Raw genomic sequence first — 113,833 nt, forward strand, 5'->3', positions numbered from 1 at the left:
ATCTGGATCAAAGACCTCACTCGGACCACCTCTTGATCACAACCAAATACGCGCCCTAGCCGTACCCGAGGGACCTAAACCCGGCGGTCGCTGAGGTGCGCCAGATTGCGCTCTCCTTTCTAATCAGAAACCCACAAACCGGGAAACAAGGACGAATCAGGAGTAACCTGGCTATACGGCCATATTTCGGAAGGGTGGTGTGACATATGCCGTACAGCGCCGACATGGGGACACATCCTGACATCCTGGAGCTACGTGCGCGGTACGAGGCCGCGGGCGCGAACCCCGCGGCACAGTTGACCGACGGCCTCACCCTGTTGAGCGGGCTGTACCTCGCGCTCTCACCCTGGGTCGTCGGATTCCAGAACCGCCCGATCGCCGTCAACAACCTGGTCACGGGTCTCGCGATCGCGGTGCTGGCGCTCTGCTACAGCTCGGCGTTCGGCCGCACCCACGGCATCTCCTGGATAGCGCCCGTGCTCGGGCTGTGGACCATCATCGCGCCATGGGTGATCCGAGGAGGGACGAACACCGCGGGGACGATCGCGAACAACGTCGTCACCGGCGCGATTCTCCTGGCTCTCGGCCTGACGACCGTGCGTTTCAGCATGATCGGGCGCGGCCGGCCCGCCGGATTCCACGCTCCCCCCGAGCACTGAACGGCGACACCGCACCCAGCACGCCGGGCACTCTGCCCTGACCGACCTGACATCTCGCGACAATCGTAGGAATTCTCGCTTAGCGAGACAGGACACGTGTACGAAGACTTTTCGTACACGTGTCCATAGCATCGAGTCCACCCTGAAACGGCTCCTGAACCGGGCCGATTTCTTGAGGAAGGACCGCCGATGCCTTTGCCGCGCCCGCGGACGCCCCTTGCCGACCGGACCGAGTCCCGTCGCGGGAGACCCGCCCGTCGAGCCGCCGCCGCGCTGGGTCTCGCCGCCGCGACGACCCTCAGCGGGTTCGCCGCCCCCCTCGCCTCCGCCGGGGCGGCCGCCGACGGCCCGATCGGCCCGGTCTTCTCGAACGGCATGGCCCAGCCGGTGTTCTCGTCGAACCGGGCCGACTGGATCCGCGAGGAGGTGTGGATCGAGGTCCCGGTCGACAGCGACGGGGATGGTCGTAACGACCGGGTGCACGCCGAGGTCACCCGGCTCCGGGAGACCGAGACCGCGGGCTTGAAGTCCCCCGTTGTGTACGAGGTCAGCCCCTACTACGCCGGCGGCAACCCGATCACCAATCACAATGTCGATCACGAGCTCCACCAGGCGCGGCGCCCGGGCAAGGGCTGGCTGAACCGGGGCGGCAAGACCACCGACCCGGCCAAGGACGAGCGACTGACCGCCGCCGCGACCGCTGACGAGGCGGCCGCCGCGGGCACCGGGCCGCAACCGATCATCAGCACCAGCCACGAGGCCAACTGGCTGCCGCGCGGTTTCGCGGTGGTCCACGCCGAGTCCCTGGGCAGCGGCAGGTCCGACGGCTGCCCGACCACCGGGGGGCGCAACGAGACCCTCGGTGCGAAGGCCGTCGTCGACTGGCTGAACGGCCGTGCCAAGGCGTACGACGCGGCCGGCCGGGAGGTGAAGTCGACCTGGACGACCGGCAAGGTCGGCATGATCGGCACGTCGTACAACGGCACCCTGCCGAACGCGGTCGCGAGCACCGGCGTCGAAGGGCTCGAGGCGATCGTGCCGATCTCGGCGATCTCCAGCTGGTATGACTACTACCGGGCGAACGGCGCCGTGGTCGCCCCGGGCGGCTACCAGGGCGAGGACGCCGACGTGCTCGCCGAGTACGTCTACACCCGCTCGGACAAGCAGATCTGCCGCAGCCTCATCGAGCGGCTCGCGCAGGAACAGGACCGGGTCACCGGCGACTACAGCGCCTTCTGGGACGAGCGCAACTACATGAACGACGTCGGCAACGTCCACGCCGCCGTTCTGGTGGCGCACGGGCTCAACGACTGGAACGTCAAGACCAAGCACGCCGCGCAGTGGTACGGGGCGCTCAAGGAGCGCGGGGTCCCGCACAAGATCTACCTGCACCAGGGCGGGCACGGCGGCTCCCCCAGCCTCGACGTGCTGAACCGCTGGTTCACGCGTTACCTGTGGGGCCAGGAGAACGGCGTGGAGAACGACCCGCGGGCGCTGGTCCAGCGTGAGGACCGCAGCCTGGTCGAGTACGCCGAGTGGCCCGATCCGGCGAGCGCGGCCACCACGCTCAACCTGGCACCCGGTGCGAACGGCACAGCCGGCGGGCTCACCCTCGACAGGACGCGCCGGGGCCGCCCGGTGACCGAGACGATCGCCGACGACGCGTCGAAGCGGGCGCAGGCCCTCGCCGACGCCGCGACCTCACCGAACCGCCTGGCGTACAAATCGGGGACGCTGACCGGCCCGGTACGGCTCAGCGGCACGCCGCAACTGTCGCTGCGGATGTCCTTCGACCAGCCGGCAGCGAACATCACGGCGCTACTCGTCGACTACGACCAGAACGGCAAGGCGAAGATCGTCACCAGGGGCTGGACGGACCCACAGAACCGCAAGTCGATATCGCGGACCGATCCGGTCAAGCCGGGCACGCCGTACCGTCTCGACCTCGACATGCAGCCGCACGACTACGTGTTCGCGGCAGGGCACCGGATCGGCATTGTGCTGCTGTCAAGCGACTACGAGTACACGATCCGGCCGGCTCCCGGCGCGAGGCTGCACCTGGACACGACGAAGAGCACGGTCACGCTGCCCCTCATCGGCGGCGCTGACGCGCTCGCGGCCGCCACCGCGGAATGAAGCGGCAGGGCTGCACGGCAAGGCGGGGGTCGCCGCGGGACAGGGCGTCCCGCCGCCGACCCCCTACCGGCGAACGGGACAAAACCCCGAACATGGCGTACGGTCAGATTCAGTCGTACCAGCTAGACAGATGTGTTTGGCCGAAATGCCGACAGATGGGGGTCCCTTGCCCAGCTCCACCGCTTTGGTCGTCACCGACGCCGCCGAGCGATACGCGAAGCAGCTCGCTTCCCACCTGGGCCGGAAGATCGAGGTCGAGGAGCTGCCGGACGGGGTCCGGCGGCTGGTCTTCGCCAAGGGCGAGGCGGTGCTGACCCCGGAGCCGGCGCGGCTCGTGATGCGGGCCGACGCGGAGGACGCCGCGTCCCTCGCCGTCGTGGAGGACGTGGTCGGCCGCCACCTCGAGCGGTTCGGCCAGCGCAACGAACTGGCCGTGACCTGGCAGAAGGACGCCTGACAGGCCGGCGAGGTAGCCTCGGCTCATCATCCTGAGGAGAGGAGCCGAGGCCGATGACGCTGACCACCCCGGTCGCGAGCCCCGTGGACTTCGCCGCCCACGGCGACTACGCGATCAAGGCCGCCACCCGTCCCGACGGCTCCTTCGTCCGCCCGCTCTACCGCTTCCAGGGCCGGATCAGCGCCGACGGAAGCAGCGGCTTTCCCGCCGAGCCTGGCCGCTACCACCTGTACGTGTCGCTCGCCTGCCCGTGGGCGCACCGATCGGTGATCGCGCGGTCACTCCTGGGGCTGGAGGACGTCGTGACCATGTCCGTCGTCGATCCCGTCCGCGACGGCCGCGGCTGGGCCTTCCGCCGCGGCCCGGGCCACGGGCCCGACGAGGTCAACGGCTTCCGGCTGCTCCGGGAGGCGTACGAGGCGACCGAGCCCGGGTACGACGGCCACGTGTCGGTGCCCGTGCTGTGGGACCGCGCGACCGGCCGGATCGTCAGCAACAACTTCCCGGATGTCAGCATCGACCTGGCCACTCAGTTCGGCGAGTGGGCGCGGCCCGGCGTCGACCTTTATCCGGCGGCGCTGCGCGGCGAGATCGACGCGCTGAACGAGCGGATCTACACGACCGTGAACAACGGGGTCTACCGGTGCGGTTTCGCCGAGAGCCAGGAGGCGTACGGGACGGCTGTGACGGCGCTGTTCACCATGCTCGACGAACTCGACGCGCGCATGGCGAGCCGGCGTTACCTGCTCGGTGACCGCATCACCGAGGCCGACGTGCGGCTCTGGGTCACGCTCGTCCGTTTCGACGCGGTCTACGTCACCCATTTCAAGGCCAACATCCGCCGCTTGGCGGACTACCCGAACCTGTGGGCCTACGCTCGCGATCTCTACCGGAATCCGGCGTTCGGCGGCACGACCGACTTCGACCACATCAAGCGCCACTACTACGGCACGCACCCGCGGATCAACCCATCACGGATCATCCCGGCCGGCCCCCTGGTCGACTGGACCGCCCCACCCGGCAGGGAAACTCTCCCCCCATCCCAACAACCCTGGCCGTGATCTTGCGAATACTTGCAGACACCCGCCATGAGCAGGCACTTCACGTTCCATGATCTTGCAGTTTCTCGCAGATCTCGTCACTGACCAGCGAAAACAGAGACGGCGATCTTGCACTTGGGCGCCAACTGCAAGATCACGAAATCCATAACCGCACGTCAGGCCACTCACCTGCGAGTATCTGCAAGATCACGGAGTTGATCCGTGCACGTCAGAGGGTCAGGTTGCGAGAATTCGCAAGATCACGGTGGAGGGGGCTGGGTGAGCCGGAGGGCTTCGGCGGCCACGGCGGTGCGCAGCTCCCGGATGCCGGGCCGTCCCCGGATCGGGTGGACGTTGTTGGTGAGCAGCACAACGGTGAGACGACGCACGGGGTCGACGACCAGCGACGTCCCGGTGAAGCCGGAGTGGCCGAAGGCGCCGGTCAGCGGTCCGACGATCGCGGGGTCGCCGATCCTGACGCCCAGAGCCTGCCGATAGCCCAGCTCCTGCCGATAACTCAGCCCCTGCTGATGGCCGGGTCCGGGGGCGTCGGCGTCGGCTTCCGAGCCCACGCCCTGATCGCGGATCATCTCGACGATCGCGGCCGGTGGCACCGCCCCGGCGCCCCCGGTCCGCAGCGCCTCGCCGAACCGCAGCAGGTCGTCGGCGGTCGAGAACAGCCCGGCATGGCCGGTGACACCGCCGAGCGCGTACGCGGTCTCGTCGTGCACCTCTCCCCTGACGCAGCCGCTCCCCCGCCCGGTCTTGCACTCGGTGGCGACGATCCTGGGCAGCAGCGACGGGCCGGGGTGGTAGAGGGTGTCGGCGAGACCGAGCGGACCGGTGATCCGCTCCCGGACGAGGACGTCCAGCGGCGCTCCCCCGGCGATCTCGGCTACCCGCCCGGCGGTGATCATCCCGACGTCCGAGTAGAGATGTGCCCCGGGCGGCCGCTCGGCGGGCGTGGACAGCACGAGCTCCCAGCGGAGCCGGGCGGGCTCCTTCTCCACCCGGCGGCCCGCCGGCAGGCCCGAGGTGTGGGTGAGCAGGTGCCGGAGGGTGATCTCCGGGCGGCCGCCGTAATGCCTCGGCAGCCATGTGGCGACCGGTTCGTCCAGGCCCACCCGCCCGTCAGCGGCCAGTGACAGCAGCACCAGCGTGGTGAACGGCTTGGTGATCGAGGCGATGTCGAAGACCGAGCCGAGCGTGACCGGCGGCCGGTCCGCCAGCACCCGCTCGGAGGCGTCGGCGTAGCGGACCGCCTCACCGACCGCGCCGGCCGCCGCCGTCCGCCCGCCCACGGCGATCATGGCGACCGCGGCCGACGCGACCTCGGGCACCGCGGCCCGCAGGACGTCGTCAAGCATTGCCCAGGGCTGTCGCCAGCCGGTCGCCGTGTGCCGCGAGCAGCGCCCGGGCGTCGTCGCGGCCCAGCCCACACTTGATCATCACCACCGCGGTCTTCACGTCGCGTCCCGCGTCCTCCAGTGCCTCGCGGGCGACGGGAACGCCGGCGCCGGTGATATCGGCGACGATGCGTGCGGCCCGGTCGACGAGCTTGGCGTTGGTCGCCACCACGTCGATCATGTAGTTGCCGTACGTCCGGCCGGACCTGATCATCGTGATCGTGGAGATCATGTTGAGGACCAGCTTCTGGGCCGTGCCGGCCTTCAGCCGGGTCGATCCGGTGACCACCTCGGGCCCGACGATCACCTCGATGGCGTGCTCGGCCGCGTCGGCGAGCGGAGCCCCCGCGTTGCAGGCCAGGCCCACCGTCAGCGCACCGAGGCGGCGGGCCTCCTGTACGGCCGCCACGACGTACGGCGCGCGTCCGCTCGCCGAGATCCCGACGACCGAGTCGAGCGGGCCGACGCCCCGGTCCCGGATCACCGCGGCGCCTGCCCGCGCGTCATCCTCGGCTCCCTCCACGGCCCGCATCAGCGCGGCCTCGCCGCCCGCGATGATGCCCTGCACCAGTTCGGGATCGGTGCCGAAGGTCGGCGGGCATTCCGAGGCGTCGAGCACCGCGATCCGCCCCGAGGTCCCGGCGCCGACGTAGAACAGCCGGCCGCCGCGTGCCATGCGTTCGGCGACGCCGTCGATCGCGGCGGAGATCGCCGGTACGGCACGGCCCACCGCGGCCGGCACGGTGGCGTCGGCCGTGTTCATGAGCCGGGCGATGTCCTGCGTCGGCAGCGTGTCGATCCCGCTGTAGCGGGGATCGCTCTGTTCGGTGGCGAGAGCGGCGAGTGTTTCCGTCGTTGGTTCCGTCGTTGGTTCCGTCATGATGATGACCTCGGATTCGGAGAGCTCTGTTCAGATGACTGTCCAGATGACTGGCGTTCGTACCGGCCTGGAGCAACTGGTCGCAGGCCGCCCCCGTGGCGAGCGGACGCGGGTCGGGCTCGTCACCAACCCCACCGGAGTCCTGCCCGATCTCACCCCGTCGGCAACAGCGCTGCTGCGTTCGGGTTTCCGGGTGACCGCGCTGTTCAGCCCCGAGCACGGGCTGCGCGGCACCGGCCAGGCGGGCTCCGGCGAAAGCGAAGACGAAAGCGAAGCCGAAGGAGGGGGTGATAGAGGGGGCGGCCCGGCGACCGATCCCGCCACGGGGCTGCCGGTGTTCGACACCTACCTGCGGACGGGCGGGGCACTCGACGAACTGGTGGCATCGGCCGGGGTGGATGTGCTCGTGTTCGACGTGAGCGACGTCGGCGCCCGCTTCTACACCTACGTATGGACGATGTACGACCTGATGGGCACGGCGGCCCGCCTTGGGCTGCCCTTCACCGTGCTCGACCGCCCGAACCCCGTCGGGGGTGCGGTGTGCGAGGGCCCGCCGCTCGACCCCGCCTTCGCGAGCTTCGTCGGCCGTGCCCCCCTCCCCGTACGGCACGGCCTCACCACCGGGGAGATCGCCCGGTTCGTCAACCGCGAGATCGGCGCCGAGCTGGACGTGGTCCCCCTGCTGGGCTGGCGTCGCGAGCGGTACTTCGACGAGACCGGGCTGCCGTGGGTGATGCCCTCGGTGAACATGCCGACGCTCGACACCGCGCTGGTCTATCCCGGCACCGGCCTGTTCGAGGGGACGAACGTGTCGGAGGGCCGCGGCACCACCCGGCCGTTCGAGCTGATCGGCGCGCCGTACGTGGACGGGCGGTTCGCCGAGGAACTCGACGCGCTCGGCCTGCCGGGTGTCCGATTCCGCGACACGTGGTTCGCCCCGGTCTTCGGCAAGCACGCGGGGACGCCGGTGCGCGGCGTCCAACTGCACGTCACCGACCGTACGGCGCTGCGGCCCGTGTTCACGGGGGTGTCCATGCTGCATGTGCTGCGCGCGCTCTACTCCGGCGACTTCGCCTGCGAGCCGTTCCTGGACCTGCTGTGGGGTTCCGACTCCCTGCGCCTGGCCCTGACCTCCGGACGGGATCCGCGCGACCTGTGCGGCTCCCCCGGACGACCGGGTGATCACGCCGAGCAGCTGTACGTGTAGCGTCACGGCTTTTCGCCCTGCGAGGTCAGCCGAGCGGGCGGCGGTAGAGCCAGAAGACCCGCTCGACCCGCGCGTCCACCGCCCGCGAGTAGAAGCGGATCGGGCCCACCCAGCCGATCTGCGCGCTGCGCAGCCCGGCGGCCGCCTGATCGGCCAGGCAGCGTCGCAGCAGCACCCTGCCCACACCGAGCCCCCGCGCCGCCTCGGCCGTGCCCATCGGGCCGAACCACAGCGGCCGGCTTCCCCACGCGGCGAACCCGAGGATCTCCCCGTCCCGCTCGGCGTAGTGGCAGCCGGTCGCCTGCCCGGCCTCCCAGGCCCACTCGTCGTTCCACTGCCGCCGCACGAACTCGGCGACCGTCGCCCGCTCCCCGGCCGGGGCCGGGTGTACGGGGACGCCGGCGGCGGCGAGCCGGGCCAGGTCGGCGGCGTCCTCCTCAGCCGAGGAGGACGGCAGGTCGGCGGTCATGTTCCAGGCGATGCGGTACCGCTCGTAGCCGAGGCGCTCGGCGAGGCAGGCCGCCGGGGTGTAGCGCACGTCGATGCCCGGCCAGCCGTAGCAGGGCGGGTTCCCGGCGAAGCGCGCCTCGGTCGCGCCCTGTGCCCGCAGCCACTCCTCGGCGGCGGTCACGAGCGCCCGGCCGATGCCCCGGCCCTGCGCACGGGGGTGAACGGCGAGCAGGTCCACGTGGCCCGCCACGCCGCTCTCTTCGGTGCCGCCGACGGAGGCGAGCACCACGCCGTCCAGATCCGGGGTGGCCAGGGCAATCCACCGGCGGCCCTCGGGCGGGTCGGCCAGCCGTCGCACGACGAGCGGCGCCTCGGCGGCGTCCGCCCACAGCGCGGCCGCGGCCGTCTCAGCCAGCCCGGCGGCCTCCGGCCGTACCGGATCGATCCGTACCGCCGGCCCGCTCATCCGCGCGCCCCCGTGTCCGCCCCCGTGTCCGCCCCCGTGTCCGCCCCCGTGTCCGCCCCCGTGCGCGCGCCCGTGCGCGCGCCGGTGTCCGCGAGCGTGTCCGCCCCCATGTCCGGCTCCGTGCCCGTCCCGATCGGGATCACGCTCCGGGTCCGGGGGTGGAAGCAGGCGTGCTCCTGAAGGGTCGTGCCGTCGTGGCTCAGCCGCGGACGCTGCTCGGTGCACAGCTGCGTGGCGAACTGGCATCGGGGCGCGAACAGGCAGCCCTCGTCGGTCCTGCTGGGGTCGAGGGCCTCGGTCGGCACCACCCGCTCCGCCCCGGGCTTCTCAAGCCCGTGCAGGACCGGGGTGGCCGACAGCAGCGACTGGGTGTACGGATGCACCGGCCGGGTGATGACCGTCTCGGTCGGCCCGTGCTCCACGACCTGGCCCCGGTAGAGCACGTAGAGCTCGCTGTCGTCGCCGAGGTAGCGTGCGGTGGCGATGTCGTGGGTGATGAACAGCACGCCGACGCCGAGCCGTACCCGCAGGTCCTTGAGCAGCCCGAGGATGCCCAGCCGCAGCGACACGTCGATCATCGACACGGCCTCGTCGGCCACGAGCACCTCCGGGTCCATCGTCAGCGCCCGGGCGATCACGACGCGCTGGCGCATGCCGCCCGACAGCTGGTGCGGATACCTCGGCAGCACGTAACCGGGGTCGATGCCGACCAGGCAGAGCAGTTCCTCCGCCCTCGCGTCCACCCACGACCTCGACCGGCCGGTCTGCTTGGCACGCAGCGCCAGCGGCGCCTCCAGCGTCTGGTGGATGGTCCTGGTGGGGTTCAGCGCGGAGTAGGGGTCCTGGTGGATGAGCTGGATCCTGCGGAAGTGCGGCTGGCGCCGCCGGTGGCCGAGCCCGGACATCGGCACGCCGTCGATGACGATCTCACCGGAATCGTAGGTCTCCAGTCCGGCGATGATCCGGCCGAGCGTGGTCTTGCCGCAGCCCGACTCTCCGATGAACGACACGGCGCCACCCGGCTCGACGGCGAAGTCCACCTCGCGCAGCGCCCGCACCTCGCGGGCGCCGAGCACGCTCCCGCGCTGCTTGAAGGTCTTGGTGATGCCGGTTCCGGTGATCAAGCGTACTCCTTACGCCGGGCGGTCGTGGGCGTGCGGTCGGCGGCACCGGCATCGGCATCGGCATCGGCATCGGCGGCATCGACCGCGTGGCAGGCGACCGTCCGCCCGTCACGGGTCCGCGGGACGGGCTCGACGGTGTCGCAGACGTCCATCCGCCGGTCGCAGCGCTCGCGGAACACACAACCGGCGGCAGGGAGGGTCCCGAGGGTGGGAGGCCGCCCCGGCAGCGCCCGGGCCAGCGAGATGTCGCCGGACAGGCGCGGAATCGCCCGGATCAGGCCGCGGGTGTACGGGTGCCGGGGCGAGCCGAGCACCTCCATGACCGGGCCGTGCTCGACCACCCGCCCGCCGTACATCACGGCGAGGTTGTCGGCGACCTCGGCGACCGCGCCGACGTCGTGGGTGATGACGAGCGTGGTGAGCCCCCGCTCGTCGTGGACCTCCCGGACGATCCGCAGGATGGTCGCCTGCGTGATCATGTCGAGGGCCGTGGTCGGCTCGTCGAGCACGACGACCTTGGCGTTGAGCACGAGCGCGAGCATGATGCCGACGCGCTGGCGCATGCCGCCCGACAGCTCGTGCTGGTAGGAGTCGAGCACGCGGGCGCCGTCCATGCCCATGCGGGCCAGCAGGTCCTTCGCGTCGCGCACGAGCGCGCGCAGGTCCTCGACGCCGTGGGAGCGGCCGAGGTCGAGCAACTGCTTGCCGATCGTCTTGAGCGGGTTGAGCGAGTTCTGCGCCGCCTGGAAGACATACCCGACGTGCCGGCCGCGGGCCCGCCGCAGCTCCTCGCCGCCGAGCTCGACCACGTCGCCGAGGCCGTCGATCTCGACGCTGCCCGCCGCGATCCGGCCCGGCGACTGCACGGCGTTGAGCAGGCACAGCGCGAGCGTCGACTTGCCCGAGCCGGACTCGCCGACGACGCCGGTGATCGTGCCGGGTGCGAGGGTGAGATCGACGTTCGAGACGGCGGGCAGCTCGCCCATCGGGGTCTTGTAGACGACGGTGAGCCCGCGCACGCGCACGGCCGGCGCCGTTGGGTTGGGGGTCATTCGGCTACTCCTCCCGCAGGCGGGGATTGAAGATCTCGTCCATGGCGTCGACGATGAGCACGATGCCCAGCGTCAGCAGCAGGATCGCGAGCAGCGGAGCCATCAGGTACGGCAGCGCCGCCGCGGTGGTGAGCGCGCCGCCGTTGAAGACGGCCAGGTTGAGCATCACGCCCCAGTTGTTGGACTCGAACGGCAGGACGCCGAGGAAGAACAGGCCGACCTGGGCGTAGACGGCGCCGGTGACGGCGATCAGCATGTTCATCGCGATGTAGGGGGCCATGCTCGGCAGCAACTCGCGGCCGATGATGTGGGTGGTCGGCAGGCCGAGCCCCCTGGCCGCCTCGATGAACCCCCGCTCGCGCAGCGACAGCGTCTGGGACCGTACGGCCCGGGCGATGCCGCCCCAGCCCAGCAGGCCGAGCACCAGGCCCATCTCCAGCGGGCTCTCGAACTTCCACACGGTGGACAGCACGAGCAGCAGCGGCAGGCCGGGGATCGCCAGGTTGACGTCGGTGACCCGCATGAGCACGGTGTCCCACCGGCCGCGCCGGAACCCGGCGAACAGCCCGATCAGGGTGCCGAGCGCGACCGTGATGACCGCGGTCGCCAGGCCGGTGAGCAGCACGTAGCGCGCCCCGGTGATCACCAGTGCGAGCACGTCGGTGCCCTCGAAGTCGGTGCCGAACGGATGCCGCAGGCTGGGCGGCGCGTAGAGGGCGTCGTCGTCCCTGGGCAGGTGGTCGGGGTAGAGCAGCGGCCCGGCCACGCCCATCACGGCGAAGCCGGCGACGATGACGACGCCGACCATCCGGCTCGGCTTGCGGCGCAGCACCCGCCACACCCCGCGCCAGAAGTTGCGCCGGAGCGTGGCCCGGGTGACGCCCGGCGTGCCGCCGGGGGCCGGCCGCGGGTCGGCCGTCTCCTGGGCGTTGGTCATGATGCTCATGCCGCGCCTCCACTCCTGACCCGGGGGTCGATCGCCGTGTAGAGCAGGTCGGCGACGATGTTGGCGACGACGATGCCGATCGTGATCACCAGGAACGTGCCGCCCATGAGCGCGTAGTCACGGCTGCTGATGCTGCCCACCAGCAGCAGCCCGAGCCCGGGGTAGTTGAAGATCTGCTCGATGAAGATCGACCCGCCGAACAGCATGCCGATCGACAGGGCGAGGACCGTGAACAGCGGGAGGATCGCGTTGCGCGCGATGTAGCGGAACACGATGCCGCGTTTGAGCCCGCGGAGCTCGGCCGCGAGGATGAAATCGTCGCCGAGCACGGCGACCACGTTCGACTTCATCGCGAGGATCCACCCGCCGTAGCTGGCCAGCGTGTACGTCACGACCGGCAGCACGGCGTGGTGCGCCAGCGAGCCGAGATAGCCGGGGTTGAGGCCGGGCACGTGCTCGACGTCGACCGGGCCGCCGGACGGCATGATCGGCCACAGCGTCGCGAAGATCGCGGTGAGCAGCAGGCCGATGACGTACACCGGCACGCCGTGCAGCAGCGAGCCCGACAGCGCGAGCACGTCGCCGAGCCGGCCCGATCGCTTGATCGCCGCGTAGACGCCCATGATGACGCCGAGCAGGAAGCTCAGCAGCGTGCCGGCCAGCACCGGCAGCACGGTCCAGCGGGCCGCCGAACCGATCAGCGTGGTCACCTCCACGCCCGGCGTGCTGAGCGACCGGCCGAGGTCGAAGTGGAGCAGCGAGTTGATGTAGCCGGTGTACTGCTCCCAGAGGCTGCCCGTGGGCAGGAAGCCGTACAGCACGGCGGTGGCCCGCTCGGCCTGCTCGGGCGACATGCCCTTCTGGATCAGGCTCTCGTACTGCCCGCGTACGGGGTCGCCGGGGATCTCCCGGATGATGACGAAGCTGATCGTGGCGACGACCCAGATCATGGCCAGGCCACGTGCGACGTGGCCCGCCACGCGTCGGGCGACCGCCTTCGGCGACGCCGACGAGGTCGGCGATGTCGGCGAAGTCTTCGACGTCTTGGACCGGGCGCGTCCCCGGAGCGTTGCCGTCATGCCTGCCTCTTCTTGATCATCCCGAGCTGCATCCACACGCCCGACGACAGCCGCAGCGCGTCGTTGTCGTCCGGGGGGAACGCCGTGTACCGGGAGGTGTTCACGAACTGGGTGTTGACGTAGTCCCAGAGCTGGATGACCGGCAGCTGCTCGTTGGTCACCCTGGCGAGGACGCCGACGACGCGCTTGCGCTCCTCCGGGGTGGCGTAGCTGAGCCTGCTGGTCAGCTCGCCGGGGTTGACCTGGCCGTCGGCTCCGGCGGCGACGGTCTCCGGGCCGCCCATCCAGTTGCCCTGGGTGCCCGGCGCCACATGCGACAGCCGCCCGCCGAACATCTGCCAGCCGTTCGCCTGGCCGTACAGGCGCTGGAAGATGTTGTACGGCGACGGGCCCAGCCCGATCAGCCAGAACGCGACGTCGTACTTGCCCTCCGCCAGTTCTCCAAGATAAAGGGTGTAGTCGGCTGCGGTGACCACGGTCGCGTCGATGCCGTGGTCACCGAGCTGACTGCTGATCGACTTGGCCGCCGCCACCCAGTCGGAGAACGACGCGGGGACGTGGATCTGCACCTGCCACGGCTTGCCGTCGGGCAGGGCCCACCGGCCGTCCCGCTTGGTCATCCCGGCGGCCCGCAGCTCGGCGTCGGCCTTGGCCGCGTCGACGCGGTAGCGCTCGAGCGTGTCGAACCCGCCGTCCAGCCAGGCCCTGGCGGCCTTGGCGTGGATGCCTGAGGTGGTCACGGCGGGCGTGCCGCCCTCGGGGGATGCGATCTTCGTGACCTGGGCACGGTCGATCAGGTAGGCCAGCGCCCGCCGCACGTGCACGTTGTCGTACGGCTTGTGCGCCTGGTTGAACGCCATCGACGTGGCCACAGGCGAGTACCCCTTGATCACCTTGCTGCCGGCGGCCCCGCGGATGCGGTCCATCACGGCGGTGGGCACCGACGTGAACGGGGCGTTGTCGAGCCTGCCGGAGATCAGGTAGTTCCAGATCTGCTCGTTGCCGGTGTAGTTGAGTACCTTCACCTTGTCCGGCGCGATCGCCTTGCTGTTGTAGAAGTAGGGGTTGCGCTTCAGCAGCGCCGCGCCGGGGTTCACCCGCTCCAGCACGAACGGCCCGGCGGACACGTCGTGCGCCGGCCCGAAGGCGATGACCTTCTCGGCCAGACCGGTGATCTCGGCCTTGGCCTGCTCGGCGGCCGGGCCCTCGCCGTCCTGGGCGACCTTCAGGGTGTGCCAGAAGCCGGCGGGCAGCAGCCGGCCGAAGACGTGCGCGGGCACGACCACCGTCGACAGCAGGTTGCTGAGGAACATCCCGCTGCGGTTCACCCCCTGGGTGATCTTGAGGGTCTTCGCGTCGACGACGTGGATGTCGGCTGCGGCGCCCGCCGCCCTGGGGTCGAGCGCGTACGCCGTGCCACCCTGGGTGTAGGCGAGACCGATCGACACCCGGACGTCCTCGCTGGTCACCGGCTTGCCGTCGGACCACCTGGCGTCCGGCTGCAGGTGGATGACGACCTCCGACTGGTCGGGCGTCGTCGTCCAGCTACTGGCCAGCCCCGGGTAGAACTGGTTGGGGTCGACCGGATCGTTCTTCGGCCAGGCGAGCGCCATCCCGTTGTAACCGGCGAAGACGGACCCCACGGGGTTGAACGGGTTGATCGGTGCGCTGGCGTTGATCTGTTTGCTGCCGTCGATCGTGGTGAAGACACCGCCGCCCGCCGTCTGGGCGGCCCCCGTGTTCCCGGTGGTCCCGGTAGTGCCGCAGGCGGTGGCGGTGGCGAGCGTCGCTGCCAGAGCCACGATCGCTGCGAGTCGCTTCATGGGCTGCTCCTGGTTCCCGATATGCCTGGACGATACGGGCGCTCCAGGGCGGCGTCAATTTTTTCCGCCCGTGCAGTCAGATATGGAGTTAATTTTTACCTGACGCGTCTACCTGGGGATATATCGCGCGTGACTGTTTCCGTTGATCGTTTGGGGACCGGTCACGACGCCGACGCGTCGTCGGTCAACCGGCGGGCCGCGGCGCGCATGGAGGCGGCCGAGTCGCCATGGGTGGCGAGGTACACGGCACCGGCGGGCGGTCCCGGCACCCCGGTCTCCACCACCACCGCGTCCGGGCGGGCCCGTACGGCTTCCGCGATCAGATGCCGCATCCAGCCGTGCCGTACCGCGTCGTGGACGGCGAGCACGACCGGCCGCCCGGCGGCCGTCCCGAGATCGGGCAGGCCGTCGCCCTCCCCGATCTCGGCACGTTCCGTCCCGGGGAGGATCTCGGCGATCGCCGCGGCCAGGCCGGGCCTGCGTCCGCCGGCGCTGGGATCCACGGCCTGGCTCAGCCGGGCCGATATCTGGACGACCAGCGGCGCGGCGCTCAGCACCGGCCGGGCCGCCGCACCGGCCATGCGCAGCGCCGCGGCCGCCACCGCGTCTCCCAGTCCCTCGTCAGCGTCGTGTGCGGCCGCCGCGCGGACCCGGGCCCGCGCCTCATGCCAGCGGGCCAGGCGGCGCACCCGGCCCGCCGCCTCCACCAGCCGTTCCTCGGAGAGCCTGCCCTCCCGGGCCGCCCCGACGATCGCGTCACGCAGCTCGTACACGCTCTCTCCACCTGGCGAGGACCGGCCCACGCAGACGGCGTCGGCCCCGGCGGCCAGGGCCCGTACGGCGATCTCGCCGGGCTCGTGGAGCGCGGCCACCGCCCGCATCTCGATCGCGTCGGTCACCAGCACGCCGTCGAAGCCGAGCTCATCGCGCAGCAGCCCGGTCAGCACGGCCCGGCTCAGCGTGGCCGGGACCTCGTCGAGGGCGGGCACGAGCAGGTGACCGCACATGATCGCCTGGACCCCCGCCGCGATGGCGGCGCGGAACGGCGGCAGGTCGCGCAGGTCGAGCACCTCACGCGGCGCCTCGACGGTCGGCAGCTCCAGGTGGGAGTCGCTGCGGGTGGCGCCGTGGCCGGGGAAATGCTTGGCGCAGGCCGCCACCCCGCCGCCCTGTAGCCCCTTGATCCAGGCCACCGCGTGCCGGGAGACCGCCTCCGGGTCCGTGCCGAAGGAGCGGATGCCGATCACCGGATTGAGCGGGTCGGCGTTCACATCCACCACGGGGGCGTAGTCGAGCGTGATGCCGGAGGCGGCGACGAGCCGGCCGATCTGGCGGGCCACCCGCTCGGTCAGCCGGACGTCGTCGGCCACGCCGAGGGCGAGGTTGCCCGGCCAGGAGCTGCCGGAACCCGCCTCCAGCCGGGTGACCGTGCCGCCCTCCTCGTCGACCGCGACGATCACCTCGGGGTTGTCCGCGCGCAGCGCCGCGGTGAGCGCGGCCGTCTGCGCCGGATCGGCGATGTTACGGGCGAACAGCACCACCCCGCCCAGGCCCTCGGCCAGCGCCCGGCACAGCCAGCCGGGCGGAGCCGTACCTTCGAAGCCGGGCTGGAGCACGGCCATCGCCAGCCGGTCCAGGTCGTCCGTCGATCTCGGGGACCCGGTTGTCAGGCCCGTCTTCCGGCTGCCCGCCCTCATCGCGCCCCCTGCGCGATGAGCCTGCGGTGTCCCTCCAGCGCGCGCGGATCGTCGGGGGGCAGGACGGCCCGGAGTGCGAGCGCGGCGGCCCCCGCGGCGGCGTCGCCCGCGAGCAGCCAACCGCCGAGGGAGCCGGCGCCGGCTGAGAGGCCGGTCCGCTCCCCCAGTTCGGCGCGTACCAGTGCGGCCAGTTCGGTCCGCTCGGTCAGCAGAGATCCGGCCAGCACGAGCGGGCCCGGCGCCGCGGGGCCGTCGCCGTCCGCCGTGTCCGACAGGTCCTGCGAGCCCTGCGAACGTACGGCGAGTGCCGTACGGCACAGCAGCGCGGCGCCCTCCCTGAGGATCTCCCGTGCGACCGGGTCCCCGGCGCGGGCGGCGGCGTCGGCCACCGGGGCGAGCGTGGCGAGCCAGGCCGGGCCGGATTCGGCGACGCGGGCGTAGACCGCCGAGACGATCGCCCTGGCGAGCCCGGCGGCATCCCGCCGGTCCCCGTCCCCGGAGGCGGCCGCATCGCCGAGGATCGCGGCCGCGACGTCGTCGACCAGCGCGGTCGCAGCGGCGCGGCCGTCGAGGGCGGTCAGCGCGGCGGCGACGGCACGCCTGCCGATCCACACCCCGGAACCCTCGTCGCCCAGCAGCCAGCCCCAGCCGTCGGCACGCCGTACGACCTGCCGGTGCTGGATGCGGGCGCCACCCGCGCCTGTGCCGGCCACCAGGACGGTCCCGTCCGGCTCCGTGGTCGCGCCGGTGAACGCGACGAGCATGTCCGGGACCACGGTCGGACGTCCGGGCAGCCCGGCCTCCTTCCAGGCCCGTTCCGCCAGCCCTCCCATGGCCTCGACGCCGGCCAGGCCGAAGACTCCTCCGGCCACGCGTGAGCGGTCGAGGCCCTCCAGCGCGGCGAGCAGCGCGGCGAGCAGGTTGGCGGCCGGGTCGGCGACGGAGACCACGTTCGCGCCCCCCGCGCGTCCGCGCCCGGTGATCTCCCCGTTGTCGCCGACGACGACACACCGCGTGCTGGTGCCACCGCCATCCACTCCGATGAACAGAGCCCCCACGGTCGCCCCTCGCACTCTTCGTAGATTCCCTCCGACAACCTACAAGTGAGCGGAGAATCTCGATAACGCTCTCCGGCGGAGCTACTTCTTGCTTTCGGCCAGATCAACGATCGCGGTGGCGGCGCGGAAGAACTTGTTGCGTCCCATGTCGCCCACCGTCTTGATGTTGAATGCCTTCTTGAGCAGCTCGGCGTCGCCTTCGGACACACCGGCCAGCGCCTGGACCGGCGCCTTGACGAGTTCCTCAAGGTTCAGGTCCTCATAGTCCCGGTCGAGCAGCTTGCTGAGATCAGCGTTCACGGCCATGAGTTCGTCCCCCGCTCAGAAGTCGCCGGTCAGGCAGAACCCCCGTACTCGTTAGAAGTGCCCGCACCACCCCCACCCATCCCCGTGATCTTGCAGTTTCTCGCACATCCGGGCCGCGACCAGGCAAAACCCCTTTCGTGATCTTGTAATTCCTCGCACAACCCCACCTCCACCTGATGAAACAGCCTTTGTGATCTTGCACTCACACCTCCACTGCAAGATCACGAAAGTCAAAGGAGCTGGCCAGAGTGCCCGGCTGCGAGAAACCGCAAGATCACGGAGGGCGACATCCCTGCTCAGGGGCCTTCTCTGCGAGAATTCGCAAGATCACGATGGATGGGGGGGCCGTACGCGCCGTACGGCCCGGCCCTCGTGGCACTAGCTCCGTGAACGGCGCAGGCCGGCGACACCGACGGCGGCTCCGGCGACGCCCACGGCGATGCCGATCCCGGCCAGCAGCCGGGCCGTGCCGTCGGTCCCGCCCGCGTCGTCGCGGGATTCCTCCTTGACGGCGACGGCGGCTGCGGTGGTGGCTGCGGTGGACGGCGCGGGACTCGCGGCGCCGTGCTCCCCTTCACCCTCGGCAGGCGCGACCAGCTTGAGCACCGGGACGGGGTGGTCCCCCTCGGAGCCGTCGGCCTTGGGCCCGTCGGCCCACTTGACGACCTCTCCGTTGGAGTAGGTCTGGGTCGTCGGGAAGGCCAACTGGTCGACGGACTTCGGCAGCGGGCCGAGGGACGCCTCGAACTCCTGGAACTGCCCGGGCCCGATCTTCCCTCCGGACCAGGTGATCTTCAGGACCGACTCGGTGACCTTGTCGCCGTCGTCGTTGACGACGGGGGTGGGCAGCCTGCCCTGGGTCACTTTCACGTCCCAGCCCTGGACCGGCCGGACCGAGACGAACGGCAGCGGGTGATCGGTCGGGAACTCGACCTCGACCTTGCTGGTGGACGCGTTGTCACGCTCGTTCGGCACCCTGAAAGCGATCTTGGTCCAGCTCCCCTTCGTCGCCGTTCCCGGCTGGACGGTCACATGGGCGAGGGCTGGTACGGCGAGGCCGATCGTGAGAGCGAGGGCGCCGGCGCCGACTGTCAGTGCGCGGCGCGTGGCGGCGGTGAATGCCATGAGAGGTTCTCCAGTCGTGTGGGGATGTCGAAAACGCGCGAGCAGCCGAAGACGGCCGCGCGCGCCCGAGCTCCGCGCGGAGCTCGGAACAGGTCACGAAAGGAGAAGAACGGGCGGCCCACGCCGTACCACCGTGTGCCTGAGGTGCCCGGCGTACCGGGGCCGCGTGCGCTCGGGCTCACGCGGGCACGGCCGGGGCACGGCGCCGTCGGCGGCCGTGAGCCCGGCGAGCAGCGGCCTGAGCCACCTGGCGGCGCGGGTGCCGATCCTGTGCAGGATCGACCACACCAGTGTCTCGCCCCGTGACAGCCACCAGCCCGTGATCAGCGCCGCGGTCAGGTGAGCGAACAGCATCCCGGCACGCACGCTCAGCGGATGGCAGTCCTCGTAGACAGCCGGGTCGTAGAGGCCGAACTCGTATGTCCCGGGCAGGTAGGCCACGCCGCCGGACTGCTCGGCCGGGCCGAGCAGCTGGTGCAGCGACGCCTGTGCGGCGAGGAGCAGGCCGACGACCGCCACCGGCGATCGTTCCCTGCCCGCCAGAGCGGCCGCTCCCGCCATGACGGCCAGACCGCCGACCAGGAGGGCACGGGGGGTGGGGGCGGCTCCCCCGGCGAACCAGTGCGCGCCGACGGCGAGCAGCACGCTGACGGCGGAGAATGCGGCCGACCGCGCGAGCCGTAAGGGGATGTTGGCGCGCATGACGTGGGGATTGTCCCACAGAAACCGATCACCTATAACGGAGAGCGACCATCGGGACCGGCTGGTCCGGGCGGCTCAGCGGCGCTCGGAGAACTCGTCGCGGTCCCGGCGGACCGGCGGCTTCTTTCCCTTGATGGTGGTCTTCCGCAGGGCGTTTATCACCTCGTGCGCGGCGGACTCGGGGATCTCCACGAGCGAGAAGCGGTCGGCGATCTCTATCGCCCCGATCTCGCGGCCGCTCACCCGGGTCTCCCCGGTGATGGCCCCGACCAGGTCACGCGGCCGCACCCCGACGCTGCGGCCGGCGCCGACGAAGATCCGGGTCATCCCGCCCGTCGGACCGCGGCCGCGCCGCTCCTCACGTCCCGGGCCGCCCTCGCGGCGTCCCCGGTCCGGCCGCGGCGCTCTCGGGGCGACCTCCGGGATCTCCTCCTCGTCGGCGGCGGCGCCGGTCGACTCATGGGCGAGCTTGACCGCCGCGAGCGCGATGTCCATGAGGTCGAACTCGTCGGCGAGGGTCTCGACCACGACGCGGAACCGGTCGAGGTCGGCGTCGCCCACCATGCTCTCCTCGAGGGCGGACCTGGTCAGCTCCAGCCGTCTCGCCCGCAGGTCCGCGACGGTCGGCACCTTCTCGACCGCGATCCGGTTGCGGGTCACCCGCTCGATCGTCTTGAGCATCCGGTGCTCGCGCGGCTCGGCCAGCGTGATCGCCACGCCCTCGCGGCCGGCCCGGCCCACCCGGCCGATCCGGTGGACGTACGCCTCCGGCGCCGACGGCACGTCGTAGTTGATCACGTGGGTGAGCTGCTCGATGTCGAGCCCGCGCGCCGCGACGTCGGTGGCGACCAGCAGATCGGCGGTGCCGGCGCGGAGCCGTCCCATCACGCGGTCACGCTGCTCCTGGCCCATCCCGCCGTGCAGCGCCTCGGCCCGGTAGCCACGGCCGTTCATGGTCTCGGTGAGATGGTCGACCTCCTCACGCGTGCGGCAGAACACGATCGCGGCCGTCGGCGCCTCCACGTCGAGCACCCGGCCGAGCGCCGCCGGCTTGTGGGGGCGCGCCACGATGTACGCGCTCTGCCGTACCCGCGGTGCCTCACCGGCGGCGGGCCGCTCACGCTCGATCTTGATGCGGATCGGCTCGCGCAGGTGGCTGCGGGCCATCCCGTTGATGCGCGGGGGCATGGTGGCCGAGAAGAGCACGGTCTGCCGGTCTTCCGGGACGTCCTGGAGGATCGCGTCGATGTCTTCGGCGAAGCCCATGTCCAGCATCTCGTCGGCCTCGTCGAGCACGACCATCTTCAGCGCGTCCAGGGCGAGCGTGCCCCGGCCGATGTGGTCGAGGGCACGGCCCGGCGTCGCGACCACGACGTCCACCCCGCGCTCGAGCTCCCGCAACTGCCGCCCGATCGGCTGCCCGCCGTAGATGGGCAGGACCCGCGCGCCGAGGCCGCGGCCGTAGCGGTGCATCGCCTCGGAGACCTGCACGGCGAGCTCGCGCGTGGGCAGGAGGACGAGCGCCATCGGCTTGACGCCGTCCCCGCCCTCGCCCTGCCGCGTCCGCTCGTCGTGCATCCGCTGCAGCACGGGAAGCGCGAAGGCGGCCGTCTTGCCCGTTCCGGTGGCGGCCTGTCCCAGCAGATCCCGCCCCTCCAGAAGGGGTGGGATGGCCTCCCGCTGGATGGGGGTGGGCTCCTCGTAGCCCAGATCGGTCAATGCCTTCAGCAGCTCCGGAAGCAACTCCAGATCGGCGAAGCCCGATCCGTCGTCGACCATGTTCTCGACCATCTCAGGCTCCTCCGGGGCAGACACACGCGGTACACATCGGAAACTATGATCCCCTAATCCCGGAGTTCGCTGGTCAGTGGGCATCCCATTCGCCCTGCCCCCCGAAGCCGTCCGGGCACCAGGTGATAATCGCAGATCCCAGGCAAAGCTCTCCCCCTGTTACCGTTGGGCGGTGGATCATCAGTCGCCGCGACCGGCTCGTGTCGCCGTGGCGGTCACGTTCGCCCTGCACGGGGCGGTGATGGGCAGCTTCGCCACCCGCATCCCCTGGCTGCAGGACCACCTGAACGCGAGTTCCGGCGAGCTCGGCCTGGCCCTGCTCGCGCCCGCCGTCGGCTCCCTGCTCACGATGCCCACCGCGAGCCGCATCACCCATCGGTACGGCGGTCGCGCCGTCACCCGGTGGCTGATCTGCCTGTGGTGCGCGGCGCTCGCCCTCCCCGCCCTCGCGCCGAGCCTGCCCGTGCTCTTCGCGACGCTCGCGGTGTACGGCGCCGCGTCGGGAATGTCCGACGTGGCGATGAACGCACAGGGTGTGGTGATCGAGCAGCGAATGGGCCGTTCGATCATGTCCGGGCTGCATGGGATGTGGAGTCTCGGCGGGCTGGTGGGCGGCGGCGTGGGCTCGGTGGCCGCGCACGCCGGGATCGACGCCCGCCTCCACCTGGCGATCATGGCACTCGCGCTGGCCGTGACGGGCGCCCTCGTCGGCGGCCTGCTGCCCGACGTGCGAGCCGAAGCGGACGCCGTGGAACCGCCGAGGTTCGCGCTGCCGTCACGCACCGTGCTGGTCATCGGGCTCGTCGGCTTCTGCGCGGTCTTCGCCGAAGCGGCCGGACACGACTGGTGCGCCGTCTACCTGACCCAGGTCACCGGAGCCTCGCCAGGGGTCGCGGCGGCGAGCTACAGCGCCTTCGCCCTCACCATGGCGGCCGGGCGGTTCTGCGGCGACGCCGCGGTCCGCCGGCTGGGCACCGTGGCGGTCGTACGTCTCGGCGGGGCGCTCGGGACGCTCGGCGGGATCCTCGTCGTGACCGCCCGCGACCCCTTGCCGGCGGTGGCGGGGTTCATGCTGATCGGCCTGGGGATCTCAGTGATCATTCCGCTGGTGTTCGCGGCCGCGGGCAACGCCGCGAACACGCCGAGCGAGGGCGTGGCGGGGGCGGCGACGATCAGCTACTCGTCCGGCTTCCTGGCGCCGAGCGCGATCGGCTGGATCGCCCAGGCGAGCACGCTGTCGGTCTCCTTCGCCCTCGTCACCGCCATGATGGCGGCGGTCCTGATGGGCGCGGGCGTGCTCATTCGGCGGTCCACCACCGCACCGCCGCCGCGGCGATCCTAGACGGCACCTCGTGCCCGCCGGCGAACTCCTTGTAGGTGACCGCGTAACCGTTTCGCCGCAGGCCGGGAACCAGCCGCCGACTGCAGACGTCGATCGGCAGCACGCGGTCGGACATGCCGTGCGAGATGAACACCCTTGGGCACCCGTGCCTGATCATCGGCGCCATGAACCCCGGTGAGAAGGCCAGCACCGCGCGGAACAGGTCGCCGTTGGCCACCCCGAGGGAAAGGGCATACGATGCCCCGTCGGAGAATCCGGCCACCGCGACCGCGTCCGCGTCGACCGTCGTCCTGGCGAACGCCTCGTGCAGCGCGGTGTCGATCCGCGCCACGTCGGGACCGTACCCTCCCACGATCATGTCCCAGGTCGAGGAGATCGCCTGGGGGGCGAGGATCAGCATCCCGGAACCGTTCGACAGGTCGGCCAGCCAGCGCAGCGCCTGCTCTGCCGTACCGCCCGCGCCGTGCAGGACCACGGCCAGCCGGGACGGGCGGGAAGGCAGATCGCGCGGCACGTGCAGCAGGGCGTGACCGTCCAGCCGATGCAGACCGGGATCGACGGAGCCACGGCTGATCGCGGGGCGGGCGCAGAGCCTGCCGTGCCGGACCCCCTCGTCCGGGAGTGGATGGGGAGCGGCCCTCTCCAGCACGGACACGCCGATCACCTCCCGATTACAGGCGCTCCTCCTGTTTCTTCCCCCGAGAGACGTCGTTCTGTCTCCTGCGCCGAATGTCCATCCCGCCGCTTTGGTATATCGGGACACTGGAGAACCTTGCCGGGAAACGCGGGATTGCGGACGAGCATGAGATCCGTGTTCCGGCTGATGCCGTACGGCCGAACCGCTGACCAGCAACGATGGCTTATCTATCTACCAGAGGGAACCGCTCACGAGGCGGTACGGCAAAGCCGCGGTAATCCCATCCCCATCGTTCGGCCCTTCTCTGGTTTCGGCACGCATGACGGGTATTGAAACAACCATATATGGGGTTGGAACCTAACAGATTCTCCCATCGGAGATGTACCACCCCGGCCACCCTGGAAAGGACGGACCCGTGACAGGCGGACGCCTTCTCCCCCGCCCCCGATCGATCCGGGCCCGCTACACCCTCACCGTGGCGCTGCTGTCCCTGATCGCCCTGACCGTCATCGGGGTGAGCCTGGACTTCGCGATCCGGGACGCGGCCCAGGCCCGCGTATTCCAGGCGACACAGCGCATCGCCGTTGACTGGCTCGCCTCGATGACTCCCGGCCGTACGCCCGACCGTACGCCGCCGGCGCCCGACCTCCTGCACCGGGCCGACCTGCTGCAGGTCACGGACTCACGGGGCCGGGTGATGGCGGCGCCCACGACGCAGGCGGGCACGCCGCCGGTGAGCGTCACCCCGCCCGCGTCCGCCGAGCGCGTCCAGAACCGCACCGTATGCGACCCGGCACACGACCGGTGCGTCATGGTCACCGCCATCCGGGTCCCTCCCCAGCTCGACCAGCAGTCCGCCGAACCCCACTACATCTACGCGGGGAAGACGGAGCCCCTGATCATCGCGACGAACCGGTTGGAGATGCTCACCGGCGCCGGAGTCCTCCTCGTGGCCGCCTTCTCCGCCTGGGTCACCTGGTGGGGGGTGGGTCGCACGCTGCGTCCGGTAGCCGCCATCCGCGCGCGCACCTCCCAGATCACGCCCGGCGACCTGAGCCTCCGGGTGCCCGAGCCGCCCAGGGACGACGAGATCGCGCAGCTCGCGCGTACCGCCAACCGGACTTTCGCCGAGATCGAGGAGACCGTCGGCCATCAGCGCCAGTTCGCCCAGATCGTGTCGCACGAGCTCAGATCTCCGGTGGCCGGTCTGCGCGTGCGGCTGGAGGAGGCGCTGATGTACCCCGACGATGTGGACCCGCTCGACACCATCCGGACCGCGCTGTCCACCACGGAGCGACTGCGGTCGATCATCGATGAGGTGCTGGCCTACGCCCGGGTCAAGAACGGCGTGACCGCTCTCGAACCGGTCGATCTGATCGCGCTCGTCCGTGAGGAGGCCAGCTCCCGGGCGTACGGCCCGCCGGCGCGGATGCGGGCCGATGGTGAACTGAAGGTCCTCGGCAACCGGTTGCAGCTGGTCGGGGTCGTGAACAATCTCCTGGCCAACGCACAGCGGCACGCGGAGACCACCGTGGAGGTCGCTGTGGAACGCCGGGACGGACAGGCCGTGGTGATCGTGTCCGACGACGGGGACGGCATCGCCCCCGAAGATCGGGAACGTGTCTTCGAGCCCTTCGTCCGCCTCGCCGACGGACGCCGGCGCGATCCCGGTGGCAGCGGGCTCGGCCTCGCCATCTGCCGGGCGATCGTCCGCGCTCACCATGGAACGCTGCGGGTCGAAGACTCGCCGCGCGGCGCCAGGTTCGCCGTCCGCCTGCCGCTGCTGCACTCGGATCGACCCGCGGCGGAGCCGGCGGGCGTCGCCCGCCCGGTGATCCCCGTACGGTGAAGACCCTCCCGAAGAGGCGTCGGAGGACGCCCCCGGGGTAGTGGCGGATCGAGAACGCCGTCAACCGAGAACGCCGTCAGCGGCGAGCAGCGCCGCCGGGAGGAGGAATCCATGATCGTGGCCCGCCACCTCATCCGGAGCCCCGTCCGCGGGGAACCGGCGTGAATCAGCATCGGCGCGATCTGCTGGACCGCGATCTCGAATGCGTCGCCGCCGACCTGCTCAAGCACGATCCGCGGCTGAGCGCTCTCGACGTGCGCGTACGGTTCGACGGCGGCGTGGCCCACGTCGAGGGCTCGGCCCCGGACGCGGCCGACCTCGCGATGCTGCGGGAGTCGCTCGGCCGGCTGGGCGGCGTGCTGGCGGTGTGGGACCGGGTCCACGTCGACGGCAGCGCACCCAGAGTCGTGGATCTCGGGTGCGGCGGCACCAAGCAGCACGCGGACAACCTCGGCCTCGACGTACGGCCGGGACCGACCGTCGACGTCGTCGCCGACCTGGTGGACGGAGTCCCGTTCCAGGACGAGTCGGTGGATCAGGTCTTCGCCGTCCACGTCATCGAACACCTCGCCGACTATCTGCCGCTGCTCGCCGAGTGCCACCGGATCCTGCGCCCCGGTGGGGTGTTGCACGTCCTCACGCCCTGGTGGCGGCACGTCAACGCCGTCGCCGACCCCACCCATGTGCGCCTGCTCGACGTGCAGACCTTCAAGTACCTGTGCCGGCCGGACCACGCGGGGCGGTGCTGGTACCCCCTGGTGGTGACGCGCGACGAGGCGACCGTCTTCGCCGACCTCCTGCCCGTGAAGGCGGGGGTACGGCCCGCCGACGAACAGCGGCTGGCGCGATTCTTCGACTGACACCTGGAACACCCGCCAGGCCACCGGTCGCGCGACGACGGGCGTCGCACGACCGGTGGGCGGATCACAATGTCGCCTCGGGGTGGGAGGGCTCCCCGCCGACCGGCGTCTTCGACCGCACCACGGCGACCGGGCACCGGGCGTGGTGCAGCACGGCCCGGCTGACCGACCCCAGCACGAACGACCGCACCGCGCCGCGTCCCCTGGAGCCGACGACCAGCAGGTCCGCCTCCGCCGACGCGTCGACGAGGGCGGTGACCGGGTGGGCCGAGACGGTGGCCGGCACGGTCTCCACACCGGGGTACTTCTCCCGCCACGCGGTGATCCTGCCGGTCACGAAGTCCGCCTGCGCCTGCCGCATCTCGTCCATGTCGTAGGCGATCTCCGGAGCGTAGATGTGCACCGGGAGCTGCCACCCGTACACCACCCGGAGCCTGCAGCCGCGCAGGCCGGCCTCCTCGAAGGCGTAGGCCAGGGCGGCCTCGGACTCCGGCGAGCCGTCGAACCCCACGACGATCTCACCCCGGACGTCCGTGGGACCGGGCCGCACCACGACCACGGGAGCGTCCACGTGACCGGCGACGTGCATGCTGACCGAGCCGAGCAGCATCCCGGTGAAGCCGCCCAGCCCGCGACTGCCGACGACGAGTTCGATGGCGTGCTCGGCCTGCCGCCGGAGGGTGTGCACCGGGTCTCCCTCGGCCATCTCGACGGTGACGTCGAGCTCCGGCCGCCGTTCCCGCGCGGTCTGCTCGGCCTCCCGAAGGATCTGCCGGCCGGACCGGGACAGGCGATCGTACATGTCGGGAATCGGATAGCGGGGGATGTCGTACGGCAGGCGGTCCAGGACATGCACGATGCGCAGGGGCAGGCGCTTGCGGGCGGCGTCGTCGGCGGCCCATTCGACGGCGGCGGTCGCCGCGGGCGAGCCGTCGGTCGCGACCACGATCGGTTCTGTCATGTCTCCTCCAATTTCGGCAATCGTCGATTGGTCGTCATCGGGCCGTGCCGGTCCCGCACCGACGGGCCCGGTCCGGTCACCCTTCCTGGACACCTCTTCCCCGCACCGGCTCACCATGCCTCCCTGCCGATCTCCATCTGCCGATCTCAGCGTCGACCCCGATCAATGCCGGGACCAGGGGCGCACGGCCCTCCGACGAGGGACCTTCGGCCGGGGAGACGTGGGCCAACGCCTCTGAGCCCGATGCCCGGCCCGGCCTAACGTCGAGGTAGATCGCGTTGTGCCGGGAGGGCATCATGCAGGTGAAAGTGAAGGACGTCATGTCGCGTGACGTCGCCGCCGTCGACCGGAGCACCCCGTTCAAGAACATCGCCGAGTTGATGATCGGGCGCCGCGTCAGCGCCGTTCCCGTCGTGGACGGCCAGGGCCGCGTCGCCGGCGTGGTCTCCGAGACCGACCTGCTGCGCAAGGAGGAGTTCCGGGAGCGGTTCTACCGCGAGGGCTACCGGCCCCCGCTGCGCGCCCGCCTGCGGCACCGCCTCGACCACGAGGGCGGCAACGTGGCCGCCAGAGCCCGCGGGGACAGTGCGGCCGAGCTCATGACCACGCGCGTGGTGACCACCACTCCCGACACCTCCGTGGTGTCCGCGGCACGCCTCATGGACCGGCACGGCGTTCGGCGGCTTCCCGTCGTCGACGAGCACGGTCACCTGGTGGGCATCGTGAGCCGACATGACCTGTTGCGGGTTTTCGTCCGGCCCGACGAGGAGATCTCCCGGGAGATCCGCGAGGACGTCCTGGAACGGAACATGTGGACGGACACCTCCTAGGTCGAGGTCACCGTGCGGGATGGCGTCGTCTCCGTCACCGGCAGCGTCCCCGAGCGGAGCAGCGCGGACATCGCCGTACGGCTCATGCGCCGGGTCAACGGCGTCGTCGGCGTCGTCGACCGGCTCAGCTGGGAGTGGGACGACCTGCGGCAGCAGCGGTGGGTGGGCGTCTGACCCGGCATCCCGCCGGCTCAGGCGGCCCCGAACTGCTCACCTCTCGTAGCAGCCCTGGTAGAAGCCCTGGTAAAGACCTTGGCAGAGGCCCGCCGGACATGTCCGGCGGGCCTCACGGCTTTCGGGAGACACCCCTCATCAGAGGCTCCTGAAAGCCGCGGAGATCAGCACCGTCCGATCAGCACTTGTCAATCAGCGCCGACCGCCGAAGCGGATCATGTCGCACACGATCACGGACAGTAGGGCGGCGCCCATCGCCATCGCCCAGCCCGCGGGCGGCAGCGGCACCAGCGCGAGCGGCATCCCCAATGGCGGGATCACCGTCACGAGCACCTGCAGCGCGGCGGTGGCGGTCACCGCGACGAGCACGGAACGGCAACGCCACCACCCGCGTTCGAAGGTCCGGCGGCGGGCGCGGACGACGTAGGCGAGGGTCAGGCGGGCGAAGACGAGGGCGAGCACGGCCTGGCCGCGGACCTGCTCCTCGCTCCATCCGAGGCGGCGAGCCGCCTCCACCGCCGCGAAGACGAGCACGCCGACGACCAGCGCCCGCAGCGCGATCCGGGTCAGGACCCGCCACGACAGCAGGCCGTCCCTGCTCGGGCGCAGCTCCAGCGGGTCTCCGGCCGGCCTGTCGATGCCGAGCGCGATGGCGGGGATGCCGTCCAGCACCAGGTTGATCCAGAGCAGCTGCACCGGAAGCAGCGGCACGACCAGATCCGGCCAGGCGATCAGGCCGGTGAGGACGATCAGGATTTCCGCCAGGTTGCCCGTCAGCAGATATCCGATCATCGAGGCGACGTTGTGACGCAGCCTGCGGCCCTCGCGGACCCCGCTGACGATCGTGCCGAGCTCGCCGTTGGTGACGACGACGGCCGCCGCCTCCCGGGCCACGTCGGTGCCCTCCTCACCGGCCATGGCCACCCCCACGTCCGCGTTGCGCAGGGCCGGGGCATCGTTCACGCCGTCGCCGGTCATCGCCACGACATCCCCGCCGGAACGCAGGGCACGCACCAGGTCGAGCTTGGTGGCCGGGTCGACCCGGGCCAGCACGCCCGCCTCGCGGAGCCGGGCGAATCTGCCGCGGTGATCAACGCTGTCGGAACCGCGCAGGGCGTCGAGCGACGCGCCTGTCACCACCGGGTCAGCCTCGATGCCCACCTCCTCGGCGATCGCGCGAGCGGTGTCGGCGTGATCACCGGTCACCATGACGACCCGGATGCCGGCCGCACGGCAGTCCGCCACGGCCTGCGGCGCCGAGGGGCGGATCTCATCACGCAACGCGACCAGGCCGAGGGGGCGCAGCCCGTCGGCGTCCAGATCACCGGTGTGCCGCTCGGCGAGCGCGAGCACCCGCAGGCCACGATCGGCGAGACCGGACACCGCCTGCGCCAGCCGGTCGGTCTCCGTTCCGGGAACGCACCGGCCGAGCACCACCTCGGGGGCGCCCTTGACCGTCAGCAGCGGACCTTCCGCGGGATCGCTCCCCGACGTGATCACGGCCATGGACCTCGTCTCGGCCTCGAACGGCCGGGCGGCCAGGCGTTCCTCACCGGGCGGCAGCCGTACCGCGTGCCGTTCGGCCGCGACGACGAGGGCGACGTCGACAGCGTCCCCGAGACCGTCACGGGCGTCGTTGCAGCGCAGCCCGGCACGCCACAGGTCACCTCCGGAGGCCGCCACCCGGTCGACCACGGTCAGATGCCCGGTGGTCAGCGTGCCGGTCTTGTCCGTGGCGATGACGGTCGTCGCGCCCAGGGCCTCGATGGCCGACAGGCGCCGCACGATCACGCCGAGCTTGGCCATGCGCTGTGAGCCGAGCGCCAGCGCAGTGGTGACGGCGGCGGCCAGGCTCTCCGGCACCGCGGCGATGGTCAGCGCCACCCCGGCCAGGATGATGTCGAGCAGCGCGGCCTCGCCCCGCTGGACCCGGGTGAGCCCGATCAGGATCATCACGACACCCGCCATGACGGCGACCAGGCCGATCCGCCGCGACGCCCTGGCGAGTTCGACCGCCAGCGGGCTCTTGACGCCGCCGCCCAGCGCGGAGGCGATGCGCCCCATCTCCGTGCGGGCACCGGTCCGGGTCACCTCGGCCACGCCCGCGCCCCGGACGACCAGCGTCCCGGCGAACAACTCCCCATGACGCTCGGCGAGCGGCACGGTCGGCCCCGGCGGTGCCGCAGGCCCCGTAGGCCCCCAGGGCTCACCCGCCAGATCCCCGCCGCCACCGGCCGGCTCACCCGCTCCGGTCACCCGTTTGGCGGCCGTCAGCGACTCGCCCGTCAGCATGGACTCGTCCACCCCGAGCGCGCTCGCCTCCAGCAGGCGCGCATCGGCCGGGACGCGGTCTCCTGCCGCCACCTGCATGATGTCGCCCGGCACGACCTCGACGGCGGGGACCCTCCGTACGACGCCGTCACGGACGACCTTGGCCAGGGGCGCGGTGAAGGTGCGCAGCGCCCGTACGGCACGGTCCGCCTTCGTCTCCTGGCTCACTCCGATCACCACGTTGACCAGGAGAATGATCAAGATGGCCGCGCCCTCGGGCACCTCGCCGAGGACGACCAGGGTGACCAGTCCGGCGATCAGCAGCAGAATCGACATCGGGTCGGCGAGCTGACGGGCGACCCGTACGGGCAGCCGCGGCCGGTGGGGCTGCGGGAACTCGTTGGGCCCGCTCTCGGCCAGCCGCCGGGACACAGCCTCCTCGGTCAGTCCTGTCAGTGCTCGCACAGCCGTCTCCATGCCCTCAAGCAGATCACTCCGGCTGTACCGGGCACCCCGGGCGAAAGGCACTCCCCCGGGGGACCTTCGCCCCAGCGGCGAAGCACACCCGTCGCGGGTTAGCGTATGGACATGATTCGTGTGTTCCTGGTGGACGACCATGAAGTGGTACGGCGAGGCGTCGCGGCGCTGCTGGAGTCCGAAGCCGACATCGAGGTCGTCGGGGAGGCGGGCACGGCCGAGTCGGCGCTGGCCCGGATCCCCGCCCTCAAACCGGACGTCGCCGTGCTCGACGTCCGGCTGCCCGACGGCAACGGCGTGGATGTCTGCCGCGACCTGCGCTCCAAGATGCCGGAGCTGGCCTGCCTGATGCTGACCTCGTTCGCCGACGACGAGGCGCTGTTCAACGCGGTGATGGCGGGGGCTTCGGGATATGTGCTCAAGCAGATCCACGGCTCGGACCTGGTCGGCGCGGTACGCACGGTGGCGGCCGGCCAGTCGCTGCTCGACCCGCAGACGACGGCGGCCATGCTGCAGCGGCTGCGCGATCAGGCGACCAGGAAGGACCCGCTCGCCGCGCTGTCCGACCAGGAGCGGCAGATCCTGGAGCTGATCGGCGAGGGGCTGACCAACCGCCAGATCGGTGAGCGGATGTTCCTGGCCGAGAAGACCGTGAAGAACTACGTCTCCAACCTGTTGAGCAAGCTCAACATGGAGCGCCGTACCCAGGCGGCGGCCCTGGCAGCACGCCTGAAAGCCGACCGCGAACGGTGACAGCCCCCGCGGCGAACTGCGAGAAATCGCAAGATCACGGGAAAGGTGGCGGGCTGGATCTAGTCTGGATCTAGTCCAGGGGCACGGTCCATCGCAGCCGGGTTCCTCCGCCTTCTGCGGTGGTGACCTCGAAGGATCCGCCCAGCCGTCGCGCGCGGTCCTCCAGGTTGCGCAGCCCGCTTCGCCTTCCCGAATCGGGAACTCCAACCCCGTTGTCCGTCACGATCAGGGTGAGGAGCCGGGTCTCGTTGCGTACGGTCACATCGGCGCGGGATGCCTTCGCGTGGCGGACGACGTTGGACAGCGCCTCACGCAGGACGGCCAGCAGGTGCTCGGCGATTGCCGGGGACACCTCGGTGTCCAGCCTGCCCTCCAGGCTCAGGCCGGGCATGAAGCCCAGGTGACCGCGTGCCCCCTCCACGAGGTCGACGACCTGCGCCCGAAGGCTCGGCGCACTCTCCTCCCGGGGCGCCTGCAGCGCGAAGATGGTCGATCGGATCTGCCGGATGGTGGTGTCCAGCTCGTCGATCGCGCTCTGCACCCTCGATGAGGCCTCCGGCCGTTCGACGAGCCGGACCGCGCCCATCAGCGTCATGGCGACCGCGAACAGCCGCTGGATCACGACGTCGTGCAGGTCCTTGGCGATGCGGTCGCGGTCCTCGAGCAGTCCCAGCCGCTCGGCGTTCTTCCTCGTCTCGGCGAGTTCCAGCGCGACGGCGGCCTGCCCGGCGAAGGCGTGGAACATCTCCACCTCCGAGAGGCTGAACGGCATGCGCCCGTGGCGCTTGCCCAGCCACAGCACGCCGCGCACCGCCCCCGCCCGGCCGATCGGCACCACCGCGACCGGGCCCACCGGAAGGTCTTCTTCTGCGTCGGTCCCGGCCTCGTCATCGGCCGAGTCGGTCGTCATGCGCGGCTCCCCGCTCAGGAAGGCCCGCCCGGCCAGCGTGCCGGAGACCGGGATCTCCCGGCCGATCACCTTCGCGTCGGCGGGGGTGTCCTGATCCGCGCTCTCCTCGAAGGTGCACCGCAGCGTCTCGCCGTCGTCGCCGGGCAGCAGGACCGTCACGACGTCGGCCTCCGCCATCTCACGAGTCCGGCGGGCCATCAGCGCGAGCACCTCCTCCGGTTCCGCGCCGGACAGCAGGCGGGTGGTGACCTCGGACGACGCCTTGAGCCAGGTCTCCCGGCGGCGGGTGTCCTCGTACAGGCGGGCGTTCTCGATGGCGACACCGGCGGCGGTGGCCAGGGCGACGACGACGGCTTCGTCGTCCTCGTCGAACTCCTCTCCTCCGCGCTTCTCGGTGAGGTAGAGGTTGCCGAACACCTCGTCGCGCACCTTGATCGGTACGCCGAGGAAACCGCCCATGGGCGGGTGGCCGGGCGGGAAGCCGTACGACTCGGGGTGCTCGGAGATGTCGGCGAGCCGCAGGATCTGCGGGTCCTTGATGAGCAGCCCGAGCAGGCCCAGACCATGCGGCCAGTGCTCGATCCGGGTGATCTCCTCCTCGGTCAGACCCACCGGGACGAACTGGACAAGCGTGTTCTCCTCGCCGATCACGCCCATCGCGCCGTAGCAGGCGTCGACGAGGGTCGTGGCGGTCTCGACGATCCGACGCAGGACCGTCTCCAGGTCCAGATCACTGCCGACCGAGACGACCGCGTCCAGCAGGGCGTGCACGCGATCACGGGTGGCCAGCACCGCCTGCAGCCGGCCCTGCAACTCGGAGAGCAGGTCGTCCAGTCGCATGTGAGGGAGCAGCGAACGGGGCTCGTCTTCCTTCATACCGGAAGTTTCCCATTCCGTACCGCCGGTCTCCACAGCGAAGCGACCTAGTCCCGTTCCTCGACCACCTCGGAGGGTGGGCGACGGACGCTGCCCACCTCGTCAACGGCGAAGCCGAGCCTCATGATCATCTGTGGGTACGCCCCGTCACAGACGTGCTTACGGATGAACTCCCGCAACTCGGGCAACTCCAGCGCCTGAGTGTGGAAGGCGGCACTGAGGCCGTAGGCCGAGGCATGCAGCAGGACCCGCTGCAGCGCCTGACCGGCGGCCAGCCAGTCGTCCGCGTCGTCGCCCGGCGTCGTCAGCATGGCCACGAGGCCGGTGTCGCCGGGCTCGTCGGACCTTACGCCCCAGTCCTGCCCCCTGGCGTAGTCACGCTGGGCGAAGTGCTGCGGTAGCGTCCGCTCCGGAGCCGCCGGATAGCTTCCCGCCGGCACGCCGTCCCGCCTGGCGCTTCCGGGAGGCCGGGCCCATCGCATGATCTCCAGGTTGAACATGCGGTCCCGGGACTGGACCTCCTGGGCGGCGCCGGTGAGTGCCGCGAGCACGCGCGCGTCCTCCTGCGACCGGACCGGCGTCAGCCGCGCCCCCTCCTCGGCGGCCTGCGCGACGAGCGCGGCGACCAACTCGTCCGCGATGGCCAACCCGGTGAAGCCGCTCCGGTGGGTGCGGCGTCGCTCGATCTCCGAGTGGAGCAGGCCGGCGTGTTCGTCGGGCTCCCCCGTCGGCTGTGGCCGGATCGTCGCCAGCAGCAAAGAGCGCTGCGGGTCTGGGCGCAGCCGTACCTCGGGGTGGTAGCCGAGCGCTCGCAGCGTGATCCGCACGTTGAACAGGGCCGCCCCGCAGCTCACCACCATCTGACGGCCGTCGGGGTCGGCGACGCGCAGCTTCCGGTCCGGGTCGGCGCGCAGGCCGACCTCGTCTCCCGACACGACGAAGGACCACGGCTGGGTGTTGTGCGGCGAGGGTGCCCACACCGCGGCCTCGACCGCCTCGTGCACCACGCGGATGGTCTCGTCAGATGTCCGAGTGTTCATGAGCGTCCCCCTCTGTTCGATGGTCGGGCCGCCGCCGCCCGATCAGAGGAGCGGCGGGGCGATCAGCAGGTCGTCGATCTCGAACGCCAGATCCGCATCCACCTCGATGACGCCGTCGACTCCGCGGACCGCGTGCAGGAACGGCCGGATCTGCGATCGCCGGCCGACCTTGCCCCGCATCATGACCATCCCGGCTTCGACGACGATCTCCAGGTCGGCCGTGTCCACCGCCATCCGGTCGGCGATCTCATCGATCTCCGCACGCATGTCCGTCACCGGCCGGGCGAACACGCGCAGCAGGTCACCCTGGTGCACGGTCCCGACGATGCGGCCGCTCATGGCGTCGATCACTGGAAGCTGCTTGATCCGGTTACGGTGCATCAGCCTCGCCGCGTCACGGACAGGAGTTCCCCCGGTCACGGTTATCGCCGGAGTGCTCATGATCTCACTGGCGGTCGTGCCAGCCGCCTTGCGGTGCTCGGTCCGCGTCTTCCGGCTCTCGAACAGACCCCCACCAAAGTCGATCTCCTTGAGGAGGATGTCGTCCTCAGACACCACTCCCACCGGCCGCCGGTCGGCGTCGATCACCGTGACGGCACCCACCTTGAACCGCCTCATCGTGTCGACGAGGTCGGCGAACGACGCGTCCATGCGAACGGCGATCGCCACCTTCCCCATGACGTCCTTCACCTTGATGCCCATCAGGACTTCCTCCCATCCGTGTCAGCACCAGCGTCTCCGTCGGCGTGTTACCTGGTCAGCGGTGAAGGTCCCGACCGGGCGGGACTTTCGACCGCACTTGCGGGGAACGGTTCAGACGGGAGCGGCCAGACGCGGCAGCGCGAAGGGAGCCGACATGCACAAGAAGGTGCGGGACGTGATGACCCGGGAGGTCGCCTCGGTCAACGGCAGCACGCCGTTCCGGGACATCGCCGAGGTGCTCATCGCGCACGAGGTGAGCGCGGTGCCGGTGGTGGACGGCGAGGGCCATGTCATCGGTGTGGTGTCGGAGGCCGATCTGCTCCGCAAGGAGGAGTTCCGTGAGCAGTACTACCAGGAGGGCTACCGGCCGCCGCTACGTGCGCGGCTGCGAAACCTCACCGCCGGTCCCGGCGCCGGGGCCGAGGAGAAGGCCCTCGGCGAGACGGCGGCCGAGCTGATGACCGCCCCGGCCGTCACGGTCAGGCCGTACACGAGCGTGGTGAACGCGGCGCGCCTGATGGCCGAGCGCGGGGTCAAACGCCTGCCGGTCGTCGACGACGACGGGCGGCTGGAGGGCGTCGTCAGCCGGCACGACCTGGTCAAGGTCTTCGCCCGGCCCGACGACGACATCGTCTGCGAAATCCGTGCGGAAATTCTCGACGACGCGCTGTGGGCCGACACCTCGGGGGTCGAGGTACGCGTGACCGACGGTGTGGTGACGCTCAGCGGGATGATCCCCCGCCATGCCGACGCACGGATCCTCACCCGGATGGCCGAGCGGGTCAACGGAGTGATCGACGTGATCGACATGCTGACCTGGCAGGAGGACGACCCCGGCGGGCGAAGCGGCCGATGATCGTCCCCCTGTCCCAGGTGGGACGCGGCACTAGCGTCCGCGTACGACCACCAGGGGGCACCCGGCGTGCTGGAGCACCGCCTGGCTCACCGAGCCCAGCAGCAGCCCCGCGAGGTTCCCGCGCCCGCGCGAGCCGACGACCAACAGGTCTGCGCCGTCCGATGCCCGGCTGAGCACCTCGACGGGATGTCCCCGCACGACCTCCTCAACCACCTCGACATCCGGGTGGCGCTCCCGCCGGCCCACCAGCGCCTCGTTGAGCAGGCGCGTCTCGCCCTGCTCGACGTCGAGATCGTCAGGCATGGGAACGAAGCCGCCGCCCGCCTCGAACCAGGTCCAGGCGTGCACCGCGCGCAGGCGCGCCCCCCGTAGCGCGGCCTCGGCGAAGGCGAAGTCGAGCGCGGCCGCACCGATCGGCGAGCCGTCCACGCCGGCCACCACCTCACCGCGCGGCGGCACGGGCATGTCTCGTACGATCACGACGTCGCACGGGGCCTGCCCCGCCACGCCGTACGCGACCGAGCCGAGCAGCAGCCCGCGGAAGCCGCCGAGCCCGTGGTTGCCCACCACCAGGAGATCGGCCTTACCCGCGGCATCGATCAGCGCGCTCCGGGGATCCCCCGCCAGATGGGCGAAGTCCACTTCCACCTCGGGCGACTCGCGCCGCGCCCAGTCCACGGCGGCGCCGAGGGCTGTGTCCGCACCCTCGCGCATCCACCTGGCGACCCCGGCATAGCGGCCGCCCTCGCCACTCTCGCCGCCCTCAAGGACCCAGCGCGGGATCGCGTGAACCACACGCAGCGGGACGCCGCGCAGCAACGCCTCCCCGGCGGCCCAGGCCGTGGCCTCCAGCCCGGCCTGCGAGCCGTCGATCCCAACGACGATCATGACGCCCCTCCCTGTCACTGGTTGGTGCCATGGGTTTCCGGTGACGCGTGACCGAGCTGGGCCAGCCGCTCCCGGTATTCCTCCGTGGAGATCTCGCCCTTGGCGTATCGCTCGGCCAACACCGCGTGCGCGTGATCCAGCCCGGACCGCGCTTTCGGCCCGGCTGTCCTGGCGCGGACGACCGCGCGGGCGACAAGCCAGGCCGTCAGGGCGATGATGCCCGTCCACGCCAGCATCATGGCCGGTCCCCACAGCCATCCCGGTCCGCCACCCCACATGTGGCCGCCCCACATGTGATGGCCCCAGCCGTCCCAGGGTCCGGCGATCGGCGGCAACTCGTTCATCGCAGCCTCCTTTGCCTGCGATCCCCAGCGTCCCTGCCGAGACCCGGGCCGGGAAGGACCGAAGGCCACCGGCATCAGGGCCGGATGACCCCAGCCCTCGGATGACGGAGAAGCGCGAAGGCCGCCAGACCTGCCGCCGCTCGACGGCATCTCCGTTGTGCGGGCGGGACCGCCGGCCCCGTGCCCCGCTCAGCGGATGATTCGTGAGCGCTCTGCCGGCCGACCGGGTACGCCCAACCGGGGCTCGGCCGCACCCCGGATGACGGGCCCGATGTCAGGGCAGGCGGCCGACGTGCGCGAGGGCCTGCTTCAGCAGGACGTCCTGCCCACCGGTCATCTCGCTCAGCACCATCGGCGACGCGGCCTCCTCGGGCGTGAACCACACGAGGTCGAGGGCGTCCTGCCGGGGACGGCAGTCTCCCGCGACCGGCACAACGTACGCGAGGGACACCGCGTGCTGCCTGGGGTCGTGGTACGGCGTGACGCCGGCGGTGGGAAAGTACTCGGCGACGGTGAACGGCTGCGGGGAGGCCGGGACGCGGGGCAGCGCCACCGGGCCGAGGTCCTTCTCCAGGTGGCGCATGAGGGCGTCGCGGACGCGCTCGTAGTGGAGCACGCGGCCGGACACGAGGGCACGGCTGACCGTCCCGCCCGATCCGATGCGCAGCAGCAGGCCGACACGGGTGACCACCCCGGTGTCGTCGACTCGCACCGGTACGGCGTCGACATAGAGGATCGGCATCCGCGCGCGCGTGGACTCCAACTCTTCTCGAGAAAGCCAACCAGGCGTGGTTTCGGTCATTTCGGTCACCAGTCGATCCTACGTGGCCACCGGCCAGGGCGTCCGCGTGCCGCGAAGATCTCGCGGTCGCAATGACCTCCGCGCGTCCGCTCCGACAGCGCCCATCGCCGGACCGAGTGTCCATCGGTAGGGTGCGGCTGTGACCGCACCCCCCTCCACTGGGACAACATCCCTCTCCGTCCGCGCCACCGCACCGTCTCCGCCGCCCGTCGCCTGGATTCCGGTCGGGTCCGCGGCACTGGCCACTGTGTTCGTCCTGTCCGTGACGTCGGGACAGTACGGGTACCACCGTGACGAGCTCTACTTCCGGATGCTGCGGCCCGCGTGGGGGTACGTGGACCAGCCGCCGCTGACCCCACTGCTCGCGCGTGCCGCAACGGCCGTCTTCGGCGACGCCCTCTGGGCGATGCGCGTGCCCGCGGTCGCCTGCGTGGCCGTGGCGGTGCTGTTGACCGCGCTGACGGCCCGCGAGCTCGGCGGTGGCCCGCTCGCCCAGGGTCTCGCCGCGTGGGGCTTCGGCTTCGGCGGGTTTCCGCTGGTGACTGGGCACGTTCTGCTCACTGCGACGGTGGACCTTGCGGTCTGGGCGGCGGTGATTCTGTTCGTGGTGCGGGCGCTGCTGCGGGGCGAACCCAGATGGTGGCTCGCCGTGGGCGCGGTGGCGGGGCTAAGCATGTTCAACAAGCTTCTGATTGTGCTCCCGCTCCTCGGACTCGCGGTCGGGCTGCTCGCCGTCGGACCACGCCGGCTGTTGCGCTCCCCGTGGCTGTGGGGCGGCGTCGCTCTCGCACTGGTGCTCGGCTCGCCGAACCTCGTCTATCAGGCGACCCACGGCTGGCCCCAGATTTCAATGGCCGGGGCCATCGCGAGGAACAAGGGCGAGGAGGCGCGGATACTGCTCTTGCCGTTCCAGCTTGTCCTGTTCGGGATTCCGCTGACGCCGGTCTGGGTCGCGGGGCTCGTTGCGGTGCTGCGCCGGCCCGCGTGGCGGCCGGTGCGGGCACTCGCGATCGCGTACCTCGTCGTCCTGGTCGTCACCTGGATGAGCGGAGGCCAGATCTACTACCCCTTCGGTCTGCTGGCGTTCCTCTTCGCGGCCGGGTGCGTGGCGGTGGCCGAATGGATCGCGCGTGGCCGCCTCGCCAGGTCCGCCGTCGTCGGCTCCGCACTCGCGATCAACGCCGTCGTGTCCGCGTCGATCGCGCTGCCGATCGTCCCCGTGGACATCCTCGGGCGTACACCCATCCCTAAGATCAACCAGACGGCACGCGACCAGGTCGGCTGGACCGTCTACGTGCGCACTGTCCTCGACGTCTATGACAGCCTGCCCGCCCAGGACCGAGCGCGCGCGGTGTTCCTCACGGACAACTACGGGGAGGCCGGCGCGCTGAGCCGGTACCTCGACGCATCTCTACGGCGCGCTGTCTACAGTGGACAGAACGAGCTGTGGAACGCCGGCCCGCCGCCGCAGGACTCGACGGTCGTGGTCGCGTGGACGCAGAATCTCGGCTGGCTCAGCCGACTGTTCGCGACCTGCGAACAGCGCGCCGGCATCGACAACGGCGTGGACGTCGACAACGACGAGCAGGGCGGCGTGGTGGCCGTGTGCCGCGACCCGGTCGGCGGCTGGTCCGCCGCATGGCCTCGCCTGCAGCACTACGACTGAGCCCCGTGGTCTCCCGCGACTCCCTGTGAGTTACCGCTCTGACGGGCACGCAACGGGCACGCGTTCGGGGAAGGGTAGCTGTGCTGCGGGCGGTGGTGCGGAGAGGTAGCTCAGGACGCGGCGGGCGATGCCGGGCCCGAAGATGGGCGGGACGACTAGCGGACGGGCAGGCCGGTGACGGCGCGGCCGATGATGAGGCGCTGGATCTCGCTGGTGCCTTCGAAGATGGTGTAGATCTTGGCGTCGCGGTGGAAGCGCTCGACCGGGTGCTCGCGCGTGTAGCCGGCGCCGCCGAGGATCTGGATGGCCTGCTCGGTCACCCACACGGCGGTCTCGCTCGCGACCAGCTTGCTCATCGAGCCCTCCGCCTGGTGGAACGTCCTGCCGTGCCGGCCCATCCAGGCGGCCCGCCAGGTCATCATCCGCGCCACGTCCACCCTGGTGGCCATGTCGGCGAGGAGGAACGCGATCGCCTGGTTCTCGCCGATCTTGCGGCCGAACTGCTCGCGCTCGCGGGCGTAGTCACGCGCGTACTCGAACGCGGCCCTGGCCGTGCCGACGGCCATCGCGGCGACCAGCGGGCGGGTGGCCTCGAAGGTCCGCATGGCCGCCTGCTCGCCGCCGCGTGCCCCGGACCGCACCCGGGCGAGCCGCTCGTCCAGCTTCTCCTTGCCGCCCAGCAGGCAGCGGCCGGGCACCCGGACGCCGTCCAGGACCACCTCGGCGGTGTGGGAGGCGCGGATGCCGTGCTTCCTGAACTTCTGCCCCTGTGCGAGCCCAGGCGTCCCCGACGGGATCACGAACGACGCCTGGCCGCGGGTGCCGAGGGCCGGATCGACCAAGGCGACCACGACGTGCACGTCGGCGATGCCGCCGTTGGTGGCCCAGGTCTTCACGCCGTTGACGACCCACTCGTCCTTGACGGCGTCGTACTCGGCCCGGGTCCTGATGGACCCGACATCGCTGCCCGCGTCCGGCTCCGACGCGCAGAACGCGCCGAGCTTGACGTCGCCGGGGGTGCCGAACATCTGGGGCAGCCACTCCCCCATCTGCTCGGGCGTCCCGTTGCCGGCGAGGGCGGCCGCGGCCAACCCGGTGCCGACGATCGACAGGCCGATGCCGGCGTCTCCCCAGAACAGCTCCTCGAAGGCGACCGGCAGCCCGAGCCCGGACTCCTCGAACCACTGCTGGGCGAAGAAGTCCAGCGAGTACAGCCCGAGCTTGGCGGCCTCCTGGAGGATCGGCCAGGGAGTCTCCTCGCGCTCGTCCCACTCGGCGCCCGCAGGACGGACCACATCTTCGGCGAATCCGTGCACCCAGTCGCGCAGCTCACGCAGATCGTCGCTCAACTCGGGGCAGAAAGCGCTGTTGTGCTCGCTCATGGACCATCCCTGCAGTCCCGGTGGGGGTTACCGGAAGTAACGGCTACTGGACAGTAGCTTTATCATCCTGGAGATCTCGAGTCACATGGTCGCGTGCCGCTCCAGGAAGGCGTAGAGATCGGCCTCGTCCACGCCCGGGAACGACCCCGGCGGCAGCACGGTCAGCACGTGCGAGTTGGCCCGCGCCGACGGCCAGGCGTACCCCTCCCAGCGCTGGGCGAGCTCGGCCGCCGGCCGCCGGCAGCAGTCGCCGCCCGGGCACTTCGACTGCGTCCGTGCCGTCGTCTCCCGGCCGCGGAACCAGCGCGACTCCTTGTACGGCACGCCGAGCGTGATGGCGAAGTCCTTCTCCTGGGACGGGTCGACGTGGGCGACGCAGAAATACGTCCCGGTGGGCGAGTCCGAGTACTGGTAGTACAGCGAGAAGCGGTCGGGCGAGCGGAACACCTGCCGTCCCGACCACTGCCGGCACATCCGCTGCCCCTCGATCGCCCCCTGCTCGTCCGCGGGGAAGACGATGCCGTCGTTCTCGTAGGCCTTGTAGATGATGCCGTCGGCGTCGTTGCGGACGAAGTGGCAGACCAGGTCGAGGTGGCGGGTGGCGAGGTTGGTGAATCGGTGCGCCGCCATCTCGTAGGAGACGGCGAACACGTCGCGCAGGTCCTCCACGGACAGCGCCCGATCCTGCTTGGCCTCGCACAGGTACGGCACGGCGGCGGTCTCCGGTACGAGCACGGCGGCCGCGAAGTAGTTGGCTTCGACCCGCTGACGCAGGAAATCGGCGAAGTCGCGGGGCCTGTGGTGCTGTAGCGCGAAGTGGCCGAGCGTCTGCAGCAGGACGGTGCGCGGGCTGTGCATGCCGCCGAGATGCTCGCGCTTGAGGTAGATCCGCCGGTTGCGCAGGTCGGTCACCGACCTGGCCGAGCGCGGCAGGTCCTGAACGGTGTGCACGGTGAACCCGAAGTGCGACACCAGTGCCTGCACCGTGCTCTCCGACAGCGCGCCCGCGCGGTAGCCGACGGCGGCGAGCGCCTCGGCGGCGGCCTTCTCGATCTCCTCGAAGTAGTTGCCCAGCTCGCGCTGCTTGCGCCGGAGCTCGACGTTGGCCGCCCGTGCCTCCTCCGGCGTGGCCGTGCCCTTGGCCTCCCTGGCCTTGAGCTCCTGGAAGAGCCCGAGGATGTGCTCGATGACGTCGTTGGGCACGCGCGCGGAGACCTTGAGCCGGCTGAGCCCGATGGCGGAGTAGAGCGGATCACGCTGCGCCTCCTCCAACGCGATCTCGAGCTGGGCCCGGCGGTTGGGCGCCTGCCTGCGCAGCAGTTCCTCGACCGGCACGTTCAGCGCGGCCGCCAGCGACTTCAGCAGCGACAGCTTCGGCTCGCGCTTGCCGTTCTCCAGCAGGGAGAGCTGGCTCGGCGCCCGGCCGACCCGCTCGCCGAGCTCGGTCAGCGTGAGGCCGCGCTGCCTGCGGAGGTGCTTGAGCCGCTGGCCGAAGGCCAGAAGGTCGAGCTCCTGTGTCAAAGACAGCGGTTCTTCGCCAAGAATCGAGGCCATAGACCGATCCTAGGCGGAAAAACCCGAGATCTTCCACCGGGTAATGGTCCATACCATTCCGCGTGGTCTAGGCCATTTGGAAAACTCACCATTTCTTCTCTCTCGAATACTGGTCAGTATTGCTTGATCAAGAAATTTTTGCATACTTTCGAGAAGTTTGTCCTTGTCGATCTCTATCCCGGGCAACAGACTCGGAAGCAAGCCCCAGGTGACGGCAGAACACGCAACAAGGGAGTGACCGGGACATGTCGGATCGCATCGCCGCAGCCGCCCAGCAGTTGCAGCAGGAGTGGGACACCAACCCCAGATGGAAGGGCACTGAGCGGACCTACACCGCCGAGGACGTCATCCGGCTGCGGGGCTCCGTCCAGGAGGAGCACACGCTGGCCCGGCTCGGCGCCGAGCGGCTCTGGCATCTCCTCAACACCGAGGACTACGTCAACTCGCTCGGCGCACTGACCGGCAACCAGGCAGTGCAGCAGGTGAAGGCGGGCCTGAAGGCGATCTACCTGTCCGGCTGGCAGGTCGCGGCCGACGCCAACCTGAGCGGGCACACCTACCCGGACCAGAGCCTCTACCCCGCCAACTCGGTCCCCGCCGTGGTCCGGCGGATCAACAACGCGTTGCTGCGCGCCGACCAGATCAGCTGGTCGGAGTGCGACGAGACCGCGCCGCACTGGCTGGCCCCGATCGTGGCCGACGCCGAGGCCGGCTTCGGCGGCGTGCTCAACGCGTTCGAGCTGATGAAGGGGATGATCGTCGCGGGCGCGGCGGGCGTCCACTGGGAGGACCAGCTCGCCTCCGAGAAGAAGTGCGGCCACCTGGGCGGCAAGGTGCTGGTCCCGACCGGCCAGCACGTCAAGACCCTCAACGCGGCGCGTCTGGCGGCCGACGTCGCGGGCGTCTCCACCCTGGTCATCGCGCGGACCGACGCCCAGGCCGCGACGCTGCTGACCAGCGACGTCGACCCCCGTGACCAGGCCTTCGTCACCGGCGACCGCACCGCCGAGGGCTTCTACCGGGTCCGGGGCGGCGTGACGGCCTGCATTGCCCGCGGTCTCGCCTACGCGCCGTACGCCGACCTGCTGTGGATGGAGACCTCCACACCCGACCTGGACGTGGCCAGGGAGTTCGCCGAAGCGATCAAGGCCCGGTACCCCGACCAGATGCTCGCCTACAACTGCTCGCCGTCGTTCAACTGGAAGAAGCACCTCGACGACTCCACGATCGCGAAGTTCCAGCGGGAGCTCGGTCACATGGGGTACAAGTTCCAGTTCATCACGCTGGCCGGCTTCCACTCGCTGAACTACTCGATGTTCGACCTGGCCAGCGGCTACGCCGAGGAGGGCATGACGGCCTACGTCGAGCTGCAGGAGGCGGAGTTCGCCGCCGAGCGGCGCGGCTACACCGCCACCCGCCACCAGCGCGAGGTCGGCACCGGATACTTCGACCTGGTCAGCACGGCCATCGCGCCGGACTCCTCGACCACGGCCCTCAAGGGCTCAACCGAGGAGTCGCAGTTCGCCGAGGCTCACTAACTCGCACGCGACGAAGCGCACAAGCAGGTCGAAACCAGCCCCGCCGTGGCGCCGCAGGTCACTCCCGGATCTGACGGCCCCCGGCGGGGCCTCCTCACAGGCGCAGCGCGCGGGCGTACCACCGGCCGTCGATCGTGTCCAGCCGCAGCCGCCGTCCGAAGCATTCGGAGAGGGTGTGCCCGATCAGCACCTCGTCCACCGGACCGGCCGCGATGATGCGCGTGTCCTTCATCAGCAGCGCGTGGGTGGTGGTCGCCGGCACCTCCTCCAGGTGGTGCGTGACCAGCACGGTCGTCAGGCCGGGCCGGACGGCGGCGAGATCCTCCAGCGCCTCGATCAGATCCTCGCGGGCGGGCAGGTCGAGACCCGCGAACGGCTCGTCCAGCAGCAGGATCGCCGGGTCGGCCATCAGTGCCCTGGCCACCCGGATCCTGGCCCGCTCCCCTTGTGAGCACACCTGGAACGGCCGGTCCGCCAGGTCCTTGCAGCCGAGGTCGGCCAGCAGTCGCTCGGCGCGCTCCCGTTCGGCTTCGCCGTACCTGTCCCAAAGCGGGGCACTCGTGCCGGTATGCCCGGTGAGTACGACCGTGAGCGCGGTGGCCGCCTCCTCCTCGAGCAGGGCCTCATCGACGAGCCGCTGACTGGCCGCGACCAGACCGACGCGCCGCCGCAGTTCCCGCAGGTCGACCCGGCCGAGCCGCCGGCCGAGCACGGTGGCCGTCCCCGAGCTCGGATGGCGTACGGCTGCCGCCACCGACAGCATCGTCGTCTTCCCCGCGCCATTGGGCCCGAGGATCACCCAGTGCTGGCCGTACTCGACCCGCCAGTCGGCCTCGGAGACCAGCGTCCGGCCGACCACGCGGATGGTCACGTCGTTGAGTTCGAGAGCTGCGTCCACCGACCAAGGATGCATCAGATCACCGCCCGCCCGCCGGGCCGGGAACTCAGGCGGCGGCTTCGGCGTCGGAGAGGACAGCGGCGGCCCGGCGGGACTCGACGGCGTCGAAGAAGCGGGAGATGTGCTTGAACACCATGCGGGCCTCGGGGAGCACGTCGGCGAGGATCGCGAAGACGTGAGGCATCCGGCGCCACTCCTCGTAGGTCACCGGCACGCCGTTCTCTCGCGCGCTCAGCGCGACCCGATGGCCCTCCTCGCGCAGCACCTCCGTGGAACCCGTCACGATCATCAGTGGGGGGATGCCGGTGTAGTCGCCGTACACGGGGGATACGAGGGGGTCGCAGGGGTCGAGGCCGTCGGTCCAGCGGCGGGCGAGCCAGTCCACGCGCCCGGCGGGGAGCATGGGGTCGCTCCAGTGGTTCACCCGGCTGCGCGAGTTGCTCAGGTCGCTCCAGGGGGACAGGCAGACGCCGGCGGCCGGCAGCGGCATGCCCCTGTCGCGCAGGGCGAGCAGGCTGGCCAGGGTGAGGTGACCCCCGGCGGAGTCGCCGGCCAGCAGGATGTCCTCGGGGGCGTAACCACGCTCGAGGAGGCACTCGTAGGCGGCGAGCGCGTCGGAGAGCGACTCGGCGAGCGTGTGGACCGGACCCTGCCGGTAGTCGAGGGAGAGCACCGGCCGGTCGGCCGTGAGCGACAGCCGCCAGGTGATCGGGCGGTGCGTGGCCGCCGAGCAGACGAAGTACGCCCCGCCGTGGAAGTAGAGCAGGACCTTGCCCTCGTCCAGGTCGTCTCCGGCGCGTACCCACTCGCCGGAGCAGGCGCCGAACTTCTCCTGCTCTATGGTCACGTGCTTGGGCAGGATGCCCGGCACACGCTCGCCCAGGCCCATCACCCGGCTGGCGAGCGCCATACCGGTGGTGTTGCGTAGGAGGAGGCTGGTCATCGGCTTCATCGTCCCCCGGAGCAGCCCGTTGAGGGCGGCCGCCTGCCAGCTGACGGGGTACTCGGGATGAACATCATGATTCAGCTCGTTACCCATTCAAACCTCCCAAAAGGGACATTCCCACGTAGGTAACGGTTCTACCGTTCAGTATGTTTCACCCCACTCACGGGATAGTTACGGTCAGGTAACGCTCCAGGTGGGAGCCCTGGAGGCAGGACATCGTCCCGTGCTTGCCGCTGCCCAGGAAAGCACTCAGTAATCAAGTACGCCGTCCAATGTGACGATCTATGATCTTCCCGGACTCCTGTACAAAGTAGATCATAAGCTGCTCCGGGAGCGGCTCGACGAGCTCGCCGTGATCCTCGGCCTGGACGGGTTCCTGGCGACACCGGTCCGGCAACTCAACGACCGAGGGCCCAGTGACGGGAGCTCAGTAGCCGAGGCCCTCCTCGTACTCCTCGGCGTCCTCGTCCCCGCCCCGGCGCGCCCAGCGGGACGGCATGAGCACCGGGAGGAACAGCGCGACGCCGAGCATGGCGTAGACGCCGCTGGACAGCAGCGTGAGCATCCCGTCGGCCGCCTGAGCCAGTTCCCGCTGCACGGAGGCGCCCGTGGGGGCGAGCGACGCGGCCCGCGAGACGTCGAGCGCGTAGACCACGGTCCAGGCGAGCAGCGCCATCGACGGGATGAACGTCGCCAGCGGAGACACCCGGCACACCAGGACCAACCCGAGCAGCAGACCCACCGCCACCATCACACCGATCGCGATCAGCATGCGGGCGTCCTTGATCGGATCGACGTTCTGGACCGCACCGCGGATCGCCTCCTTGGAGGCCCATCCACCGCCGAGGAGAAGGGCTGCCGCGACGAAAACGCCCAGCAGCAGCCCGAAGAAGTGCCGCATGCACACCACCTAGTGAGAGGTCCGCGGCAACATTAGCGACAAACCCCCGCGAACGGGAGCAACTTAGGCCGTTATGTCCTTGGATGTGAAGCGGGACCACGCGACAGCACCGAAGATCGCCACGTACGCGCCGAAGGTCAGCAGCCCCTGGCCCATCTCGTCCAGCGCCATCGGGTCACGCAGCGCCCCGGCGAAGGCGCTCCACCGCGACGGCAGCAGATAGGGATGGATCGCGGAGAGCTGCGGGATGGCCCCGAGGATGTCGGCGATCACTACGAGCACGACGCTCGCCGCCACCGCGCCGATCGGCGCCTCGGTCATCGTGGAGATCGCCAGCGCGACCGCGCCCAGCGCGGCCAGCCCCACCGCCAGGTAGAGGACGACGAGGCCGAGGCGCGACAAAGCCTCGCCGACCGGGATCGTGGTGCCCGACAGCAGCGTCACCGGTCCCACCGGGAACAGCACCGCACCGGCCGCCAGCGCCGACAGCGCCACCACCGTGCAGGCGGCCAGGCAGAAGACCACGACGTTGACATACTTGACCGCGAGCAGCCGGGTGCGTCCCGCGGGGGCGGCGAGCAGGTATCGGAGCGTGCCCTGGGCGGCCTCGCCCGCGATCGCGTCCCCGGCCACCATCGACACCGTCACCGGCAGCATGAACGGCAGCATGACGAAGAACGCGGCGAAGGCCAGCAGAAAGCCGTTGCCCGTGACCTGCGCGATGAACGAGACGTCGATCTCATCGGCCGCCAGCCGTACGGCCACGCCGATGATGCAGGGCACGACGGCGAGCACCCCGAGCATGGCGAGGTTGCGCGGGCGCCGGAAGGTCAGCCCGAGCTCCGACGTCACCAGCCGCAGGGCCGGAGCGAGTCGCCGCGTGTCCGGTCGAGCCCCTGTGGCCGCTACCGTGGCAGCAACCGTGGCAGCAACCGTGGCAGCAACCGTGGGAGTCGGCGTGGGGGGCGGCGTCCCGGCGCGGACGCCGTCGGCCGTGCCGGGGGTCTCCCTCGCGAGTGTGGCATCATGCGTCGACATCGAATCCCTCTCCCGTCAGCCCCATGAAAACGTCCTCGAGGCTGGGACGTACGACCACGAATCCGCGGACGGCGACGCCGGCGTGAACGAGCGCGGCGCAGATCCGCTCAGGAACTCCGTCACCCAACTCGGCCGTGACCTGCCCGTCCTCGGTTCCGACGCCGCCGAGCCCCGCCTCGGCGAGGACCTCGGCCGCCCCGGCGACATCCGGCGTGTCGACCCGCAGGCGGGGCCCGGCGGCCCCGGAGCGGAGGTCGGCGATCGGGCCCTGGGCGACGAGCCGGCCCGCTCGCATGACCGCGGCGTGGGTGCACATCTGCTCGACCTCGGCGAGCAGATGCGAGGAGACGAACACGGTGGTGCCGCCGGCGGCGATCTCCTTGATGAGGGTGCGGACCTCGCGCGTGCCCTGCGGATCGAGGCCGTTCGTCGGTTCGTCCAGCACGAGCAGATCCCGGGGGCGCATCAACGCCGCGGCGATGGCCAGCCGCTGCCGCATGCCCAGCGAGTAGGCCCGGTACCGCTTGCCCGCCGCCGCTGCCAGCCCCACCCGGTCCAGCGCCTCGGCCGCGCGCCGCCGCACCGTGCGCGGATCGGCGCCGGGATCGGCGGCGTCGAAACGGCGCAGGTTGGCCTCACCGGACAGGTACGGGTAGAACGCGGGCCCCTCGACCAGCGCACCGACCCGGGGGAGCACCCGGCCGAGCCCGGCGGGCATGGCCTCGCCGAGGACCGCGCAGCTCCCGGCGGTCGGGGCGACGAGACCGAGCAGCATGCGGATCGTCGTCGTCTTCCCTGAACCGTTGGGCCCGAGGAATCCGAACACCGACCCGCGCGGCACCGCGAGATGGAGGTCGCCGACCGCGACCTGCCCGCCGCGGAACCGCTTGGTCAGGCCGGCGGTGACGATCGCATGCTCGGGGGACGTCGCATGCTCGGGGGACGGGGACGCCCCGGCGGGCGCCCCCGTTTCGACCGTCGAGTTCACGACGCCGCCGCCCGATAGAGGGCCTCGGGGGTGACGGCTCCGGCGACCAGCCGACCGTCGTCCGTGATCAGGGCGGAGACGAGCTTGGTGCGCACCAGCCGTCCACTCCCCCAGGCGCCGCTCACCCGCGTCGCCGACTTCAGCACCCCGTCGAGCGTCTTGGCGGCATCGGAACCCCCCGCGTCCGAACCGCCCGTGTCCGAGCCCCCCGTGTCCGAGCCCCCCGTGTCCGCCTTCAACGTGTCCGGCAGCGAGGTGACGAGTACGCTGTCCCAGCCGGTGCCGACGATCCGGCCCTCGCCGGCCTTCGCCGTCAGGTCATTCGCCCGCACGTCGTTCGGCGGTCCGGCCTTCGCCCCTCCGTCGGACCGGTACGGCAGCGCGGTCTGCTCGACCTTCGCTCCGGGCGGCGGGGTGAACGTGAAGTTCTCCGGCGCCGGCCTGGAGAACGTCACCGACTCGAACCCCATCTCGAAGGCCGGCTCGGCCGACCCCTTGGCGTACACCTGGACTCGCAGCGGGATCAGGGTCTCCCCGTCGAGAGCCAGCCGCACGTCCTTGACCAGCGACGCGGAGGTCTTCGGCGTGAGCACGAGTTCGTAGGCCGCGCGCCCCGCGACTCTGGCGTCGGCGCCCACGCTGATCTCGGTGTCCGCGCCGGCCGCCTTGATCGCCTCCTGCGCGGCATGTCTCGGCGTCATCGGCTCCAGCGGCATGCGCTCGGCTTGCTCCCCGATGGGGGCGACACCGGCGGGGGCAACGCCGGGGGCGCTGAGACGCGTCGCCTTGTTGGCCGCGCTGTCCCACAGCCACGTCTCGTCCCGGTTCGAGATCAGGTCGGTCTCGCTCATCTCGCCGGGCAGCATCACCCGGATCTCGCCCGGGTCGCCGTACCAGACCTTGAGCCGGTGGGAGCCGGACAGCAGCGACAGCGCCCCGGTTCCGCCGCCCGTCAGCGCGGGGAGCGCGGGCAGGCCCAGGGACGCGGTCTCGACGATCGTTCCGGACATCGGCCTTACCCAGTTCTGCTGCCACGCCTGCGCCGCGTCGGCCAGCAGCCGCTCCGCCGTGCGCTCCGGGAGCGACGGCTCGCCCCGGACCGCCGCGATCACCGGGCCGGCCCCGACGGCGGCGGCCACCACGGCGGTCACCGCGATCGGCACCCCCCACCTCACGGCTCGTGCTCTCTTCGAGATCGACATCTCACATCTCCACTATGCGCGGGAAACCTGACAATCCGAGCCTGCGTGACGGCACCTGAGCCGAAGCTGAGACATCCTGAGAACGCTCTCAGGCACGTCTGGGCGGGAAGCGTCAAGATGGGGCAATGCGGGTTCTTGTGGTCGAGGACGAGCGGCGGATGGCGGCGGCGCTGCGGCGTGGGTTACAGGCCGAGGGGTTCGCCGTCGATCTCGCGCATGACGGTGAGGAGGGCCTGCACCTGGCCCGCACCGGCGAGTACGACGTGGTCGTGCTCGACATCATGCTGCCGAGGCTGTCGGGCTACAACGTGTGCAAGCTGCTGCGCGCCGAGGAGAACTGGGTGCCGGTCCTGATGTTGTCGGCCAAGGACGGCGAGTACGACATGGCCGACGGGCTCGACCTCGGCGCGGACGACTACCTGACCAAGCCGTTCTCCTACGTGGTGCTCCTCGCCCGGATCCGGGCGCTGCTGCGGCGCGGCCGGCGGCGCAGGCCCGCCGTGCTCCGGGCGGGTGATCTCTCGCTCGATCCGGCGCGCCGGGTCGTTGCCCGAGGGGAGCTCCCCATCGCGCTGACCCCGCGGGAGTTCGCCCTGCTCGAATACCTGATGCGACGGCAAGGCGAGGTCGTCGCAAAGATCGAAATCCTGGAGCACGTGTGGGACACCTACGACACCGACCCGAACGTGGTCGAGGTGTACGTCGGGTATCTCCGCCGCAAGATCGACGCGCCCTTCGGGCGGAGCTCGCTGCACACCGTGCGCGGCGTGGGCTACCGGCTGATGAGCGATGCCGGCTGATCGCATGGCGTGGTGGCGGCGGCGGAGCCTGCGCTTCCGGCTGACCGTGACGGCCTCGGCCGTGCTGACGCTGGGCCTGGCCGTCTCGGCGTACGTCTTCGTCGCCGTCCTCGGCAGGGCCCTGCTGACCAGCATCGACGACGAGGTCTACCAGCGGGCCCGCGAGGTGGTCGCGCTGTCGGACGCGGGCCGCCTGCCCGACCCGGTCCTCACTCCGGACAACACGATCATCCAGGTGCTCGGACCGGACGGGCGGATCGTGAACGCCACGCCCAACACCGACCGCCTGGTCCCACTGCTGTCGCCGGGCGAGTGTGCGGCGGCCGTACGGGCCGGGACCGCCCGGGTCCTGGACGGCCGGCCGTACGGGATCCCGTGGCCGCTGCGCGTACGGGTGCTCGACGCCGACGGCGGCCGGACGGTGATCGCGGCGCGGTCGTCCGACGAGGTCGAAAGCAGCCTGGGCACCACCGGGCGCGTGCTGCTGCTCGGTGTGCCCCTGCTGCTCGCGCTGCTCGCCGCGGCATCGTGGCTGATCATCGGCCGCACGCTGCGCCCGATCACGCTGCTGCGCCGCGGCGCCGCCGATATCAGCGGGACGGCACGCTCCCGGCGTCTGCCGGTCCCCCAGTCGCGGGACGAGGTCCACGCGCTGGCCACCACGCTCAACGACATGCTCGGCCGCCTCGAGGAGGCCGACGCCCGGCAGCGCGCCCTGGTCTCCGACGCCGCACACGAGTTGCGCAGCCCGCTCGCGAGCATTCGCCTGCAGCTCGAGGTCGCGCTCAGCCACCCCGGGGGGCAGGACTGGCAGGAGACGGCCGAGGGCGTCATGGAGGACGTGCTGCGCCTGTCCCGCCTGGCCGAGGACCTGCTCGCTCTGGCACGGCTCGACGAGGGACGCCCCTGCCGTCGCGATCCTGTCGACCTCGCCGCGCTCGCCGCGCGCATCGCCGAGCGGTACGGCATAGCCGCCGATATCGCCTCCCCCGTCACCGTGCCGGGCGACGAGCTCGACCTCGGCAGGGTGCTCGCCAACCTCCTCGACAACGCCGTACGGCACGCCTCGTCAACGGTGTCCGTGGCGGTGTGGCGAAGCTCAGGCAGCGGCGCGGGCCGCGACACCGCCGAACTCACCGTGACCGACGACGGGCCCGGCATTCCGCCGCGAGACAGGGAGCGGGTCTTCGACCGGTTCACCAGGCTGGACGACGCCCGCAGCCGCGACGACGGCGGGGCGGGGCTCGGCCTGGCCATCGTACGCACGACCGTGCGGGCCCATGGCGGCACCGTCCACCTCGAGGATGCCGCCCCCGGTCTGCGCGCCGTCATACGGCTTCCGCTCGCCGCCCCCCTGAACTGCCGCTGAACCGCCGCTGAGGCCCACTCAGCGGCGGTTCAGCAACTGTCGGCGCCGGTTAGGGATATCCGATTCACTGTTTTTGGAGCGCTCCAAATATGGTGGATCACGCCGCCGATCCTCCCTCTGTCATCATCAGGAAGTCCTGCGCCATAGCCGGGAGCCTGCGCCGGCTGTGCACCATGGCGATGACCTTCTTGAGTGACGGGTCGAGCGAGCGCACCACCAGCCCGGCCCGCTCGGCACGCTCCGCCATGCCTCGGTACCACAGCAGCGAGGCACTCCCCTCGCGTACGGTACGCAGCCAGCCGCGGCGTTCGTCCGACTCCACCGCCGCCACGGGTCGGACGCCGTACGCCACGAAGATCTGGTCGAGCTCCCGGCGCCGGGCGGTCCCCTGGGCCGGCAGCACGAGCCGCATCCCGTTCAGCCTGGCCATCGGCACCGGGTCGGGCAGGTCCGCGCCGGGAGGCGAGATCAGCACGATCTCCTGCCGTTCGAACGGCCGGCTGACCAGGTCGGCCGGCACCGGCAGGTCGGTCAGGCCGAGGTCGGCCCGCTGTTCGCGGACCGCGTTCACCACGTCCTCCCGCCCCTCACACCGCACGATCTGCACGCGGATCTCCGGATGCTGCGAGACGTATGCGGGCAGCAGGCGTCCGGCGAGGCCCGGCTCCAAACTCGGGGTCGCGGCGATACGCAGATCAGCCCCTGGCGACCCGGACTGCCGGGCGAGCGACTCGATCTCCTTCACCGCCCCAAGTGCCTCTTGGGCGAGTTTGACCACCTGGCGTCCCTGCGCGGTCACGACGACTCCTCTGCCCGAGCGCGCGAAAAGCGTCATCCCGAGCTCGCGTTCCAGATCCCGGATCGCCCGGGAAAGCGCGGGCTGCGCGATGTAAAGGGATCTGGCCGCGTCAGTCATGGTGCGGTGCTCCGCTGTGGCGACGACGTAACGGAGCTGCTGCAGATTCATGCGAAAAACGCTAAGGCAGATGGGCCAAACGATTCCGGAACATTACCGAGATCACTTCACCCGATTACGTATCGTGCGCGGACATGTGCGTCATCCACCACTGATCGGGAAATCAGTATGCTTTCGCCCCGAATCAGTAAAGGGGGCAAAGTCTTGGCGTCGCAGTACCCTCCTCCTCCACCGCCGCCACGCGGGCGTGCGCCGTACCCGGCCGCCCAATACCCGCCCGCATACTCGCCCGCGCCGTACCCGCCACCCGTGCCTCCGCCTCCCGCGCCGCCACAGCCCGGGCCACCACCCGGCTGGACGCCGAACCAGGCGGTGCCGCCGTACGGCCCGCGGTCGCCGTACGGCTATGCGCCGAACTGGCGGCCGCCCAAGCGCAAGTCAAGCGCGGCGGCGGTGATCGGCGGGCTGACCGGCGTGCTGGCGTTCGTGTTCGTGGCGATCGTCGTCGCGAGCGCGGTGCTGAAATCCGCCCAGCGGCACGATCCGGTGTCGCCGATCGCGCTGCCGACCTCCACGTTCGACCCGACGTCCAAGCCCTCCACTTCCAAACCCAAGTCCCGGCCCACGGGGAAGGACTCCACTTCCGACAAGCCGGCCGTGACGTTGAATCGCGGGCTGAAGAACAACACGGTCTACCGCGCGGGGTCGCTGGCGCAGCCGAACTGCCCGGCGGGCAACGCGAGCATCTACAACCACGCGCAGTTCAAGACGCTGATCCTGAAGACCGGCAAGTGCATGGGCCAGGCGTGGGCCCCGGCGCTGAAACGGGTCGGGATCGAGTGGCGGCCGCCCGGCTACATGATCGCGCAGCGCAGGGGCAGGGGCGCCTGCGGTGACTATCCCTCGCCCGGGAGCAACGTGCCGTACTACTGCCCGAGCAACAGCACGATCTACGCCTCGACCTCCGCCATGGCCGAGGAGTACGGCCCGCTCAGCTCCTGGAACGGGGTCATCATCAGCATGATGGGCCACGAGTACGGCCACCACGTCCAGCACCTCACCGGCATCTCGGAGTCCTGGTGGCGGCGCTACCAGGAGTCGAGTTCCCGGAGCGGGCAGTTGGCCCTCACCCGGCGGCATGAACTGCAGGCCACCTGCTTCGGCGCCATGTTCATGCGTGCCGTCTCCCGCAGTTATCCGGTCACCGTTGCCCGGCGCGACACGCTGCTGTGGGCGTACGGGCATCTGGGGGATCCGCCGGGCGGGCCGCGAGATCACGGCAGCACCCGCAGCAACGCGAGGTGGTTCCGGCAGGGCTACACGCGGCCGAAGGCGTACCAGTGCAACACCTGGGTCATGGGCTCGTCCTACGTGTCCTGACATACGCCGCAGCTATCTGGCTTATGTCAATCTTGTCCAGATATGGGGGCTAGAATCCCTAGCCAGGTTTACGGAGGGATGGAGAGCGGTGAACCATGCGCGGCGAGGGGCCTGCTGACCCGGCTGACGGCCCGGAACGCGCGGCGCGCCGGAACTCGGGCCGGTCATCGGCCAGGAGACGAACGGCGGGCGGGAACGCGAAGCGGGCCGACGGAGGCCCCGACATGTCACAGACCCACGACACGTCGCAGGTCTCCGACATGTCACAGACCCGCGACATGTCACAGCCACGGCCGCGTCCTCGTCGGAGGCCCCAGCAGGATCCCCAGCAGGGCCTCCACCAGGGGCCCCAGAAGGGCACGGGGCAGGGCGGCGAGTCCCGGCAGGCACCGCAGGCGTCCCCGCAGCAAGGGCAAGAACAGCGCGGGCAGGGGCAACACGGGCAACGCACCGACGGCCAGGACGAACAGGGACCACACGGGTCAGGGCGGCGCGGTCAGGGACGACACGGGCAGGAGCAGCGAAGCCCGGATCCCCGTCAGGGGTCCCGATCACGCGGTCCCGGGCAGGGCCCCGCGACGCGCGGTCCCCGTTACGCCCGGCCGCTCACCACCGCTTCGCTGATCGGCTGGACCGCGCTGTCCGCGCTGGTCCCCGGTGCCGCCCACCTGCGGGCGGGCCGGCGCCGCCTCGGTTTCGCACTGCTGGCCGCCTTCGGTGTGGTGCTGGTCGCGATCGTGCTGTACGGCCTGCGATTCACCGGCGACGCGGGCGCGGTCATCAGGTCGAGCACACTCACGACGATCATGATTGGCTCCGGGGTGTGCGCACTCGCGTGGTTCACCCTGATGGTCCTGTCCTACGTCACGCTGCGTCCCAGGCGTCTGTCCCAGAACGGCCAGATCGTGTCCGGCATCGTCGCCGGAGTGCTGTCGGTGTCGGTGATGGCGCCCTTCGCGCTGACCGCGAGCGCGGTCAAGGCCGTGGGTGAGACGCTCGACGCGATCACGGCCCCCTCGGACGGCAGCGGACCGACGCCCGTTCCGATCAGGGCCGAGGACCCGTGGAACGGGCGCAAGCGGATCAACTTCCTCCTGATCGGCGGGGACGCGGCGGGCAACCGGGACAGCGTGCGCACCGACTCCATGACCGTGGCCAGTGTCAACCTCGCCACCGGCAACACGGTGCTTTACAGCCTGCCGCGCAACCTGCAGTACGTCCACTTCCCCCCGAGCAGCCCGCTGCACAAGCAGTTCCCCGACGGGTTCACCGCCGAGCAGGGCCTGCTCAACGCCGTCTGGTACTACGCGGAGAACAACCCGCAGGTGATGGGCGGGAAGAACCAGGGAGCGCAGGCGCTCAAGGACGCGGTCGGGTACACGCTCGGCCTGCACATCGACTACTACGCGATGGTCGACATGTTCGGCTTCGCCAAGCTGATCGACGCGATGGGCGGCCTGCAGATGCGCGTCGAGCGGGACATCAAGTGGGGTGGGCACTTCGGCACCGCCGGCACCATCAAGGCGGGCTATCGCAGGCTGACCGGCGAAGAGGTGCTCTGGTACGGACGGTCCCGGGTGGACAGCGACGACTTCTCCCGGATGAGCCGGCAGCGCTGCGTCATCGGCGCGCTCGCCCAGCAGGCCAACCCGGCGACGGTGCTCACCAACTTCACCAAGATCGCCGGTGCGACCCGGCACATGTTCCGTACGGACATCCCACGCGACCTGCTGGAACACCTGGTGCCGCTCGGACTGAAGGCGAAGGACGCCAAGATCACGAGCTTGCAGTTCGTGCCGCCGCTGATCTGGCCCGGCAACGCGGATTGGGACAAGATCAGGGCGCTCACTCTGAAGGCGATCCGCGAGTCCATGACCGACCGTCGCACGGTCGCGGCGAAGGCGTCCCCCTCGGGCGTCTCCGCGACGGCGGGCGCGGCCACGCCACAGGTCTCAGCGAACCCCTCGCCCTCCAGGAGCCGGCTGATCACGCAGCCGGCGCGGACCCCGACACAGAACGACGACAGGGCGGCCAAGAGCCTCGACGAACTGTGCGGTTTCTGACCCGCTCCGGTCCTCCGCCACTGCTCCGCTCTGACCCGCTCTGGCCAGATCTGGCCCGCTTTGAGTGGGCCAGATCTGGCCAGAGCGGCTTATGGGCGGCTTTCGGGCGGTTTCTGGGCGACTTCGCGGCGACGCGTGCCGGCTGATCAGCGCAATGAGTGGACGCGGCTTTTCCCATGGAGGAAGGTGGTGACATCGCGCCACGGCACAGATACGGAGTGAATCGACATGCGCGTTCTCATCCAGCTCCGCCCGTCGCCCGACCTGGTCGCCGCGGTCGCCGACCCCGATGTCGCGGTCACCGCCTCCGATGTCGCCGACGGACTGCCGGGCGTCGTCCTCGACCACTCGTTCGCGCCCGTCGCGGTGCCCCGCCCGGTTCCCGCCACCCCCGGTGGCGACCCGCTCTCCCTCAGCCAGCCGCTCACCTTCTCGATGCGCCCGGAGGAGGCGTCCGTCGTGGTCTGCGGCGAGATCGCCGACGACGAGATCTCCACCCGTGTCTCGCTGCTGCCCATGACCCGCGGAGAGGTCGTCGCCGTCTACTCCGACCCGGTCATCGAGAGCAGCCTCACCTGCGGCGACGACCCGGCCGTCGGGGACCGGCACGACGTGGCGCGGCTGTTGCGCGTGACCGACCTGGCGGCCGAGGGGCTCGACGGCAGCGGAGTCGCCCTGGCCGTCGTCGACACCGGGATCAACGCGGCCCACGTCGAACGCGTCCTCGGGCATGAGATCACCGTCGACAAGGACCGGAGCTGGAGTCCCGCCGGGGTGTCCGGAAAGCCGGGCGAGCATCCGGTCGACCACGGCACGATGTGCGCGTTCGACGCGCTCATCTCAGCGCCCAAGGCGTCCCTCCTCGACATGCCGGTGCTGCTGTCGCGCCGTCGCGGCGGATCGACACTGGACGGCCTGCTCTCCGACGCGATCGCCGCGTACGCGCACCTGCGGAACGTGCTGGAGGCCCAGCCGGCCGAGTCGCGTGCGCTCGTGATCACCAACAGCTGGGGGTCGTTCTCCCCTCGCTGGGACTTCCCACCCGGCAACCCGGGCAACTACTCCGACAATCCCGCCCACCCGTTCAACCTGATCGTCGGCAGCCTCGCCGAGGCCGGGGCCGACATCCTGTTCGCCGCCGGAAACTGCGGCCGGGAATGCCGGGACTCCCGTTGCGCCTTCCCCGACCGGCCCATCGTAGGGGCCAACTCCCATCCCAAGGTGCTGTCGATCGGCGGCGTCGACACGAACGGACAGCGGGTCGGCTACTCCTCCCAGGGGCCCGGCCGGCTCGCGGAACGCAAGCCGGACTTCTGCGCGTACACCCACTTCGCCGGCTCCCAGGCCTTCGGTGACGACGAACCCGACTCCGGCACCTCCGCCGCCTGTCCCGTCGCGGCCGGGCTGGTCGCCGCGGTCCGCACCCTGTGGCCGTCCACCAAGCTGTCGGCGAGCCAGCTCAGGACCCTGCTGCGCCGTACCGCCGATGATCGCAGCGACGTAGGCTACGACTACGACTACGGATACGGCGTCGTGGACGCCGCGGGCGTCATCGCGGCCCTGCGGCGCAGGGCGGCCAAGGCCGCCTGAGACCCGGCGAAGCAGCGGGAGCGAGATTGCGGAAAGTACTCATCACCGTACGGCTCCCGCGCGGCGCGAGCCTGGAGTCCGCGATGCGGCATCTCGACCTGGCCGAGGACGAGGTGGACGACGGCTACGGCCTGATCCCCGTCGATCCCGCCAAGGATCTGTACGCGATGCGGGTGACCGAGGCCGCGAGCCGGCGGATGGCCGGGGACCGCTCGGAGGTCTCAGGACCCTACGCCGATCCCCCGATAGAACCGATGGAACCGTACGGCCGGCCCGAATGACGGCGGCGGCGCCGGCATGGATCGTCTCGGGACCGCCGGGCGCGGGCAAGTCGACGGTGTGCGCGCTCCTGCTCGCCCGGCTGGACCCGGTGCCGGCGCTGCTGGACAAGGACACGATCTACGGCGGCTTCGTCGAGACCGTGCTCGCCACCCACGGCAGACCGCCGGACGAGCGGGAAGGCCCCTGGTATGACGAGCACATCAAGCGGTACGAATACGGCGGAATGACCAAAACCGCCCGGGAGATCCGCTCGTACGGCTGCCCGGTCATGCTCAGCGGCCCGTTCACCGGGCAGGTCCACGACGCGGCCCGGTGGCACGCCTGGGTCCGGGAACTGGGCGGCCCCGAGGTGCGGCTGCTGTGGATCCGTTCCGACGGCCCGACCCTGCGTGCGCGCCTCATCCGCCGCGACCTGCCCCGGGACGGTCAGAAGCTCGCCCGCTTCCACGAATATCTGCGGGCCGTCCGCGTCGATGAGCCGCCGGTCGTGCCGCACGTCGAGATCGACAACCGCCTTGACGCGATTCCATTGGAGCAGCAGGTCGCGAAGCTCCTCGATGACTGACCGAGACCGCTTCACCATGAAACCGCCCAGGGGGACGGCCATGAGGGGGGGTGGTTCAGCCGGTGCGGTCGATGGCGTCGGCGGACAGGACCCGGTCGAGGACCATGAGCGCGCAGCCGGTGATCCCGGCGCCCGCGCCCAGGCGGCTGCGCTCGATGCGCAGGCTGCGGGTGGCGAGCTGGGTCGACCGGCGGTAGACCACTTCGCGGACGCCGGACACCAGCGGCTGGAACATCTCGGCCACGTCGCCGCCGAGAACCACCACGGACGGGTTGAGCAGGTTGACCGCGCCGGAGATCACCTCGCCCAGCCGGCGACCGGCCTGCCGTACCACCGCCATGGTCTCGGCGTCGCCCGCCCGCACGAGAGCGGTCACGTCGGCGAGTGACCGTACCGCCCGGCCCTTGGCGCGCAGCTCGCGCAGGATGGCGGTGCCGCTGGCGACCGAGTCGACGCAGTCGAGGTTGCCGCAGCGGCAGAGCACTCCCCCGCCGTCCCTGACCGGGATGTGGCCGATCTCCCCGGCCGCTCCGAGCGCGCCGCGCAGAATGGTCCCGCCGGAGATGACCCCGGCGCCGATCCGGGTGGAGACCTTCACGAACAGCAGATCGTCGAACTCGGCCGCGTACACCGCGCGATGCTCGCCCATCGCGATGACGTTCACGTCGTTGTCGACCAGGACGGGCACGGGGAACCGCTCGGCGATGATCGGCGGGATGACCACCCCCGTCCAGCTCGCCATGACCCGGGCGCTCTCGGTGCGCCCGGCGGCGAACTCCACGGTCGCGGGGACGCCGAGCCCGATGCCGACGACGGCGCCCCGTCCATCGAGGTCCCACCCGTCGAGCAGCTTGTCCCAGGTGTCCATGAGCAGGGGCAGCACGACATCGGGGCCGTCCTCGACGTCGATCTCCAGATCGGTGCGCACCAGCACCTCCCCGGCCAAGTCGCAGAGCGCGATCTGGGTACGGCTCGCGCCGAGCGAGGCCACCGGGACCACTCCCCCGGAGGCGGCGAAGCACAGCCGGGCCGGTGGCCGGCCTCCCGTGGAGGGGCCTTCGGCGTCCTCCACGATGAGCCCACGCTGGAGCAACTCGGCGACCCGCGCGGCGACGGCGGGACGTGACAGTCCGGTCGTGCGGCCGATGTCGGCACGCGTGACCCCCTCCCCGCTCCTGATGAGCTGGAAGACCTCACCGGCGGTCGCAAGTCGCGTCACCCCCGAAGTTAAGCACACCCACTGACCGAAGCTCAATGACTTATTCAGCACAGCTTACAAAAGTAGGCTTGAAAGAACACATAACTCCCCGCTACGCTCCCTACCGTGACGAATCACGTGATCAACCGGGTCACCGACCGGATCCGCCGTCGCAGCCGGGTGAGCCGTGCCGACTACCTCGACCGGATCGGACGGGCGGGACAGGAGCTTCGCGAGCGGGGACCGGCCCGCGGCCGCCTGGCGTGCGCCAACCTCGCGCACGGCTTCGCCGCCGCCCCGGCCGCCGACAAGCTCGACCTGCGCGGTACGGCCAAGCCCGGGGTGGCGATCGTCACCTCCTACAACGACATGCTCTCCGCGCACCAGCCGTACGAGACCTATCCGGCGCAGCTGAAGCGGGCGGTCCGCGCGGCCGGGGGCGTCGCGCAGGTCGCCGGGGGCGTGCCGGCGATGTGCGACGGCATCACGCAGGGGCGCGCCGGCATGGAACTGTCGCTCTACAGCCGCGACGTGATCGCGATGGCGACCGCGATCGCGCTGTCCCACGACATGTTCGACGCCGCCCTGCTGCTCGGGGTCTGCGACAAGATCGTCCCCGGGCTGCTCATCGGCGCGCTGCGCTTCGGCCACCTGCCCGCGCTGCTCGTCCCGGCCGGGCCGATGCCCTCGGGCCTGCCCAACAAGATCAAGGCCCGGGCCCGGCAGCGGTTCGCCGAAGGCGCGATCAGCCGGGCCGAGATGCTGGAGGCCGAGGCCGCCTCGTACCACTCCCCCGGCACCTGCACGTTCTACGGCACCGCCAACTCCAACCAGCTGCTCATGGAGGTGATGGGCCTGCACCTGCCGGGTGCGACGTTCGTCAACCCGCGCACGGAGCTGCGGCACACACTCACCGACGCGGCGGCCCGCCGGGCCGTCGAGATCAATCCGCATGGCGGGGAGTACACCCCCATCGGCGAGGTGATCGACGAACGGGCGATCGTCAACGCGGTCGTGGCGCTGCTGGCCTCCGGGGGCTCCACCAATCACACCATGCACCTGGTCTCCGTGGCCGCGGCCGCCGGTATCACGCTGACCTGGGACGACATGGCCGACCTGTCGAAGGTCGTGCCGCTGCTCGCCCGCATGTACCCCAACGGGCAGGCGGATGTGAACCACTTCCAGGCGGCGGGCGGGATGGCCGTGTTCATCGGGGCCCTGCTCGACGCCGGGCTGCTCCACCGCGACGTGCGCACCGTGGCCGGTCAGGGCCTGGACCGCTACCGGAGCGCTCCCGCGCTGAAGGAGGGAGAGCTGGTCTGGGAGGAACGGACCGCCACGCCGGTCGGAGGCGGTGACGGTCTCGACGGTCTGGACGTGCGCGACGTGCTGCGCCCGGTGAGCGAGCCGTTCTCACCCGACGGCGGCATCCACATCCTGTCGGGCAACCTCGGCCGGGCCGTCAGCAAGGTGTCGGCCGTCAAGCCCGAACATCTGGTGATCGAGGCCCCGGCCAGGGTGTTCGACGACCAACTCGACCTGCTGCGCGCGTTCGAGGACGGCGAGCTCGACGACCAGGACTTCGTCGCGGTCGTCCGCTACCAGGGCCCGCGTGCCAACGGGATGCCCGAGCTGCACAAGCTGACCCCGCCGCTGGCGGTCCTGCTCGACCGGGGGCGGAAGGTGGCGATCGTCACCGACGGCCGGATGTCGGGTGCGTCGGGCAAGGTCCCCGCGGCGATCCACGTGACGCCGGAGGCCGCCGACGGCGGACCGATCGCCCTGCTCCGCGACGGCGACATGATCCGCCTCGACTGCACCACCCAGAACGGTGCGGCGGGGACGCTCACCGTCCTGGCCGACCTGTCCGGCCGCACCCTGCCCGATACCACTCTGCCCGACACCACCCTGGCCGGCGCCACCCTGGCCGGCGCCCCGCTGAGCGACGAGCGGTGGCAGGGCACCGGGCGGGAGCTGTTCGCCGTCTTCCGCCACGCCGTCGGGCCGGCCGACCGCGGGGCCGGCGTGTTCTCGGTGAACGCGCCTGGCAGCAGCGGGTACGCCTTCGGAAACGTCGTGGAGTCCGCGTCCCGCGCCGGCCTCGCCGAAACACGCGCCGACGCCCCCGCGGACGCCCTCCGGAACGCCTTCGGAGACGTGGCATGAAGCTTCCCTGGCTGGTCGCCGACGTCGGCGGCACGAACGCGCGGTTCGGTTTGGTGTCCCACCCCGGCGGGCAGCCGGAGGCGGTAGCCGTACTGACCGTTTCCCAGCATCTCGGCCTTGCCGATGCCGTAGCCGCCTATCTCGCAGAACATGCGGGCGGAGTTCGGCCGGGGGCCGCGTGTCTGGCGATCGCCGGACCGGTCGAGGGCGACCGCTACCGGCTGACCAACGCGGGATGGTCGGGCTCGGTGACCGAGCTGGGCATCCCGCACACGGTGCTGCTCAACGACTTCGAGGCGCTCGCGTTCTCGCTGCCGCACCTGGCGGGGGACGATCTCGTGCCGCTCGGCGGCCCGCCTCCGGTGGCCGGTCTGCCGAAGGCGGTGCTCGGTCCGGGTACGGGCCTCGGCGTCGGTGGGCTGGTGCCGTACGGCGCGCACGCCGAGGTGCCGTCCGGCGGGGGTTGGGTGCCGTTGCCCGGTGAGGGCGGACACGTGTCGGTCCCGGCTGTGTCCGACCTGGAGATCGACGTCGTCCGGGCGTTGCGCGCCGACGGCCTGCCGTACGTGGACGCCGAGCACCTGCTGTCCGGCCCCGGACTGGCTCGGCTCCACCGGGGGCTGGCCCTGGTACGCGGGGTCACCCCGGAGACGCGGACCGCCTCACAGATCGTGGCCTCGGAGCACCCGCTGTGCGTCGAGACCGTCGAGGTGTTCCTCGCGCTGCTGGGCGGGTTCGCCGGGAACGTGGCGCTCACGCTGGGCGCCCGGGGCGGCGTCTATCTGGGCGGCGGCGTGCTGCCGAGGATCGCCGGCCGGATCCCGGCGAGCGCGTTCCGGAAACGGTTCGAGACGAGCGCCCCGGCGTTGCGCGACTATCTCTCCTCGGTCGCCACCTCGCTGATCGTCGCCGGGCAGCCGGCGCTGGCGGGGGCGGCCGCCTGGCTCGCACAGAAGTCGTCCAGGGAAGTCATCTAATGTGGAGCCGACATGAGCCTTCTTGACCTCGCCCCCGTGGTGCCGGTCGTCGTGATCGAGGACGCCGGCACGGCGGTGCCCCTCGCCCGGGCCCTGGTGGCGGGGGGGTTGCCGGCCATCGAGATCACGCTGCGCACGTCGGCCGCCGTCGACGCCATCCGGCGGATCGCCGCCGAGGTGCCCGAGGCCGTCGTCGGCGCCGGCACGGTCCGCACGCCCGGCGACGTGGCCGCCGCCCTCGACGCGGGCGCGAGATTCCTCGTCTCTCCCGGGACCACGCCGTCGCTGCTCACCGCGATGGTCGCGGCCGGCGTGCCGTACCTGCCGGGGGTGGCCACGGCGACCGAGGCGATGACGCTGGCCGAGCGGGGCGTGCGGGAGATGAAGTTCTTCCCCGCCGAGGCGGCGGGCGGGGTCGGCTACCTCAAGGCCCTGTCCGGCCCGCTGCCTGATGTCCGGTTCTGCCCGACGGGCGGGATCACACCGGCGAACGCGCGGTCCTATCTGTCCCTGTCCAACGTCGGCTGCGTCGGCGGGAGCTGGATCACCCCGGCCGTCCTGCTGGCCGCCGGCGACTACGCTCGGATCGAGAAGCTCGCTACGGAGGCCGCAGGTCTGCGCACCTCTCCTTAGACCTCAGACTTCGTCGGCCGAGCCATCCTCCCTCGGCGGAGCCGGCGGCCATGCTCGTGCCCGTGACCCGGTGTCGCGTTCATGGAAACCTGGGCCCGTGACCTTGTAACCCGGCGGTCACGGGCCCGCCCCTTTCCCGGCGGCGGTGCATCGTCATCGATGGACGAGGGGGCCCGAGCCGGTGGAGCCGCGTACGACGAGTTCGGGCTGGTAGACGAGTTCCACGTGCTTGGCGGGCGTGCCGCCGATCTCCTCCAGAAGCGTCTGCACGGCGGCGGCGGCCATCGCGCGGATCGGCTTGCGCACCGTGGTCAGCGGCGGGTCGGTGAACGCCATGAGCGGCGAGTCGTCGAACCCGACCACCGACACCTCCCCGGGCACCGACAACCCGCGCTCGCGCGCCGCGCGGATCGCGCCGAGCGCCATGAGGTCGCTCCCGCAGAAGATGCCGGTGCAGCCGCGGTCGAGGAGCGCGCCCGCCGCCGCCTGCCCGCCCTCGACCGAGAACAGCGAGTGCTGGATCAGCTCGTCCACGGCGGTGAGGCCGAGCAGCTGGGACATCGCCTGCCGGAAACCCTCGATCTTACGGATGACCGGAACGAACCGCCGCTGGCCCAGGGCCAGGCCGATGCGCTCGTGCCCGAGATCGACCAGGTGCTGTACGGCCAGACGGGCCGCGAGCCGGTCATCGGGCGAGATGAACGGCGCGGGAATCGTCTCGTTGTACCCGTCCACCAGCACGATCGACAGGCCCCGGTCGGTGAGACGGGTGTACCGGTCCATCCGGGCCGTGGTGTCGGCGTGCAGTCCCGACACGAAGACGATGCCGGAAACCCCACGGTCCATCAGCATCTCGGTGAACTCGTCCTCGGGGGCGCCGCCGGGCTCCTGGGTGCACAGGATCGGGGTGTAGCCGTGCTGCGTCAGCGACTTCTCCACCGCCTGGGCGAACGCCGGGAAGATCGGGTTGCCGAGCTCGGGGATGACCAGCCCGATCAGGCCGTTGCTGCGCTGGCGCAGCCGCTGGGGGCGCTCGTAGCCCATGAGGTCGAGCGCGGTCAGCACGGCCTGCCGGGTGACCGCGGAGACCCCCGCCTTGCCGTTCAGCACGCGGCTCACCGTGGCCTCGCTCACCCCTGCCTGAGCCGCGATGTCGGCGAGCCGCGTGGTGTGGTTCATGGGCTCAAACCTTACCGACCGAGGTCCCACCAGGTAGCGGAGTCCGGGGCCAGCCGGACCTCTACCGGGCTTGACATGTCCGGCCCGCCGCCGGCCAGGAGCAGTTCCCCCGGGGCCGCGCCGATCCCGACCCACTCGTGCGTCATGTTCAGGACGCAGACGAAGGAGCCGCCACGAGTGAAGGCCAGCGTGCCGGGCGGTCCGTCCAGCCAGGTCAGTGGGCCGTCGCCGAGGTCGGGGCGTCCGCGCCGGATCGCCAGCGCCGCCCGATACATGCTGAGCATCGACGCCCCGTCCCTGAGCTGGGCCTCGACGCTGAGGTCCCGCCACTGCGCGGGCATCGGCAGCCAGCTCTCGTAGATCCCCGGCGGGGCGAAGCCGTACGGCGGCTCCTCCGTCGCCGCCCACGGGAGCGGCACCCGGCAGCCGTCGCGCCCGCTGTCGGGGTCGCGCAGCCGCTGCGGATCGCGCAGGCACTCCTCCGGAAGGTCGAGCACTTCCGGCAGGCCCAGCTCCTCCCCCTGGTAGATGTAGGCAGAGCCGGGCAGCGCGAGCATGAGCAGGGCCGCCGCCCTGGCGCGGCGCAGGCCGCGTTCGCCCCCGCCGTACCGGGTGACGTGCCGCTTGACGTCGTGGTTGGACAGCACCCATGTGGTGGGCGCGCCCACCAGACCGGCCGTACGGAGCGACTCGTCGATGACCTCGCGGAACCTGACGGCGTCCCAGGGGGTGGTGAGGAAGTGGAAGTTGAACGCCTGGTGCAGCTCGTCGGGCCGGACGTAGTCGGCCAGCCGCTCGGGGGTCGGCGCCCACGCCTCGGCGACGCCGATCCGCTCGCCCTCGTAGGAGTCGAGGATGCGCCGCCAGGACCGGTGGATCTCGTGCACGCCGTCCTGGTCGAAGAACGGGACCACGTCCGTGCCGATCATCCGCACCTGGTCGGAGCGGCCGACGTCCGGCAGGCCCGGCGCCTTGACCATGCCATGCGCCACGTCGACCCGGAACCCGTCGACGCCGAGGTCGAGCCAGAACCGCAGCACGTCGGCGAACTCCTCGTGCACCTCGGGGTGCTCCCAGTTCAGGTCGGGCTGCTGGGGGGCGAACAGGTGGAGGTACCACTGCCCGTCCGCGACCCGGGTCCAGGCCGCGCCACCGAAGATCGACTCCCAGTCGTTGGGCGGCAGTTCGCCGGCCGCACCCCTGCCATCCCGGAAGATGTACCGCTCCCGATCCGGAGCACCGGGGCCGGCCGCCAGCGCCTTGGTGAACCAGGAGTGCTGGTCGGAGGTGTGGTTCGGGACCACGTCCACGATGATCCGCAGGCCCAGCCGGTGGGCGTCGTCGATCAGCGCCCGGGCGTCCGCCAGCGACCCGAAGATCGGATCGACGTCGCGGTAGTCGGCCACGTCGTATCCGAAATCGGCCATCGGCGACGGATAGAACGGCGTCAACCAGATCGCGTCCACCCCCAACTCGGCCAGGTAGCGCAACCGGCTGCGCACGCCGAGCAGGTCACCGATCCCGTCGCCGTTGCCGTCGGCGAAACTGCGGACGTACACCTGGTAGATCACCGCGTCGCGCCACCAGCGGCTGGCCGCTGGGTGGGCCGTTGGATGGGCCGATGGGTGCAGAGCGACTTCGGTCATTTCTATCCCCCGATTCTCATGGTGATTCATGCCTTCGCGGCACCGGCGGTGAGGCCGGTGACCAGAGGTGAGGTAGGCGACGACGAGCGACGGAAGCTGGTTGATCAGTCCGAGCCCGGCCGGCGGGTTGTAGATCGGCACGATCAGGATCGCCACCGGGAACATCTGGCTGGCCGCCCGGAGCATGGCGTTGATCACGCCGAACTCGCCGTTGAGAAGGTGTCGCCAGATGAACGCCGAGACGAACGCCGGTACGGCCCAGGGCAGCACGAGCAGCACCCGGTAGACCGACCGCAGGCGCATCGGCCGGTTGAGCAGCAACGCCATGCCCAGCCCGATGCCCACGTGCGGGGCGACGCACACCGCCGTCCAGACGATGGTCCAGGCCAGGCGGGCGACGAACGCGTCGGTGAGCGAAGACCTTGCCGCCGAGGTTGTCGGCGTTCGACCACGGGCCTTTGAAGATCATCGCGAGCCGCCGTAGCCGCCGCATGCCACCGCCGTCAGTGCCGGCGCCGCGGCGGTAGCCGCGGCCGAGATGACTCGCCGCATCTGGTTGTGCTCCTTGTTCGGGGGGTTTACGCCGGAACGTACCGGCCCGCGAACCGCGACGAAAGGGCTTGCAGAAAGTTTCTGCAAACTCGTTACATTCGGGCGACCGCAGGTCCTCCTCGGGCCTGACCTGACAGAAGACTTTCCGGAGAGGAAGGTTTGCGGTCACCGAAATGTCCAGGTAGTTGCCGGATTGTTCACTCTATGTATGGACATCCGAGGCCAGTACGCGATGTACTACCTCATCAATCACAACCGATGGCTGGGGATCCGGGCGCGGCGCCCGGGAGGAACGAGCTTTGATGAGCACCGTCGTCCTTGACAACGTGACCAAGGTCTACCCGGGGGGATACCTCGCGGTAGACCGCCTGAGCCTGCGTGCGGACGAGGGAGAGCTACTCGTCCTGCTCGGGCCCTCGGGTTGCGGCAAGTCGACGCTGCTCCGCATGATCGCGGGGCTGGAGGAGATCACTTCTGGCGATCTATGGCTTTCCGGCCAGCTCGCCAACGACTTCGCACCGCGCGACCGCGACGTCGCGATGGTGTTCCAGAACGGGGCGCTCTACCCGCACCGATCCGTCCGGGGGAACCTGTCCTTCCCGATGGAGATCGCCAAGAGCGACCCGAACATGGTCCGCGAGCGGGTGGTGGAGCTGTCCCGCGCGCTGCACATCGAGGAGACCCTGGACCGCCGGCCGGGCACCCTGTCCGGCGGGCAGCGGCAGCGCGTCGCCATGGGCCGCGCGATCGTACGGCAGCCGTCCCTCTTCCTGATGGACGAGCCGCTGTCCAACCTGGACGCCGGCATGCGCACCGAACTGCGCATGGAGATCTCGTCGCTGGTAAGGGCCATGGGAGTCACCACGATCTACGTGACGCATGACCAGGTCGAGGCGCTGACGCTCGCCGACCGCATCGCGATCATGAATCGGGGCGTGCTGCAGGACATCGGCACCCCCGCCCAGGTCTACAACGACCCGGCCACCGCCTTCACCGCCGCGTTCCTCAACTCGCAGCAGCTCAACCTGCTCGCCGCGACCGTACGAACGCCGCAGAACCAGTTCATCATGCTGGATTTCGGCCCGCATCAGATCACCATGCCGTGGACCGATCCAAGGGCGTACGCTGTGTCGCAGCACACCGGGTCACAGATCATCGTGGGTATCCGGCCCGACGGACTGACACCCGTACCGGAGAAGACGGAGGGACCGAGCTTCTTCGGCCGGGTCCGCACTCTCGAGTACCACGGCCATGAATGGCTGGCCTACCTGGAGGCCGGCATCCCCTCCGTCGCCGTGCCCGAGCCGCCGGACCCCCGCCGGCACATGAACGGCGGCGCGTCGAGCGGGAAGACCCGCTCGATCGTGCGCAGGCTGCTGAGCGGCGGCGGGCCACGCGAGGAGGAGGAAGAGGAGTACGTGCCGCCACCGCCCGGATACGGTACGCACCGGCGGGCCGATCTGATCGTCCGGCTGGGCAGCCGCCCCGTATGGCGGGCCGGGGAACACGGCCGGGTCGCCATCGACATCTCCCGCCTGATGCTGTTCACCCAGAACGGCGCCCGGATCGACCCACCCCGCCGATAGGGGCCGTGAAGGGCCGTCCGGGAGCGGCCTAAGGAGTGTCGCTACGCTGTCTCCCTGGATTCCCGGTCCGTGGTGGACCGGACCAGGGCGCAGACGATGCCCGTGAGCCTGGAGATCTTGTCGAGCTCGGCCTGATGGAAGGGCGGCCCCTGTTCCCGCGCCACGACCAGGTGCGCCCCGTCCATCGGCACGCACGCCAGGTGCAGCCCGTCCCGGGTCAGGGCGGAGGCGCGCAGCGGGGTGAGGTCGGCGGCCGACACGTCCTCCGGCGCCTGCCAGCTCCCATGCAGCACCATCCCGCTGCCGGAGTCGACCGCGACCGCCCACTCGGCGCTCACCACGTCGGGCATCGCGTCGACCAGCGTGACGACCGCGCGTTCCGGTTCGGCCGCGACGTGGCCGAGCAGGTCGTAGTCGGGGCTCGTGCCGGGAGCCTCACGTGTCGGCCACACGGACTCGACCCGGGCGCCGGGGACCACACAGATCCGGTCGCGCAGCTCACCCGGCTCGAACAGGCCGGGCCAGAACACGGTGAAGTCGTCCACCGCGCGTCCGGCCTGCCGTTCGAGCACGGTGACCTGCAGGATGTCGGCGCCCATCACCCCGAACGCGCGGGCCACCTGCCCCAGCACTCCGGGGCGGTCCGGGAGTGAGACCCGTAGCCGCAGCAGCATGCCCACCACCTCCAACAGGGCGACACCAACAGTCTCCGACACGGCTTTCGCCGCCGTTGCGGCGGCGGGTCGGGCGCGGGTCGAGAGCAATCCCTTCTGCAAGTTTCAGTAACCCCTTGCGGCGCTGGTTCCCGCTTCTTGGCGCCACTTTGAACAACTTTGGTCCCAACTTTTCGGTGTCGCGAAGTTTCCGCATGATGACCATCAGTAGCCTCGGGTCATGTCCCTCCCCTGGCTGCGCGTACCATCCCTCAGGGCGCGCCTGACGTTGATCGCCACCGCCGCCGCGGCGCTCGTCCTGCTCCCGGCGGGAATCATCGCGGACATCGTCGTGCGGGATGCCGTCACCGACCGGATCTGGGACGACAGCCTTTCGACCGCGAGCCGCATCGCCGCCGAGGCCCGCGCCGGGCAGTTACCCGACCCCGTCCCGACGAACGGAAACGGCATCAACCTGATCGAGGTGGTCACCTCGGACGGCCGGGTGGTGGCGACCAGCACGGCGGCCAGAGCGCTGCGCCGACTCAGCCCCTTGCGTCCCGCCTCCGACATCAGGGTCAGCCGGGCCACCTCGTGTTCGCCACCGCACGGGGACTGCGTCTACATCACCGCAGTGAAGGTGTCTCCCGAGGCGGATTCGGACATGGTCTACGCCGGCCGCGTCACCCCGGCCATCCTCGGCACTCGACTGCCGGAGCTGGGGCTCTTCGTTGCGATCCTGCTGCTCTGCGGCGGGGTGGCCTGGACCGCCTGGCTGGTCTCCGGACGGGCCCTGCGCCCCGTCGAGGCGATCAGGTCGGAGCTCAGGGAGGTCGCCCCGACCAACCCGGGCTGCCGGGTCCCCGAACCACCGGGAGACGACGAGATCGCCAGGCTCGCCAGGACCGCCAACGACGCGCTCGCCCGACTGGAGCGGTCGATCCAGCAGCAGCGGCAGTTCGCCGCCGACGCCTCACACGAACTCCGCACCCCCATCGCGGGGATCCGCGCCCAACTGGAGAGCGCCCGCCTGCATCCGGAGGACACCGAGGAGGCCGTCGAGGCGGCGCTACGCGACACGGGCAGGCTGGAGGCGATCGTCGCGGACCTGCTCCTGCTGGCGAGGATCGGAACCGCGCCGTCCACCGTGCGCGAGCACCTCGACCTCGGGGAGCTGCTCACCGCCGAGGTCCGCGGCCGTCCGCCGATGCACGTCCTTGCCGCCCGGGGGGTGATGGTCAGCGGGCTGCGCGGGCAGCTTTCCCGGGTGGTGGCGAACCTGCTCGACAACGCCGAGCGGCACGCGGCGACGCGGGTGCACGCCGAGGTCGGCCGGGTCGGCGACGACAGCGGCGAGCACGCCGTGCTGTCGGTGTTCAACGACGGAGAGCCCATCCCCGAGGGGGACCGTGAACGCATTTTCGAGCGGTTCTATCGGAGGGACACCGCCAGGAGCAGGACCCACGGCGGGACCGGCCTCGGCCTGGCCATCGCCCGGGAGGTCGTGGAGTCCCACGGCGGCGCGATCCGGGTCGAGTGCGAGGACGCGGGCGTCCGGTTCGTCATCCGGCTTCCGCTGTCGCCCGAGACGGCTCCGGACGCGGGCTCCGACGCGGCTCACGGTTCAGCGCCCGGCGTTTACGCAGGTGGTGGCGGCGTCGGCCGACCGGGGGCGCAGGCCGGCGGAGTGTAGTCGGCCGCCTGCGACGAGACCCGGCACCGGATCGAGCGCGACCTGCACGACTGCGTCCGACAGCGGCTCGTCGGCGGCTGACGCTTCGCACATCTTTGGCACGGTATGTTCACTATTTGCGCTGATTCAGTTACGCTCCGTACGTTTCCGCTGTCAGGCAAGCGGTAAAGATCCCTGCCGTGTCGTTCACGAAGAGAACCGTGTTCCTTGGGAGAAGCAGGAGATGGTCGGCCCGGCTCGCCGCCGCGCTCACCCTCTGCCTCGCGCTTTCCGGCATCGCACACGGGAAGCCCTCGCGCGCCGAGCCCGTGCCGGCCCACCAGCCGAACGTCGTGTTCATCCTGGTCGACGACCTGAACGCCACCGATCTCAGCCGATTTCCCAACATCTGGAACCTGCTGGTCCGGCAGGGGGCCACGTTCTCCCGATTCTTCGCCACCAATCCCTGGTGCTGCCCCTCCCGGTCGTCGATCCTGCGCTCGCAGTACATGCACAGCCACCATGTCCTGAGCAACCGGCCGCCGACCGGCGGCTTCCCCAAGTTCCGGCCGCTGGAGACGTCCACGGTCGGGACATGGATGCACGACGCCGGCTACCGCACCGCCCTGATGGGCAAGTACCTCAACCAGTATCCGACCGGCGCGAGCTGGTCGTACATCCCGCCGGGCTGGGACGAGTGGGCGGTCCCCGTCACCCGGCTCTACCAGGAGTACGGCTACGCGCTGAACGAGAACGGAACCATCCGGCAGTACGGCCACGCGGCCGGCGACTACCTCGAGGACGTGCTCAGCGCCAGGGCCGGCGCGTTCGCCACCTCGACGACCGGGCCGTTCTTCCTCTACCTGGCGCCGGTCGCACCACACCTGCCGGCCCACTACGCGCCCAGGCACGCCGACGCTTTCAGCGACGAGATCGCGCCGAGGACCGCGTCGTTCGACCAGGCGGACACCTCGGCCGAGCCGAAGTGGCTCCGGGATCGCGCACCGCTGGCGGCGAAGGACGTGCGAAGGATCGACCGGGTGCATCGGAACCGGCTGCGCGCCATGCTGGGCGTCGACGACATGGTGGGCGACCTGGTCGCCACGCTGGCCAGGACCGGCCGCCTGGACGACACCTACATCTTCCTCACCTCCGACAACGGCTTCCATCTGGGTCAGCATCGGCTGCGACCGGGCAAGACGACACCGTTCGAGGAGGACATCCGCGTCCCGATGATCGTCAGGGGTCCCGGCGTCGCCCCCGGCAGCGCGATCGGCGCACTGGCCTCGACCGTCGACCTCGCGCCCACGTTCGCCGAGCTCGGCGGGGCCGTCACGCCGCCGTACGCCGAGGGCCGTTCGCTCGTCCCGCTCCTGCAGGGCCGTACGGTGCCGTGGCGCAACGCCGTGCTCGTGGAGTTCGCCCATGCCGACTATTCGCCGCGGACTCCGCCCGACTACGGCGTGCTGCGCACCGACCGCTACAGCTACGTCGAGTACGCCACGGGCGAGCGGCAGCTCTACGACCTGAGCGAGGATCCGGCGCAGCTGCACAACCTCGCCGCGACGGCCGATCCCTTCCTGATGGTCGCGCTCTCGGCGCGACTGGCGATGCTGCGCACCTGCGCCGGCGTCACCTGCCAGGTCGCCGACGCGGCCGTGGCGGCCGACGCCGCACGCGCGCCGCCCGCGCCACTCCAGTGATCGAGGCTCCACCAGACGGCCACCGTCCCGAGGGCGGTGGCCGTTCCCACGTTTCTCCCCATATGGCAATGGGAGCGCTCCCAATAGATGTTTATCCCCTCATTCCCGCTTTTCTGGCGCTAACCCTGGCCGGAGTAACAGTTGGGTTTCAGCGTATTGACGCCCGAGGGACTGATGGAGGACCCTTCGTGGGAGCGCTCCCAATCAGGGATCGCAACGGGTACGGCAGTGCCACACAGCAGTTACCGAGCAGTAGCCAAACACGGGCCGTCGACTCGGGGATCGGCCTGAGACACACCCTCCCATCGAGACTTCGGGATACCACCTGAGAGGGGTCCGAAATGACTGGCAACTCACGTCGCGGCAGGAAGCTCGCGATCGCCGCGGCGTCCGCGCTCGCCCTGAGCGTCGTCACCGCCTGCAGCTCCGACGACGGCAAGGACAACGCGTCGGACAGCACCTCCACGGCCGCCTCCGAGCCGGTCACCATCGTCGTCCAGACCTTCGGCGGCGGCAAGAACTTCGGGTACAAGGAGGCGATCGACGAGTGGAACGCCGAGCACCCTGACATCCAGATCAAGAACGACAACCTGACCGACCAGTTCGAGCAGGTCTACTGGCCGCAGATGATCCAGTGGCTGCAGACGGGCACCGGCGCCGGCGACGTCGTCGGCATCGACGAGGGCGGCATGGGCCTCGCCAAGGCGCACCCCGAGTGGTGGGCCGACCTCGGCGAGTTCGGCCTGAGCGGCCGCAAGGCCGACTTCCCCGGCTGGAAGTGGGAGAACGGCGTCACCGCCGACGGCAAGCTCTTCGGCCTCGGCACCGACGTCGGCGGCATGAGCCTGTGCTACCGCAAGGACCTGTTCGAGAAGGCGGGCCTGCCAGGCGACCGCGACGAGGTCGGCAGGCTCTGGCCTACCTGGGATGACTTCGTCAAGGTCGGTCACCAGTTCCAGGAGAAGGTCAAGGACACGAAGTTCGTCGACGGCACCAACACGCTCTACAACGTGGTCCTGGTGCAGGAGGGCGCCAAGAACGGCAACGTCACCTACTTCGGCAAGGACAACAAGCTGATCGTCGACTCGAACCCGGCGGTCAAGGCCTCCTACGACTTCGCCGAGAAGATCAGCAAGGAGGGCCTCACCGCCAAGCTGCGCAACTTCACCGAAGAGTGGTTCACCGGCATGAAGAAGGGGCAGTTCGCCACCCTCGGCTGCCCGTCGTGGATGCTCGGCGTGGTCAGCGGCGACAACGCCGGCGGCCCGGAGGGCAAGGGCAAGTGGGACGTCGCGGCGGTGCCCGGCGGCGGCGGCAACTGGGGCGGCTCCTGGCTCGCGGTGCCCAAGCAGTCCAAGCACCCCAAGGAGGCCGCGCAGGTCCTCGACTACCTGACCGGCAAGGACGCCCAGGTGAGCGTCTTCGGCTACGCGGGCAACATGCCGAGCAACACCCAGGCTCAGCAGGACCCGGCGGTCCAGAGCGCGAAGAACGAGTACTTCAACGACGCCCCGGTCGGTGACATCTTCGCCAAGTCCGCCGCCTCGCTCCAGCCGATCTTCCTCGGCGTCAAGCACGCCCAGGTGAAGAACGCGGTGGAGTCCGTGGTCTCGGCCATCGACGACGGCTCGGTGGCGTACGCGGACGGCTGGAAGCGTCTCGTCGACGACGCCGTGAAGGCCGCGGGCTGAGCTGACCCTCGCCCGCATCAGGTGAACCGGCCCGCCGCAGCGGCATCCCGGCGTGCCGGTCGCCTGGCTTCACTGAAAGGTAACCCATGAGCCTGCACGTCGACGCCGGCCGGCCCACCCGGGCGCCGGTCCCACCCGACAGGAGGCACGTACGGCGGAATTCCCCCGGGTCATTCAGGACCTGGCTGGACCTCAAGGCCGCGCCGTACCTCCTGGTCTCTCCTTACTACCTGCTCTTCCTGCTCTTCGGGCTCTTCCCGCTCGGCTTCACCCTCTACTACGCCTTCTTCAAGTACGACCTCACCGGCACGGTCGAGTGGACCGGCGTGGGCAACTTCACCGGCCTGCTGTCCGACTCCGCCTTCTGGAAGGCGGTCGTCAACACGCTCGGGATGTTCGCCATCGCGACGGTGCCGCAGATGCTGCTGGCGCTGCTGCTCGCCAACGCGCTGAACAAGCGGTTCAAGGGCCAGTTGTTCGTCCGGATGGGCGTCCTGCTCCCCCTGGTCACCTCGGTCGTCGCGGTCGCGGTGGTGTTCACCCAGCTCTACGGCCGGGACTGGGGACTGATCAACTGGGTGCTCAGCTGGTTCGGGGCCGACCCGGTCTCCTGGAAGACCGAGCGCATCCCCTCCTGGCTCGCCATCGCCACGATGGTCGACTGGCGGTGGACCGGCTACAACGCGATCATCTTCCTGGCCGGCATGCAGACGATCCCCAGGGACCTCTACGAGGCGGCCTCGATCGACGGCGCCTCCCGGCGGCGCCAGTTCTGGCAGATCACCGTGCCGATGCTCCGGCCCACCATGATCTTCGTGGTGCTGAACTCGACGATCGGCGGCCTCACGCTCTTCGCCGAGCCGACCACGTTCTACAACGGCAACGTCCACGGCGGCACCGACAGCCAGTTCCAGACCGTCTCGATGTTCATCTTCGAGCAGGGCTTCCGTTCGTTCGACTACGGCTACGCCTCAGCCGCGGCCTGGCTGCTGTTCCTGCTCATCCTCGTCGGATCGCTCATCAACTTCCTGCTCATCCGCCGGATCGGGGGCAACAAGTGACCACGCTCTCCGCGCCCGCCGGCACGCGGCGGCGCCGCCGCGCCACGGCGCCCGGCGGGGCCGCCGGCATCTGGACGGCCACGCCGTTCACGAAGATCGTGCTCGCCGTCACGATCGTCATCTCGGCGTTCCCGCTCTACTGGATGATCGTCATTGCCTCGCGCTCCAACCGCGAGGCCACCGACGTCCCGCCGCCGTTCCTGCCCGGCGGAAACCTGGGCGAGAACATCCAGCGTGTGCTGTCCAACCCGGACGCGCACTATGTGACCGGTCTGACCAACTCCTTGATCATCGCCGTCGCGGTGACCGCGTCCGTGGTGCTGATCTCGACGTTCGCCGGTTTCGCCTTCGCCCGGCTGCGCTTCAAAGGCGGCAGGATCCTGCTGCTGCTGGTCCTGGTGACCATGATGGTGCCACTGCAGCAGATGGGCATCGTGCCCCTCTACCGGGTGATGGTCAGCCTCGGGTGGGTGGGCTCGATCAAGGCGGTGATCATGCCGTACCTGCTCAACGGCTTCGGTGTCTTCCTCATGACGCAGTACACCGACCAGGCCGTGCCCAACGAGCTGGTTGAGGCCGCCCGGGTCGACGGCGCGTCCACCCTGAGGATCTGGTTCAACGTCGTCCTGCCGGCCGTACGGCCGGGCATGGCCGTGCTCGGCATCAACACATTCATGCTCACCTGGAACGACTTCATGTGGCCGCTGCTCGTGCTGACCCCGGACAACCCGACGGTCCAGGTCGCCATCAACTCGCTGAACGCGAAGTACGGCACCGACTACGTACTGATCTTCAGCGGCACGCTCATGTCGATCCTCCCGCTCATCGTCGTTTTCATCGCGTTCGGCCGACAGATCATCGGCGGACTCATGGAAGGTGCAGTCAAAGCGTGACCACGCAAGGCACACGACCCGAGACGCAGACCCCAGGCCTGATGTTCCCCACCGGGTTCGTCTGGGGAGCCGCCACCTCCGCCTACCAGGTCGAGGGGTCGATCTCAGCCGACGGGCGGGGAACCTCGATCTGGGACACCTTCTGCCGTCAGGACGGCCGGATCGTGGGCGGCGACAACGCCGGGGTCGCGATCGACCACTACAACCGGTACGCCGAGGACGTCCGGCTGATGGCCGATCTGGGACTGACCGCCTACCGGTTCTCCGTCTCATGGCCGCGCATCCAGCCCGACGGCTCGGGGGCGTACAACGCCAAGGGCCTCGACTTCTACAAGCGGCTCGTCGACGAGCTGCTCGGCTACGGCATCGACCCCTGGCTGACCCTCTACCACTGGGATCTCCCCCAGGCGCTGGAGGACGCCGGGGGGTGGCCCGTACGGGACACGTCGAAGCGCTTCGCCGACTTCGCCGCGACCGTGCACGCCGAACTGGGCGACCGGGTGCGCAACTGGAGCACCGTCAACGAGCCGTGGTGCTCGGCCTTCGTCGGATACGCCTCCGGAGAGCACGCTCCGGGGCGGCGCGAGCCGGCGGCGGCCATCCGCGCGGCGCATCACCTCAACCTCGCCCACGGCCTCGCCGTACAGGCGATGCGCGCCCAGAACGCGGACTCGCAGATCGGCGGGTGCGTGAATCTCTACGCGATCACCCCGGCCACCGGCAGCGAGGAGGACGCGGACGCGGCCCGGCGCATCGACGGCCTGCAGAACCGGTTCTTCCTGGACGCGCTGCTCAAGGGGGGCTACCCCGAGGACGTGCTGAAGGATCTCGGCGCGGTCACCGACCTCGACTTCATCGAGGACGGCGACCTCGACGTGATCGCCGCGCCGCTCGACATGCTGCTGATCAACTACTACAGCCGCTTCACCGTGTCGGGGGCGCCCGGCGGCGCGCTGTCGGCCGCGGCGGCGCCGACGGACTCCGGCTCGCCCTGGGTGGGCAGCGAGCACGTCGGCTTCGTCAACGGCGGCCGGCCGGTCACCGCGATGGGCTGGGAGATCGACGGCGCCGGGCTGCGCGAGGTGCTGGACCGGCTCGTCGCGGAGTATCCCCGCATCCCCCTCTACATCTCCGAGAACGGCGCGGCCTTCGACGACGTGGTCGCCGAGGACGGCACGATCCACGACCCCGAGCGGGCGGCCTACATCGACACGCATCTGCGGGTCTGCCACGAGGCCGTCGAGGCGGGCATACCGCTGAACGGCTACTTCGCCTGGTCGCTGATGGACAACTTCGAGTGGGCCTGGGGATACGGCAAGCGCTTCGGCCTGGTCTATGTGGACTATGAGACACAGATCAGGACAATGAAGTCGAGCGCCCTCTGGTACGCCGACGTCATCCGGCACGGCGGGCTGCCGGGTCCGGCAGAATAGGCGCAGAACAGGACGAGGGGGCTACGCAGATGAACGGTGACCGCCGTTCGGGGGGCCGACCGACGCTCGAAGCGGTCGCCGCTCGCGCCGGGGTCGGCCGTGGCACGGTGTCGCGCGTGATCAACGGGTCATCCAAGGTCAGCGACAAGGCTCGGGACGCCGTGATGCAGGCCATCCAGGAGCTCGGCTACGTGCCCAACCGGGCGGCGCGGACGCTGGTCACCAACCGGACGGACACCATCGCACTGGTGGTGTCCGAGTCCGAGCAGCGGGTCTTCGACGAGCCGTACTTCGCCGGGGTCATCCGCGGCATCGGCTCGGCGTTGGCGGAGACCGGCCTCCAGCTCATCCTGACCATGGCGCAGAACCGCCGGGAGCACGACCGGCTGGAGCACTACCTGACCGGCCAGCACGTGGACGGCGTCCTGCTGACCTCGGTCCACGGCGCCGATCCCCTGCCGGGCCGGCTGGAGAAGAGGGGCGTGCCGACCGTGCTGGGCGGCCGCCCGGTCGGGCTGAACCCGTACAGCTACGTCGACATGGACAACCGGGCCGGCGCGCGGCAGGCGGTCAAGTATCTGATCTCCAAGGGCCGCGGTCGCATCGCCACGATCGCGGGCCCGCAGGACATGGGCGTGGGCGTCGACCGGCTCGCGGGATATCGCGACGCCCTGCTCGCCACCGGCATGACCGAGCGCGTCGCCTACGGGGACTTCTCCGAGGAGAGCGGCGAGGCGGCGATGCATGAACTGCTGGAGCGATACCCGGACCTGGACGCCGTGTTCACGGCGTCGGACCCGATGGCGCTGGGCGCGCTGCACGTGCTCAAGGAGCGGGGCATGCGAGTGCCCGACGACGTCGCCCTCATCGGTTTCGAGGATTCCAAGGTCGCGCTGCACGCCGATCCCCCGCTCTCCAGCGTGCACCAGCCGACCGAGGCGATGGGCAGGCAGATGGTTCAGTTGCTGATCGCCCGCATCAACGGCGATCCGCTGGAGCAGCCGGTCGTGATCCTCGACACACACCTGGTGATCCGCGCCTCGGCTTGACGGACGGAAGCACACTCTCTCCGCCATAAGGATTAACTTGACAGGTCATGGGAGCGCTCCACGCCTCCGCCTCCATCTTGGATCCATGGCGGAGAGCTGGGCTAAAGTCCTGTGCGTACTTGACCTGTTTCGTGACGTCTCACGGTGAGAGGACTCCCCCGTGCCCGATCACACCATCCTCGGCGGCGGCTACCTCGCCACGATCAGCGAGCGGGGCGGAGCCCTGCGCGTACTGCGCCACGGCAGCCGTGACCTGGTGACGAGTTGGCCGCCGGAGGGCCCGATCCCCTACTACAGCGGCACCGTGCTCGCACCATGGCCGAACCGGGTCATCGGCGGGGCGTACGTCTTCGGGGGGCGCCGTTACAACCTGCCGGTGAACGAGCCCGATCGCGGCCACGCGCTGCACGGCCTGGTCGCGGACAAGGTGTGGCAGTGCGCGGAGGTGTTCTCCGCCGAGGACGACCACGGCTTCGTCCGGCTGACGCACATGATCGAGCCGACCCCGGGTTACCCCTTCAGGATCGCGCTGGAGGTACGGCACGCCGTCGCGGCCGACGGCCTGACCACGACGCTCACCGCGCAGAACGTCGGCAGCGCCCCCGCGCCCTACGGCTGCGGGCCGCACCCCTGGCTGCTGGCCGGCCCCGACGTGCGGGAGTACGAACTGGAGCTGCCGGCCTCCCGTGTGCTGCTCTCCGACGAATCCCTCGCTCCACTGGCGCTGGAGGACGTGGCGGCGACGCCGTACGACTTCCGGACCTCGCGGGTCCTCGGCGACACCGCGATCGACAACGCCTTCACCGCCATCGGCGTGGGCCGGGTGCGGGTACGCGGCCCGGAGGGTGGGGTGGAGCTCGCCTGGGATCCCGCTGTGATGCCCTGGGTCCAGGTCTGCACCGGCACCTACCTCGACCACCGGGGGCTGGCCGTGGAGCCGATGACCTGCCCGCCGGACGCGTTCAACTCCGAGGCCGATCTGGTCGTGCTGAACCCCGGCGACAAGCACGAGGCGACATGGACCATCGCGCTCTTCAACGAGAATTGAATGGCTGAACCTCCGCCGCGTCCGGGCCAGGGGCCGACCGCGGGTATCGCCATTCATACGAAGCTCACGCGATAATTTCACCGGGTGGTGAATTATGCGTACCACATGTGTGATCGCGGGCGGTGGTCCCGCGGGGGCGATGCTCGCGCTGCTCCTGGCCCGCGCGGGGGTGGACGTGACGCTGCTGGAGAAGCACGGCGACTTCCTGCGCGACTTCCGCGGTGACACGATCCACCCCTCGACCCTCCAGGTGCTCGACGAGATCGGGCTGGCCGATGCCTTCCACCGGCTGCCGCACCGCAAGGCGTACCGCATGGCCATCGAGGCCGACGACGCCCGGATCCCGATCGCCGACCTGAGCGCGCTTTCCGGCAAATACCGTTACATCGCCTTCGTTCCGCAGTGGGACTTTCTCAACCTGGTCACCGCCGAGGCGGGCAGATACCCCAACTTCCGGCTGCTCATGCGTTCCCGGGTGACCGGCCTGATCGTCGAGGGCGGCATCGTCCGTGGCGTGCGCTACCGGGACGAGAGCGGCGAGCACGAGATCAGGGCCGCGCTCACGGTGGGCGCCGACGGCCGCGACTCGGACGTACGGCGGGCCGCCGGACTGCGGCCGAAGGAGTTCGGCGCGCCGATGGACGTCGTCTGGCTGCGCCTTCCCCGCGATCCCGGCGATCCCGGCCAGCCTTTCCTGCGGGCTTCGGCCGGGCATCTGATGGTGGCGATCAACCGGGAGACCTACTGGCAGCTCGCCTACGTCATCCCGAAGGGCGGCTACGACGAGCTCAAGGCGAGGGGCATCGAGGAACTACGCGGGACGATCGCCAGGCTGCTGCCGTACCTGGCCGACCGGGTCGGCGAGTTGCACGGCTTCGACGAGGCCGGGTTCCTCCGCGTGGCGGTCGACCGGCTGACCCGCTGGCACCGTCCCGGCCTGCTGCTGATCGGGGACGCCGCGCACGCCATGTCGCCCATTTTCGGCGTCGGCATCAACCTCGCGGTGCAGGACGCGGTGGCCACCGCCAACATCGTCGGACCCGCCCTGCTGCGCGGCCCCGGCTCGAGACCACCCGAGGTCCCCAAGGCGCTGCTGGCGCGAGTGCGGCGCCGCCGCGCCCTGCCCACCGTGGTCACCCAGACCGCCCAGCGAGTGGTGCAGCGCCTGCTGATCCGTCCGGCGCTGAGCCGGTCCGGGCGGCAGGTGCTGCCGCCCGACATCGCCCGGCTTCCGGTGATCAGCGGCCTCGCCCGCCGCTTCATCGGCCACGGCGTGCTACCGGAGCACGTACGGCTACCCGCCCGGCAAACAGGATCTCATTAAGTGGACGCCTGGCGGCCGCATCGGGCCACGTGCAATAACCTTGGATGCCGTGAGCGCTAGCAGCAACCTCGACATGTGGCGTGACCTGCCCGCCGCGCAGCAGCCCGACTGGCCCGACCGCGGCGAACTCGACAGGGTCGTCGCCGAACTGGCGGGGCTGCCCCCGCTGGTGTTCGCGGGCGAGTGTGACCGGCTCAAGGCCGAGATGGCCGCCGTCGCCAGGGGGGAGGCCTTCGTGCTCCAGGGCGGCGACTGCGCCGAGACCTTCGCGGGCGCCACGGCCGAGAACGTGCGTGACAAGCTCAAGTCGCTGCTGCAGATGGCGATCGTGCTCACCTACGCGGGACGCGTCCCGGTCGTGAAGATCGGCCGTCTGGCAGGTCAGTTCGCCAAGCCGCGTTCCAAGCCCGTCGAGGTCCGCGACGGCGTGGAGCTGCCCGCCTACCGTGGCGACATGGTCAACGGCTTCGACTTCACGGCCGAGGCGCGCCGGCCCGACCCTGCCCGTCTGCTGCGGGCCTACCACTCCTCCTCGGCCACGCTCAACCTCGCCCGGGCGTTCACCAAGGGCGGCTACGCGGATCTCCGGCAGGTGCACGCCTGGAACCAGGACTTCGTGGCCGAGTCCCCGGCGGGGCGGCGCTACGAGCAGCTCGCCCGGGAAATCGACCAGGCGCTCGCGTTCATGCGGGCCTGCGGGGCCGAGCCCGGGGAGTTCCACACGGTGGAGTTCTACTCCTCGCACGAGGCGCTGATCCTCGACTACGACCGGGCTCTCACCCGGATCGACTCTCGCACCGGTCTGCCGTACGACGTGTCGGCGCACATGGTGTGGATCGGTGAGCGCACCCGCCAGCTCGACGGCGCCCACGTGGAGTTCTTCAGTAAAATCCGCAACCCGATCGGGGTGAAGCTCGGCCCGACGACCACCCCGGAGGAGGCGATCGCGCTCGTCGAGAAGCTGAACCCGGACAACGAGCCGGGCCGGCTGACCTTCATCAGCCGCATGGGCGCCGGCCGGGTCAGGGAGGCACTGCCGACCCTGGTGGAGAAGGTCAGGGCGAGCGGCGCCACCGTCGCCTGGATCTGCGACCCCATGCACGGCAACACCTTCGAGGCTCCGAGCGGCCACAAGACGCGGCGCCTGGACGACGTGCTCGACGAGGTCGCCGGATTCTTCGAGGTGCACCACTCGCTGGGCACACACCCCGGCGGCATCCACATCGAGTTCACCGGTGACGACGTGACCGAGTGCGTCGGCGGCGGGCACGGCATCGTCGAGGAGGACCTGGCGCTGCGGTACGAGACCGCGTGTGACCCGCGACTCAACCGCAGTCAGTCCCTGGACCTCGCGTTCCGGGTGGCCGAGCTCTACCGCTCGGCCTGACATCTCGACTGTTCGAGACGGAAGCCGCGCCGGGAGGAACCTCCGGTCCTCGCGAAGCCCGCTTCGCTCCCTCCCGGCGACGGCGCTTTCACCATTGGTCGACCATGACCTCGATGCTGTAGTCCTGCGCGCGGTAGCAGTGGTCGCCGTACTCCACCGAGCTGCCGACGGCGTCGAAGGCGACACGTGTCATCGTGAGCACGGGCTCGGTCGGCCTCAGCCTGAGGTGGCGCCGCTCCGCCGTGGCCGGTGTGCGTGCGCCGATCGTCTGATGTGCGACGACGGGGCGCACGCCCCGGCGTCGCAGCACGGCGTACAGCCCCTCCGTCTCGAGTTCCGCGGGCGTGACGTCCAGGAGGGCCGGGGGCAGCCAGTTGCGCAGCACGGCCAGCGGCCGGTCGTCGGAGGGCCGCAGCCCAGAAGTGGTCGTTCGTGACTCCTCCGTCCTCTGAAGAGGACGGCTCCTCGCTTTCCCTGGCTGAAGCCGTCCCCGTGCACCGTACGGGGGACGCCCTCGAGGCCGTCCGCATCGCCGAGGCGTGCGAGCTGTCACGTGCGGAACGCAGGCCCGTCGCTCTTTCGGAGATAACGGGCCCGGGGACAGAGGTCCCGGGGAATAGAGGGCATTGACGAGATCGAGGGGATGTAGGACATGAGCGCTGAGGACACGAACGCCGGCACCACGGCGGCCACCCCCCTGGCGAACCGCGTGGCCGGGGCGCCCATCTCGTGGGGCGTCTGCGAGGTACCGGGGTGGGGCCACCAGCTCGAGCCCGGCACCGTGCTGCGCGAGATGCGCGAGCTGGGTCTGGCCGCGACCGAGTTCGGCCCTGACGGTTTCCTGCCCGACGCGCCGGAGGACAAGTCCTCGACCCTGGCCGGCTTCGGCCTGAAGGCGGTCGGGCAGTTCGTCCCCGTCGTCCTGCACGACCCCGCCCACGATCCGCTGCCCGAGGTGGAGCGCGCCATGGCCGGGCTGGTCGCCGCCCGGGCCTCCACGGTCGTCATCGCGGCCGCCACCGGGCAGGCCGGCTACGACGCCCGGCCGGAGCTCGACGACTCCGGCTGGTCGACGCTGCTGGGCAACCTCGACCGGATCACCGGCGCGGCCGCCGGCCGCGGGCTCGTGGCCACGCTGCATCCGCACGTTGGCACGATGATCGAGAGCGGAGAGGAGACGGCCCGGGTGCTCGACGGCAGCCGCATCGGCCTGTGCCTCGACACCGGCCACCTGCTCATCGGCGGCGGCGACCCCGTCGCCGTCGCCCGGCGGCATCCCGAGCGGATCGCCCACGTCCACCTGAAGGACGTCCGTACCGACTGGGCGCGACGCGTCCGCGACGGCGAGGCGACCTACACCGAGGCGGTGGCCGGCGGGATGTACGTCCCGCTCGGCCGGGGCGACGTCGACATCGCGGCCATCGTGTCGGCTCTGGAGGGCGGCGGGTACCGGGGTTGGTACGTCCTGGAACAGGACACCATCCTCACCGGACCCGCGGACGCGGACCCGGCGCGGGACGTGCGGGCGAGCCTGGAGCACCTGCTCTCCGTAGCGGACGAGACGGGCGAAATGGGGACCTGACGATGACGGCGTACGACCTGGTGGCCGTGGGCCGGTGCGGGGTGGACATCTACCCGCTCGACCACGGCGTGGGCCTCGAAGACGTCGAACGCTTCGGGAAGTTCCTCGGCGGCAGCGCGACCAACGTCGCGGTGGCCGCGGCCCGCCACGGGCGCCGAGCCGCGATCATCACGCGGACCGGACGGGACCCCTTCGGCCGCTATGTCCACCGCGCGCTGCGCGATTTCGGGGTCGACGACCGCTTCGTCACCGAGGTTGACGGGCCGCCGACGCCGGTGACCTTCTGCGAGATCTTCCCGCCCGACGACTTCCCGCTCTACTTCTACCGCTACCCCGCCGCCCCGGACCTGATGATCGAGCCGGACGAGATCCCGCTCGACGCCGTACGCGAGGCCGCCGTCTTCTGGGCGACCGGCACCGGACTGTCGCAGGAGCCCTCGCGTGCCGCGCACTTCGCCGTCTGGCGGGCGCGCGGCCGGCGGGCGCACACCGTCCTCGACCTCGACTACCGGCCCATGTTCTGGCCCGACCCCGCCGAGGCGGGCACGCAGATGGGCGCCGCTCTGGAGCATGTCACGGTGGCGGTCGGCAACCGGGAGGAGTGCCAGGTCGCCGTCGGCGAGACCGACCCCCGGCGCGCGGCCGACGCGCTGCTCGAACGCGGCGTCGAGCTCGCGATCGTCAAGCAGGGTCCCAAGGGGGTGCTCGCCGCGACCGCCGACGAGTGCGTCGAGGTGCCGCCGTTCCCGGTGAAGGTCGTCAACGGCCTCGGCGCCGGTGACGCGTTCGGCGGCGCTCTGGTCCACGGCCTGCTGAGCGGGTGGGACCTGCACCGCGTGCTGCGGTTCGCCAACGTGGCCGGCGCGATCGTCGCGTCCCGGCTCGAATGCTCGAGTGCCATGCCATATGAGGCGGAGGTCGAGGCCGTCCTCGCCGGTGAGGACAAGGAGGGGGGATGATGACCCCGACGACCCCGACGACTCCGGGGCGCGGCCGCGCGGGCATCGCCGAGTTGACCGAGATCCGGGTGCGCGAACCGCAGCGGATCACCGAGGGGTGGGCCGCCCGGGGACGGCGGCAAGATGCTCACCCGGATCTGCCTGGGCGACCCCGGCACGGTGGCCACGCTCGAAGCGAGTGCCCGCGCGGTCACCGAGCTGGCGTCCCATGGTGTGATGGCAATGGTGGAGCCGTTCCTTTCGGTCCGTCAGGAGGGCCGGGTGCGCAACCTGCCCGACCCCGACTCGACCATCACGTCGATCAACATCGCCGCCGGGCTCGGGGTCACGAGCCGGCACACCTGGCTGAAGCTGCCGGTCGTCGACGAGCTGAAGCGGGTGATGGACGCGACGACGCTGCCGACCCTGCTGCTCGGCGGCGATCCGAGCGGCCACCCCGATGAGACGTTCGCCGCGTGGGGCCGGGCCCTGGAGCTGCCCGCCGTACGCGGCCTGGTGGTCGGGCGGGCGCTGCTCTTCCCTCCGGACGGCGACGTGGCGGCCGCCGTCGACATCGCATCGCGACTCGTGCACGGGCCCAGGTCATGAGGGACCAGATCACGAGTACGCAGGCCAGGAGGGGCAGGTCATGAACGACGCCGGGCGATGGGTCCACCCGTACGGCACGGCCGTCGAGGGCGACTTCCAGGTTTCGATCACCGACGCCCTCGGCGGATGGCGGCACACGCGCCTGCGGGTCGCCGCACTGGAGCCGGGTGGCACCGTGGAGCTCGCCACCGGAGACGACGAGATCATCGTGGTGCCGCTGGAGGGCGGCTGCGACGTCACAGTGGTCGATCACGCGGGTGAACGGCACGAGGTCCGGCTCGCCGGGCGGGAGAGCGTCTTCGCGAGTCCGACCGACATCGCTTACGTGCCGCCCGGCGCGAGCCTGACGGTGCGCGCGGTGCGCGGCGACGGGGTGCGCGGCATCGGCGTGCGCGGCGACGGCGCCCCGGCCAGGGTCGCCCTCTGCGGCGCCAGGGCGGCCAAGCGGCCGGCGCCGCTTCCGTTCCGGTACCTGGCCGCGGCGAACGTCCCGGTGGAGCTGCGCGGCGCCGGCCGGGCCTCGCGTGAGGTGCGCAACTTCGGCGTGCCGGGAGTGCTCGACGCCGACTCGATCATCGCCTGCGAGGTGATCACCCCGGCCGGCAACTGGAGCTCCTATCCCCCGCACAAGCACGACGAGGAGCGCGACGGGGTGGAGACCGAACTGGAGGAGATCTACTACTTCGAGGTCCGGGCCGACGACGGCGCGCCGCCGGGCGCCGACCCGGTCGGCTATCAGCGCGTGTACGGCACCGCCGAGCGGCCCATCGACGTGCTCGCCGAGGTCCGCTCCGGCGACGTCGTGCTCGTGCCGCACGGCTGGCACGGTCCGGCGATGGCCCCGCCCGGGTACGACCTCTACTACCTCAACGTGATGGCCGGTCCCGGTCCGATCCGGGCCTGGCTGATCTGCGACGATCCCGCCCACAGGTGGGTGCGGGACTCCTGGTCGGGGCAGGACGCCGACCCGAGACTGCCGATGGGAGGAGCCCGATGACCTCGCGAGCGGAGACGGCACGCCTGACCGTGGGCCAGGCGATCGTGCGTTTCCTGGCCGCCCAATGGACCGAACGCGACGGCGAGCGGCAGAAGCTGTTCGCCGGGTGCCTGGGGATCTTCGGGCACGGCAACGTCGCCGGTCTCGGCCAGGCGCTGCTGCAGAGCGAGCTCGCCGGCGGCGCGGGGCATCTCACCGGGCATCTGCCGTACGTGCTGGCCCGCAACGAGCAGGCGATGGTCCACACGGCGGCGGCGTACGCACGGCAGAAGGACCGCCTGCGGACGTGGGCGTGCACCGCGTCGATCGGCCCCGGCTCGACGAACATGCTGACCGGGGCGGCGCTCGCCACGGTCAACCGGCTGCCGGTGCTGCTGCTGCCCTCGGACACGTTCGCGACGCGGGTGGCCGCGCCCGTGCTGCAGGAACTCGAGGTTCCGTACGCCGGTGACGTGTCCGTCAACGACGCCTTCCGCCCGGTGTCGCGCTTCTTCGACCGGGTGGCCCGGCCGGAGCAGCTGCCCTCGGCGCTGCTGGGCGCGATGCGGGTGCTCACCGATCCGGTGGAGACCGGGGCGGTCACTCTCGCGCTGCCGCAGGACGTGCAGGCCGAGGCGTACGACTGGCCCGTGGAGCTGTTCGCTGAGCGGGTCTGGCGGGTGGGCCGGCCCCTCCCCGAGACGCCCGACATCGCGGCGGCGGCCGCGCTCATCCGCGCCGCGCGGCGGCCGCTCATCGTGGCCGGCGGCGGGGTGCACTACTCGGGCGCGGAGGACGCGCTGCGCGCGTTCTGCGAGGCGACCGGCATCCCGGTCGGCGAGACGCAGGCGGGCAGGGGCTCGTTGCCGCACGGCCATCCGCAGGCGATGGGCGCGGTCGGCTCGACGGGCACGACGGCCGCCAACGCACTCGCCGCCGAGGCCGATCTGGTGATCGGCGTCGGCACCCGATACAGCGACTTCACCACCGCCTCACGCAGCGCCTTCCGGGACCCCGGCGTCCGGTTCGTCAACGTCAACGTCGCCCGGTTCGACGCCGGGAAGCTCGCCGGGCTGGCGGTCGTCGCCGACGCTCGCGAGGCGCTCACCTCGCTCGCCGCCGCGCTCGGCGGATACGCCGTGGAGCCGGCTTATCGGGATCTCCAGGCGCGGCTGTGGCGCGACTGGGACGCGCTGGTCGAGGCGGCCCACAACCCTCCGGAGGAGGTCACCGCGGCGCTCGCTCCCGGTGTGCTCACCCAGGGCACGGTGCTCGGCCGGGTCAACGAGCTGTCCGACCCCCGTGACGTGGTCGTCTGCGCCGCCGGTTCCATGCCCGGCGACCTGCACAAGCTGTGGCGGGTGCGGGACCGCAGGGCCTACCACGTCGAGTACGGCTACTCCTGCATGGGGTACGAGATCCCCGGCGGCATCGGCGTACGGCTGGCCGACCCCGACCGCGACGTGTTCGTGCTGGTGGGCGACGGCTCCTATCTGATGATGCCGACCGAGCTGGTCACCGCCGTACAGGAACACATCAAGATCATTGTTGTCCTGGTGCAGAACCACGGCTTCCACTCGATCGGATCGCTGTCCGAATCGCTCGGATCGCAGCGGTTCGGCACCGGCTACCGCTTCCGTGATCGGGTGACCGGCCGTCTGGAGGGGGCACGGCTGCCCGTCGACCTGGCGGCCAACGCCCGCAGCCTCGGCGCCACCGTGATCGAGGTGCGCGGCCGCGGGGAGCTCGATCAGGCGATCGCGGATGCCAAGGCCGCTCCCGCCGATGGCAGTCCGGTCGTCATCCACGTCGAGACCGACCCCGCCGTACACGCCCCCGGCAGCGCGTCCTGGTGGGACGTCCCGGTCAGCCAGGTCAGCGACCTCGACAGCACCCGGCGGGCGTACGAGGAGTACGTCGCGCACAAGACGGCCCAGCGGCCTCTCCTGGCGCCGAGCGAGAGGACCGATCCCTGAGCCGGTCCTCCGCTGAACCTGAAGCACAAGCCCCCGGACCAACCTGAGCCCCCGAGCGACGAGACGCCCCGCCGCAGAGCGAACGATCAGGGCTGCCGCCGAGACCCCGAATGTAGCGGCCAGGACGCCGGCACATCGTCCGTGATCTCACTGCAAGATCACGAACGATGTTTCCGCACGTCAGGCGGGATCGCGGCGAGTTTCTGCAAGATCAAGGAAGTGATCGCCGCAGGTCAGGGCGTTTTCTGCGAGCAATCGCAAGATCACGCCCTGGGGGTGGGGGAGGTCCGTCATGGTTTGCCGTCGGCCTGGGCCTCGACCTCGGCGCGGACCGCGTCCATGTCGAGGGCGCGAAGCTGCTTGATCAGGTCTTCGAGCGCCGGGGCGGGCAGCGCGCCGGGCTGGGCGAATACCTGGATGCCGTCCCGGATCGCCATGATCGTGGGAATCGCCTGGATGCTGAACGCCTGAGACAGCGCAGGCTGCGCATCCGTGTCGATCTTGCCGAACTTGATGTCCGAGTGCTGCTGGGAGGCGCTCTCGAAGATCGGCGCGAAGGAGCGGCAGGGTCCGCACCAGGAGGCCCAGAAGTCGAGCAGTACGATGCCCGTTTCGGTGATTTCGTTGAAGTTCTTCTCGGTCACCTCAATGGTCGCCACGGGCGACTCCTTTCATCCGGTCTTCAGCGGGCATAACCAATCCCAGGATTCGGGCATTCCTACCCCGGTGCGGCTCGTGTGACGCACGCCTGACGGGGCAGGGCACTGGGCAGGGGGATCTCCTTCACCGAAAGGAGCCGTGCCACATGACCACGCAGGCCGCTCGGCCCACCATCCTTCCAGAGCGGGGACGCCGCCTGGGCTCGGTCGTCGCCTCCTGGCTGTCCAGCACCGATCACAAGGTGATCGGGCACATGTACCTGATCACCTCGTTCGCCTTCTTCCTGATAGGCGGCGCGATGGCCATGGTGATCCGCGCCGAGTTGCTCCAGCCGGGGCTGCAGTTCGTCAACCTGAGCGCGTACAACGAGATGTTCACCATGCACGGCACGATCATGCTGCTGCTGTTCGCGACACCGCTGTTCGCCGGCTTCGCCAACGCGATCATGCCGTTGCAGATCGGCGCTCCGGACGTGGCGTTCCCCCGGCTGAACATGGTGAGCTTCTGGCTGTTCCTGTTCGGCGGACTGATCACCATGAGCGGCTTCGCGATGGGCGGCGCCCCCGCCTTCGGCTGGACGGCCTACGCGCCGCTGGCCACCTCCGCGTACACTCCGCAGATCGGCGGGGACCTGTGGATCATGGGGCTCGCGCTGGCGGGGGTAGGCACGATCCTCGGCTCGGTCAACTTCATCACCACGATCGTCGGGATGCGCGCCCCCGGCATGACGATGTTCCGGATGCCGCTGTTCACGTGGAATGTGCTTTTCACCGGGATCCTTGTGCTGCTGGCGTTCCCGGTGCTGGCCGCCGCGCTGCTCGCCCTGGAGGCCGACCGCAAGCTCGGGACGCACATCTTCGACGCGCAGACCGGCGGCCCGATCATCTGGCAGCACCTGTTCTGGTTCTTCGGCCATCCCGAGGTCTACATCATCGCGCTGCCGTTCTTCGGGATCATCACGGAGGTCATCCCCGTGTTCAGCCGCAAGCCGCTGTTCGGCTACGTCGGCCTGGTGGGCGCCACGATGGCCATCACGGTGCTGTCGGCGACCGTCTGGGCGCACCACATGTTCGCCACCGGCCAGGTGCTGCTGCCGTTCTTCTCGCTCATGTCCTTCCTGATCGCGGTGCCGACCGGGGTGAAGTTCTTCAACTGGGTCGGCACCATGTGGCGGGGCCATCTGACGTTCGAATCGCCGATGCTGTTCGCCGTCGGGTTCCTCGTGACGTTCCTGTTCGGCGGGCTCACCGGGGTGATCCTGGCATCACCGCCGCTGGACTTCCACGTCACCGACACCTACTTCGTCGTCGCCCACTTCCACTACGTCGTCTTCGGCACAGTGGTGTTCGCGATGTTCGCCGGCTTCTACTTCTGGTGGCCGAAGCTCACCGGCAAGATGCTCAACGAAAGGCTCGGGCAGGTCCACTTCTGGATGGTGTTCATCGGCTTCCAGGTGACGTTCCTCGTACAGCACTGGCTGGGCGTGATCGGCATGCCGCGGCGGTACGGCGACTACTCGCCGGTCGACGGCTTCACCACCCTCAATCAGATCTCCAGCGCGGGCGCCTTCCTGCTCGGGGTGTCGAACCTGCCGTTCCTGCTCAACATCTGGCTGACCGCGCGGCGCGGTGAGCGCGTCACCGTGGACGACCCCTGGGGTTCCGGCAACTCCTTGGAATGGACCACGTCATGCCCGCCCCCGCGCCACAACTTCGTCTCCATCCCGCCGATCCGGTCGGAGCGGCCCGCGTTCGATCTTCACTACCCGCGCCTCGGCGGCGGGCCCGGTCAGCCCCCGCAGACCAAACGCGACGCGATCGACGTGTGACGACGCGGGTTCCACGGCTCATACCTGATCGACCTGTCGGCCGCAGGCATTACGCTTTCGCGACTTCCACCTCGCGGCCCACCCCACCCCCGTGATCTTGCGAAAGCTCGCAAGGATGCCACTCGACCTGCGCAGATCCATTCGCTGATCTTGCAGTTTCTCGCAGGCGAGTCACGTGACGTGGCCTTGTACATTTGGTGATCTTGCAGTCGGCGCGGAGTGCAAAATCACGAAGGCCGTTTACGCTGCTCAGCGGGCAAGGCTGCGAGTAATTACAAGATCTCGGAACGAGAAGTGCCTGCTCACCGACCAGGCATGCGAGTATTCGCAAGATCACGGCCGGAGGGGCTGCGGGTTAGGAGCGGGCGCCGGCGAGCACGGCTTCGGCGTGGCGCTCCTGCTCTCCGCCCGGCAGCACCACGACGACCGGGCAGCGTGCCCTGAGCAGGCAGGCGGTGACCACCGGGTTGATCACCGGGTAGGGCTCGCTCTCGGCCTCGTGCGCGCCGAGGACGAGGAGGTCGGCGTCGAGAGTCGCGCGCAGCAGGACCTGGGCCGGCGGGCCCTCGACGACGGCGGGCGTGACGTGGCTCTCCCTCAGTTCCCGGACGGCCCGCTCGGCGACGCCGATGGCGGTCGCGTGCTCGTCCTCCCGGCGGGTTCGGTTCGACAGCGGGGCATAGGGGGCGTGCAGCCCGCCCGACCACTCCCAGGCGTACACGGCCTCGACCCGCGCTCCGCGCAGTAGGCCCTCGGCGGCGGCCCACCGCAAGGCGGCCTGCGATGCCATCGACCCGTTGATGCCCACGACGATTTTCGGCTGGTCCACGTCCCGCCTCGCTCTCCACTTCCGCCACAACGACGGCTGCCCGTCACCTCGCCCCGGGGGGACGGGCGACGGTTCGGGAAGCCGGGATTCCTCTCAGCCAGGGTATCCGGGCAACGGTCCGGTTCCGCCCCGCCATCTCCCAATTTCCGGGGATGTCCAGTCCCCCACGGCCCTCACATTGCCATGGGTGATCCCCGCTCATCGCCTGCTGTACGCCCCTGGATCGAGAGTCACAAGGTCACGAGACCGGCGGGACGTTGGACCCCGCACGCAGGGGCCATCGTCATTTTCCATAGAATCGGACATTTGCCCGAGGATATAGCTATTTACTATATGGGATCATATCACGGCGTTATGGAGCTTTATCTAGTATTCACGTTTCCCTCCCGGAGCTAGCATCGATCACGCCAGGCACCGCGATCTACGCGCGCACGAGCGGCGCCTGTCCTCGACCAGCCTCGTCGGGTCGTCACCGTTCGACAGGTTGTGATCGCGCTCATCCCCCCAGGTCGAAGGAGACAGACAGTCATGGCCGCCGACAGCGCCAACGAACCCGAGGGCATCAGCCGCAAGTCCTTCATGAAGGCCGCCCTCGTGGCCGCCCCGATCCCACTCCTGCTCGGTGCCACCCCACTGGCCCGGGCCGCCGCGGAGAAGGGTGAGCCGTTGGAGCCCACCCCATTCTGCGGCAGCAGCGGCGGAAACACGCCGGCGCAGATGGAGGGGCCCTACTTCAAGCCCAGCTCACCGTTGCGTTCCACCCTGACCGGCTCCGGCACGCTGCTCACCGTCAGCGGTTACGTGTTCGGCGTCAACTGCGTGCCGCTCGCCAACGTGCTGCTCGACTTCTGGCAGGCGGACGCGTACGGCAACTACGACATGCAGGGCTACACCTTCCGGGGGCACCAGTTCACGGACTCCCAGGGCAGGTACAAGCTCACCACGATCGTGCCCGGCCTCTACCCCGGCCGCACCCGGCACCTCCACGTCAAGGCCCAGGCCCCGAACAAGCCGATCCTCACCACGCAGACCTACTTCCCGGGCGAGCCGCGTAACAACACGGACACGCTCTACGATTCCCGGCTGCTCATGAACGTGCGGGCGAACGGCTCCGGCAGGGAGGCCACCTTCGACTTCGTGCTCAACGTCGTCGGCACGCCGCCGACCAGCCCCGGCCCGACCCCGCCGCCCAACAGCCCGACCCCCACGCCGCCCAACAGCCCGCCGCCCAACAGCCCGCCGCCCGGCGGGGGCACCTGGCAGGCCGGCACGACCTACCAGGCCGGCGCCACGGTGACCTACGGAGGTGTGACCTACCGCTGCATTCAGGGACACACGGCCCTGTCCGGCTGGGAGCCCCCCATCGTCCCGGCCCTGTGGGCGCGCGTCTGACCCGTGTCATCCGGCCCGTGACATCGGGCCCGCGGACGTGATCGCCGCCTCCCTCATCCCGCGACTACGCTTACACGTAGCCGGGGCGAGGGAGGCGGTTCCATGGCGGACGGGGGTCCGATCGACGGTTACGTGGCCGCGCTGCGCTCGGTCCTGCGGGGCCCGGGATGCGCCAAGCGGGATCTGCTCGCCGAGGCCCGCGACGGCCTGCTGGACGCCGCCGAGGCATACGAGTCCGATGGCCTGTCACGGGCCGAAGCCGAACGGCGTGCGGTCGAGGAGTTCGGCCCGGTGCCGGAGGTGGCGCCGGGGTTCCAGCGGGAACTCGCGGTGGGGCAGGGCCGCCGGACCGCGCTGCTGCTGTTCCTCAGCGTGCCGCCGATGACGCTGATGTGGAACCTCATGTGGGAGGTCTTCCCCGAGCCCCCCTCCGTGACGGCGGTCAAGCCGGCCTGGTTCGGCGTGCTGGCCAGGGTTGTGGACTACAGCCAGCTCCTCACGGGCGTGGTCGGCGCTCTCGCGCTGCTTGCGCTCGGCCGCGGGCTACGGCGGCTGCACCGCCCCGCGCTGATCACTCGGGCGCTGGGGCTTCTGGTCTGGCTTGGGATGCCGGTGCTCGTCGCGATGTGCGCGGCCCTGAGCCTCACCCGCGGCACATCGGACATCGCGGACGAATGGCCCGGCATCGCCCTGACCATCGTCAGCTACGCCCTATGGCTGTGGCAGCTCCGCAGCGCCACACTCTGCCTCCGGTTCACCTCTCCCGCCGCCCTCAGCGCAGCGGATCAAGCACGCTCCCGATCGTACGTGTGAACGATCGCCACGCCGAGCGCTCCCCGGCCAGAGCTCTGCGGCCCGCGTCGGTGAGCCGGTAGGTGCGGCGCCTGCGACCTCCCGCGGTCACCCATTCACCGGCGAGCAGTCCCGCGCCCTCAAGCCGCCGCAGCGCCGGATAGACAGTTCCGGTCGGCACGGTGAGCTCGCCGCCGCTACGTTCGCGCAATGCCTCGATGATCGCATAGCCGTGCAGCGGCTCCCTCTCCAGTACGGAGAGCAGCAGGGCGTCCATGTGCCCGCGGAGCTCGTCGGCGTTCACGCTCGCAGCCTATCCCGGTCGTCCATACGCCCAGCCTATAAGTAGGCTGCCTACATGTAGGCTATCTACTTATCAGGGAGTCGCATGGACGTCGTCGACCTCGCCCGGCTGCAGTTCGCCGTGACGGGAAGCCTTCATTTCCTGTTCGTGGTGCTCACGCTGGGACTGGCCCCGCTCGTGGCGATCATGAACACCCGTCATGTGCTGAGCGGCAATCCCATGCACGAGCGGATGACCCGCTTCTGGGGTCAGATATATGTGATCAATTACGCACTCGGCATCTTCACCGGCCTCGTGATGGAGTTCCAGTTCGGGCTGAACTGGAGTGGACTGTCGCACTACGCGGGCGACGTCTTCGGGGCTCCGCTCGCCATGGAGACGCTGCTGGCCTTCTTCCTCGAATCCACCTTCCTCGGCCTGTGGATCTTCGGCTGGCACCGACTGCCCAAGAGGGCACATCTGGCCTGCATCTGGCTGGTGACGCTGACCGCCTACGCCTCCGCGTTCTTCGTCATGGTGGCCAACTCCTTCCTGCAGAACCCGGCCGGCGCGGTGGAGCAGGGCGGGCGGCTTGTGCTGCGCGACTTCGGCGCGCTGCTCACCAACCCGACCCTTGTCTTCGCGCTCCCCCACGTGATCAGCGCTGGGTTGATGACCGGCGGCTTCGTGATCATGGGTGCCAGCGCCTATCACCTGTTCCGGCGGACGGCCGAGCATGAGTTCTTCGTCCGATCGCTGCGGATCGGAGTCGTGACCGCGTCGGTCGGCGCGCTCTTCACCGTCGGATTCGGGTTCGCCCAGTTCGGGGCGCTCGACGGCGTCCAGCCCGGCAAGTTCGACGCGGGAATCCCGGACCTGGCACTTGGGATCATGAGGGGTATCGGGGAGAACGTGCAGTTCGTCATGCTGCTCGTGCTGCCGCTGCTCTTCCGCGACCTGCTGGCCCGCTGGCGATGGCTTCACCCGATCCTCATGCTCATGACGCCGCTGCCGTTCGTGGCGGCGATCGCCGGCTGGATCGCCCGCGAGGTCGGCCGCCAGCCCTGGATCGTGTACGGCAGGCTCCGCGTGGCCGACGCGCTGACCCCGGGCATGACCACGGGGGGGCTGACCGTGTCCCTCGCCGCCTTCGCCGGCCTGCTCGGGTTGCTCGCCGTGGTGGACTACGTCCTGATCGCCCGGGTCGTACGGCGCGGCCCGCAGCAGGTCGCCCTCGGCGCACCGGACCTCCCGGCCGAACCCGCCCCCGTCCCCGCCCGCTCGTTGTAGAGGAACAGCCCTCATGGAGATCTTGTGGTTCGGGACGCTCGCCGTCCTGCTGATCGGTTATTTCGCGCTGGAGGGTTTCGACATCGGGCTCGGCATGCTGCTGCCGGTGCTGGGCCGTACGCCTGCCGCCCGGGACCGGCTCGTCGGGGCGATGGGGCCGTTCGTGCTCGCCAACGAGGTGTGGCTGGTGGCCCTGGCGGGTGCGCTGTTCGGCGCGTTCCCGACGCTGGAGGGCAAGGTGATCAGCGGGCTCTACCCCCTGGTGGTGGCCCTGCTGCTGTCGTGGATCCTGCGGGACGCCGGGTTGTGGTTCCGCCGCCGTCTGGGCGGCGCGGCCTGGCGCTCCCTGTGGGACTGGACTGTGTGCCTCGGCTCCGCCGGGCTGGCGCTCACCTGGGGGATGGCCCTGACGGCCATGTTGCGCGGGCTGCCGTCGGGCGCACTGTTCGACCCGCTGGGCATCGCGGGCGGCGTCGTCGTCGTCGCGGCCTTCGCCTTCCACGGCTGGACCTTCGCCGCCTGGCGGCTTCCCGGTGAACCCGCCGTCGGCGGGCGCCGGCGGTCGAGCCCGGCCCTGCTGGGTTCCGCCTGTGTGGCCGCCGCGCCGGCCGCCGTGGTCGTGGCGGCCTCGGCCTCCCCGATCCTCGATCACGCCGCCCCGGCGGCGACACTGACTGTGCTGAGTGTCATCGTGTTGCCGTGCGCGCCCATCATGGTGGGCGCGCAACTATGGATATGGCGCACCTTCGGCAGGGGCACGGTGCCGACGTTCTTCTGAGCGGGCTGCTGACCGGGTTGCCGCCGCTCGGCTTCTGATTGGGGCGTCTTTGCACAAGGATCTCCTGCGGCTGGCTCGCACCGAGCGGGCGGTCCGTCTCCATCTGGCCGGATGCCTGGCAGCGGCGGTGGCCGCCGGGTTGCTCGTGCTCGCCCAGGCCGAACTACTCGCCATGGTGTTGTCGGGCGCCGTGTCGTCGGGCGGGGCATCGCCTCAGGGAGTGGTGACGGGTGGAGTCGCCTCGGCCCTGCTCCTGCTGGCGCTCGTCGTCGCGGCGCGCGGACTGCTCGGCTGGGCGCAGGGGATCTTCGCGGGCCGCGCGGCCACCACGCTGAAGTCCGCGCTGCGCCGGCGCCTGCTGCCCCGGCTCGGCGAGCCGGACGGCACGGCCGCCGGCACCACGGCGAGCGCGAGGTCCGGTACGGAGGCCGGAGCCGCCACCGGATCAGCGGCGGGGTCCGGGGTCCGGTCCGGGGAGCTGGTCACGCTCGCCGGCCGGGGACTCGACGCGCTCGACCCGTATCTCACCGGATATCTTCCCGCCGTGGCGGTGGCCGGGGTGGTGCCGCTCGCGGTGGTCGCCCGGCTGCTGGTGGCCGACCTCGGCACGGCCGTGATCGTCGTGCTCACGCTGCCGCTCATCCCGGTCTTCGGGGCCCTTGTCGGGTGGACCACCAAGACCGTGACCGAGCGGCAGTGGCGGGCGCTGACCCGGCTGGGCGGCCACTTCCTCGACGTGGTGCGCGGCCTGCCGACGCTGCGCGCCTTCGGGCGGGCCCGTTACCAGGCCTCGGTGATCCACCGTGTGGCCGAGGACCACCGGGCGGCCACCATGCGGACGCTGCGGGTGGCGTTCCTGTCGTCGCTGGTGCTGGAGCTCGTGGCGTCGCTGTCGCTGGCCCTCGTCGCGGTGCCCGTCGGGCTGCGGCTGCTGTCCGGTTCGCTCGATCTCCACACCGCCCTGCTCGTCCTGCTCCTGGCTCCGGAGGCGTACCTTCCGTTGCGCGCGATGGGCACCCGGTTCCACGCGGCGATGGAGGGCGTGGCCGCGGCTGACGAGGCCTTCGCCGTCATCGACGGCCGTATGCCCCAAGAGCCGCAGCAGCCCGGAACACCCCAGGAACCCCGCAGGCCCCAGAAGCCCCGAACGCGGGCGGTCCCGGTCGCGCCCGCCGATCCGCCGGAGATCCGGCTGGAGGGCGTGACGGTCCGCTATCCCGGGCGCGACACCCCGGCGCTCGACCGTGTCGAGCTCACCATCACGCCTGGTGAACGAGTCGCGATCGTCGGCCCGAGCGGTGCGGGAAAGAGCACACTGCTGCACGTCCTGCTCGGGTTCGTCACGCCGACGGAGGGCCGGGCGCTGATCGACGGCACCGACCTCACCGATCTGAGTCTCGACACCTGGCGGCGGCGCCTGGCGTTCGTCCCGCAGCGCCCGCACCTGTTCGCCGCTTCGGTGGCCGACAACATCTCGCTCGGTACGGCGGCCACGCCCGCCGAGATCAGGGCGGCCGCGACCGCGGCCCAGGCCGACGGGTTCGTCGCCGCCCTGCCGGACGGCTACGACACTTCGCTGGGCGAACGCGGGGCGAACCTGTCGGCCGGCCAGCGGCAGCGGGTGGCGCTGGCCAGGGCGTTCTGCCGGCCCTCCGCCCAGGTGGTGCTGCTCGACGAGCCGACGGCCCGGCTGGACGGCCGTAGTGAGGCGGCGGTGATCGAGGCCACGCGGAAGCTGTGCGAGGGCCGCACCGCGATCATCGTGGCCCACCGTCCCGCCATGATCGACCTGGCCGACCGGGTCGTCCTGCTCGGTGCCGGTTCCCTCGTAGGGAGTGAGACGACCTCATGATCCGCGGGCTCTCCCGACGGCTGGTCCTCGCCGCGCTGGCCGGGGCGGCGGCCGACCTCGCCGGCGTCGCGCTGATCGCGGCGGCCGCCTGGCTGATCACCCGGGCCGCCGAGCAGCCGCCACTGGCGGCGCTGTCGGTCGCCATCGTGGCCGTCCGGGCGTTCGCCACCACGAAAGGACTCTTCCGGTACGGCGAGCGCCTCGCCGGGCACGACGTGGCGCTGCGCGCGCAGGCGGGCACACGCGAGCGGCTGTACCGGTCGCTGATCCCCGCCGGGCCGCTGCCACGGCGGGGGGCCGATCTGCTCAGCAGGATGGTCGACGACACCGACGCGGTTCAGGACCTGCTCGTCCGCTGCCTGCTCCCGGCCGTCGCCGCCCTGCTCACCGGGATCACGGCGGTGACCGTCACGGCCTTCCTGCACCCCGCGGCCGGGCTCGCGCTCTGCGCCGGGCTGCTCGTCGCCGGGCTCCTGCTGCCGGTCGGCACGGCCGCCGCCGCCCGGCGGTGGTCGGCGCGGCTCGCACCCGCCCGGGCCGAACTGGCCGCGCGGGTGGCCGACCTGGTGCACGGCGCCGCCGACCTCGCCGCCTGCGGAGCCCGCGGCCAGGCCATCGACGCGGCGATGGCCTCCGACGGGCGGCTGGCCCGGCTGGAACGGGGACGGGCGCGGATCAACGCGGTCGCCCTCGCCGTCGGCATGCTCGCGCAGGGGCTCACCGTGATCGCGGTGGTGCTGATCGCCCAGGCCGCGGCCGTGGACCGGGTCGCGAGCGCGGTGTTGGCCCTCACCTCGCTGGTCGCGTTCGAGCCGGTGCTGCCGCTGGCCGCGGCCGGTGAGCGGTTCGCCGGGGTGCTGGCGGCGCTGCGCAGGCTCCGGGAGATCGCGGCTGCACCCCCGGCGGTGGCCGAGCCGGCGGCGCCCGTTCCCCCGCCCGAGCCGCCGCTGACGATCCAGATCGAGGGCCTGGTCGTCCGGCACGGTGAGCGCGAACCCGCCCTGAAAGGGGTGGACCTGACGCTGACGCCCGGCAGGCGCGTCGCGCTGGTCGGCCCGAGCGGCGCCGGAAAGAGCACCCTGCTGGCGGCGCTGATGCGGACGGTCGACATCGAGTCGGGCCAAATCCGGATCAACGGCGTCGACATCCGGCGGGTCGCCTCCGACGACGTACGGTCCCGGATCACCGGCCTGACCCAGGATCCGTACGTCTTCCAGGCGAGCCTGCGCGAGAACCTGCGGCTCGCCGGACCGGAGGCCTCGGACGCCGAGTTCGCCCTGGCCGTACGGCGGGCCCGGCTGGACGGGTGGGTGGAGCGGACCGGCTGGGACACCGTGCTCGGCGAGGACGGGCGCACCGTCTCCGGCGGCCAGCTTCAGCGGCTCGCGCTCGCCCGGGCGCTGCTGTTCGACCCGCCGGTGCTGCTGCTGGACGAACCCGCCGAGGCGCTGGACGAGGAGACCGCCGACCTGCTGATGGCCGACCTGCTCGACGCGACCCGGGGGCGCACCACACTGCTGGTCACGCACCGGCTGCGCGGTCTGGAGCAGGTGGACGAGATCGTCGTCCTCGAGGGCGGGCGGGTGATCCAGCGGGGACCGCACGCCGAGTTGGTCTCCGCGCCCGGGTACTACCGGGACCTGTGGGAGTCCGAGGCGCTGACCCGTCGCTGATGACGGCGGCACACGGCCGGGTGGAGACCGGCCGCGAATGACGATCGCCGGTGGGCCCTCCCCCTCTGAGGCCCACCGGCGATCTGGTTCACCAAGTCACGCTTCGCGGCGCCGGCTCCGTGCTCCTCCGTGGCTTTCGGTGCCGGCCCGGCGTCAGCTCGCCGCCGTCTGCTCGGCCAGCGTGATGGAGATGGCCGAGGCCTCGCCGTTGCGCGTGTAGTCGATGGTCACCTTGTCGCCCGGCCTGGAGCTGCGGATCGTGCCGACCAGCGCCTCCGCGCTGTCCACCCTCTTGTTATTGATCTTGGTGATCAGGTCGCCCTCCTTGAGGCCGGCCTTCTCCGCCGGGCTGCCGACGGTGATCGAGGCGATCACGGCCCCGGCGGTGCCGCCGACCGCGTCGGCGACGCTCACCCCGAGGAAGGCGTGGCTGGCCCTACCGGTCTTGATCAGTTGGTCGGCGACCTGCTTGGCCATGCTGATCGGGATGGCGAAGCCGACGCCGATGTTGCCCGAGCCGCCGCCGGATGTCGCGATGGCCGTGTTGATCCCGATGACCTGGCCGGCCCCGTTGACCAGGGCGCCGCCCGAGTTACCGGGGTTGATCGCCGCGTCGGTCTGGATCATGCCGCCGATCGTCGCACCCCGGCTCCGGCGCTGCTGCCCCCAGCCGGGGAACGGCTGCTGCTGGTCCTCACCGCTCTCGGTCAGCGTACGGTCGAGCGCGCTGACGATCCCCGATGTCACCGAGCCCTCCAGCCCGAGCGGGCTGCCGATCGCCAGCACCGAGTCGCCGACCTGGAGTTTGTCGCTGTCACCGAGCGAGGCCGGGACCAGGTCGGAGACGCCCTGCGCCTGGATGACCGCGATGTCGGTGGTGGGGTCGGTGCCCTTGACGACGGCCGATGCCGTCCTGCCGTCGCTGAACTTCACCGTTATCGTGGCCGACTGGTCCGCCTGCGCCACCACGTGGTTGTTGGTCAGGATGAGGCCGTCGGCCGACAGGATCACCCCGGAGCCCTCGCCGCCGCCCATCGGGGTCTTCACCTGGATCGACACGACCGACGGCATGATGGCCTTGGCGACCTCGGCGATGGTGTTCCCCGCGGAGTTCGACACCGGGTTGACGATGGGGCTGGACATCACGGTCCGCTCACCGTTCGCCGCGTTGGTGATCAGCGCCCCCGCGGCGCCACCACCCAGTGCGACGGCTACCAGGGCGAGGCCCGCTCCCACTTTCTGCCTGCCGGTCAGCGTGCCCCTGGGCCGGGGCGGCGGGGCGGGGAACCCCATGGGGTCGAACGAGGCGTAGCCCTGACCGCCGCCCCCGAACGCCCCGCCGTACTGCCCGTGCCGCGGCGGAGTGCTGCCGAACTGGCTCCAGCCGTGCCCCGGGAACTCCTGGGTGTTCTCGTTGGGAACGTCGTTGGGTCCGCTCATCGTCAATCCCCCTCGATGGATTCGCCGGTGCTCCCGGCTCTCCGCCGGTACATCTTCAGCATCGCAAATGGGCGATAAGGCGGCGTTAAGCGATCTACGACGGGAAGGGACAGAAGCCGTACATCGCCCTTATTCCGGCATCTCGTACCGCCGTCAGCCGTCGCCAAGGGCCCGGTAGGGGTCGCGCAGCGGCTGCACCCGGGCGGCGAAGTCCTCCTTGATGGCCGCCATCTTCGCCCCCGGCGCGTAGAAGCGTCCCTTGGTCTCGCCGTACGGCTGCAGCCACCCCTCGGCGACGAGCTCGCGCAGGTCGCGGGCGGCCTGGCCCTGGCTGAGCCCCTCGTCGGCCTGGTACATGCCGCGGCGCAGCCGCCGGGACACGAACACCTGGTAGAGCGCGGAGACCGTGCGCGGATGCAGCCCCTCGGCGTCGGTCCGCTCCTCCAGCAGCGTCCACACCTCACCGGCCTCGGCGAGCCTGCGCCGCACCCGCTGGGCCTGCATGTGATGGCAGCGCAGCACGAACCGCACCCAGGGCAGTGTGTCGCCGTGCGGGCTCCATCTCCTCCCCCCGACCGCCCCCAGCACTCGGTAGTAGTCGAAGGTGATCTCTCCTTCGCCCAGCCACTCCTCAATCGAGCAGAACTCCGGTGTGGTGATCCCGTCGCGGCCGAGGACGAGCGTCTGCAGCGCGCGCGACGTGCGTCCGTTGCCGTCCCGCCACGGATGGATCTTCACGAGGTTGAAGTGCGCCATCGCGCCGCGGACGTAGCTCGGCGCGTCGAGGTCGCCGTTGTTCAGCCAGTCCACCAGCTCGTCCAGCAGCTCCGGCACGGCCTGATGATCCGGCCCCTCGTAGACGACCTCACCGGTGGCGGAGTTGCGGATGTAGATCCCGCCGGGCCGTACGGTGCCCGGCGTCTTGCCGACATGATGGCCGATGATCGCGAAGTTCAGCCCGTGCAGCAGGCCCGCGTCGAACCGGAACGTCCACGCTTTGGCCAGCACATTGACATACGTCAGCGCCCGCTGATAGCCGACGATCTCCTTCGCCACCGAATCGGAGGTGTCCAGCGGCTCCTCTCCGGACATGATCGACTCGATGTCCTCGACGCTGGCCCGGTAGCCCTCGATCGAGTTCGACCCCTGGATCGCCCGCGCCTGCAGTTGGCGGCGCAGCTGGCCGTCCCAGCGGTGGGGCTCGGCCAGCCGGTACTTCAGGTCCGTGCGCATCTCCTCGATCTCCGCGAGGACCTTCTCGTCGATCCCGTCGAGCACGGGTGTGCCGTACAGCATGCCGCCATGACAGCACAGACGAATCATTCAGTCAAATCAAAGAATTATTTGCTCATCTTGTCCCGATTTGTGCCGACAGGGCTGGTCAGGCCGCGGCCGGGTGGGCCGCCGACGCCGGGGTCAGCGCGATCTTGAGCACCTCCCTGACGTCGCTCACCGCGTGGACGGTGAGGTCGGCCAGCACCTCGGCGGGCACGTCGTCCAGGTCGGGCTCGTTGCGCGCCGGGATGAGCACGGTGGTGATCCCGGCCCGGTGCGCGGCCAGCAGCTTCTGCTTGACCCCGCCGATCGGCAGGACCCGACCGGTGAGGGAGACCTCGCCGGTCATCGCCACGTCGCCGCGGACCGGGTGGCCCGACAGCAGCGAGGCGAGGGCCGTGGTCATCGTGACGCCCGCCGACGGCCCGTCCTTCGGCACCGCGCCCGCCGGGACGTGGACGTGCACGGACCTGTCCTTCAGCGAGCCGACCGGCAGCTCCAACTCGGCTCCCCGCGACCGCAGATAGGACAGGGCGATCCGCGCCGACTCCTTCATCACGTCGCCGAGCTGACCGGTCAGCGTGACCCCGGTCCCTCCGGTCTCCGGGTCGGCCAGCGAGGCCTCCACATACAGGACGTCACCGCCGGCGCCGGTGACCGCGAGGCCGGTCGCCACGCCCGGCACCGCCGTACGCTGCCGGGCCTCCGGCAGGGACGACTCGGGCACGTGGCGCGGCCGGCCCAGGTAGGAGACCAGGTCGTCGGTGGTGACCTCGACCGGCGGCTCGGCCTCGCCGAGGGCGGCCTTGGCCGTCACCTTGCGCAGGATCCGGGCGATCGACCGCTCCAGCGAGCGGACGCCTGCCTCGCGGGTGTACTCCCCCGCCAGGCGGCGCAGCGCGGCGTCCTCCACCGACACGTCCTCGGCGGTGAGCCCGGCCTGCTCCAGCTGGCGCGGCAGCAGGTGGTCGCGGGCGATGGCCACCTTCTCGTCCTCGGTGTAACCGTCGAGTGTGACGATCTCCATGCGGTCCAGCAGCGGGCCGGGCACCTGCTCCAGCACGTTGGCCGTGGCGAGGAACAGCACGTCGCTGAGGTCGAGCTCGACCTCCAGATAGTGGTCACGGAAGGTGTGGTTCTGCGCCGGGTCGAGCACCTCCAGCAGCGCCGCCGTCGGATCGCCCCGATAGTCGGCCCCGACCTTGTCGATCTCGTCGAGCAGCACGACCGGGTTCATCGAGCCCGCCTCGCGGACGGCCCGGACGATGCGGCCGGGCAGCGCGCCGACGTACGTGCGCCGGTGGCCGCGGATCTCCGCCTCGTCGCGCACGCCGCCGAGCGCGACCCGGACGAACTTCCGCCCCATGGCTCGGGCGACCGACTCGCCGAGCGAGGTCTTGCCGACGCCGGGCGGGCCGGCCAGGGCGAGCACCGCGCCGCCGCGCCGGCCGCCCACCACACCGAGGCCCCGGTCGGCCCGGCGCTTGCGGACGGCGAGGTACTCCACGACCCGGTCCTTCACGTCGTCGAGGCCGGTGTGATCGGCGTCGAGCACCGCGCGGGCGCCGGCGATGTCGTACTCGTCATCCGTCCGAACGTTCCAGGGGATGTCGAGGACGGTGTCGAGCCAGGTGCGGATCCAGCCGCTCTCGGGAGCCTGGTCGGAGGTCCGCTCCAGCCTGCCGACCTCCTCGATCGCGGCCTCCCTGACCTTCTCCGGCAGGTCGGCGGCCTCGATCCGCGACCGGTAGTCCTCCTCCTCTCCGGAGGGCTCTCCGTTCAGCTCGGCCAGCTCCTTGCGCACGGCGGCGAGCTGCTGGCGGAGCAGGAACTCCCGCTGCTGCTTCTCCATGCCCTCCTGGACGTCCTTGCGGATGGTCTCGGCGACGTCCAGCTCGGCCAGGTGGTCGCGGGCCCAGCCGACGAGCCGCTCCAGCCGCTCGGCGGGGTCGGGGGTCTCCAGCAGGAGCTGCTTCTGCGGCGTGGACAGCCAGGGCGCGTAGCCGGCACTGTCGGCGAGGACGGCCGGATCGTCGATCTGATTCACCGCGTCGACGACCTGCCACGCGCCGCGCTTCTGCAGGATCGTCGTGGTGAGCGCCTTGTACTCCTTGGCGAGCTCCTCCGCTCTGGGACTGGAGGCCACCCCTTCGAGCACCTCGGCCTCCACCCACAGCGCGGCGCCGGGCCCGGTGGTGCCGGTGCCGACGCGCATCCGGTCCACGGCACGGACCACGGCGGCCGGCTCTCCGCCGGGTAACCTTCCGACCTGCTCGATCACCGCCGACACCCCGATCGCGCCGTACCGGCCGTCCAGACGGGGCACGAGGAGCACCGTGCTCTCACCGCCGGCCCGCGCCGCGTCCACGGCCGCGCGCACCTCGGCGGCCGACAGGTCGAGCGGAACCACCATGCCGGGCAGGACGACCGCGTCGTCCAGCGGGAGAACGGGAAGGATCTGGGTCATGAGCACTCCCATGAGTTGAGTTATGTCGACTCAACTAACAGGAGCCTCGGCGTGTTCCATCTTTTGCGCCAGTTCGCTGCGAGCGATCGTAATCGTGTAATCACGGGTGATGGCCGAGGCCCGTCCCGAGTCCCGCCGGGAGACCGGGGATGTCCCCGTGCCCGTGGGCCGACGGTCAGGCGAGGAGCGGTTTGAGCTCCTCGCGGAGGGTCTGCCCGTCGCGGAAGTGGACGCCGTGGACGCCCACGGCCCGGGCTGCGGCGACGTTCTCGGTGCGGTCGTCGACGAAGACGACGTCCCCGGCCGGCACTCCCAACTCCTCGATCACCTTGAGATAGATCTCCGCGTCGGGCTTCACCATGCCCATCCGGCCGCTGTAGAAGCGCGGGCCGATCGGAGCCAGGAACGGCAGCGGGTCGATCCCGTCCGCGACGCAGATCGGCGCGTTGGACAGCAGCGCCATCGGCACTCCCTGCCCGGCCAGCTCCTCGATCACCGCCGCGGTGTCCTCGTTGGGGCGCGACCAGCTCGCCACGTCCAGCGCGACCACGCGATCGAGTTCTTCTCCGGTCACCGGCCTGGCGTACACGAACGACCAGTACGCCCCGGGATCGAGGGTGGCGCGGTCGAAGTCGAGGCGGGCCGCCCAGTAGCGCTCCTCGAAACCGGGCGCACCTTCTGTCTCAGGCCCGTCCAGCAGAGCGGTCAGCCGGGCGACGTCCGCCTCGGCCTGGGGCAGGGAGATGACATTGCCGTAGTCGAAAAGAACAATCTTCATGATTGTTCGATCATAACCTCTGTTCGTTTCGCAGGACATACGGCTTCAGATAATCGTTGACCACTCCGCAGCCGAGGTAGTTGCGCACAGTATGGAAGTCCAGCGCATCGATATTGCAGGTCAGGTCGCGCTCGACACCCTCGAAGCAGCCGCCCAGATCCGACGGGATGGCCGCGATGTCGTCCTTGTCGGCGACGTTGATCCAACGGCGGACACCGGGCGGCCGGGTGCCCCGCCCGTTCAAGGGGGCGGGCAGCAGCCGCTCGAAGACGACGTTCCGCATGCCGAGCGGGCTGCCCAGCGTGATCAGCAGCTCGACCTCCAGCTCCGGCTGCGCCCACAGCGCCTCATACGTCACCACGCTGCCGAGCGAATGTGCGATCACGACCCGGGGCGCACGCCGCCGGATCGTGTCGGCCACCGCGTCGCGGGCGCGGCTCCGCGGGTCGCCGCCGCCGAGATAGGCGGCGACCTCGGGACAGAAGCTCTCGGCGAAGCGCACCGCGCGCGGGCCGAGGGAGTCCAGCAGCCACCCGGTCAGCCGGTGGACCACACCGGTCAGCGATTCCCCGGCCGCGGCCGCGCCGCGCAGCCGCCCGTCCAGCTGTGCCGCCCAGTCGGCGAACACGAGCCTGGCCGGCGCCCCCATCTGCTTCAACTCCAGCTGCTTCAACGACCGTGCCGGGCCCGGTGACAGGGCGGCAGGGCGCAGATGATGGGCGTAGTAGGCGATCTCGGAGAAGTACTCACCGTTTCCCCGGCCGATTCCCCTGCCGAGCCCCTTGCCCAGGTAGCCGTTCCACTTGCGCCGCATGGCCTCGGCCGCGCTCCCCGGTGAGCCGCCGGCCTCCTCGTAGTAGCGGTACTTCCCGATGCCGTGGACTCCGACGATCATGTTGCGGCAGCCGCCTTCCCTGGGTCGTACCGATCTCGCGCCACTCTGCACCAGCGGGTGGACCGCGACAACCTCAAGCCCGATCGAGGCGGTAAATGAGGGGCGGAAACGGCTTCACGGGGATAAATTGGCTACCTGTCGATCCAGTCGACCTGACAACCCAATGGAGAGAGGATCATGCCAGGCCCGTTGCACATCCGCGGCTCGGTCGTCATTCCCGAGGCCGAACTCGCCTGGCGCTTCTCGCGATCCTCCGGCCCCGGCGGCCAGGGCGTCAACACCACCGACAGCCGGGTCGAGCTGAGCTTCGACGTGGCGGCCACGACCGCGCTCGGGCCGGCCCTCAAGGCCCGCGCCCTCGACCGGCTCGCCTCCCGTCTCGTCGACGGCGTGATGACCGTGGCGGCCTCCGAGCACCGCTCGCAACTGCGCAACCGCGAGGCCGCGCGAGCACGGCTGGCACACCTGCTACGTGAGGCGATCGCGCCACCCCCGAGGAAACGCCGTCCGACCGCACCCTCCAAGGGCTCGATCGAACGGCGCCTCGCCGCCAAGAAGCACCGCTCCGACCTCAAACGCCTGCGCCGTACGACCGACTGACCGACGTGATGCGGCTTCAGACGAGGTCGACGAGGTCGGCCACGGAGTCGACGACCTGGGAGGGCCGGAAGGGGTAGCGGTCGATCTGGTCCTTCTGCGTCACCCCGGTGAGCACGAGGAACGTGTGCAGGCCCGCCTCCATGCCGCAGACCACGTCGGTGTCCATTCGGTCGCCGATCATCGCGGTGCTCTCGCTGTGCGCGTCGATCCGGTTGAGCGCGCTGCGCATCATCATCGGGTTCGGCTTGCCCACGAAGTACGGCTCCACTCCGGTCGCCTTCGTGATCATCGCGGCGACCGCGCCGCACGCGGGCAGCGATCCCTCGTGCGAGGGCCCGATCGGGTCGGGGTTGGTGGCGATGAACCGCGCGCCGTTCTCGATCAGTCGGATCGCCCGCGTTATCGAGGTGAAGCTGTAGGTCCTGGTCTCGCCGAGCACGACATAGTCGGGATCAAGATCTGTCAGCACATATCCGCATTGGTGCAGCGCGGTGGTGAGCCCCGCTTCGCCGATCACATAGGCCGAGCCGTCCGGCCGCTGGTCGGCCAGGAACTGGGCGGTGGCCAGGGCGGATGTCCAGATCGCCTCCGGCGGCACCTCCAGACCCGCCGCGCGCAGCCGTACGGACAGGTCGCGAGGCGTGTAGATCGAGTTGTTGGTCAGCACGAGGAACCGCTTCCCCGACTCGCGCAGCCGCTTGATGAACTCGTCCGCCCCCGGGACCGGGTGCCCCTCGTGGACCAGAACGCCGTCCATGTCGGACAGCCACGACTCGATCGGCTTTCGCTCGCTCATGGGTCCAAGGATGACAGCTCCCACCCATCCCAGACGAATCAGACAGAACACCCCTGTTGGAATTTTCAGTTGACCTTCCGGGTTGCCGCAACCATGAGCGTTGACACCATCCGCGGCGTGCCGCGCGGGACCGCCACGGTGCCGCTGTCGATCCTCGAACTCGCGACCGTCGGCGAGGGCGGCACCCCGGCCGAGGCGCTGGGCGTCGCCACCGAACTGGCCCGGCGCGCCGAGGAGTGGGGCTACCACCGCATCTGGGTGGCCGAGCACCACGGGATGCCGGGGGTGGCGAGCTCCTCGCCGGCGGTGCTCATCGCGCATCTGGCCGCCGCCACCCGCACGATCCGGATCGGTTCCGGCGGGGTGATGCAGCCCAACCACGCCCCGCTGGTGATCGCCGAGCAGTTCGGCACGCTGCACGCGCTTCATCCGGGCCGCATCGACCTCGGTCTGGGCCGTGCCCCCGGCACCGACATGGCCACGGCGAACGCGCTGCGCCGCTCGGCCGAGGTGCACCCCGACGACTTCCCACAGCAGCTCGACGAGCTGACCCGATTCCTCGACGGATCCTTCCCGCCCGGCCACCCGTACGCGAAGATCCAGGCTGTGCCGCGCGAGGCCGACCGGCCGCCGATCTGGCTGCTCGGCTCCAGCGGGTTCAGCGCCCGCCTGGCCGGGCTGCTCGGCCTGCCGTTCGCGTTCGCCCATCACTTCAGCGCCGCCAACACCGAGCCCGCCCTCGAGCTCTACCGGTCCTGCTTCCGGCCCTCGGCGGTGCTCGCCGAGCCGTACGCGATGATCGGCGTGGCGGCCGTCGCCGCCGACACCGAACAGGAGGCGCTGCGGCAGGCCATGCCGGGCGCGCTGTCGTGGCTGCGCCTGCGCACGGGCCGCCCGGGCCGGGTGCCCACCCCCGAAGAGGCCGAGGCCTACCCCTACAGTCCGCTGGAGATGGAGTTCGTCCGCGAACGGCTGTCCACGGTCGTGTACGGCGACGCCGAGCGGGTGCGGGCCGGGCTGGACGAACTGCGTGAGCGCACCGGCGCGGACGAACTCATGATCACTACCCAGGTGCACGGCGGGGCCGCGCGTCTGCGCAACTACGAGCTGATCGCCAAGGCGTACGGCATGCCGTAGCCGTGGCATGCCCGTGTCGCCAGGGAACGACTATGTCGCTGTCAGTCCCTCCGGCCCCGCCGTCAGCCACCGGGTGATCCCGATCGATTCCAGGAACGGCAGGTCGTGGGCGGCCACGATCAAGGCGCCGCGGTAGGCCGACAGCGCCTGCGCGAGCACCCGGACGCTCGCCAGGTCGAGGTTGTTGGTGGGCTCGTCCAGCAGCAGGAGCTGGGGGGCGGGCTCGGCCAGCAGGAGCGCGGCCAGCACCGCGCGGAACCGCTCCCCGCCCGACAGCGTCCCGGCCGGCCGCTCGGCCCGGTCGCCGCGGAACAGGAACCTGGCGAGCCCCGCCCTGATCGCGTTCACCGACGCGGCCGGGGCGACGGCCCGCACGTTGTCGACCAGGCTGAGTGAGTCGTCGAGCACGTCGAGCCGCTGCGGCAGGTAACGCATGGGGACCCCCACCTTGACCGTCCCCTCCGCCGGAGGGATCTCTCCCGTGATCGTGCGGAGCAGCGTGGACTTGCCCGCCCCGTTGCGTCCGAGCAGCGCGACCCGTTCCGGTCCGCCGACGATCAGATCGCCGATGGGGCCCGCGGCCGTACGGACCCCGTCGAGGACGAGGACCGTGCGGCCGGCCGGGACCTCGGTGGCGGGCAGCGCGACCCTGATCTCGGCGTCGTCGCGGACCGCGTCCTCCGCCTCGGTGAGCCGCTCGCGTGCCTCCGACAGCTTCTCCTCGTGCATCGTGCGGTGCTTGCCGGCCGACACCTGGGCCTGCCGCTTGCGCTCCTGCATGATGATCTTGGGCTCGCGCTTGTTCTCGTACATCTTGTTGCCGTACCTCACCCTGCGGGCCAGCTTGGTCTGCGCCTCGGCCAGCTCGCGCCGCTGACGCCGTACGTCGCCCTCGGCGGCCCGGACCGCCCGCTCGGCGGCCTCCCTCTCGATGGTGAGCACCTCCTCGTACTCGCTGAGCGTGCCGCCGAACGTCCGCCCGGCCGGCAGGTCGGCGATCTGGTCCACCCGTTCGAGCAGCGCCCGGTCGTGGCTGACCACGACCAGCGTCCTCGTCCAGGACGAGACGGCGTCGTACAGCCGCCGCCGGGCGTCCAGGTCGAGATTGTTGGTCGGCTCGTCGAGCAGCAGGATCTCCGGCTCGGCGAGGAACCGTGCGGCCAGCCCGACCAGCACCGTCTCTCCGCCGGAGAGCGTGGCGACCGTGCGGTCGAGCTCCACCTCGCCGAGGCCGAGGCGGTCGAGCTCGGCGCGGGCGCGCTCCTCGACGTCCCAGACCACCACGTCGAAGTGCGCCTCGCTGAGGTCTCCGCGCTCGATCGCGTGCAGGGCCTGCCGGGCCGGGCTGATCCCGAGCAGGTCCGAGACCGTACGGCTCGCGCCGAGCGGCAGGTTCTGCGGCAGGTAGCCGACCGCGCCGCGCACGCCGACGGAGCCGGCCGAGGGGGTCAGCTCTCCGGCGATGATCCTGAGCAGCGTCGACTTTCCGGACCCGTTGGCCCCGATGAGGCCGGTACGGCCGGTGCCGAATGCGAAACGGACGTCCTCGAACACGGCCGTGCCGTCAGGCCAGCCGAAGGACAATTCCGTACAGACGATAGAAAAAGAGGCAGAAGACATGGGCGGCTCCCCAAGCATGGTGGTGGATATACGCATGGAGACACCGCGGGCACAGGCCGGGGTTGGACGCCGCGAAGAAGGGTCCTGAGGTCGCTGCGCCGACGACCACCGACCAGGCGGTGGAAACAGCGCGGTGTCGTGACCTCAGAGCTTCAACGAACCCTCCGAAAGCAGGCGGCAGGACGCGAACCAGGTTAGACGGCCGGCAACCAGGGACGCCACTGATTTACCGCGCCCCCGGCTTATCGCCGCGCTGCCCGGGGGAAGTTAGAAACGGCTACCCCCTCTTCATCACCACGAGAAGTTAGGAGTAAGGTAATCCTGGCCTAAATAAGGTTAGGCTTACCGACTCCTCGGAGGGGGGCATCGTGTTCGCGAGCTACCTGATCGGCCTGCGCGAAGGCCTGGAGGCGGCCCTCGTCGTCTCCATTCTGGTGGCCTTCCTGGTCAAGAGCGAGCGCCGCGACCGATTGCCGCTCGTGTGGGCCGGGGTGGGCTTCGCCGTCGTGCTGTCGATCGGGTTCGGCGCGCTGCTCACCTTCACCGCCGCGCACCTCGCCTCGCAGCAGCAGGAGCTGTTCGACGCCGTCGCCTCCCTCGCCGCGACGGTCTTCGTGACCTTCATGGTGTTCTGGATGCGCACGGCCGCACGGCGGATGTCCGGGGAGCTCCGCGAGAAGCTGAGCGACGCCCTCCAGCTCGGCGCGACGGCGGTCGCCGTGGTCGCCTTCCTCGCCGTCGTCCGGGAAGGGCTGGAGACCGCGCTGCTGTGGTTCGCCGCGGTCCAGGGCGCGACCACCAGCGCCAGCCCGCTGATCGGCATCAGCCTCGGGCTGCTGACCGCCGTCGCGATTGGCTGGGGACTGTACCGCAGCGCCCTGCGGATCAACCTCACCAAGTTCTTCACCTGGACCGGGCTGCTGCTGATCCTCGTCGCCGCGGGCATCTTCAAGTACGGCGTGCACGATCTGCAGGAGGCGGGCGTGCTGCCCGGCCTCGCCACCCACGCGTTCGACATCAGCGGCGTCCTCGACCCGGGAGCCTGGTACTCGACACTGCTCAGCGGCATGTTCAACATCACCCCGGAGCCCAGCGTGCTGGAGACCATCGCCTGGGTGGCCTACGCGGCACCGGTCCTCTTCCTCTTCCTGAGGCCCTCCGGCCGGACGCCCGCCCGCCCCGTTCCCGCCTCGGCCCAGCCCGCCTCCTGATCCCCACCCAAGCAGCTCACGCAGCCGACGGAGTCCATCAATGCGCACCCCCATCACCGCTGCCCTCGCCGTGCTCGCCCTCGGCGGCCTCACCGGTCTCACCGCCTGTGCGTCGTCGGAGACGTCCTCCGGGGCGGACGGCGCGGACAAGAAGATCGCCGTCGCGGCCACCGACACCGAGTGCGAGGTCGCCACCGCTGAACTGACCGCCGGGACCTCGACGTTCACCGTGACCAACAACGGCAGCAAGGTCACCGAGTTCTACGTCTACGCCGCGGGCGACCGGGTGATGGGCGAGGTCGAGAACATCGTCCCCGGCCTGACCCGTGACATGGTCGTCGAGCTCCCGCCCGGGATGTACGAGGCGACCTGCAAGCCGGGCATGACCGGCAAGGGCATCCGCAACCCGCTCAAGGTCAGCGGCGAGCACAAACCGCTGACGGACGACGCACAACTCGCCGAGGCCGTCGCCGGCTACAAGCGGTACGTCAAGAGCCAGTCGGACGTCTTGCTCGTCAAGACGAAGGAGTTCGCCGACGCCGTCAAGGCCGGCGACATCGACAAGGCCAAGCAGCTCTACCCGGTGGCCAGGACGTACTGGGAGCGCATCGAGCCGGTGGCCGAGATCTTCGGCGACCTCGACCCGGCCATCGACGCCCGGGAGAACGACGTGGCCGAGGGCGAGGAGTGGACCGGCTTCCACCGCATCGAAAAGGACCTGTGGGTCAAGAAGGACATCAGCGGCGACGGGCCGCTCGCCGACAAGCTGATGGCCGACGTCACCACGATCGTCGAGAAGGCCAACGCGACCGAGTTGTCGCCCGTGCAGCTCGCCAACGGCGCCAAGGAACTGCTCGACGAGGTCGCCACCGGGAAGATCACCGGCGAGGAGGACCGCTACTCCCACACCGACCTGTGGGACTTCGACGCCAACCTGCAGGGCAGCAAGGCCGCCATCCAGGCCCTGCGCCCGGTGCTGGAGGAACGAGCCCCCGACCTGGTGAAGACGCTCGACGAGAAGTTCGCCGCGGCCGAGCAGGCCCTCGGGCGGCACCGGTCCGGCGACGGGTGGCAGTTGCACACCGAGCTGTCCAAGGACGACCTGCGCCTGCTGTCTGACGCCATCAACGCCCTGTCCGAGCCGATCAGCAAGGTCGCCGCGGTGGTCGCGAAGTGAGCGGGATAAGCCGGCGGAAGCTGTTCGGCCTGGGGGCGGCGGGTGTGGCCGCCGCCGGTGCCGTCGGCGCGGGA

Annotated in this window: 99 protein-coding genes (1 of these 99 cut by a window edge); 52 read left to right on the top strand and 47 right to left on the bottom strand. The window is 70.6% G+C overall.

The features are described from left to right. Positions 1-224: 224 nt before the first annotated feature. From ACFHYQ_RS24920 to ACFHYQ_RS24935, 4 genes are all read left to right on the top strand, one after another. Complete coding sequence (locus tag ACFHYQ_RS24920; RefSeq protein WP_204011228.1) at positions 225-659, top strand: SPW repeat protein; 435 nt, start codon at positions 225-227, stop codon at positions 657-659. Positions 660-848: 189 nt separating this feature from the next. Then, entirely contained in the window at positions 849-2,795 is a 1,947-nt protein-coding gene (locus tag ACFHYQ_RS24925) for a Xaa-Pro dipeptidyl-peptidase (protein ID WP_394303558.1), read from the top strand. 166 nt (positions 2,796-2,961) lie between these two features. Further along, on the top strand, positions 2,962-3,252 hold the full coding sequence (locus ACFHYQ_RS24930) for a DUF2218 domain-containing protein (protein ID WP_394303559.1): 291 nt from the start codon (positions 2,962-2,964) through the stop codon (positions 3,250-3,252). 53 nt (positions 3,253-3,305) lie between these two features. After that, positions 3,306-4,313: a glutathione S-transferase family protein gene (locus tag ACFHYQ_RS24935; RefSeq protein ID WP_394303560.1), complete on the top strand. Its 1,008-nt coding sequence runs from the start codon at positions 3,306-3,308 to the stop codon at positions 4,311-4,313. A gap of 239 nt (positions 4,314-4,552) precedes the next feature. Here the strand turns inward: ACFHYQ_RS24935 and ACFHYQ_RS24940 are convergent, their stop codons facing one another. Further along, on the bottom strand, positions 4,553-5,659 hold the full coding sequence (locus ACFHYQ_RS24940; protein WP_394303561.1) for a serine hydrolase domain-containing protein: 1,107 nt from the start codon (positions 5,657-5,659) through the stop codon (positions 4,553-4,555). Next, the gene (murQ, locus tag ACFHYQ_RS24945; protein WP_394303562.1) at positions 5,652-6,578 is read right to left on the bottom strand and encodes an N-acetylmuramic acid 6-phosphate etherase; all 927 of its coding nucleotides are present in this window, start codon (positions 6,576-6,578) and stop codon (positions 5,652-5,654) included. The genes ACFHYQ_RS24940 and murQ overlap by 8 nt, the downstream gene beginning before the upstream one ends. Positions 6,579-6,624: 46 nt before the next feature. Here murQ and ACFHYQ_RS24950 point away from each other — a divergent pair, with 46 nt between their 5' ends. Beyond that, positions 6,625-7,785: an exo-beta-N-acetylmuramidase NamZ family protein gene (locus tag ACFHYQ_RS24950; protein WP_394303563.1), complete on the top strand. Its 1,161-nt coding sequence runs from the start codon at positions 6,625-6,627 to the stop codon at positions 7,783-7,785. 25 nt (positions 7,786-7,810) lie between these two features. On the opposite strand, the gene ACFHYQ_RS24955 is transcribed toward ACFHYQ_RS24950, so the two are convergent. From ACFHYQ_RS24955 to ACFHYQ_RS25010, 12 genes are all read right to left on the bottom strand, one after another. Then, entirely contained in the window at positions 7,811-8,701 is an 891-nt protein-coding gene (locus tag ACFHYQ_RS24955) for a GNAT family N-acetyltransferase (RefSeq protein ID WP_394303564.1), read from the bottom strand. Continuing rightward, the gene (locus ACFHYQ_RS24960) at positions 8,698-9,825 is read right to left on the bottom strand and encodes an ABC transporter ATP-binding protein (RefSeq protein WP_394303565.1); all 1,128 of its coding nucleotides are present in this window, start codon (positions 9,823-9,825) and stop codon (positions 8,698-8,700) included. Before ACFHYQ_RS24960 ends, ACFHYQ_RS24955 begins: the two co-directional genes overlap by 4 nt. Further along, complete coding sequence (locus ACFHYQ_RS24965) at positions 9,822-10,877, bottom strand: ABC transporter ATP-binding protein (protein ID WP_394303566.1); 1,056 nt, start codon at positions 10,875-10,877, stop codon at positions 9,822-9,824. The genes ACFHYQ_RS24960 and ACFHYQ_RS24965 overlap by 4 nt, the downstream gene beginning before the upstream one ends. 4 nt (positions 10,878-10,881) lie before the next feature. Then, positions 10,882-11,823: an ABC transporter permease gene (locus ACFHYQ_RS24970; RefSeq protein WP_394303567.1), complete on the bottom strand. Its 942-nt coding sequence runs from the start codon at positions 11,821-11,823 to the stop codon at positions 10,882-10,884. After that, positions 11,820-12,902, bottom strand: a complete 1,083-nt coding sequence (locus ACFHYQ_RS24975; protein ID WP_394303568.1) for an ABC transporter permease — start codon at positions 12,900-12,902, stop codon at positions 11,820-11,822. Before ACFHYQ_RS24975 ends, ACFHYQ_RS24970 begins: the two co-directional genes overlap by 4 nt. After that, entirely contained in the window at positions 12,899-14,725 is a 1,827-nt protein-coding gene (locus ACFHYQ_RS24980) for an ABC transporter substrate-binding protein (protein ID WP_394303569.1), read from the bottom strand. Before ACFHYQ_RS24980 ends, ACFHYQ_RS24975 begins: the two co-directional genes overlap by 4 nt. 161 nt (positions 14,726-14,886) lie before the next feature. Beyond that, on the bottom strand, positions 14,887-16,422 hold the full coding sequence (gene nagZ, locus ACFHYQ_RS24985; RefSeq protein WP_394303570.1) for a beta-N-acetylhexosaminidase: 1,536 nt from the start codon (positions 16,420-16,422) through the stop codon (positions 14,887-14,889). Continuing rightward, positions 16,419-17,480 (bottom strand): N-acetylglucosamine kinase, encoded by a 1,062-nt coding sequence (locus tag ACFHYQ_RS24990; RefSeq protein WP_394303571.1) that lies wholly within the window; start codon positions 17,478-17,480, stop codon positions 16,419-16,421. The genes nagZ and ACFHYQ_RS24990 overlap by 4 nt, the downstream gene beginning before the upstream one ends. An 81-nt stretch (positions 17,481-17,561) precedes the next feature. Next, positions 17,562-17,786 carry a hypothetical protein gene (locus tag ACFHYQ_RS24995; RefSeq protein ID WP_204011191.1) on the bottom strand — a complete coding sequence of 75 codons (225 nt, stop codon included), beginning with the start codon at positions 17,784-17,786 and terminating at the stop codon, positions 17,562-17,564. 378 nt (positions 17,787-18,164) lie between these two features. Then, positions 18,165-18,911: a YcnI family copper-binding membrane protein gene (locus tag ACFHYQ_RS25000; protein ID WP_394303572.1), complete on the bottom strand. Its 747-nt coding sequence runs from the start codon at positions 18,909-18,911 to the stop codon at positions 18,165-18,167. A 93-nt stretch (positions 18,912-19,004) separates the two neighbouring features. Then, complete coding sequence (locus ACFHYQ_RS25005) at positions 19,005-19,613, bottom strand: MFS transporter (protein WP_394303573.1); 609 nt, start codon at positions 19,611-19,613, stop codon at positions 19,005-19,007. Positions 19,614-19,688: 75 nt separating this feature from the next. After that, the gene (locus tag ACFHYQ_RS25010) at positions 19,689-21,404 is read right to left on the bottom strand and encodes a DEAD/DEAH box helicase (RefSeq protein ID WP_394303574.1); all 1,716 of its coding nucleotides are present in this window, start codon (positions 21,402-21,404) and stop codon (positions 19,689-19,691) included. Between the two features lie 172 nt (positions 21,405-21,576). Here ACFHYQ_RS25010 and ACFHYQ_RS25015 point away from each other — a divergent pair, with 172 nt between their 5' ends. After that, positions 21,577-22,746, top strand: coding sequence for an MFS transporter (locus ACFHYQ_RS25015; RefSeq protein WP_394303575.1), 1,170 nt, complete (start codon positions 21,577-21,579; stop codon positions 22,744-22,746). Here ACFHYQ_RS25015 and ACFHYQ_RS25020 read toward each other — a convergent pair. Beyond that, a complete protein-coding gene (locus tag ACFHYQ_RS25020; protein ID WP_394303576.1) occupies positions 22,703-23,401 on the bottom strand; it encodes an alpha/beta hydrolase in 699 nt (232 codons plus the stop codon). The genes ACFHYQ_RS25015 and ACFHYQ_RS25020 overlap by 44 nt on opposite strands. 397 nt (positions 23,402-23,798) lie before the next feature. On the opposite strand from ACFHYQ_RS25020, the gene ACFHYQ_RS25025 reads away from it, so the two are divergent. Further along, entirely contained in the window at positions 23,799-25,232 is a 1,434-nt protein-coding gene (locus ACFHYQ_RS25025) for a sensor histidine kinase (RefSeq protein ID WP_394303577.1), read from the top strand. Between the two features lie 161 nt (positions 25,233-25,393). Then, positions 25,394-26,092, top strand: coding sequence for a methyltransferase domain-containing protein (locus ACFHYQ_RS25030; RefSeq protein ID WP_394303578.1), 699 nt, complete (start codon positions 25,394-25,396; stop codon positions 26,090-26,092). 64 nt (positions 26,093-26,156) lie between these two features. Here ACFHYQ_RS25030 and ACFHYQ_RS25035 read toward each other — a convergent pair whose 3' ends face one another. Next, positions 26,157-27,053, bottom strand: coding sequence for a universal stress protein (locus ACFHYQ_RS25035; protein WP_394303579.1), 897 nt, complete (start codon positions 27,051-27,053; stop codon positions 26,157-26,159). A gap of 296 nt (positions 27,054-27,349) precedes the next feature. Here ACFHYQ_RS25035 and ACFHYQ_RS25040 point away from each other — a divergent pair, with 296 nt between their 5' ends. Together ACFHYQ_RS25040 and ACFHYQ_RS25045 are read left to right on the top strand one after the other, a co-directional pair. Then, positions 27,350-27,883 (top strand): CBS domain-containing protein, encoded by a 534-nt coding sequence (locus ACFHYQ_RS25040; protein WP_394303580.1) that lies wholly within the window; start codon positions 27,350-27,352, stop codon positions 27,881-27,883. A gap of 12 nt (positions 27,884-27,895) precedes the next feature. Further along, positions 27,896-28,057: a BON domain-containing protein gene (locus ACFHYQ_RS25045; protein WP_394303581.1), complete on the top strand. Its 162-nt coding sequence runs from the start codon at positions 27,896-27,898 to the stop codon at positions 28,055-28,057. 192 nt (positions 28,058-28,249) lie between these two features. Here ACFHYQ_RS25045 and ACFHYQ_RS25050 read toward each other — a convergent pair whose 3' ends face one another. Further along, positions 28,250-30,793: a cation-translocating P-type ATPase gene (locus ACFHYQ_RS25050; RefSeq protein ID WP_394303582.1), complete on the bottom strand. Its 2,544-nt coding sequence runs from the start codon at positions 30,791-30,793 to the stop codon at positions 28,250-28,252. A 123-nt stretch (positions 30,794-30,916) separates the two neighbouring features. On the opposite strand from ACFHYQ_RS25050, the gene ACFHYQ_RS25055 reads away from it, so the two are divergent. Beyond that, a complete protein-coding gene (locus ACFHYQ_RS25055; RefSeq protein ID WP_204011161.1) occupies positions 30,917-31,558 on the top strand; it encodes a response regulator in 642 nt (213 codons plus the stop codon). 70 nt (positions 31,559-31,628) lie between these two features. Here ACFHYQ_RS25055 and ACFHYQ_RS25060 read toward each other — a convergent pair whose 3' ends face one another. Genes ACFHYQ_RS25060 through ACFHYQ_RS25070 form a run of 3 tightly spaced genes read right to left on the bottom strand, consistent with a single transcriptional unit; the run spans position 31,629 to position 35,086 of the window. Continuing rightward, positions 31,629-33,344 (bottom strand): sensor histidine kinase, encoded by a 1,716-nt coding sequence (locus tag ACFHYQ_RS25060; RefSeq protein WP_394303583.1) that lies wholly within the window; start codon positions 33,342-33,344, stop codon positions 31,629-31,631. Positions 33,345-33,391: 47 nt separating this feature from the next. Next, positions 33,392-34,384, bottom strand: a complete 993-nt coding sequence (locus ACFHYQ_RS25065; protein WP_394303584.1) for an Acg family FMN-binding oxidoreductase — start codon at positions 34,382-34,384, stop codon at positions 33,392-33,394. 42 nt (positions 34,385-34,426) lie between these two features. Then, a complete protein-coding gene (locus tag ACFHYQ_RS25070; RefSeq protein WP_394303585.1) occupies positions 34,427-35,086 on the bottom strand; it encodes a CBS domain-containing protein in 660 nt (219 codons plus the stop codon). Between the two features lie 154 nt (positions 35,087-35,240). Between ACFHYQ_RS25070 and ACFHYQ_RS25075 the strand changes: the two genes are divergently transcribed. Beyond that, positions 35,241-35,942, top strand: coding sequence for a CBS domain-containing protein (locus ACFHYQ_RS25075; RefSeq protein WP_394303586.1), 702 nt, complete (start codon positions 35,241-35,243; stop codon positions 35,940-35,942). A 30-nt stretch (positions 35,943-35,972) separates the two neighbouring features. On the opposite strand, the gene ACFHYQ_RS25080 is transcribed toward ACFHYQ_RS25075, so the two are convergent. The 3 genes from ACFHYQ_RS25080 to ACFHYQ_RS25090 form a co-directional block, all read right to left on the bottom strand. Next, complete coding sequence (locus tag ACFHYQ_RS25080; RefSeq protein ID WP_394303587.1) at positions 35,973-36,830, bottom strand: universal stress protein; 858 nt, start codon at positions 36,828-36,830, stop codon at positions 35,973-35,975. 14 nt (positions 36,831-36,844) lie between these two features. Beyond that, complete coding sequence (locus ACFHYQ_RS25085; protein ID WP_394303588.1) at positions 36,845-37,174, bottom strand: SHOCT domain-containing protein; 330 nt, start codon at positions 37,172-37,174, stop codon at positions 36,845-36,847. Positions 37,175-37,448: 274 nt separating this feature from the next. Beyond that, positions 37,449-37,985: an NUDIX hydrolase family protein gene (locus ACFHYQ_RS25090; RefSeq protein WP_446746309.1), complete on the bottom strand. Its 537-nt coding sequence runs from the start codon at positions 37,983-37,985 to the stop codon at positions 37,449-37,451. A 130-nt stretch (positions 37,986-38,115) separates the two neighbouring features. Here ACFHYQ_RS25090 and ACFHYQ_RS25095 point away from each other — a divergent pair, with 130 nt between their 5' ends. After that, on the top strand, positions 38,116-39,642 hold the full coding sequence (locus tag ACFHYQ_RS25095; RefSeq protein ID WP_394303589.1) for a glycosyltransferase family 39 protein: 1,527 nt from the start codon (positions 38,116-38,118) through the stop codon (positions 39,640-39,642). Between the two features lie 155 nt (positions 39,643-39,797). Here the strand turns inward: ACFHYQ_RS25095 and ACFHYQ_RS25100 are convergent, their stop codons facing one another. Together ACFHYQ_RS25100 and ACFHYQ_RS25105 are read right to left on the bottom strand one after the other, a co-directional pair. Then, positions 39,798-41,024, bottom strand: a complete 1,227-nt coding sequence (locus tag ACFHYQ_RS25100) for an acyl-CoA dehydrogenase family protein (RefSeq protein WP_394303590.1) — start codon at positions 41,022-41,024, stop codon at positions 39,798-39,800. 81 nt (positions 41,025-41,105) lie between these two features. Then, complete coding sequence (locus tag ACFHYQ_RS25105; RefSeq protein WP_394303591.1) at positions 41,106-42,578, bottom strand: helix-turn-helix domain-containing protein; 1,473 nt, start codon at positions 42,576-42,578, stop codon at positions 41,106-41,108. A gap of 245 nt (positions 42,579-42,823) precedes the next feature. Here ACFHYQ_RS25105 and aceA point away from each other — a divergent pair, with 245 nt between their 5' ends. Further along, positions 42,824-44,116 (top strand): isocitrate lyase, encoded by a 1,293-nt coding sequence (aceA, locus tag ACFHYQ_RS25110; protein WP_394303592.1) that lies wholly within the window; start codon positions 42,824-42,826, stop codon positions 44,114-44,116. Between the two features lie 94 nt (positions 44,117-44,210). Here the strand turns inward: aceA and ACFHYQ_RS25115 are convergent, their stop codons facing one another. The 6 genes from ACFHYQ_RS25115 to ACFHYQ_RS25140 form a co-directional block, all read right to left on the bottom strand. Then, positions 44,211-45,014 carry an ABC transporter ATP-binding protein gene (locus ACFHYQ_RS25115; RefSeq protein WP_394303593.1) on the bottom strand — a complete coding sequence of 268 codons (804 nt, stop codon included), beginning with the start codon at positions 45,012-45,014 and terminating at the stop codon, positions 44,211-44,213. Positions 45,015-45,060: 46 nt separating this feature from the next. Next, positions 45,061-46,053, bottom strand: a complete 993-nt coding sequence (locus ACFHYQ_RS25120) for an alpha/beta hydrolase (protein ID WP_394303594.1) — start codon at positions 46,051-46,053, stop codon at positions 45,061-45,063. Positions 46,054-46,387: 334 nt separating this feature from the next. Continuing rightward, positions 46,388-46,861 carry a hypothetical protein gene (locus tag ACFHYQ_RS25125; protein ID WP_394303595.1) on the bottom strand — a complete coding sequence of 158 codons (474 nt, stop codon included), beginning with the start codon at positions 46,859-46,861 and terminating at the stop codon, positions 46,388-46,390. A 63-nt stretch (positions 46,862-46,924) separates the two neighbouring features. After that, the gene (locus ACFHYQ_RS25130; protein ID WP_394303596.1) at positions 46,925-47,899 is read right to left on the bottom strand and encodes an ABC transporter permease; all 975 of its coding nucleotides are present in this window, start codon (positions 47,897-47,899) and stop codon (positions 46,925-46,927) included. Then, on the bottom strand, positions 47,886-48,887 hold the full coding sequence (locus ACFHYQ_RS25135) for an ABC transporter ATP-binding protein (protein ID WP_394303597.1): 1,002 nt from the start codon (positions 48,885-48,887) through the stop codon (positions 47,886-47,888). Before ACFHYQ_RS25135 ends, ACFHYQ_RS25130 begins: the two co-directional genes overlap by 14 nt. Next, positions 48,884-50,089 (bottom strand): LolA family protein, encoded by a 1,206-nt coding sequence (locus ACFHYQ_RS25140; RefSeq protein ID WP_394303598.1) that lies wholly within the window; start codon positions 50,087-50,089, stop codon positions 48,884-48,886. Before ACFHYQ_RS25140 ends, ACFHYQ_RS25135 begins: the two co-directional genes overlap by 4 nt. A 125-nt stretch (positions 50,090-50,214) precedes the next feature. On the opposite strand from ACFHYQ_RS25140, the gene ACFHYQ_RS25145 reads away from it, so the two are divergent. Next, positions 50,215-50,889, top strand: a complete 675-nt coding sequence (locus ACFHYQ_RS25145; RefSeq protein ID WP_394303599.1) for a response regulator transcription factor — start codon at positions 50,215-50,217, stop codon at positions 50,887-50,889. Beyond that, on the top strand, positions 50,879-52,258 hold the full coding sequence (locus ACFHYQ_RS25150; protein WP_394303600.1) for a sensor histidine kinase: 1,380 nt from the start codon (positions 50,879-50,881) through the stop codon (positions 52,256-52,258). Before ACFHYQ_RS25145 ends, ACFHYQ_RS25150 begins: the two co-directional genes overlap by 11 nt. 97 nt (positions 52,259-52,355) lie before the next feature. Here the strand turns inward: ACFHYQ_RS25150 and ACFHYQ_RS25155 are convergent, their stop codons facing one another. Further along, entirely contained in the window at positions 52,356-53,225 is an 870-nt protein-coding gene (locus ACFHYQ_RS25155; RefSeq protein WP_394303601.1) for a LysR family transcriptional regulator, read from the bottom strand. A gap of 258 nt (positions 53,226-53,483) precedes the next feature. Here ACFHYQ_RS25155 and ACFHYQ_RS25160 point away from each other — a divergent pair, with 258 nt between their 5' ends. From ACFHYQ_RS25160 to ACFHYQ_RS25180, 5 genes are all read left to right on the top strand, one after another. Beyond that, entirely contained in the window at positions 53,484-54,554 is a 1,071-nt protein-coding gene (locus ACFHYQ_RS25160) for a neutral zinc metallopeptidase (protein ID WP_394303602.1), read from the top strand. Between the two features lie 224 nt (positions 54,555-54,778). After that, positions 54,779-56,617: an LCP family glycopolymer transferase gene (locus ACFHYQ_RS25165; protein WP_394303603.1), complete on the top strand. Its 1,839-nt coding sequence runs from the start codon at positions 54,779-54,781 to the stop codon at positions 56,615-56,617. A 228-nt stretch (positions 56,618-56,845) separates the two neighbouring features. Continuing rightward, positions 56,846-58,207, top strand: coding sequence for a S8 family peptidase (locus ACFHYQ_RS25170; protein ID WP_394303604.1), 1,362 nt, complete (start codon positions 56,846-56,848; stop codon positions 58,205-58,207). A 26-nt stretch (positions 58,208-58,233) separates the two neighbouring features. Next, on the top strand, positions 58,234-58,488 hold the full coding sequence (locus ACFHYQ_RS25175; RefSeq protein ID WP_394303605.1) for a hypothetical protein: 255 nt from the start codon (positions 58,234-58,236) through the stop codon (positions 58,486-58,488). After that, positions 58,485-59,054, top strand: coding sequence for a P-loop nucleotide/nucleoside kinase family protein (locus ACFHYQ_RS25180; protein ID WP_394303606.1), 570 nt, complete (start codon positions 58,485-58,487; stop codon positions 59,052-59,054). The genes ACFHYQ_RS25175 and ACFHYQ_RS25180 overlap by 4 nt, the downstream gene beginning before the upstream one ends. Positions 59,055-59,109: 55 nt before the next feature. Here the strand turns inward: ACFHYQ_RS25180 and ACFHYQ_RS25185 are convergent, their stop codons facing one another. Continuing rightward, positions 59,110-60,273 (bottom strand): ROK family transcriptional regulator, encoded by a 1,164-nt coding sequence (locus ACFHYQ_RS25185; protein WP_394303607.1) that lies wholly within the window; start codon positions 60,271-60,273, stop codon positions 59,110-59,112. Between the two features lie 105 nt (positions 60,274-60,378). On the opposite strand from ACFHYQ_RS25185, the gene edd reads away from it, so the two are divergent. The 3 genes from edd to ACFHYQ_RS25200 are packed head-to-tail and all read left to right on the top strand — an operon-like array spanning position 60,379 to position 64,028. Then, entirely contained in the window at positions 60,379-62,418 is a 2,040-nt protein-coding gene (edd, locus tag ACFHYQ_RS25190; RefSeq protein ID WP_394303608.1) for a phosphogluconate dehydratase, read from the top strand. Then, entirely contained in the window at positions 62,415-63,395 is a 981-nt protein-coding gene (locus ACFHYQ_RS25195; protein ID WP_394303609.1) for a glucokinase, read from the top strand. Before edd ends, ACFHYQ_RS25195 begins: the two co-directional genes overlap by 4 nt. A 12-nt stretch (positions 63,396-63,407) precedes the next feature. Then, complete coding sequence (locus ACFHYQ_RS25200; protein WP_394303610.1) at positions 63,408-64,028, top strand: bifunctional 4-hydroxy-2-oxoglutarate aldolase/2-dehydro-3-deoxy-phosphogluconate aldolase; 621 nt, start codon at positions 63,408-63,410, stop codon at positions 64,026-64,028. A gap of 153 nt (positions 64,029-64,181) precedes the next feature. On the opposite strand, the gene ACFHYQ_RS25205 is transcribed toward ACFHYQ_RS25200, so the two are convergent. Both ACFHYQ_RS25205 and ACFHYQ_RS25210 read right to left on the bottom strand, forming a co-directional pair. After that, on the bottom strand, positions 64,182-65,207 hold the full coding sequence (locus ACFHYQ_RS25205) for a LacI family DNA-binding transcriptional regulator (protein ID WP_394303611.1): 1,026 nt from the start codon (positions 65,205-65,207) through the stop codon (positions 64,182-64,184). An 11-nt stretch (positions 65,208-65,218) separates the two neighbouring features. Continuing rightward, entirely contained in the window at positions 65,219-66,853 is a 1,635-nt protein-coding gene (locus ACFHYQ_RS25210) for a glycoside hydrolase family 13 protein (protein ID WP_394303723.1), read from the bottom strand. 854 nt (positions 66,854-67,707) lie between these two features. Between ACFHYQ_RS25210 and ACFHYQ_RS25215 the strand changes: the two genes are divergently transcribed. Beyond that, the gene (locus ACFHYQ_RS25215) at positions 67,708-68,991 is read left to right on the top strand and encodes an ABC transporter ATP-binding protein (RefSeq protein ID WP_394303612.1); all 1,284 of its coding nucleotides are present in this window, start codon (positions 67,708-67,710) and stop codon (positions 68,989-68,991) included. Between the two features lie 41 nt (positions 68,992-69,032). On the opposite strand, the gene ACFHYQ_RS25220 is transcribed toward ACFHYQ_RS25215, so the two are convergent. Further along, a complete protein-coding gene (locus ACFHYQ_RS25220) occupies positions 69,033-69,707 on the bottom strand; it encodes an ACT domain-containing protein (RefSeq protein ID WP_394303613.1) in 675 nt (224 codons plus the stop codon). A 178-nt stretch (positions 69,708-69,885) separates the two neighbouring features. On the opposite strand from ACFHYQ_RS25220, the gene ACFHYQ_RS25225 reads away from it, so the two are divergent. The 10 genes from ACFHYQ_RS25225 to ACFHYQ_RS25270 all read left to right on the top strand — a co-directional run bounded on the left by ACFHYQ_RS25225 (position 69,886) and on the right by ACFHYQ_RS25270 (position 82,905). Further along, entirely contained in the window at positions 69,886-71,337 is a 1,452-nt protein-coding gene (locus ACFHYQ_RS25225) for a HAMP domain-containing sensor histidine kinase (RefSeq protein WP_394303614.1), read from the top strand. Between the two features lie 179 nt (positions 71,338-71,516). Continuing rightward, entirely contained in the window at positions 71,517-73,019 is a 1,503-nt protein-coding gene (locus tag ACFHYQ_RS25230; RefSeq protein WP_394303615.1) for a sulfatase family protein, read from the top strand. Positions 73,020-73,360: 341 nt separating this feature from the next. Next, on the top strand, positions 73,361-74,710 hold the full coding sequence (locus ACFHYQ_RS25235) for an ABC transporter substrate-binding protein (protein ID WP_394303616.1): 1,350 nt from the start codon (positions 73,361-73,363) through the stop codon (positions 74,708-74,710). 86 nt (positions 74,711-74,796) lie between these two features. Further along, complete coding sequence (locus ACFHYQ_RS25240; RefSeq protein WP_394303617.1) at positions 74,797-75,771, top strand: carbohydrate ABC transporter permease; 975 nt, start codon at positions 74,797-74,799, stop codon at positions 75,769-75,771. After that, entirely contained in the window at positions 75,768-76,664 is an 897-nt protein-coding gene (locus tag ACFHYQ_RS25245; RefSeq protein WP_394303618.1) for a carbohydrate ABC transporter permease, read from the top strand. Before ACFHYQ_RS25240 ends, ACFHYQ_RS25245 begins: the two co-directional genes overlap by 4 nt. Before the next feature lie 41 nt (positions 76,665-76,705). Further along, a complete protein-coding gene (locus tag ACFHYQ_RS25250; RefSeq protein WP_394303724.1) occupies positions 76,706-78,097 on the top strand; it encodes a GH1 family beta-glucosidase in 1,392 nt (463 codons plus the stop codon). 29 nt (positions 78,098-78,126) lie between these two features. After that, positions 78,127-79,146: a LacI family DNA-binding transcriptional regulator gene (locus tag ACFHYQ_RS25255; protein ID WP_394303619.1), complete on the top strand. Its 1,020-nt coding sequence runs from the start codon at positions 78,127-78,129 to the stop codon at positions 79,144-79,146. A gap of 160 nt (positions 79,147-79,306) precedes the next feature. Then, positions 79,307-80,194, top strand: a complete 888-nt coding sequence (locus ACFHYQ_RS25260; protein WP_394303620.1) for an aldose 1-epimerase family protein — start codon at positions 79,307-79,309, stop codon at positions 80,192-80,194. 94 nt (positions 80,195-80,288) lie between these two features. After that, positions 80,289-81,518, top strand: a complete 1,230-nt coding sequence (locus ACFHYQ_RS25265) for an FAD-dependent oxidoreductase (protein WP_394303621.1) — start codon at positions 80,289-80,291, stop codon at positions 81,516-81,518. A gap of 49 nt (positions 81,519-81,567) precedes the next feature. After that, positions 81,568-82,905 carry a class II 3-deoxy-7-phosphoheptulonate synthase gene (locus ACFHYQ_RS25270; protein ID WP_394303622.1) on the top strand — a complete coding sequence of 446 codons (1,338 nt, stop codon included), beginning with the start codon at positions 81,568-81,570 and terminating at the stop codon, positions 82,903-82,905. Between the two features lie 88 nt (positions 82,906-82,993). Here the strand turns inward: ACFHYQ_RS25270 and ACFHYQ_RS25275 are convergent, their stop codons facing one another. Next, the gene (locus ACFHYQ_RS25275; RefSeq protein ID WP_394303623.1) at positions 82,994-83,668 is read right to left on the bottom strand and encodes a UTRA domain-containing protein; all 675 of its coding nucleotides are present in this window, start codon (positions 83,666-83,668) and stop codon (positions 82,994-82,996) included. On the opposite strand from ACFHYQ_RS25275, the gene ACFHYQ_RS25280 reads away from it, so the two are divergent. The 5 genes from ACFHYQ_RS25280 to iolD all read left to right on the top strand — a co-directional run bounded on the left by ACFHYQ_RS25280 (position 83,558) and on the right by iolD (position 88,986). After that, positions 83,558-84,487 carry a TIM barrel protein gene (locus ACFHYQ_RS25280; protein WP_394303624.1) on the top strand — a complete coding sequence of 310 codons (930 nt, stop codon included), beginning with the start codon at positions 83,558-83,560 and terminating at the stop codon, positions 84,485-84,487. The two genes, ACFHYQ_RS25275 and ACFHYQ_RS25280, sit on opposite strands and share 111 nt — an antisense overlap. A gap of 2 nt (positions 84,488-84,489) precedes the next feature. Then, the gene (gene iolC, locus ACFHYQ_RS25285) at positions 84,490-85,446 is read left to right on the top strand and encodes a 5-dehydro-2-deoxygluconokinase (protein WP_394303625.1); all 957 of its coding nucleotides are present in this window, start codon (positions 84,490-84,492) and stop codon (positions 85,444-85,446) included. Positions 85,447-85,569: 123 nt separating this feature from the next. Next, entirely contained in the window at positions 85,570-86,034 is a 465-nt protein-coding gene (locus ACFHYQ_RS25290) for a Cgl0159 family (beta/alpha)8-fold protein (RefSeq protein WP_394303626.1), read from the top strand. A gap of 40 nt (positions 86,035-86,074) precedes the next feature. Further along, on the top strand, positions 86,075-87,031 hold the full coding sequence (gene iolB, locus ACFHYQ_RS25295; RefSeq protein WP_394303627.1) for a 5-deoxy-glucuronate isomerase: 957 nt from the start codon (positions 86,075-86,077) through the stop codon (positions 87,029-87,031). After that, complete coding sequence (iolD, locus tag ACFHYQ_RS25300; RefSeq protein ID WP_394303628.1) at positions 87,028-88,986, top strand: 3D-(3,5/4)-trihydroxycyclohexane-1,2-dione acylhydrolase (decyclizing); 1,959 nt, start codon at positions 87,028-87,030, stop codon at positions 88,984-88,986. Before iolB ends, iolD begins: the two co-directional genes overlap by 4 nt. A 290-nt stretch (positions 88,987-89,276) precedes the next feature. Here the strand turns inward: iolD and trxA are convergent, their stop codons facing one another. Continuing rightward, positions 89,277-89,645: a thioredoxin gene (gene trxA, locus ACFHYQ_RS25305; RefSeq protein WP_394303629.1), complete on the bottom strand. Its 369-nt coding sequence runs from the start codon at positions 89,643-89,645 to the stop codon at positions 89,277-89,279. Positions 89,646-89,791: 146 nt separating this feature from the next. On the opposite strand from trxA, the gene ctaD reads away from it, so the two are divergent. Continuing rightward, complete coding sequence (gene ctaD, locus ACFHYQ_RS25310; RefSeq protein ID WP_394303630.1) at positions 89,792-91,474, top strand: aa3-type cytochrome oxidase subunit I; 1,683 nt, start codon at positions 89,792-89,794, stop codon at positions 91,472-91,474. Between the two features lie 355 nt (positions 91,475-91,829). On the opposite strand, the gene ACFHYQ_RS25315 is transcribed toward ctaD, so the two are convergent. Next, the gene (locus ACFHYQ_RS25315) at positions 91,830-92,303 is read right to left on the bottom strand and encodes a universal stress protein (RefSeq protein ID WP_394303631.1); all 474 of its coding nucleotides are present in this window, start codon (positions 92,301-92,303) and stop codon (positions 91,830-91,832) included. Between the two features lie 528 nt (positions 92,304-92,831). Here ACFHYQ_RS25315 and ACFHYQ_RS25320 point away from each other — a divergent pair. Together ACFHYQ_RS25320 and ACFHYQ_RS25325 are read left to right on the top strand one after the other, a co-directional pair. Then, positions 92,832-93,695, top strand: coding sequence for a dioxygenase family protein (locus tag ACFHYQ_RS25320; RefSeq protein WP_394303632.1), 864 nt, complete (start codon positions 92,832-92,834; stop codon positions 93,693-93,695). A 102-nt stretch (positions 93,696-93,797) separates the two neighbouring features. Then, positions 93,798-94,508 (top strand): permease prefix domain 1-containing protein, encoded by a 711-nt coding sequence (locus tag ACFHYQ_RS25325; RefSeq protein ID WP_394303633.1) that lies wholly within the window; start codon positions 93,798-93,800, stop codon positions 94,506-94,508. On the opposite strand, the gene ACFHYQ_RS25330 is transcribed toward ACFHYQ_RS25325, so the two are convergent. Continuing rightward, a complete protein-coding gene (locus ACFHYQ_RS25330; RefSeq protein WP_394303634.1) occupies positions 94,468-94,791 on the bottom strand; it encodes a PadR family transcriptional regulator in 324 nt (107 codons plus the stop codon). The genes ACFHYQ_RS25325 and ACFHYQ_RS25330 overlap by 41 nt on opposite strands. Before the next feature lie 84 nt (positions 94,792-94,875). Here ACFHYQ_RS25330 and ACFHYQ_RS25335 point away from each other — a divergent pair, with 84 nt between their 5' ends. Genes ACFHYQ_RS25335 through cydC form a run of 4 tightly spaced genes read left to right on the top strand, consistent with a single transcriptional unit; the run spans position 94,876 to position 100,363 of the window. After that, positions 94,876-96,060: a cytochrome ubiquinol oxidase subunit I gene (locus ACFHYQ_RS25335; RefSeq protein ID WP_394303635.1), complete on the top strand. Its 1,185-nt coding sequence runs from the start codon at positions 94,876-94,878 to the stop codon at positions 96,058-96,060. A 13-nt stretch (positions 96,061-96,073) separates the two neighbouring features. Further along, positions 96,074-96,838: a cytochrome d ubiquinol oxidase subunit II gene (locus ACFHYQ_RS25340; protein ID WP_394303636.1), complete on the top strand. Its 765-nt coding sequence runs from the start codon at positions 96,074-96,076 to the stop codon at positions 96,836-96,838. 49 nt (positions 96,839-96,887) lie between these two features. After that, positions 96,888-98,690 carry a thiol reductant ABC exporter subunit CydD gene (gene cydD / locus ACFHYQ_RS25345; protein ID WP_394303637.1) on the top strand — a complete coding sequence of 601 codons (1,803 nt, stop codon included), beginning with the start codon at positions 96,888-96,890 and terminating at the stop codon, positions 98,688-98,690. After that, the gene (cydC, locus tag ACFHYQ_RS25350) at positions 98,687-100,363 is read left to right on the top strand and encodes a thiol reductant ABC exporter subunit CydC (RefSeq protein WP_394303638.1); all 1,677 of its coding nucleotides are present in this window, start codon (positions 98,687-98,689) and stop codon (positions 100,361-100,363) included. The genes cydD and cydC overlap by 4 nt, the downstream gene beginning before the upstream one ends. Positions 100,364-100,516: 153 nt before the next feature. On the opposite strand, the gene ACFHYQ_RS25355 is transcribed toward cydC, so the two are convergent. From ACFHYQ_RS25355 to ACFHYQ_RS25375, 5 genes are all read right to left on the bottom strand, one after another. Then, positions 100,517-101,803 carry a S1C family serine protease gene (locus tag ACFHYQ_RS25355; protein WP_394303639.1) on the bottom strand — a complete coding sequence of 429 codons (1,287 nt, stop codon included), beginning with the start codon at positions 101,801-101,803 and terminating at the stop codon, positions 100,517-100,519. Between the two features lie 153 nt (positions 101,804-101,956). Beyond that, positions 101,957-103,099 (bottom strand): Fic family protein, encoded by a 1,143-nt coding sequence (locus ACFHYQ_RS25360; protein ID WP_394303640.1) that lies wholly within the window; start codon positions 103,097-103,099, stop codon positions 101,957-101,959. An 85-nt stretch (positions 103,100-103,184) separates the two neighbouring features. Then, a complete protein-coding gene (gene lon, locus ACFHYQ_RS25365; protein ID WP_394303641.1) occupies positions 103,185-105,545 on the bottom strand; it encodes an endopeptidase La in 2,361 nt (786 codons plus the stop codon). Between the two features lie 175 nt (positions 105,546-105,720). Further along, on the bottom strand, positions 105,721-106,323 hold the full coding sequence (locus ACFHYQ_RS25370) for an HAD family hydrolase (protein WP_394303642.1): 603 nt from the start codon (positions 106,321-106,323) through the stop codon (positions 105,721-105,723). A gap of 10 nt (positions 106,324-106,333) precedes the next feature. Beyond that, positions 106,334-107,218 carry a hypothetical protein gene (locus ACFHYQ_RS25375; RefSeq protein ID WP_394303643.1) on the bottom strand — a complete coding sequence of 295 codons (885 nt, stop codon included), beginning with the start codon at positions 107,216-107,218 and terminating at the stop codon, positions 106,334-106,336. A 177-nt stretch (positions 107,219-107,395) separates the two neighbouring features. On the opposite strand from ACFHYQ_RS25375, the gene arfB reads away from it, so the two are divergent. Beyond that, positions 107,396-107,818 carry an alternative ribosome rescue aminoacyl-tRNA hydrolase ArfB gene (gene arfB / locus ACFHYQ_RS25380; RefSeq protein ID WP_394303644.1) on the top strand — a complete coding sequence of 141 codons (423 nt, stop codon included), beginning with the start codon at positions 107,396-107,398 and terminating at the stop codon, positions 107,816-107,818. 16 nt (positions 107,819-107,834) lie between these two features. Here the strand turns inward: arfB and ACFHYQ_RS25385 are convergent, their stop codons facing one another. Continuing rightward, positions 107,835-108,614, bottom strand: a complete 780-nt coding sequence (locus tag ACFHYQ_RS25385; protein ID WP_394303645.1) for an HAD-IIA family hydrolase — start codon at positions 108,612-108,614, stop codon at positions 107,835-107,837. Between the two features lie 93 nt (positions 108,615-108,707). On the opposite strand from ACFHYQ_RS25385, the gene ACFHYQ_RS25390 reads away from it, so the two are divergent. Further along, positions 108,708-109,751 carry an LLM class flavin-dependent oxidoreductase gene (locus tag ACFHYQ_RS25390; protein WP_394303646.1) on the top strand — a complete coding sequence of 348 codons (1,044 nt, stop codon included), beginning with the start codon at positions 108,708-108,710 and terminating at the stop codon, positions 109,749-109,751. Positions 109,752-109,781: 30 nt separating this feature from the next. Here ACFHYQ_RS25390 and ACFHYQ_RS25395 read toward each other — a convergent pair whose 3' ends face one another. Then, on the bottom strand, positions 109,782-111,371 hold the full coding sequence (locus ACFHYQ_RS25395) for an ABC-F family ATP-binding cassette domain-containing protein (RefSeq protein WP_446746310.1): 1,590 nt from the start codon (positions 111,369-111,371) through the stop codon (positions 109,782-109,784). 368 nt (positions 111,372-111,739) lie between these two features. Here ACFHYQ_RS25395 and efeU point away from each other — a divergent pair, with 368 nt between their 5' ends. The 3 genes in view from efeU to efeB are tightly spaced (at most 40 nt apart) and all read left to right on the top strand, a layout consistent with a single transcriptional unit that may run on beyond the window. After that, positions 111,740-112,582 carry an iron uptake transporter permease EfeU gene (gene efeU / locus ACFHYQ_RS25400; protein ID WP_394303647.1) on the top strand — a complete coding sequence of 281 codons (843 nt, stop codon included), beginning with the start codon at positions 111,740-111,742 and terminating at the stop codon, positions 112,580-112,582. Positions 112,583-112,622: 40 nt separating this feature from the next. Further along, the gene (gene efeO, locus ACFHYQ_RS25405) at positions 112,623-113,759 is read left to right on the top strand and encodes an iron uptake system protein EfeO (RefSeq protein WP_394303648.1); all 1,137 of its coding nucleotides are present in this window, start codon (positions 112,623-112,625) and stop codon (positions 113,757-113,759) included. After that, positions 113,756-113,833 carry the beginning of an iron uptake transporter deferrochelatase/peroxidase subunit gene (efeB, locus tag ACFHYQ_RS25410; RefSeq protein WP_394303649.1) on the top strand. The gene runs 1,188 nt beyond the window's last position, so the window shows 78 of its 1,266 coding nt (coding positions 1-78); its start codon is at positions 113,756-113,758; the stop codon falls past the right edge of the window. Before efeO ends, efeB begins: the two co-directional genes overlap by 4 nt.

The sequence above is a fragment of the Sphaerimonospora cavernae genome (assembly GCF_042435035.1).
In the GTDB taxonomy this organism is placed as follows: domain Bacteria; phylum Actinomycetota; class Actinomycetes; order Streptosporangiales; family Streptosporangiaceae; genus Sphaerimonospora; species Sphaerimonospora cavernae.

What these genes read in the sequence shown, in the direction of transcription:
- ACFHYQ_RS25195 (WP_394303609.1), top strand. Translation starts at nt 62,415, where the DNA reads ATGAAGCTTCCCTGGCTGGTCGCCGACGTCGGCGGCACGAACGCGCGG.
- ACFHYQ_RS25235 (WP_394303616.1), top strand. Translation starts at nt 73,361, where the DNA reads ATGACTGGCAACTCACGTCGCGGCAGGAAGCTCGCGATCGCCGCGGCG.
- ACFHYQ_RS25130 (WP_394303596.1), bottom strand. Translation starts at nt 47,899, where the DNA reads ATGTCGACGCATGATGCCACACTCGCGAGGGAGACCCCCGGCACGGCC.
- ACFHYQ_RS24925 (WP_394303558.1), top strand. Translation starts at nt 849, where the DNA reads ATGCCTTTGCCGCGCCCGCGGACGCCCCTTGCCGACCGGACCGAGTCC.
- arfB (WP_394303644.1), top strand. Translation starts at nt 107,396, where the DNA reads ATGCCAGGCCCGTTGCACATCCGCGGCTCGGTCGTCATTCCCGAGGCC.
- ACFHYQ_RS25240 (WP_394303617.1), top strand. Translation starts at nt 74,797, where the DNA reads ATGAGCCTGCACGTCGACGCCGGCCGGCCCACCCGGGCGCCGGTCCCA.
- iolD (WP_394303628.1), top strand. Translation starts at nt 87,028, where the DNA reads ATGACCTCGCGAGCGGAGACGGCACGCCTGACCGTGGGCCAGGCGATC.
- ACFHYQ_RS24955 (WP_394303564.1), bottom strand. Translation starts at nt 8,701, where the DNA reads ATGAGCGGGCCGGCGGTACGGATCGATCCGGTACGGCCGGAGGCCGCC.
- ACFHYQ_RS25100 (WP_394303590.1), bottom strand. Translation starts at nt 41,024, where the DNA reads ATGAGCGAGCACAACAGCGCTTTCTGCCCCGAGTTGAGCGACGATCTG.
- ACFHYQ_RS25125 (WP_394303595.1), bottom strand. Translation starts at nt 46,861, where the DNA reads ATGCGGCACTTCTTCGGGCTGCTGCTGGGCGTTTTCGTCGCGGCAGCC.
- ACFHYQ_RS25385 (WP_394303645.1), bottom strand. Translation starts at nt 108,614, where the DNA reads ATGAGCGAGCGAAAGCCGATCGAGTCGTGGCTGTCCGACATGGACGGC.
- ACFHYQ_RS25205 (WP_394303611.1), bottom strand. Translation starts at nt 65,207, where the DNA reads ATGAACCACACCACGCGGCTCGCCGACATCGCGGCTCAGGCAGGGGTG.
- ACFHYQ_RS25000 (WP_394303572.1), bottom strand. Translation starts at nt 18,911, where the DNA reads ATGGCATTCACCGCCGCCACGCGCCGCGCACTGACAGTCGGCGCCGGC.
- ACFHYQ_RS25010 (WP_394303574.1), bottom strand. Translation starts at nt 21,404, where the DNA reads ATGGTCGAGAACATGGTCGACGACGGATCGGGCTTCGCCGATCTGGAG.
- ACFHYQ_RS25355 (WP_394303639.1), bottom strand. Translation starts at nt 101,803, where the DNA reads ATGAGCGGACCCAACGACGTTCCCAACGAGAACACCCAGGAGTTCCCG.
- ACFHYQ_RS25040 (WP_394303580.1), top strand. Translation starts at nt 27,350, where the DNA reads ATGCAGGTGAAAGTGAAGGACGTCATGTCGCGTGACGTCGCCGCCGTC.
- ACFHYQ_RS25035 (WP_394303579.1), bottom strand. Translation starts at nt 27,053, where the DNA reads ATGACAGAACCGATCGTGGTCGCGACCGACGGCTCGCCCGCGGCGACC.
- ACFHYQ_RS25180 (WP_394303606.1), top strand. Translation starts at nt 58,485, where the DNA reads ATGACGGCGGCGGCGCCGGCATGGATCGTCTCGGGACCGCCGGGCGCG.
- ACFHYQ_RS25165 (WP_394303603.1), top strand. Translation starts at nt 54,779, where the DNA reads ATGTCACAGACCCACGACACGTCGCAGGTCTCCGACATGTCACAGACC.
- ACFHYQ_RS25375 (WP_394303643.1), bottom strand. Translation starts at nt 107,218, where the DNA reads ATGATCGTCGGAGTCCACGGCATCGGGAAGTACCGCTACTACGAGGAG.
- ACFHYQ_RS25335 (WP_394303635.1), top strand. Translation starts at nt 94,876, where the DNA reads ATGGACGTCGTCGACCTCGCCCGGCTGCAGTTCGCCGTGACGGGAAGC.
- ACFHYQ_RS25085 (WP_394303588.1), bottom strand. Translation starts at nt 37,174, where the DNA reads ATGAACGAGTTGCCGCCGATCGCCGGACCCTGGGACGGCTGGGGCCAT.
- ACFHYQ_RS25080 (WP_394303587.1), bottom strand. Translation starts at nt 36,830, where the DNA reads ATGATCGTCGTTGGGATCGACGGCTCGCAGGCCGGGCTGGAGGCCACG.
- ACFHYQ_RS25255 (WP_394303619.1), top strand. Translation starts at nt 78,127, where the DNA reads ATGAACGGTGACCGCCGTTCGGGGGGCCGACCGACGCTCGAAGCGGTC.
- ACFHYQ_RS25060 (WP_394303583.1), bottom strand. Translation starts at nt 33,344, where the DNA reads ATGAAGGAAGACGAGCCCCGTTCGCTGCTCCCTCACATGCGACTGGAC.
- murQ (WP_394303562.1), bottom strand. Translation starts at nt 6,578, where the DNA reads ATGACGGAACCAACGACGGAACCAACGACGGAAACACTCGCCGCTCTC.
- ACFHYQ_RS25225 (WP_394303614.1), top strand. Translation starts at nt 69,886, where the DNA reads ATGTCCCTCCCCTGGCTGCGCGTACCATCCCTCAGGGCGCGCCTGACG.
- ACFHYQ_RS25065 (WP_394303584.1), bottom strand. Translation starts at nt 34,384, where the DNA reads ATGAACACTCGGACATCTGACGAGACCATCCGCGTGGTGCACGAGGCG.
- ctaD (WP_394303630.1), top strand. Translation starts at nt 89,792, where the DNA reads ATGACCACGCAGGCCGCTCGGCCCACCATCCTTCCAGAGCGGGGACGC.
- ACFHYQ_RS25370 (WP_394303642.1), bottom strand. Translation starts at nt 106,323, where the DNA reads ATGAAGATTGTTCTTTTCGACTACGGCAATGTCATCTCCCTGCCCCAG.
- ACFHYQ_RS25280 (WP_394303624.1), top strand. Translation starts at nt 83,558, where the DNA reads ATGAGCGCTGAGGACACGAACGCCGGCACCACGGCGGCCACCCCCCTG.
- ACFHYQ_RS24980 (WP_394303569.1), bottom strand. Translation starts at nt 14,725, where the DNA reads ATGAAGCGACTCGCAGCGATCGTGGCTCTGGCAGCGACGCTCGCCACC.
- ACFHYQ_RS25075 (WP_394303586.1), top strand. Translation starts at nt 35,241, where the DNA reads ATGCACAAGAAGGTGCGGGACGTGATGACCCGGGAGGTCGCCTCGGTC.
- aceA (WP_394303592.1), top strand. Translation starts at nt 42,824, where the DNA reads ATGTCGGATCGCATCGCCGCAGCCGCCCAGCAGTTGCAGCAGGAGTGG.
- ACFHYQ_RS25265 (WP_394303621.1), top strand. Translation starts at nt 80,289, where the DNA reads ATGCGTACCACATGTGTGATCGCGGGCGGTGGTCCCGCGGGGGCGATG.
- ACFHYQ_RS24935 (WP_394303560.1), top strand. Translation starts at nt 3,306, where the DNA reads ATGACGCTGACCACCCCGGTCGCGAGCCCCGTGGACTTCGCCGCCCAC.
- ACFHYQ_RS25210 (WP_394303723.1), bottom strand. Translation starts at nt 66,853, where the DNA reads ATGACCGAAGTCGCTCTGCACCCATCGGCCCATCCAACGGCCCACCCA.
- ACFHYQ_RS25390 (WP_394303646.1), top strand. Translation starts at nt 108,708, where the DNA reads ATGAGCGTTGACACCATCCGCGGCGTGCCGCGCGGGACCGCCACGGTG.
- ACFHYQ_RS25170 (WP_394303604.1), top strand. Translation starts at nt 56,846, where the DNA reads ATGCGCGTTCTCATCCAGCTCCGCCCGTCGCCCGACCTGGTCGCCGCG.
- ACFHYQ_RS25155 (WP_394303601.1), bottom strand. Translation starts at nt 53,225, where the DNA reads ATGAATCTGCAGCAGCTCCGTTACGTCGTCGCCACAGCGGAGCACCGC.
- ACFHYQ_RS25055 (WP_204011161.1), top strand. Translation starts at nt 30,917, where the DNA reads ATGATTCGTGTGTTCCTGGTGGACGACCATGAAGTGGTACGGCGAGGC.
- ACFHYQ_RS25200 (WP_394303610.1), top strand. Translation starts at nt 63,408, where the DNA reads ATGAGCCTTCTTGACCTCGCCCCCGTGGTGCCGGTCGTCGTGATCGAG.
- iolC (WP_394303625.1), top strand. Translation starts at nt 84,490, where the DNA reads ATGACGGCGTACGACCTGGTGGCCGTGGGCCGGTGCGGGGTGGACATC.
- iolB (WP_394303627.1), top strand. Translation starts at nt 86,075, where the DNA reads ATGAACGACGCCGGGCGATGGGTCCACCCGTACGGCACGGCCGTCGAG.
- cydC (WP_394303638.1), top strand. Translation starts at nt 98,687, where the DNA reads ATGATCCGCGGGCTCTCCCGACGGCTGGTCCTCGCCGCGCTGGCCGGG.
- nagZ (WP_394303570.1), bottom strand. Translation starts at nt 16,422, where the DNA reads ATGAGGGCGGGCAGCCGGAAGACGGGCCTGACAACCGGGTCCCCGAGA.
- ACFHYQ_RS24940 (WP_394303561.1), bottom strand. Translation starts at nt 5,659, where the DNA reads ATGCTTGACGACGTCCTGCGGGCCGCGGTGCCCGAGGTCGCGTCGGCC.
- ACFHYQ_RS24965 (WP_394303566.1), bottom strand. Translation starts at nt 10,877, where the DNA reads ATGACCCCCAACCCAACGGCGCCGGCCGTGCGCGTGCGCGGGCTCACC.
- ACFHYQ_RS25145 (WP_394303599.1), top strand. Translation starts at nt 50,215, where the DNA reads ATGCGGGTTCTTGTGGTCGAGGACGAGCGGCGGATGGCGGCGGCGCTG.
- ACFHYQ_RS24995 (WP_204011191.1), bottom strand. Translation starts at nt 17,786, where the DNA reads ATGGCCGTGAACGCTGATCTCAGCAAGCTGCTCGACCGGGACTATGAG.
- ACFHYQ_RS24975 (WP_394303568.1), bottom strand. Translation starts at nt 12,902, where the DNA reads ATGACGGCAACGCTCCGGGGACGCGCCCGGTCCAAGACGTCGAAGACT.
- ACFHYQ_RS25325 (WP_394303633.1), top strand. Translation starts at nt 93,798, where the DNA reads ATGGCGGACGGGGGTCCGATCGACGGTTACGTGGCCGCGCTGCGCTCG.
- ACFHYQ_RS24970 (WP_394303567.1), bottom strand. Translation starts at nt 11,823, where the DNA reads ATGAGCATCATGACCAACGCCCAGGAGACGGCCGACCCGCGGCCGGCC.
- ACFHYQ_RS25140 (WP_394303598.1), bottom strand. Translation starts at nt 50,089, where the DNA reads ATGTCGATCTCGAAGAGAGCACGAGCCGTGAGGTGGGGGGTGCCGATC.
- ACFHYQ_RS25360 (WP_394303640.1), bottom strand. Translation starts at nt 103,099, where the DNA reads ATGCTGTACGGCACACCCGTGCTCGACGGGATCGACGAGAAGGTCCTC.
- ACFHYQ_RS25105 (WP_394303591.1), bottom strand. Translation starts at nt 42,578, where the DNA reads ATGGCCTCGATTCTTGGCGAAGAACCGCTGTCTTTGACACAGGAGCTC.
- efeO (WP_394303648.1), top strand. Translation starts at nt 112,623, where the DNA reads ATGCGCACCCCCATCACCGCTGCCCTCGCCGTGCTCGCCCTCGGCGGC.
- ACFHYQ_RS25150 (WP_394303600.1), top strand. Translation starts at nt 50,879, where the DNA reads ATGCCGGCTGATCGCATGGCGTGGTGGCGGCGGCGGAGCCTGCGCTTC.
- ACFHYQ_RS25290 (WP_394303626.1), top strand. Translation starts at nt 85,570, where the DNA reads ATGCTCACCCGGATCTGCCTGGGCGACCCCGGCACGGTGGCCACGCTC.
- ACFHYQ_RS25120 (WP_394303594.1), bottom strand. Translation starts at nt 46,053, where the DNA reads ATGGGTAACGAGCTGAATCATGATGTTCATCCCGAGTACCCCGTCAGC.
- ACFHYQ_RS25340 (WP_394303636.1), top strand. Translation starts at nt 96,074, where the DNA reads ATGGAGATCTTGTGGTTCGGGACGCTCGCCGTCCTGCTGATCGGTTAT.
- ACFHYQ_RS25250 (WP_394303724.1), top strand. Translation starts at nt 76,706, where the DNA reads ATGTTCCCCACCGGGTTCGTCTGGGGAGCCGCCACCTCCGCCTACCAG.
- ACFHYQ_RS25070 (WP_394303585.1), bottom strand. Translation starts at nt 35,086, where the DNA reads ATGGGCATCAAGGTGAAGGACGTCATGGGGAAGGTGGCGATCGCCGTT.
- lon (WP_394303641.1), bottom strand. Translation starts at nt 105,545, where the DNA reads ATGACCCAGATCCTTCCCGTTCTCCCGCTGGACGACGCGGTCGTCCTG.
- ACFHYQ_RS25215 (WP_394303612.1), top strand. Translation starts at nt 67,708, where the DNA reads ATGAGCACCGTCGTCCTTGACAACGTGACCAAGGTCTACCCGGGGGGA.
- ACFHYQ_RS25005 (WP_394303573.1), bottom strand. Translation starts at nt 19,613, where the DNA reads ATGCGCGCCAACATCCCCTTACGGCTCGCGCGGTCGGCCGCATTCTCC.
- ACFHYQ_RS25320 (WP_394303632.1), top strand. Translation starts at nt 92,832, where the DNA reads ATGGCCGCCGACAGCGCCAACGAACCCGAGGGCATCAGCCGCAAGTCC.
- ACFHYQ_RS24920 (WP_204011228.1), top strand. Translation starts at nt 225, where the DNA reads ATGGGGACACATCCTGACATCCTGGAGCTACGTGCGCGGTACGAGGCC.
- ACFHYQ_RS25395 (WP_446746310.1), bottom strand. Translation starts at nt 111,371, where the DNA reads ATGTCTTCTGCCTCTTTTTCTATCGTCTGTACGGAATTGTCCTTCGGC.
- ACFHYQ_RS24950 (WP_394303563.1), top strand. Translation starts at nt 6,625, where the DNA reads ATGACTGGCGTTCGTACCGGCCTGGAGCAACTGGTCGCAGGCCGCCCC.